Below are 112431 nucleotides of genomic sequence, written 5' to 3'. Positions count from 1 at the left end.
CGCTTGGAGTGATCGACGGGCAGAAGAATCCGCGGGGTTTCAAGAGGGACGTTCTGTTCCGTGCGCGGGGCGATATGCCCTGATCGTCCCCTGCTCGGGGGGTGCTCGGCACTGCTCCGTTGCAGGTCAGCAGGTGCTCGCCCCCCTGCTCGCCGGGTGCTCGACGACTGCTCCGAGCACCCGGCGAGCACCCCCTCGAGCACCCCCTGACCTGCGACGGAGCACCCGCGAGCAGCCGCCGAGCACCAACACAAACCGGCACAAACCAATCACGAGAAGGAAAGGGACCTCCTGTGCCCACACCTACCCCAGAGCAGATCGAGAAGGCCGGTCGCCTGCTTCAGCGCGGCGGCATCCTTGGCCGCGGCAGCAGCAAGTTCGCTGACGAGCTCGTCCAGCAGGCCGAGGAAGCCGGAATGGATAGCCAGCAGGTTGCCTTGGCGATTCTGAGTGCTGCCGCCAAGCACAAGCCCCGCAGGGGCTAGAGGTTGTCCCGTAACTGGTGGGGTGGTTGGTGCGTTGGCTTGGCATGGGTGGGGTGATCTCAGCGGATGATCCGAAGTGGATCGAGCCGTTCTCCGGTCTGACCGAGTCGCAGTTCACCAGGCTGGTCGCGTTGGTACGGCGTCGCGGTGGTGACGTTCAGCGTGGCCGTCCCTGGCGGCTGCCGCTGGAGAACCGCGTGTTGCTGGTGGCGACGTACTGGCGGACGAACCTGACGTTGCGGCAGGTGGCGCCGTTGTTCGGGGTCTCGAAGTCCGCGGCCGACCGCATCCTCGATCACCTGGCGCCCTTGCTGGCCATCTCTCCGGCACGACGGCCACGCAAAGACACCGTCTACATCGTCGACGGCACCCTCGTGCCCACCCGTGACCGCAGCGTGGCCGCTTCCAGCAAGAACTACCGGTACTCGACGAACTTGCAGGTCGTGATCGATGCCAACAGCCGCCTGGTGGTGGCGATCGGCCTGCCACTGCCCGGCAGCCGCAACGACTGCCGGGCGTTCACGGAGTCCGGCGTCGACCGGGCCTGCCGCGGCGCACCGACCATCGCCGACGGCGGATACCAAGGCACCGGCCTGCTCATCCCGCATCGCAAACGGCGAGGTCAGACGTACCTCAGCCCACACCAGGAAGCGGAGAACGCCCTCCACCGCCGGGCACGAGCCCGGGTAGAACATGCCCTGTCGCGGTTGAAGAACTGGAAAATCCTTCGGGACTGCCGGCTCAAGCGCAACGGCGTTCACCACGCCATGCTCGGCATCGCCCGGCTCTACAACCTGGCCCTCACCGGATAACTCACACCCCATACGGGACAACCTCTAGGCAGCCGCGATGCGTGCAGATACCGCGGCAATGCTTGTCAAGGGTTCAATGAATCTGTAATCTCCAGAAGTGATGGTGGAACACCCATCCCAAGCACATCTGAGGCCCCCACGGTGACGCGCCGGTGGGGGCCTTCGCTTACCCCGGGGGTGCAATGGTCGCCTTCCCGAATCCGGTGCCTCACGAGGTCCGCAGCCGCGACCATCTCGGCACCATCTGGCAGGCGGCCCGCGTCGCCGGCGTGAAGCCCGGCACGATCCGCGTATGGATGACCCGCAGGAAGATCGAGCCGATGGCCCTCGGCGACGACGGCCCTGAGCTGTTTCACCTGCCCACAATCGCCGAGGCCGCCCAGGTCAAGTCTGGTAGGCCGCGCCGTGCTGCCTGAACTCCACGACTCCCGCCGTCCCTTCTCCCGGACCCCCGTCGGGCGGCGGGCCCTTCTTGGTTGCGAGGTGTCATGCGACGTCTCGCTACGACCGGCGTGCTCCTGGCCGCCTTGCTGAGCATGAGCGTCGCTCCTGCAGATCCGGCGCCGCAGTGGCGGTTGCGGTTCTCGGACCACTTCACCACTGCTGTGCCGCGCGGTGCCTTCTCTGACTGCGACCATCACGCCGACACGCCGCGGGCGTATTGCGGCGGCCTGCCGAGGTCGGTGCGGGCGAAGTGGTGGGCGTACCCGGCCGGCTGGCCGGACACCGCGACCCAGCGCGGCTACCCGGTCGGCGGCTACTACGATCCGGCGTCGACGCTGTCGGTGTCTGGTGGTCAGCTGCATGTCCGGATGTGGCGCGGCCCCACAGGGAGCGTCCACAGTGCAGCGGTTGTGCCGAAGGCGCTGGTGAACCAGCGGTACGGGCGGTACGAGGAGCGCTTCCGAGTCAGTCGGGCCGCCGTCGGCTACAAGAGCGCACACCTCCTCTGGCCCGTCGATGACGCAGCCTGCCCCGGCTGCGAGATCGACTTCCCCGAGCAGGAGTGGACCACGACCATCCACGCGTTCACCCACCCCAAGGGCAGTGGCCGGCAGGACACCTTCGACACCGGCGCCCGGTGGACGTCCTGGCACACCTCGCTGATCGACTGGTCGCCGGGTCGAGTCCGCTACTACCTCGACGGCCGGCTGATTGGTCAGTCCACCCGCGGGGTCCCGGACCGGCCGATGAGCTGGATCATCCAGAACGAAGCAGCCCTGAACGGGCACCAGGCGGCACCGAATTCGTGGGCGCAGATGGACATCGACTACGTGCGCGGCTGGACCCGGAGCTGAAGGGGGTGCGTGATGCCATTCCCGCCCGGCCTTCAGACCGTGACCGTTACTGATAACCGGGCCCACCCTGACGGCGGCCCCATGCGAGGACGTGTCACCCTCACCCCCGAGGTGTCCGCAGTGACATCGGCCGAGTACGGGCTGATCGTCATGGGCGAGGCCACGGCCGAGTGGATCAATGGCGCCCTCTCTCTGACGGTCCTGGCGTGCGATGCCGAGGACTGCACACCCACTGGGTGGACCTACCGGCTCACCGAGCGCCCCTACGACGCACCCGGCCGCTCGTACCCGATCTCCCTGCCAGCCGCTGCCCCTGCCGTCGATCTCGCCGATATCGCCCCGACTGCCCCCGCTGAAGGCGAGTACGTCATCGTCACCGGGCCTGCTGGGCCCACCGGCCCACAGGGACCGGCCGGACCCCAAGGCCCACAAGGCGAGCCCGGATCGGAGGCCGAAGCCGAGGCGTACACCGATACCGCGGTCGCTGCCCACGCGGCGGACACCACGGCCGTACACGGCATCGCGGACACCGCCGTGCTGGAGACGCAGGCCGGCGCCACCGCGAAGGTTGCCGCGCACACGTCAGCGAGCGATCCGCACGGCGACCGGGCCTACGCCGACGGGAAGCTCGGCAAGGCGGCGAATCTCAGCGATCTGGGCAGCGTCAACACGGCCAGAACGAATTTGGGACTCGGCGGGGCCGCCGTTCTCAACGTCGGCACCAGCGCGGGGACCGTCGCGGCAGGCGACGACGCGCGGCTCTCCAATGCGCGCACGCCCACCGCCCACGCCTCGACGCACGCGGCGGCGGGCGACGACCCGGTGACGCTCACCCAAGCGCAGGTCACGGGCCTGGTCTCCGCACTCGCGGCGCTCCTCCCTCTCGCTGGTGGCACCATCACCGGGGGCCTCACGGTCAACGGGTACACCACCCTCGCCGGCGGGCAATTCAACGGGGACTTCGCGGCGTTCGGCGACCTGCAATTGATCGGGTCAGGCAAGGCGTACCGCATGAGGCGCGGAGGAGCGGCCCTCGACTTCGAGGGGGCTGGCACGGACCTGCTGGTGTCGGTCTGGTCTGGTGGGGACTTCACCGGTACCCAGCGTTCCTATCTGCGGCTCAGCGCCGACGCCCAGAACGTGCAGGTGGCAGGCAAGGTCGAATACGTCGACGGTTTGTACGGCGCTACCCGGCACGTCCTCGACGGGGCCGCCAACACCCTGGGGTTCCACGGCAAAACCCCTGTCACCCAGCAGGCTGTGACCGGCTCGCGCGGAGGCAACGCCGCTCTCGCCAGCCTGCTCGCCGCCCTCGACACGCTCGGCCTGATCGACGACCAGACCACCTGATTGAGGAGTCCCGATGCCCCGAGTCAATGTGCCCGTCACCAGCATCACCCGGACCGGTGTCGCGCCCGCGACCGAGGTCAACGGGGACGCCACCAACAACCACAGCCTGGTCAACGACGGACAGACCTGGATCGAGGTCCGCAACAGCGGCTCCACCGTCGCGCGCACCATGTCCGCGATCTACGCCAACACCATCGACGGCCAGACCGTCCCCGCCAAGACCTACAGCATCCCCACCAGCTCCACCAGGCGCATTGGACCCTTCCCTGTACGCCTGTTCGGCGCCTTGCTGCTGATCGACGTGGACAATGCCGAGCTGAAGCTCACCGCCTACACCCTCCCCGCCAGCACCTAACCCCCAGGGGGAACACCCCCCGGGGGGCTACCCCGGGGATAGACATCCCCCAGGGGGACCGAGAGGGGGGCCATGCCTACCTCCCCACCCACACGGTGCAGCGAGGGCGGGTGCCACGAGCTCACCACCGAGGGCCGATGCGATGCCCACAAGCGCAAGGCCTGGGCCAACCGCTCACGCGCATGGGGATCAGGCAGCACACGCAAGCACAGACAGTGGCGAGCCGAGAGACTGACCGAAGAGCCCGAGTGCAGACGATGCGGCACGACGAAGAACCTTCAGGTCGACCACATCACCCCACTGTCAGAGGGTGGCTCACGCTGGGACCCGGACAACGCCCAGACCCTGTGCGCGGACTGTCACGAGATCAAGAGCGCAGAGGACCGGCGCAGGCGCACCCGCGAGCACTACCTCACCACTTGACCAGTGGGCACAGGCCATGTCCGGACAGTCGATACAGCTCCCCGGACACGTTCCGGAGGAGACTGGGCGGGGTGAAATCGGACATCTCAGACGACTGAACCGCCCTCCGGGGGGAGGGGAGTCGAAATCACCAAAACGGACATCACGGACAGCGCCCCGGTCAGCCGGGAAGACGTGAGCTCATCTCGTCGATAGGGGGATGCCATGGCCAAAGCCCCTGCGCCTGCCGCACTGAAGCTGATCACCGGGCGTAGCCCCGGCCGGGACTCAGGGGGCAGGAAGGTCAACCCGGGCCCAGCGTTCAAGCGGGTCCCGCCGGCCGCCCCGGACTGGTTGAGCCCGGAGGCCGCGGCCGAGTGGGACCGTGTCCTTCCCGAGCTGTCCCGCCTGGACCTGGTCAAGGAGTCCGACCGGGCCGCGCTCGCCGCGTACTGCGAGGCGTGGGCCGTGTTCGTCGCCGCGACGCAGACGGTGCAGCGCGAGGGGCTGACGATCGAGGCCCGGCAGGGGACGCTCGCCCATCCGGCGGTGGCCATCGCCCGGAACGCCGGCCGGGAGATGCGGTCGTGGGCTGCTCATTTCGGCCTGACGCCGTCGACGGAGCAGGCCCTGGCACGGGGCGGGGGCGGCGATGGCGACGAAGCGAACCCATTCGCGGGCTCCGGACCCGGCTGAGCTGGGCATCAGCCCCGAGGTCGCCTGGTATCTGGAGGATCGCGGGATCCCACTGCCGGACTGCCCGCCGAAGGTTCGGACGCCCAGCCCGGGCGAGGCTCCGGGGGCGGTGTTCGATCCGGACCGGGTCGACCGGGTGCTGCTGTCGTTCCATCTGCTGCGGCACACCCAGGGCAAGTGGGCGGGCAAGCCCCTGGATCCGGACCCGTGGCAGGTGGCGTACATCATTGCCCCGGTGTTCGGGTGGGTGCGGTGGGACGACGAGGCGGACGGATACACACGGATCGTCCGCAAGCTCTACGTCGACGTTCCCCGCCGTAACGGAAAGACCACGTTGTCGGGTGGGATCGCGGTGTACCTGATGGCGGCGGACGGCGAGCCCGGGGCCCAGGTGTACGCGGCGGCCACGTCGGAGAAGCAGGCGCGGTTCACGTTCGACCCGATCCGGCTGATCGCGGAGCGGGCGCCGGCACTGAAGGGGAACGTCAAGGCGTTCACGAAAAAGATCACGCACCCGGCATCCGGGAGCTACTTCACCGTGGTGTCCTCGGTGGCCGAGGCGATGCACGGCGCGAATGTGCACGGCGGGATCATCGACGAGCTCCACGTCCACAAGACCGCGGACCTGGTCGAGACGATCGAGACGGGCACGGGCTCGCGCCGTCAGCCGCTGGTAGTCACGATCACCACGGCGGACGAGGGCAAGCAGGAGTCGATCTACGACCGGAAGCGGCAGTACATCGAGCAGCTGGCCCGCGGCGCGCTGCACGACCCGGACACCTACGGGGTGGTCTGGGGGGCGGACGAGGACGATGACCCGCACGCCGAGGCCACGTGGCGGAAGGCCAACCCGGGCTACGGGGTGTCGCCGTCGGCGGCCTACCTGCGCGGCGCCTCCGCCGAGGCCCAGCAGTCCCCGGCCGACCTGGCGAAGTTCCTTCGCCTGCACCTGGGGATCCGGACGAAGCAGTCCACGCGGTTCCTGCGGCTGGAGGACTGGGACGCGAACGCCGGCCTGGTGGACGAAGCGCGGCTGAGGGGGCGGGAAGCGTATGGCGGCCTGGACCTGGCGAGCACGTCTGACCTGTGTGCGCTGTGCTGGCTCTTCCCTGATGACCGGACGGGCACCTTGGACGCCGTGTTCCGTTTCTGGACGCCGGAGGACAACCTCAAGGCCCTCGACAAGCGGACGGCGGGCGCGGCCTCGCGCTGGGTCCGGGAGGGGTTCCTGGTCGCTACGCCGGGGAACGTCGCGGACTACGACTTCATCAAGGAACAGATCCGCCGCGACCGCGACGCCTTCAAGGTCAAGTCGGTCGGCTACGACCCGTGGAACGCCTCGCAGCTGACCAACGACTTGATCAGCGAGCGGGCGCCGATGGTCAAGGTGCGGCAGGGCTTCGCCACCATGTCGCCGGTGATGAAGGAGATTCAGCGGCTGGTCCTGGGCGGGACGCCCGAGGAACCGGTGCTGCGGCACGGCGGCCACCCGGTGGCCCGTTGGTGCGTGGACAACCTGGCGGTGGCGATGGATCCGGCGGGCAACGTTAAGCCGGACAAGGCGAACAGCGGCGACAAGATCGACGGGGTGTCGGCGCTGGCCACGGCGATGACCGAGGTCGTCGCCCGCCCGCCCCGGCGCAAGAGCCGCTACGCGGACGAGAACGAAATCATGGTCGTGTGACGGCCGGGAACAGGGGGCCGTGGATGTTCGCGTGGCGCCGTACAGCGGTCCATAAGCGGGTCGTGGTGAACCTGCCCGACAAGGCCTTCGCGGGTGTCCTGTGGGCGCAGCGGGGGCCGTTGCTGGTGCTGCGGGATGTGGAGCTGCTGGAGGCCGGGCGGGACCCGCAGCGCGTGGATGGCGAGGTCGTCGTCGAGCGGGCGCGGGTGGAGTTCACGCAGGTCCTCGCGAGCGGGGGTGGCTGATCGTGGCGTTCGTGGTGTCCTCCGGCCGGCTGGCGGTCACCGGGGCCGGGGTGACGCCGACGTTCGCGGCGATGCCGTTCCCGGCTGCGTCGTGGGAGTACGAGACGATCTGGCGCACGCAGCCGCAGGTGCGCACGGTGATCGGGTTCCTGGCCCGCAACCTCGCGCAGATCGGTATCCACACATTCCGGCGGATCAGTGACACGGACCGGGAGCGGCTGAGGGATCACCCGCTGGCGCAGCTGTTGGCGGCGCCGATGCCGGGGATGACGACGTACCGGTTCGTGGAGCGGATGGTGTCCGACTACGCCCTGTACGACAACTGGTACGGGATCAAGCTCCGGCATGAGGGGCGGTTGCGGATCCTGCCCGTCCCGCCGACGCTGATCTATCCGCACGGCGGGAACTGGATCGCCCCGGAGTACTACGAGACGGCTGGCGGGCGGGACTTCGCCGTCGACGAAGTGGTCCACATCCACGGGTACGCGCCGGAGACGCTGACCCATGGGTCTTCCCCGATCGAGGCGCTGCGGGATCTGCTGCTGGAGTCGACGGAGGCATCGAAGCAGCGGTCGGCGATGTGGCGTGGCGGTGCCCGCATGACAGGTGTTCTCAAACGGCCGATGGAGGCCCCGGACTGGAGCGCCAAGGAGAAGGCGCGCTTCCGGGAGATGTGGCGGACGTTCGCCTCCGGCGGCGGTGCGGAGGGCGGGACGCCGATCCTCGAGGACGGCATGGAGTACGTGCCGGTCGGCTTCAACCCGGAGCAGGCCCAGTACATTGAGGCGCGCAAGCTGACGCGCGAGGAGGTCTCGGCTGCGTACTTCATTCCGCCGCCGCTGATCGGGATCCTCGATCACGCCACCTACAGCAACATCAAGGAACAGCACGCCCACCTGTACCAGGACACGCTGGGCCCGTGGATGGCGATGCTGCAACAGGAGATCGTCGCGCAGGTTCTGCCTGACCTGCCGGGTGACAACTCGGATGTGTACTGCGAGTTCAACATCGCGGAGAAGATGCGCGGCAGCTTCGAGGAGCAGGCTGCGGCCGCGTCGACGGCGACGGGCGGGCCGTGGATGACCCGCAATGAGCAGCGCGCCCGCTTCAACCTGCCGGCCGTCGCGGGCGGCGACGAGCTGATCACGCCGATGAACGTCACCGCGGGCGGCCTGGCCAGCCCGCGGGACACAGCACCGGAGCCGGGGGCGCTCCCAAAAGCGCGGGGCCTGGCGCTGGTCAAGAGCGGCAGGCCGTCTGAACTGGGCACCATCGCCACCGAGCGCGATGCCCTGGAGACCTCGCTGGTGCGCTGGACAGAGCGCGCGGCCGGCAAGCTCCTTGCCGCGGCTGGGGCCAAGGCGGAGGGGATGCCGGATCTGCTGGAGCTTTGGGCGGCCGGGCACGATGACCGGCTCGCGCAGCTCCAGGTGCTGCTGGCCGACCACGGGTACCGGCTCGCGCAGGTCGGCGCGTGGGAGGTGCTGAGCGTCTGGAATCCGGAGGCCGAGGGGTGGTCTGCGGACGTGATGCTGGCTTGGATCCTGGCGGCCGCCGAGACCCATGCCGAGCAGCACGAGGAGGCCGGGCGCAAGGCGGTCGCCCGTGTGCAGGACGAGGGCGGCGAGGGCTGGCGGGAGGCCCTGACAGCTGCGGGCGCCTCGTGGGGTACGGCGGCGGCGGTGCGGGCGGTGACCGCGAGCACGGAACTGCGGTCCTTCGGCGGCTACGACGCGGCTGGCGCGAGCGGGCTGACCCGCAAGGTGTGGGTCACCGGGGGGAAGAACCCGCGTCCCTCGCACAAGGCCCAGAACGGCGAGCGGGTCGGCCTGGATGACGTGTTCTCCAACGGGCTGCGCTGGCCCGGTGACGGGCGGGGCGAGGCGAAAGAGCTCGCGAACTGCCATTGCACTCTCGACTACGCGAAGGAGGGCTGACATGGAGTGGGCCCGGCCATTCAACCTCCACCTGGCTGATGGGCGCATTTGGCACGGGGCGCAGTTCCCGACAGGGGAAGTCTGCGTCGCTCACCTTGGCGAGCCGTCCGGTGGTTTCACTGTGGGGCTGTCACTTGACGCTGTGCTGGGTGATCGAGTGCCGGGCCACCCGCTGAAGGGTGCCCGCGTGCAGTGGGCGGACGAGGAGAGTTGACGTGCGCACCAAAGACTTCTCCGCCAGGGTGAAGGCGGCGGGCGTCGCCGACGGGCTTGCCGAGGGGCAGTTCACGGCGCTGGTTTCGGTGTTCGGCAACGAGGACTCGGTGGGCGACATCGTGCGTCCCGGGGCGTTCACGGAGACTCTCGCCGAGTGGCAGGCCAAGGGGGACCCGATCCCGGTGATCTGGTCGCACGCCTGGGGCGACCCGTTCGCCCACGTGGGCACCGTGCTGAAGGCGACGGAGACCTTGCAGGGATTGGAGGTCACCGGGCAGATCGACGACCTCGACACGAATCCCACCGCGGCACAGGTGTACCGGCTGCTGAAAGGCAGACGCGTCACTCAGTTCTCCTTCGCCTACGACGTCGGTGAAGGCGCCTGGGTGACAGACGACGAGCACCCGTGGGGCGGCTACTACGAACTGCGCCGCCTCAAGCTCCACGAGGTCGGTCCGTGCCTGGTGGGCGCGAACCAGGAGACCGAACTCCTGGCCGCGAAGGCGGCAGGCCTGGCGCGCGGCACCAAGGCAGGACGCGTCCTGTCGCAGAAGAACTTCGAGTCGCTCACCGCCGCCTACCAGGCGATCGGTGAAGTGCTCGACTCCGCGCAGCCCGAGAAGGCTGCCGACCGCAAGACGTCCGACGAGCCCGGCCAGCCGGGCGCCGAGGCAGCCGACGGCACCACGCCCTCCGCTCAGCCCGAGGCGTCCCCGCCCGCCCAGGAGCCCACGGACGAACCCGCCAGCAGCACCGAGGACGAGACCACGCCGGACCTCCGCGAAGCGCCCGATGAGGGTGCCGCCAAGGCCGCCGCCGCCTCTGCCCGTCTGCGCACCGAGTTCCAGCTGAAGGAGCTGGAGCTCTCGCTCACGGAATGAGGACACATGCCCAGCAAGATCGAAGAGCTCAAGGAGCTCATGAAGCATCACCTCCTCGAAGCCCGTCAGATCACCAAGACAGCCGAGGAAGACGGCGACCGCGACTTCACCCCCGACGAGGCCGGCCAGCTGCGCGAGCACATGGCGAAGGCCACCGAGGCGAAGAGCGAGATCGAGCGGCTCAAGGGAAATGACGAGCTGAAGAAGACGCTCGCCGACCTCGGCGATGACATCGCCCTCAACGCGAAGACCGACGAGGACGGCAGCCGCCGTACCGCCTCCGGCTTCCAGCTGCCTGAGCGGGGCAAGTCGCTGGGCGAGCAGTTCACTCAGTCCGCCGAGTACAAGGGCCTCCTCGCGCAGGCGCGCGGCGGCGCGTTCGGCGCCAAGCAGCGCGTGCAGTCGGAGATGTTCGGCGTCAAGAGCCTCGTCACCGGCGCCTCGGACACCTCCGGCGGGGCCTTCGTTCAGAACGACTGGCGCGGCCTCCAGGTCGGCATCGACGTCTTCCAGCGCCCGCTGCGGATGCGGGACGTGGTCACCAACGGCACGACCACCTCGGACACGGTGGAGTATGTCCGCGTCACCTCCGTGACGAACAACGCCGCCCCGGTGCCGGAGGCGACGTCGTCGGCGGCGCCGACCGCTCCAGGCGGAGCGGGCGCGCTGGTGAACAACGCGGGCGGCGGCTACAAGCCGGAGTCCGGCCTCGCCCTCGCGAAGGTCACCGCCGCGGTGAAGACGATCGCGCACTGGATGCCGGTCACCAAGCGGGCCCTGTCCGACGCCGCCCAGATTCGCACCCTCATCGACGCCTTCCTCCGCTACGGCCTGGAGGAGGAGCTTGAGGACCAGATGGTCCAGGGCGACAACACCGGAGAGAACTTCGAAGGGCTGTCCAACGTGTCCGGTGTGCAGGCTCAGGCCTGGGACACGGACCCGCTGACCACCACCCGCAAGGCCAAGACCAAGGTCCGCACGGTCGGCCGGTCGGTGGCCAACGCCTACCTGCTCAACCCCACCGATCTCGAGACCCTGGACCTGCTCCAGGACAACGAAGCGCGCTACTACTTCGGCGGCCCGGCCGGCACGGGCGGCGCGGGGACCCTGTGGGGGCTGCCGGTCATCGAGACCGAGGCCGTCCCCGCGGGCACCGGCTACGTCGGCGACTTCCGCAAGGCCGTGCTGTGGGACCGCGAGCAGGCCACCATCCAGATGACCGACTCCCACCTGGACTTCTTCGTCCGCAACCTCGTCGCGATCCTCGCCGAGATGCGCGCGGCTTTCGGTGTGCTCCAGCCGTCCGCGTTCGTCGAGATCGACCTGACGGCCTAAGGGGCTGACATGGCATACCTCAACCCCGGCGCCGGGGCGGCCCGTGAGGGCAAGCAGACCGCCGCCGTCGCCAACGCCGCCGCTGCCACAGCCGCGGCGGCGGCCGGCGCGAACCCGACGAAGGCGGAGTTCGACGCGCTGCTGACGGATGTCAACGCGCTGCGCACGAAGCTGAACGCGCTGCTGGCGGCCATGCGCACGTCCGGCCAGCTCGCGCCCTGATGCTGTTCACCTCGCGCATGGTCAGAGGGCGGTGCCCGTGCGGCGCCGAGCACGCGGCATGCGGCCCGCCCTCAACCGTCACCCCCGTCGACATCCCCGATCAGGAGGTGGCCGCTGTGGGCGGTCCGCTGAAGAACTACCGGTACGTCACCGATGCCGGACACGAGACGACCCTGAAGCTCAACGCGGCCGACGCCGAACTGCGCGGCCTGACCGACGACGACCTAGTCGACGCCCCCCAGCCAGCGCCGGATGACGCGGACAAGCCGACCGCCAAGGGGCGTGCGGCGGCGCCGAACAAGGCACGCACCACCGCGGCGAACAAGGCCGGCGGCGGTGGCCACTGACCTGCTCGCCGACCCGGCCGAACTGGCCGTGTGGCTCGGGCGGCCCGCCGACGATCCCAAGCTGGTGGCCGCCCTGCGCGCGGCCACACGGCGCTTCCGGGGGGCGGTAGGCCACCCGGTCACCCTCGTCGCCGGGGACACCGTCCGCCTGGACGGCACCGGGCGGGCCACGGTTCTGCTGCCGGTGTGGCCGACCGTGTCGGTCGACTCCGTCAAGCTCGACGGCACCCTCCTGGTGGAGGGCACCGACTACGAATGGTCGGAGTCGGGCATCCTGCGCCGCCTGGGCTGCCAGTACTGGCCGGCCCGTCTGGGCTGCCTGGAAGCTGTCTACGGGCACGGGTGGGCGGAGATCCCCGACGACGTCGCCGAGGTCGTCATCGACCAGGCACGCAGCCTGTACACGGTGGTGCCGGGCGTGCAGTCCAAGGCGGTCGGCGGCCAGTCGGTGACGTTCGGGGCGCAGGCGGCGGTCGGGGTGACGTCACAGTGGTCGGCGGCGGTGGCCCGGCACAAGGTCCGTACCGGGAGCGACGTCTGATGATGTTCTTCGACCAGGACATCGTGCGCGTGCGCGCGGGCATGCGCGTGGACCGCGGCGGCAACACGGTGCCCGACTGGTCCCCTGATGCCGTCTCACGCCTGGCGATCACCGAGGTCAGCATCCAGCCGACCACCGCCACCGAGACGGCGACGCCGGACCGCACGGCAGTGGTCACGGGCTGGCACGTCCAGTCCCAGCCCGGCACCGATCTCGACATCCGCGCCGTGGACCGCGTCGAGTGGGACGGCATGCTCCTCGAGGTCGACGGCGAGATCGCCCGCTGGACGGACCCCGTCGAGGGCGGCGTCCACCACGTGGAACTGGACCTGGTCCGCGCGACCGGATAGGAGCCCGCCATGCTCACCGATTTCCGGCTGGACTACGCGGGCGTGCGCGAGATCCTGCGCGGCCCCGAAGTCCGGGCCCTGGTCGACGGCGTCGCCGCCGAGGTCGCCGCAAGCGCGCGAGCGATGGTGCCCGACGGCGTGCCCGTGCTGGTGCGCGCCTACACCACCGACCGCGGGGCGGCGTCCGTGGTCATCGCCCACCCGCGCGGGATGGCCCTCCAGGCCAAGCACGGCGTCCTGACCCGGGCCGCCGGTGCGGCACGGCTGGAGGTCAAGGAGTGGGGGGCTCGGTGAAACCGCTGGTGGTCTTCGCCGACGCCCAGGCCGCCGCCGCCGACGTTCTGCGTGCCGCGCTGACCGGGCGCCTGGAGCCGTATGCGGCTGGCGTGAGCGTGGGCACCCGGGTGCCCGGCGACCGCTCGCCGGAGACCCCCCGCCTGCCCTACGTCCTGGTCCGCAAGGACGGCGATCTCCCGCACTCCTCGATGGCCAACACGCGCGCGACGCTGCGGATCACCGTCTGGCATACGGATGCCGACCAGGCGCATGACCTGGCTCAGCTGTGCCAGGGCCTGCTGATCGTCCATTCCGGCCCGGTGATCCGCGGCGTGCGCCCGGCCACCGGCCCGCTCGCTGCCGTCGACGACGCCTCCGACACCGACCTGAGCACGTTCACCGTGCTCGCCAACGTCCGGCCCACGGCCTGACCGCACTGACCGAACCGCGACGTCCTGACCGACACACATGAGGAGGACGCCGTGGCCGGCGACCCGACCAATGCCGCACTGTGGACCGACGCCGATGTGTACGTCGGGCCGCTGACCGCCGTGAACCCCGCGACCGTCGATGATCCTTTCCCTTCCGAGTGGGATCTGGTCGGTCTCCTCGACGGCGACGACGGATTCACCGAGTCCCGCGACGAGGACGTCGACGACAAGTACGCCTGGGGCGGCATCCTCGTGCGCACCTCCCGCGCGCACTTCAAGCTCACCAAGTCCTTCACCGCGCTGGAGGACAACGAGACCACCCGCTCCCTGCTGTGGCCCGGCAGCACGGACTCCCAGATCATCGTCCCGCGACCGGCGCAGGTGAAGATGGCGTTCGAGGTCCGCGAGGACGACAAGATCAAGCGCCTGATCACCGCCCAGTACGCCGAGGTCACCGTCGACGGCGACGTCACCGAGAACGAGACCGACCTCGCCACCGCCAAGTTCATCGCGACGATCTTCCCGACGTCCGGGAAGGTCCTCTTCATCCGCCAGTTCACCGCCGGCGCCTGAGCCCCGGGGCGCGGCCCTTGCGTCGCGGTTCGGACCGCGCCCCGGCCCAATCGAAGGAACCGCGATGCCCCTTCGCTACACCGACGAGCAGGTCACGGCCAAGGCCGCCCAGCTCGGCCTTATCGCCGACGGCCAGACGTTGCCGCGCCACCTGCGCAGCAAGGTCATCGCCGCCCTGCACAGCGAACGCCCCCGCTCCACCGGCGCCTTGCCGCCCGTCGCCGAGCGCATCGTGATCCAGCCCGGCGGCGCCGTCGAGGTCGACGGCCGCCCCTTCCCCTGGCTGGTCCAGTCCGACCTCATCGAGGTCACCCTCCAGCCCGACGGCGCCGGCATGGTCCGCCTGACCTTGCCCGCCCGCAACGTCCAGATCCTCCAGCCCGCACCTGAGAGCGAGACCTGACCATGGCACCCCGAACCGCGACCGACGATCAGCCTTTCGACTTCAACCTCGACGCCGTCAAGGCCGAGGTCGACCTCACCCCCTGGCGCGTCCACTGGAACGGCCGGCGCTGGGAGTTCGCCCACATGCAGAGCCTGGACGTGTGGGCCCTGATGGAAGCGGCCGAGGGCGGCGACACCCAGGCCATGACGGGCATCTTCCGCGCCGCGCTCGGTGACGAGGCATGGGCGGAGTTCCGCAAGGTGAAGCTGCCGCAGTACAAGCTCAAGGCCCTCTTCGACGGATACCGGCGGCACTCCGGGCTGGAGCCGGGGGAATCCGCGGCCTCTGCGAGCTGATCCGCCACCACGGACCAGCCGTAGAGGCAGACCTCCGCCGCGAGTACGGGGTACGCCTTCGTGACCTCTTCACCGGTGAGCTGACCTGGCGGGAGCTGTCGAGCCTGGTGCGCGGCCTGTCCCCCCGCGCGGCCACGCGCACCGTGCTCAACCACGGCCGACCGGAACCCACCGGCGAACAGGTCCTGCTGGCCGACGTCTTCGACATGATCCAGCACCTGGACTGGCACGTGCAGGCCGCCAACGTGGCCAAGAGATCTGACCTGCCGAAGCGGCCCAAGCCTTACCCGCGCTGGTGGGACACCACCTCGCGCCGGACCCACAGCCCGGAGCGCGTCGCGCGCATCGAGGATGCCCGACGCCGCCAGAGCGCACGCCGCCGCGCCATCGCTGAGGGCCGTATCGCCTGACACCGGACCGGGGGTGACCAGTGCCCTCCGTCGGATACGCCACAATCCAGATCATTCCCTCGGTTCGCGGCATCGGGGACGAGCTGCGCCGTCAGCTGACCGGGCCGGCTGAGGATGCCGGTGGTCAGGCCGGTCAGGCGGCCGGCGGTGGTCTCCGGGACGGCATCAAGGCGGGCGCCGTTGCTGCTGGTGTCGCCGCTGGCGCCCTGCTGATCGCCGGAATCACCGAGGCGATCGCCCAGTCGGGCATCAAGTCCAAGCTGCAGGCCCAGCTCGGCACCAGCAACAAAGTCGCCGCCGCACAGGGGAAGATCGCGGGGCAGTTGTATTCCAGCGGTGTCTCCGACTCGTTCCAGGGCGCGGCTGACGCCATCAAGGCTGTCGTCAGCGCCGGCCTCGCGCCGCCGGACGCCACGAACGCGCAGCTGCAGGAGATCGCCACCAAGGCCGCGGACGTCGCCACGGTCTTCGACCAGGATCTCGGCGGCGTCACCAACGCGGTCAGCCAGCTCATGCGCACCGGGCTGGCGAAGAACTCCGCCGAAGCCTTCGACCTGATCACCAAGGGCTTCCAGTCCGGGGCCAACAAGGCCGACGACTTGTTGGACACGATCAATGAATACGGCACGCAGTTCCGCAAGGCGGGGCTGACCGGGGCCGATGCGATCGGGCTGATCAACCAGGCGATCCAGGGCGGCGCCCGCGACGCTGACATTGCCGCCGACGCGATCAAGGAATTCTCCATCCGGGCCGTCGACGGCTCGGACAGCACAAAGGAAGGCTTCAAGGCCCTCGGCCTGTCCGCCGACGACATGGCGGCCAAGTTCGCCGCAGGCGGTGCCACGTCGAAGGCCGCCCTCGACCTGACCCTCGACCGGCTCCGGGGCATCAAGGACCCCGTCGACCAGTCAGCGGCGGCGGTTGCACTGTTCGGGACACAGGCCGAGGACCTCGGTAAAGCGCTCTACGCCATGGACCCGTCCTCGGCGGCGACCGGTCTGGGGTCGCTCGGAGGGTCCGCGAAGGCGCTGGGCGACACGATCCGTCACGGGCCGACACATGAGATCGAGGTCTTCACCCGCACGGTCCGGCAGGCGTTCGTCGACGTCGTCGGCGGCCAGGTCCTGCCGGTCCTTGTCCGAGCGGCCTTTGGAGTGGCCGCGGCGCTGCAGAGCACGGTTTCCGCTGGCCAGGCTGTGGTCGGCTGGCTCCGCGACATGGGTACGTGGCTGATCCCGATCGGGATCCTCCTCGCGGGCTTCACCCTGTCACTGACTGCCCAGGCTGCTGCCACAGCGGTGGTGACGACGGTGTTCGGTGCGTACCGGCTGGCGATCCTGGCCTGGACGGTGGTGCAGAATGGCGCCACGATCGCGATGGCCGCCTTCAACCTGGTCATGAACGCTAACCCGGTCATCCTGGTGATCACGGCAATCTTGGCCCTCGGTGCCGCCGTGGTCGTTGCGTTCCAGCGGGTCGGCTGGTTCCGTGCAGGGGTGGTGGCAGCCTGGTCGGGCATCCAGATCGCTGTCATGTGGGCCTGGACGAACGCCATCAAGCCCGCCCTCGACGGCACCTGGGTAGGGCTGCAGGCTGTCGGCGGAGCGGCCATGTGGCTCTGGACGGCCGCCATCCTGCCAGCCTTCCAGGGAATCTGGCTGGCCGCACGGATCCTTTTCGCGATCGTCGTCACTGCCGTCTTTACCCCCATCTACCTGTACTTCAAGCTGCTCGGCGCCATCGCAACCTGGCTATGGGCGAACGCGATCCGCCCGGCATTCCAGGGGATCGCCGCAGGGGCCCTTTGGCTGTGGAACAGCGGCATCAAACCGGCGTTCGACGGGATCGCCTGGCTGGGCCGCTGGCTTTACAACAACGCGCTCAAGCCCGGCTTCGACGGGGTCGTGGCGCTCTTCCGCGCTCTCGCATCTGTGGCCCGATGGCTGTGGCAGAACATCTACGTGCCGGTGTTCCGGGCCATCGGGCTCGTCGTGCTGGCCTGGTGGGACGGCGTCAAAGCGACTTTCGGGGCTGTCCGGACGTACATCTTCGGACCGCTCGCATCCGTGTTCAGATGGCTGCTCGACAACGTCATCCGCCCCGTTTGGAACGGAGCGAGCAGCGCCATCAGCGGCGCCTGGCGCAATGGGATCAGCCCTTCTTTCGATCTCCTGAAGCGCGGAGTCGCGGCTGTCGGTGACAGCTTCCGATCTGGGGTGAGCTACATCGGACGGGTCTGGGACGGGTTGAAGGCCGTCGCGCGCCGGCCGGTCCAGTTCGTGATCGACACCGTCTACAACAACGGAATCCGCAAGGTCTGGAACACAGTCGCCGGAATCGTTGACCTCGGCAAACTCGACGCAGTCAGGTTCGCCCGCGGTGGCCGTACCCGCGGTGGTGTGCCAGGGCGAGACAGCATCCCCGCCCTGATGATGGCCGACGAATTCGTCGTCAGGCGAGACTCTGCCCGGTCGATCGGGTACGGCGCGTTGGAGTACATGAACCGCACTGGGCGGCTTCCGGTTCCGGTGCAGGGCTTCGCTGATGGCGGGGTCGTCTCGGACATCTGGGGCGGTATCACCGGTGCGGCGAAAACCATCGGCGGGTGGACCGGGTCAGCGTGGGACTTGATCACCAACCCGTCGGAGATCTGGGACAAGGCGATCGGGCCGGTCCGTCGGAAGATTTCCCAGGTTGGCGGTAGCCGCTGGGCGCAGCTGATCGCCCAGCTCCCCATCCGCATGATCAAGGGGCTGAAGGACAAAGTCGTCGGCGCTGCCAAGGGGTTGTTGGACTTCGGCGGTGGGGGCGGAGGTGACATCGGCGGGTCCGGCGTACAGCGCTGGTCCGGCCTCGTCCTCCAAGCCCTCCGCATGGTCGGCCAGCCCGCGAGCCTCCTGCCCATCGTGCTCCGCCGCATGAACCAGGAGTCCGGCGGCAACCCCCGGGCCATCAACAACTGGGACATCAACGCCAAGAACGGCACTCCGTCCAAGGGTTTGATGCAAGTAATTGATCCCACCTTTGCTGCATATGCCGGGCCTCTCCGGTCACGCGGCGTTTGGGACAATCTCGCCAACGTCTACGCCTCCATGCGGTACGCACTCGCGAGGTACGGCAGCCTGGCCTCCGCCTACAACCGCCCCGGCGGCTACGACAACGGCGGCTGGCTCATGCCCGGCCAGCTCGCCTACAACGGGCTCCGCACACCCGAGGCCATCCTCACACCACCTCAGTGGCAGGCCCTGTCGGTTGCCGCGACCAGTGGCGGAGTAGGCGACCTGCATGTCCAGGTGTTCGTCGGCGACCGGGAGATCACCGACATCGCGCGGGCCGAAGTCCGCCGCTCCAACGGCGAGCTCGTCCAGACCCTGCGCGCGGGACGGAGGTGACCGTGGCCATCCCTGGCAACTTCCTTAGCTCGACAACCGAGTCTGTCGATCCGAACACGTCCGGATGGGTCGCTAAGACCAACTGCACGATCAGCCTCGGCAGCGGCGGCCGGAACGGTGACGGAGTCCTGGCCGTAAGGTCGGTGGCGTCGGGGGAAATGCAGGCCCGCACCGTCTCCTCCTACGCCGTCACGCCTTGGACCGAGTACCACGCGTTCTGCGACGCCTCCGGGGCCACGGTCCCGGAGCGGATCGGGATCCGCTGGCTGGACGGCACCAACGCCGAGATCTCGATCACATGGTCGCTCACCACCGCTTCGGCGTCGGCGACCTGGCATCGGATCGCGGTCGGCGGCGAGGCACCCGGCACCGCAGCGCGCGCCCAGGTAGTCGTCTCCTCGACACCGGCCGCCGGCGCCGTCTTCTCCTACTACGAGAACGTGTACTTCGGCTACCCGATCACCACGGTCGGCAACTTGTTCGGCTTCAACGCCGAGGCCACGGAGATCGACGCCACGGCGTGGTTCAACGAGGTCAACTCGACCGTGACGCGGCAGGCGCCGATGGTGTCGTGGCCGGTCGACTGGTACCTCGCTGGCGGGCACGTCATCGCGATGACGGCCTCTGCCAACGGCAACGCCAGCATGCGATCCATGGATCGGCCGGACGCAACACCGGGCGTGGAGTACGTCGCCCACTGCTACCTCAACCCACCCACCAGCGGCTCGGTCACGTGGGTTGAGCTGCGGTTCTACGACTCCGGTGGTTCGCAGATCCAAGCCACCCGGTCGACTCTCGCCGCCCCCGGCACCGGCTGGTACCGCCAATACGCCTCCGCGACCGCGCCCGCGGGCACGGCCTCCTGCTCCATTGCGGCCGGCATCGACACGGCCACCACCGGTCAGGTCCTGCGGGTCGACACCGCCGTCGTCACCACAGCCCCCGTCCTCCGCGCGGGCAGCGTGCTGCCCTACGCCGACGCCAGCTTCGAGCAGGGCGTCGCCGGATGGACTGTGGTCTCCGGCGTCGCCACGATCGCCAGGTCGACACCGTGGGGTGCGTACCTGTTCGACGGCGCCTACGCGGGCACGATCACCTCCAGCACCGCGACAACCTCGGTGATCAGGTCCGCCAAATTCCCGCTGCCCACAGGCGCGGGAGGACTGGACTTCCGTACCGAGGTCTATAGCAACGTCTCAGCCGGCGGATGGACCCTCGTCCGCGGGGTCCGCTGGTACGACGCCGCGAACACTGATCTCGGCCTCACGAGCGGCTCCTCAGCCGCCATCCCCACCCCCAACTGGTGGCTGTTGGGCAATACCTGGACGGCTCCGGTGAATGCGACGCAGGCGGCGATCGAATACTCCGTCACCGCCACCTCTGGCAGCAGCGTCTGGCGCATCGACCGCCTCGCCCTGTGGCAATCCCTGCCGCTCACGGACATCGAGGCCCACGACGACACCGCGTCGATCACCTTGACCCTGCGCGAGCTGACCGTCGGCGAGTACATCACGATCTACCGCGTCACCCCCGATGGCTCCCGCACGCTCGTCCGCGGCGCCGGCGGGCTGATCAGCCTGACCGCGATCACCTCCGACCAAATGATCATCGAGGACTACGAGGCCCCGATCGGCGTCGAGGTCTCGTACTACATCGAGCTGCGCGCCACCATCTCCTCCGCACCGGGCTTCCGGGCCAGCGACGGCGTCGCTCTGGCCGCAGGCGACATCGACTGGTGCTGGCTGAAGGATCCCGGGGAACCCCAGAGGAATGCCCAGTTCACCGTGGTGATCCCACCGGCCTGGAAGCGGAGTATCGCCGCGGCCTCCTACCGTGTGCGGGGCCGACGTAACCCGGTGGTCCTGAGCGACGTTCGCGGCGGCCTGGAAGGGGACCTCACCGTCCGCACGCACACGGACGAGGAAGCAGCCGCCCTGCACTGGCTCCTCGATTCCGGCCACACACTCCTGTGGCAGGTGGTTCCCGGGGTCCACGAGTCCGATCTGTACGTGACGGTCGGGGACGTCAGCCTGCCCAGGACCGTGCCGCTCGCTGACGAAGCGTGGCGGGAGTGGACGCTGCCGCTGACCCAGGTCGACATGCCGACCACCGTCGGCGTGGCCGGTTCCGCCGGCCGCACCTGGCAGGACATTTTGACGGGATTCGCCACCTGGCAAGAGGTCCTCGACGCCTACGACACGTGGGAGGACGTCCTCTTCGACCGGCGGATCGGAGGCTGACGTGTACTCCGTGAGCAGCCGCTTCCTCGCCGCCATCGCCGAGTCGGGCCCCCTGGCCACCGAAGTCGTCCTCTTCAGGACCGACGGGCGAGTCGAGCGCCTGGAGCACACCGGCGGGTCCGTCACCGTCGACCGCGGCCAGGCAGTCAGACGCACCTGCTCCGTCACCCTCGCGGACACATCCCTCATCCCGCGCACGCCTACGACCCGGCTCAGCGTGTACGGGGCCACGCTGAGGATCAGCCGTGGCGTCCAGTACTCCGACGGATCCACCGAGCTGGTGCCGCTCGGCGTTTTCCGGGTCGACTCCGTAGCCGGCGACGTCGATGAGGGGCCCGTCACTGTCAGCGGGAAGTCGCTGGAATGCGTGATCGCCGACGACAAGTTCACCGCTCCGTACAAGGCCAGCGGCACCGCGGTCGCCGCGGTCACGACACTGATTCAGTCGAGCATCCCGGCAGCCTCCGTGATCAACCGGGCGACGGACGCCGCCATCGGCCCCCGCACATGGGACGTCGAAGGCGACCGGTGGGCCGCCGTCGCCGAGGTGGCCGCCGCGATCGGTGCCGAGGTCTACGCCGACCCGGACGGGGTTTTCGTCATCGCCGAGCTGCCCGACCTGGTCACCACCGCGCCTGTCTGGACGATCGCGGCAGGGGAGGGCGGCGCCTACGTGTCTGCTGACCGGGGCATGACCGCAGACAAGGTGTTCAACGGCGTCCTCGCGAAGGGCGAGAACAGTGAGGCCAGCGTCGCTCCCGTGTCCGCTCTGGTTGTCGACAACGACCCCACGTCGCCGACGTACTGGTCCGGGCCGTTCGGCCACCGGCCCATGTTCTACAGCTCGGCGACCCTGACCACGACAGCCGCCTGTACGGCAGCGGCAACACTGAAGCTCCGCGCCGCCATGGCGCCCAACGCCGCCGCCGACATCAGCGCTCTGCCCAATCCGGCCCTCGAGCCAGGCGACGTGATCCGCGTCCTCTACCCGGACGGGAGCAAGGAGCTGCACCAGGTGCAGAGCTTCACTGTCCCTCTGGACGTCGGCGGCGACTTCACCATCGCCACGATCAGCGCGAAGGAGGACGCATGAGCTCCTCCTCCGCGACACCAGCAGATCTCGCGGACGCGCTCCGCTGGCAGGCAGTCCAGGCCAGCGCCACCACGCCCTCGGTGCGCGGCGCGGACTGGCGCCTCGCCACTGTCGCTACCGTTGGCACGGACGGCACGGTCACCACAGGCGACGGCATCACAGCCCGGCGCATGGACAGCTACCTGACCCCCGCAGTCGGCGACCAGGTCGTCCTCACCGTCTCGGGCTCGGGGAACTGGCTGGCGTTGGGACGCACGGCGCCGGCCACCACCGCGGGCACGTGGCAGACGCTCAGCCTGAACACCGGCTGGTCGCCCTTCTCGGCCACGTACTACACGCCGGCCTACCGCATCAACGGCGACGGCACCGCGTCCTTGTCCGGCCTGGCGCGGGCGCCGGCGTCGACGACCGGCGTCGCCACCGTCGGCACACTCCCAGCTGCGGCCGCCCCGGCGAAACGCGCCCGCCACGTGACCGAGGTCGCCTCCGGGGTGTTCGGCGTCCTGGACATCAACAGCGACGGCACGGTCCAGATCACCGACTACACGGGCACCGCGAGCTGGGCCGCCCTCGATGTCGCCACCCGCTACCGGCTCACCTAGGAGGCGCCCATGCCCACAACCGACGCCTACGGGCAGGGCGTATCCATCGCCGCCCTCACCGACGCCCCCAACGCCGCCACCCTCGCGCAGAACATCGCCGACGGGCTGGCCCAGCGCGGCGTCATGCGGTTCGCCTCTGCTTCCGCACGAGCCGCCACGATCACGTCACCGGTCGAGGGCATGGAGTCCTGGCTCCAGGACACCAACAGCCTGGAGGTCTACGACGGGTCCGCGTGGAAGGCCGTGCCCTACGGGACACAGTGGACGACCTATGCGGTGGCCTGGACGGCGACCACCACGAACCCCTCACTCGGCAACGGGACGCTGGTCGGCCAGTACATGAAGATCGGCACAACGTGCCACATCTACATCAAGCTCGTCATCGGCAGCACCACGAACGCGGGCAGCGGGACTTACCGATTCAGCCTCCCGTTCACCACCGCGACGATCACGAACTCTGATCCAGGGTGTCTGGTGGCGGTCTTCTCCCGGGCCACTACCCCCAACCACGGCAGCGGCAACAGCCCCCTCGGCGGCGGCTGGACCACGACCGACCAGATCTGGTTCCCCTCCTCCACCCCCGGCGACGAGAACGTGTGGACGAACACACAGCCCTGGGCGCCCGCGACCACCAACGTCTTCCGCATCCACGGCACCTACCAGACCGCCACCTGACCAGCACCGCGACCCACGAACCGCGCCCCCGGTGAGGGGCATTTTTCATGCCCTGGAGGTCCTTGATGAAGCTTGTCACCCGCGCCCAGCTCGGCTGGCCGGCTTCGGCCGCCCCCGCCCAGGCCACCACCAAGGGAGTGAAAATCCACTACGAAGGCGTCGAGGTCAGCCGCACCCTCCTCGACGACCACTCCGCGTGCCTGCGCGAATGGAAGGCCATCCGCGTCAGCCACCTCGCGAACAAGGCCGAGAACTACTCGGATGTGGCGTACAACTACGCGGCCTGCCCGCACGGCTACCTCCTCGAGGGCCGCGGCATCGGCAAACGCACTGGGGCCAACGGCAGCCAGACCCTCAACAAGGGCCACTACGCGATCATCGGACTACTCGGCTCGGAGGGCCTCACTAAGCCCACCGACGCCATGCTCCACGCGATCCGCGACGGCATCGAACTCCTCCGCCAGCACGGAGCCGGCAGCGAGATCAAGGGCCACCGCGACGGCTACGCCACCTCCTGCCCCGGCGGACCCCTTTACGCATGGGTACAAGAGGGAGCACCACGGCCAGGGGGCGGCACGCTACCGCCGGGCTACGAGCCGTTCCCAGGCGCCGGCTTCTTCCGCACCGGCCGCACCAGCCCCATCATCACCGCCATGGGCCAGCGCCTCGTCGCCGAGGGATGCAGCCACTACTCCGTCGGACCTGGCCCCAGCTGGACAGAAGCCGACCGGCTCTCCTACGCCGCCTGGCAGCGCAAGCTCGGCTACACCGGCGCCGACGCCGACGGCTACCCCGGCCCCACCTCCTGGGCCAAGCTCCGCGTCCCCAACGTCTGATCACGGAACGGAACATCTCATGAGAATCTTCGGACGCGAGCCAGCGATGGTCCTGGGCCTCGTCAGCGCGGCCCTGTCCCTGCTGGTCACCTTCAACATCGGCCTGAGCTCGCAGCAGGCCGGCGCGATCGTCGCCGTCATCAGTGCCGTGTTCGCCGCGATCACCGCAGCACTCACCCGGCCCATCGCCCCCTCGGCATTCACCGGCCTTGTCGCCGCGGTCGTCGCCCTGATGTCCGCCTACCACTTCGAAGTGGACCCCGAGACCGTCGGCGCCCTCAACGCCCTCGTCCTCGCCATCCTCGTCTTCCTTACCCGCGGCCAGGTCTCCCCGGCACCTCCGACGGCGCCCGTGGTGCAGCCGGTGCGGTCCACGGAGCTCTGATGCGGCACGCGGCGGCCCGATGGCTGGGCCGGCGCCTCGGCCGCCGCGGCACCGTCCTGCTGATCCTCGGTATCGGCAAAGTCTGCTGGGGCGCCGGATTCATCGTTACCCCGCAGCCCAGCCCACAGGGAGTCACGCTGCTCACCGACGTGGCCCCGCTGCACTGCTGGGCCTGGCTCTGGGTCGCAGCCGGCCTCGTCACCGGCGCCAGCGCGTTCGTTCAGGTCGGCCGGGACGGGCTGGGGTTCATCGCCGCCCTCATCCCTCCGATCGTGTGGGCCACCGCCTACATGGTCGGCGCCGTCACCGGCGAGTTCGCGCGAGGCGCATTCGTCGCCGTCTGGTACCTCACTGCCCATGTCGGGGTGATCCTGTGGGCGAGCGCCGTCCCAGAGCACTCAGTACCCCCGGCACCGCGCTGCCGGAAAGGCGGGGCCTCATGAGCCTCTGGGCCGCCCTGGTCGCGCTCACCGGAACCCTCGGCATGATCGTTGCAGGTGTGTTCGCCGCGCGCGCCACCAAAGCCGCAGCCAGCGCAACCGCCGAAGCCACCCGCGCCGCAGCACAGGCAGCCGCGGAGCCCGAGCAACGGCGCGTCGACCTAGAGGCGTTCAAGACAATCCGTGACGACCTGAAGGTCGAAGTGGGGGAGCTGCGCGTGGAGACAACCCGTCTGCGAGCCATCGTCCGAGCGTTCGCCGGCTACGTGGGGGAACTGACCACCCAGATGCGGTCCGCCGGCGTCGACCCTGCGGACCCACCACCCCTGGTCGACGAGTACAACCGCACCGGAGTATGACCATGCCTGACCATCCTGCCCCCATTTCCGTACAGCCCCGCATCCCACCCGGCGCCGACCAGGGCACCCTCGAAAAGCTCGGCTGGGCTGAGCCACCACCAGAGCCCAGCCCCAAACCGCCCGCACCGCCGAGGACCGTCTGACGACGCCCCCGCCACCTGCCATGAGCAGGTGGCGGGGGCGTTCTGTCATTCCGCGATGAGCCCGTCAGTGGCCCGGCAGGCGTCACAGGTCCGGACGCCGGGCCTGTGCAGAGCCGCTTGGGCCTCCGCGCGGGTGAGCCGCTGGCCCTTCGCGAGGTGACAGGTGGACCGGTGCAGCCAGTAGAGAGGCCGGTCACGGGCGCTGCGCATCCGCTGCAGCGCCCACGACTCCTCAGCGTCGGCCGGCGCCTCCTGGGTTTCCAGCCTGGCAATGGCCTCCCGGATGGTCTTGAGCTGACCATTCAGATACGCCTCAAGGGTGCGGAGGCGCGGGAGATCCAGCGGGAGGTCAGCGTCCATCGTCGCCAGGGTGTCGGACTGCCCGCTTCACCGCCATCTCCAGCTCATACCGGGACTGCCCGGTCTCGGCGGCATGGGCGGCGACCGCAGCCAGCATGGCGGCGGTTGCGTCACGCCATGTCTGGATCCGGTCGTCTCGCGTCTCGGGGGTGGCGGTCAGGAAATCCGAGTGGGCCTGGACCGCGGCACGCTCTAGATCAATCAGCTCATTGGGGATATTCAGGGCATCGGACACATGGGCGATTCTAAGGCAGCAGCTGACACCGTTGTCACAGCTCAGCGAGTTGTGTGCATTTTGGTCACGACCGCATTGAGGTCCCGCATATATCTGCCGCACGGTTGTCTGGCATGGGACAGTGAAGAGCGGGATGGTGCAACGTTCATGGAGTTTCTGCAGGGTCAGCCGGAAAGTCGGCCCTCAGAACCCCAGCTGCCAGCGATCGGCGGGGAGGACCAGATCAGCAGCCTCAACGGGGGAGTCGGCCACGCTGTAGCGCGTGCGCTCGACCAGCAGAGCCAACATGCCCAACGGCAGGCCGAGCAAGTCCGCCTCCGTCCGGGTCAGGGTATGAGTCCGCACCGAATACCGGCACGAAGCGTGAACCTGAACGGCTCCCCGGCGCCATGCCGTCAGCAGCATCGCCGGCCGCCCGTCTGGATCCAGCAGCTCCACACGCTCCTGAATCAACACTGCCCGCACCGGCACGTCCAAGCGGCCGGCCAGGGCCTCGTCAGCGCGGATCGAGGAGTGCTCGCTGTCGCCGCGCCCATGCGGCCACTCGGCGTCAGGATCGGAAAGGGTGCGCACCGCTACAGGGTGCGCCACGGTCAGCCGCCGCCGGGGCTCGCCCTCAAGGAGCCCTTCCGTCCGGAGGATCTCGACAGCCCTGAAGGCGGTCCCGACGCCGATCCCGTGCTCCTGTGCGATGGACCGGACGCTCGGAAACAGGGAGCCCGGCAGGTAGGTGGCATCTGCGATGCGCTGCCGCAGCATAGCGGCGAGCCGTCTGTGCGGCACGTCCATGGCAGCCCCCGGCAGCGATCTTGGGAATCGCCACCGTAGGAGAGGCTGTTTAATCTGTTACGTAACAGATAGCGTTCAGAGATCGATAGACACCACGCACCCCGCGGCAAGGCTTGAGCGGCGGGACGCCCCCAGCGCACCACTAGAGCTGCAGAGCCCGTTTGAGGGAGATGCCATGTCACCGTCCCGCCTCCAGGAGAAGGCCATCGACCGCGACGAAATCATTGCCCTCTATGTGTGGGCGCCAGGCTCGTGCTTCCGGTGCGCCCGACGCGAAGTTGACTCGGCGAAGCTGGGCACGATCGACACGCCCATCGGGGATCGGTACGAGATCCGTGCCTGCCGAAGCTGCATTCTCGATCTTGAGAAGGAGCGTCAGCGGCAGGCCGATCGCCGTGGCGAGAACTACGAGCCGGGCCAGCTCGGCAACAACCTCTCGTAGACATGGCGAAGATCGAAGCCTGTGGCATCGTGGACGCCCCACTCCCTGTAGACATGCTGGCAGACCCCTGTTCCTCAGGGAGCAGACAGGGAGAATGATGCCCCCAGGGAGTGTCGAGGGAGGGGAATCTATCTCATCCCATCCCCATGGATCTCAATCAATCTCCATGGGTACTAGCAGTTGAGAGCCCTAGCGTCGTAGTCGACAAGAGTGGCGGCTGGTGCGCCCCCTGCATAAGGCAGTTCGAGAACATCTGGCTCAGGACCAAGCGCTATAACGCCGAGGGCCAGGTCAGAGGCGGTTCGGGGGGCGTGTGTTACCTCTACTTCCCGGTCGACCTCACGGTGGCGCAGCGCAGGGCGCTGCGGGAGCTCGGCATCCGCTGATCCGGCCCCTCCCGCCCCGTACGTACGATCGGCACACCGTTCGTACCTACGGAGAGGAAATGTGACTGTGCATCAGTTACCAGCTGTCGTGCCGGAGATCCGCCGGGCCGGGGCGCAGGAGCGGGACGCCATCAGCCTGCTGCTCGGCGAGGCTTTCATGGAGGACCCGGTCAGCAGGTGGGTCTTTCCCGACGAGGAGCACCGGCGCGCCGTGCACCCGGAGTTCTTCGGGGTGTCCCTGGACGCCGCGCTGCGCGAGGGCTGGGTCGACGTGGCCGACGACCTCTCGGCGGCCGCGCTGTGGGTGCCGATCGAGGCGAACGGTGCGGCCGGGGCCGGGGAAGGCCATGGGGACGGCGGGATCGTCGAGGCGCTGGCGGCCGCCGACGCCGGCAACGAGCGCGTCCGGACCGTGGCGGAGCTGACGGACCGGGCGCACCCCGTGGAGCGCTCGCACTTCTACCTGCCCGCCATCGTCGCCGCCCCCGGCCGCCGCGGCGAGGGCCGGGGCAGCGCGCTGCTCACGCCCGTCCTGGACCGCTGTGACCGGGAGGGCGTGCCCGCCTACCTGGAGGCGAGCAACGAGCGCAGCAAGGCACTGTACGAGCGTCTCGGCTTCGTCTTCACGGGCACGGCCATCGTCCTGCCCGGCGGCCCGCCGATGTGGCCGATGTGGCGCGAGCCGCGCTCCTGACCGTCCGGGGAGCGGGCGGGCGCCGGCCGGACGCGCAAGGCCGCCGCCCGCCGGGCCCGGCCCCGGATCCCGCCCGCCGCCCGCCGCGCGGAAAATCGGGCCGACGTCCGGTTTTTTACGTGCTTGACACATTTTCCCTCCTTGCCCATTTATTGACATGATCAGCGGCGGACGCCGCCGTCGACCCCGGTTACGCGAGGAGCCTTCCGTGGTTGCAGGGGCGGCTGATGGGGATGAGAGAAGGGGGGAGTCGATGGGGAGCGGTGGGAGAGATGCATCTCACGTACGGGCGTGGTTTTGCGGCACACCGAACGACACACCCGCAGGAGACGGGGGTGGGCGGGTGGTTGAATGCGGACCGCTTATTTCCGTTTGCGGCTTCCATTCGAACGAACGATCAGTAGCCTCTGCTCAAACACTCGTGCGATGAGCTGGAGAGACAGACTGATGGAGCGTCCGACCTGGGCCCCTCAAGGCATCGACCTGTCCGTGCCGAGCGTGTCCCGCATCTACGACTACTACCTGGGCGGCTCGCACAACTTCGAGGTCGACCGGGAGGCGGGTCGCCGGGCCATCGAGGCATTCCCGGGTCTGCCGAAGATCATGCAGGCCAACCGGGCTTTCCTGCGGCGCGCCGTGCGCCACGCGGTCGGTCGGGGCATCACCCAGTTCCTCGACATCGGCTCCGGCATCCCCACCTTCGGCAACGTCCACGAGATCGCCCAGGAGGCGGACCCCGCGGCCCGCGTCGTCTACGTCGACCACGACCCCGTGGCCGTCGCCCACAGCCGGGCGGTCCTGGAGGGAAACGAGCGCGCCGCCGTCGTGGCCGCGGACCTCAGACAGCCGCATGACATCCTTGCCAGCGACGGGGTCGGCCGACTCCTCGACCTGGACCGGCCGGTGGCCCTGCTGCTCGTGGCCGTCCTCCACTTCACAGCGGACCGGGACGACCCCTGGGCGGCGGTGGCGCAGCTGCGCAAGGCGCTCGCTCCGGGAAGCCTGCTCGTCCTGACCCACGCGTCGACCGACACCGGCCCGATGAAGCCGGAGGAGGGGGAAGAGGTGCAAAGCGTCTACCGCGGCACCGCCTCGCCGCTGCACATGCGCCCACGCGCGGACGTGGCGCGCTTCTTCGACGGGTTCGAGCTGCTCGAACCGGGCCTCGTGCCCATGCCGGAGTGGCGGCCCGACCTGCCGGACGGCGCGGCCGGCGGACCCGGCGCGGGCGAACTGCGGGACGACCCGGCCTCGTTCGTCGGATTCGCCGGTGTGGGGCGCAAGCCGTGAGCGATCCGTCGAGCGGTAGAACGCTGGGCGGATTCGGGGGCGGAACAGCGGGACAGACTACTGATGACCTTGCCAGGACGGCAGCCACAAGGCGCCCTGGGGGGAGCGAGGCCATCGGCGGCACGACAAGCGGAACCACAATCGGAATGCCAAGCGGAACCACAAACGGAAGCGGAGCCGGGGTCGGGGTCGGGGTGGGCATCAGGAGCGGGACATCGGCACCGGGAGTCACGGCGGGCAGGACCGCCGGCTTCTGTGTGCGGGACGGGCACACACAGGCACAGGAGCCCGGCCAGGAGGCCGCGCGGAGGCCGGGGGACCCCGCGGACCCCGCCGGGCCGCCCGGCGGCGCACGGACCCCGGCACGGACGGGGGAACGCACGGTGGCGGACAGCGAACCGGCCGCCGGTGAACCGCAGCTCCCCGGCAGCCCCGGCCCCCGGGACCACGGCCCCGAGGCGGACGAGGGCCTGCGCCGGTTCACGGCGATCTGGAGCCGCGCCGTCTACCCGGCCACGGCGATATCCATGAGCCGCGCCGAGTTCGAGCGGTACCTCCTGCCGCTCGCCGCCCGGCTCCGCGACGCCCTGTACACCCGGCACTTCGACTCCGGGCCCGCCGCCGAGGTCGGCGCCGCCCTCGTCCGCGCCCACTGCACCGACCCCGACGCCCTGCCCCTGATCCTCAGCGCCATCGACACCTACCTGGTGACCCACTGCCCGCCGGGCGGCGCCGTCACCGAGGAGGAGGCGCGCGCCCGCTGCTCCCGGCTGCAGCACGCCGTCGCCGCGGGCTTCGCCGGCGCCCTGCGCGAGCGCACCCTCGCCGAGCAGGAAGCCCTCTCCCGCGCCGCGCTCGCCGCCCAGGCCGAGACGGAGAAGGCCCTGCACACCAGCGAGGCCCGGTTCCGCGCGGTGTTCGAGGGCGCGGCCATAGGGGTCGGCATCGCGGACGTCGACGGCCGCATCATGGACGTCAACGACGCCCTCACCCGGATGTTCGGCAGCCTGGCCCACGAGGTGACCGGCCGGAACGTGGGCGAGATGGTCCACCCCGACGACTCACCCGACGTCTGGGGCCTCTACCGCGAGCTCGTCCGCGGCGAGCGCGACTACTACCGCGTCGAGAAGCCGTACTACCGCAGCGACGGCAGCGTCCTGTGGACCGACCTGTCGGTGGCCCTGCTGCGGGACGCCCACGGCCGCCCCCAGTACCAGCTCGCCCTGATCGAGGACATCACCGAGCGGCGCGTCCTGCACGAGCGGCTGCGCTACGAGGCCACCCACGACGCCCTCACCGGCCTGCCCAACCGCACGCTCTTCTTCGAGAAGCTCGACCGCGCGCTCGACGCCGACGACGACACGGCCCGCTTCGGCCTGTGCTACCTCGACCTCGACGGGTTCAAGGCCGTCAACGACAGCCTCGGCCACGCCGTCGGCGACCAGCTGCTCGTCGCCGTCGCCGACCGGCTGCGCGCCTGCGCCACCGCACCCGCCGAGATCGTCGCCCGGCTGGGCGGCGACGAGTTCGTGGCCCTGATCACCGGGCCCGGCGCGCAGAGCGACGCCACCGCGCTCGCCCGCCGGATGCTGACCGCGCTCTCGGAGCCCGTCCACCTCGACGGCCGGGCCCTGTCGGTGCGGGCCAGCATCGGCATCGTCGACGGGCGCGCGGGAGAGCTGGGCCCCGCGGAGGTGCTGCGCAGCGCCGACATCACCATGTACCGGGCCAAGGCCGCCGGCGGCAACCGCTACGAGCTCGCCGACGCGGACTCCGACGCCCGCGCCATCGCCCGGCACAGCCTCACCAACCGCCTCCCCGCCGCCCTGGACAACGGCGAGTTCTTCATCGAGTACCAGCCCCTCGTCGCGCTCGGGGACGGCACCGTGCGGGGCGCGGAGGCGCTCGTCCGCTGGCTGCACCCCGTGCACGGCGTGCTCGGCCCCGACCAGTTCATCCCGCTCGCCGAGGGCACCGGCCTGATCGTGCCGCTGGGCCGCTGGGTGCTGGAGGAGGCCGCCCGGCAGGCGCGCCTGTGGCGCGACGCGGGCACGTGCCGGGAGCCCATGAGGGTCAACGTCAACCTCTCGCCCTCCCAGCTCCGCTACCCCTCCCTCGTCGCCGACACCGTCGCGGTGCTGGAGGACGCCGGCCTGGACCCCTCGGCGCTCTGCCTGGAGGTCACGGAGAACGCCCTCATCGGCGCCGACGAGCGGGAGCTGCGCCCGCTGCGCCAACTCGCCGACATGGGCGTCGACATCGCCCTCGACGACTTCGGCACCGGCTACTCCAACCTCTCCTACCTGCGCCGGCTGCCCGTGAGCACCCTCAAGCTCGACCGGTCCTTCACCCGCGGCATGCAGTCCGCGCCGGCCGACCCCGTCGACGTGAAGATCGTCGAAGGGATCGTCTCGCTCGCCCACACCCTGGACCTGTCGGTGACCGTCGAGGGCGTGGAGACCGGGATACAGGCCGCGCACCTGCGGATGCTGGGCTGTGACACCGCACAGGGCTGGTACTACGCCCGGCCCGGGCCGCCGGACCGGCTGTGCGCGCTGTCGCTCGTCGACGCGGCGTCCGCGCCCGCCCCCTAGGAGCTCCCGCGCGCTGCGGTCCGGGGGCGCGGCGTAGGACACCCCTCTAGGGGCGGGGGCCGAGGAGCCGGGCCTCCTCGTCGGTGATCAGCCGGGACCGGACCAGGAAGCGCACGCCTTCCGGCGCTTCGAGGGAGAAGCCGCTGCCGCGCCCGGGCACCACGTCCACCGTGAGGTGGGTGTGGCGCCACCGCTCGAACTGGTCGGCGGCCATCCAGAAGCCGACGGGCTCGCCCACCCCCTCGACGGCCAGCTCGGCGAGCAGGACATCGGAGGCGCCCGTTCGGAACTCGCCGTACGGGTAGCACATCGGCGAGCTCCCGTCGCAGCAGCCACCCGACTGATGGAACATCAGCGGACCGTGCTTCTCGCGCAGCCGGCGGATCAGGCCGGCGGCCTCCGGGGTGAGGGCGACACGGGAGACCGGGGGCGGGCCGCCCCCGCCCTCGTCCGTGCGGGAGCCGTGGTTCCGCTCGGGGCCCTGCTGTGGGCTCATCGCTCCTCTCCCTCCTCGGGTCCCTCCTCGGGCCTGTGCCGCGGCCGGAGTGCGGCCGGCCTCCGCCGGCCCGCCACCAGCCTGCCGCGCCGTGCGGCGGACCGCCAGAGGCACCCGGGGACCCGCCGGGCCGCGGCTCCCGCGGGCCGGGCGTTGTGGCTCATGAACCCCCTTGCGTGAAAGGGGAGTTCACACCCGGCGAGCAGAAGTGGGGATCTCCAGCATGACCGGACCCTTCACTGCCACTGTCCCGGAAGGTGCTCGATGAACCTCTTCCTCCAGGCCCTGCCCGTCGCCGCCCCGACCCTCGGCTGGGCCGCCCACGCCCTCGTCCTCGTCCGCCGCCTGCGCGCCGCCCGCACCGACCCCCTGACGGGCCTGATGTGCCGCGAGGAGTTCACCACCCGGGGGCAGCGGGCCGTCAGGCACCCGCACGCGGCGGTGCTCCTCCTCGACCTCAACGGCTTCAAGCAGATCAACGACACCCACGGTCATGCCGTGGGCGACCAGGTGATAGCCGCGGTCGGCCGGCGTCTCGCGGCCTGGTGCCGGGAGAAGGGCGGCTTCGCGGCCCGGCTGGGCGGCGACGAGTTCACCGCCGTCGTCCGCCTGGCGCCGGAGGCCGACGTCCACGCCGAGCTGACGTACGGGCTCTCCGCCCGGCTCTCCGCGCCCCTCGACACCGGCGGCGCCGTCCTCTCCCCACGGGCCTCGATCGGCCTGTGCCGCACCAGCCACCGCCCGGGCGCCGCCCTCTCGGACCTGCTGCGGGGCGCGGACGAGGCGATGTACACCGCCAAGCGGCTGGGCCAGCACTGGCGCCCGGCGGGACCGGTGGACGTCTACCGCACCACCAACGGCCGCCGGGCCGGCCGCCCGGGCACGTATCTGACCCTGCTGCCGCCGACCCGCAGGAAGGCGTCGTGACAGCGGCCGGCCGCCGGGCCGGCTGACCCGCCCGCCCCGCTCCGACTGTTCCGGCGCCCGCCCCGCCGGAACACCCACCGGGGGCGGGGGCGCCGAAGCGCGAACCGAGCGGCCGCGCGCCGCGCCGGCGCTCAGGCGGGGCAAACCAGGTGCCCCCGTTTCGCCGATTCACTGTCGGCGCCTTTCCCCGGAAGGCTCCGATGTCGGCTCCTTTGCCCGCGGAAAACCTTCTGTTCGAGAGACGGAGGCCGCTCGATATATGCCGCAAATCAGCACACCGGTCAGTTTCGGCCAGGGTAATGCAACAAGTTCTCGCCACGAGTTCTAGTGGATATCCCCCTACCCCGCTCCGCGGTCTTCATTGAAGATCGGGTGGCCCGGAAGCGCATCATCCGCTTCGTCGACTCCGCACTCCCATGAGGACTCATGCCGGCTCTGCTCGACTCCCGTGTCACGCCCCTCGGACGGAGATCCGGTGACGGCCCCGCCTGCCGCGCACCCCGGGGGCGAGGTGCGGTGGACGGGAACGCCGCGCGGCGCGCCCGGCGGACGGCACGCCGCACAGCGGGCGGGGAGCGCTGACGCTTGAGGTTCCGGATCGGTCGTTCCAGCAGCACCTCCGCGCGCCCGTCCCCGGAGCAGCCGGTATCCGCCCCGGTCGCGCACGTCGGAGAGCCGAAGGCCGTCGAAGCGCCTTTGTCGGACCGCGAGATAGAACTCATCAGGACTTCCGTCTCGGTGGTCGAGCCCCTGGTGGGGGAGATAACGGTCTACTTCTATGCAATTCTTTTTGCCCGTTATCCCGAAGTCCGTCCGATGTTTCCGCCGGGCATGGACGCCCAGCGCGACCGTCTTCTCCGCGCGCTCCTGCGCATCGTGGATCTGGTCGACGACCCCGAAAGCCTTGTCCGCTTCTGCGGACACCTCGGCCGCGATCACCGCAAATTCGGCACCCGTGCCGCGCACTTCCCGGCCGTCGGTGAATGCCTCCTCGCCACCCTCGCCCGGTACGCCGGCCCCGCGTGGACGCCGGACATCGCCGCCGCCTGGACGAAGGCGTACGGCGCGGTCGCCCAGGTCATGATCAGCGCGGCCGAGCGGGACGAGGCGCTCCGGCCCGCCGTGTGGCCCGCCACGGTGGTGCACCGCGTGCAGCGCGGCCACGGCATCGCCGAGATCACCGTCCGGCCGCACACCACCTACCCGTACGCCGCGGGCCAGTACGTGAGCATCGAGACCCCGTGGTGGCCGAAGCAGTGGCGCTACTACTCCGCCGCCAACGCGCCCCGCCAGGACGGCACGCTCACCTTTCACGTGCGGGCGGTGGCCGGCGGCTCGGTCAGCGAGGCGCTGGTGCACCGGGCCGCGGTGGGCGACGTCCTGCGGCTGGGGCCCCCGATGGGTGACATGGTCCTGGACGCGGCCGAGCACGGCGAACTGCTCTTCGTGGCCGGCGGCACCGGTCTCGCCCCGATCCGCGCGCTCGTCGAAGAGGTCGCCCGCCGCGGGGGGAGCCACCAGGTGGACCTGTTCCTCGGCGCCCGCACCGGGGCCGAGCTGTACGGGGTCGAGGACATGCTCAGGATGGCCCAGCGGCACCACTGGCTGACCATCAGAAGCGCGGTCTCCGACGAGTACATCCCCGGCCTCCGGGGATCCCTGCCGGAAGTGCTGGCGGAGTACGGGCCGTGGTACCAGCACGACGTCTTTCTCAGCGGCCCGGCCCCGATGGTCGTCTCCGCCAAGGAGACGCTCGCTTTCCACGGCACCCGGCCCGACCGCATCCATCACGACCCGTTCGAGACCCCCGTCCTGTCCACTCCATGAACCGCCCCCGCGTCCCCCCTCTGCCAGGAGCCCCCTCATGACCTCGCCGCCACCTTTCGGATCAGCGGGTGAACACCACTTGCAGCGGCAACTGGGCACCGCCGACCGCGCCGCCCGGTTCTACGACCAGCAGGTGCGCTCCCAGCTCACCTCGGAAATGCGGGAGTTCATCGGCCGCCAGGCGATGGTCTTCCTGGCCACCGCCGACGCCCACGGCGAATGCGACGCTAGTTTCCGCGCCGGGCCGCCGGGATTCGTCCACGTCATCGACGACCGGACGCTCGCCTACCCCGAATTCCGGGGGAACGGTGTCCTCGCCAGCGCCGGAAACATGATCGAGAATCCCCATCTCGGCATGCTCTTCGTCGACTTCACCCACCATCACGTGGGGCTGCACGTCAACGGCGTGGCCCACGTCTACCGCGACGCCGACCTGCGCGGCATCCACCCGGGACTGCCCACGGACCTCGCCCCCGGCCGCAGCCCGGAAATCTGGGTCCACCTCACCGTGGAGGAGGCATACATCCACTGTTCCAAGTACATCCCCCACCTGGAACCGGCCCCCCGCCCCGCCACCCACGAGCTGGCCCGCCCGAAGGACGCGGACTATTTCACCAAGCCGCGCATGCCGCAGTGGGCGAGCCGCCCGTGAATGCGGCAGGCCCTCAATTCGTCACTGCCAAGAGCCGGGGCCGGGCCGCACCGGCCGGCGCACGAAGAGTGACCTCTTCACTACGCGCAGCGCAACGGACGGACAAATTGACATCGATAGTATCGCTGGGTGCTTTCGCGAATAAATTGCAGAATTGATGTCGCCGCGTGGCGCCGGCCACGGGCGATGCTGTGGGCCACGGCGGGTGCGGTGGCCCTCGGCTTCCTCATCATGCTGGAGATCGCCGCACGTCACTACGCGGGGCAGCCGGGCCCGATCACCAACCAGGTGCGGGAGGTGATATTCGCCCCCAAGCCGGGGCCGCTGTACGCCGGCATGGCGCTGATGATGGTGGTGCTCACCTGGCGGCAGCGCTTCATCGCGGCCGGCGTCGCGGTCGGCATCGACGTCGTCTTCGTGCTGGTGCGGTGGGCGGTCGGCGCCGAGATCACCGAGGACCGCTTCTTCGGCAACGGCGCCCTGTGGGTGATCCTGGGCTGCGCCGTCATCGCGGTCACGCGCCGCACCGGCAAGGAACGCGTCCTGCTGCTGAAGGGCGTCGGGCTGGGCCTGCTGCTGGTGGCCGGCCGCAAGACCGGTGACACCTGGCTGCTCATCACGGCCAAGACCCGCCCGACGGTGCTCGACCCGTACGTGGCGACCGCCGATCACGCGCTGGGCAACCCGTCATGGCTGGCAGGCCGGCTCCTGAGGGCCAGCGGCCCGATCACCACCCACGTGCTCGACCTGGTCTACGCCCAGCTCGCGGTGGCCGCGATCGTCGTCGCGCTGTACCAGCTGCGCAACGTGGCGGCCGAGCGCCGCTTCCCCCGCCACCACCTGGTGCGCACCTTTCTGGTCATCGGCCTCCTCGGGCCGGGCATCTACATGATCTTCCCGGTGGTCGGCCCGATCTTCGCCTACGGCCCGGGCACCTCCGGCACCGGCGGCCTGCAATGGGCGGTGGCCGACCTGTGGCCGAACACGCCGCCGCCGATCACCGTCCCGCACCCGGTGCCGTACGACGGGATCACCCCGCGCAACTGCATGCCCAGCCTGCACACGGCGTGGGCCACCGCGATCTTCATCCACTCCCGCAAGGGCCCCAGGCTCCTGCGGTACGCGGGGACGTTCTGGCTGATCGCCACGCTCAGCGCGACACTGGGCTTCGGCTATCACTACGGCGTGGATCTCGTCGCCGGCGTGGTGTTCGCCCTCACGATCGAGGCAGCGCTGCGCTCCTTCGAACGCGGCTGGGACCGCTCGGCGACCCGGCTGGTCACGTACGGCACGACGGTTTTCGCCGCGCTCCTGGCGTCCTACCGCTATCTGCCGATGGACATGGCCCGGCATCCCTGGCTCTTCGGACCGCTTCTCCTCCTGGCCCTGGCCTCGGTGATCTACGGCTACGTGCGGACGACCAGAAGGTGGGAACCGAAGGCCGCACCGGTACGGCAACCGGAATTGCAGCCCGAGCTGGTGTGAGTCACACCCCCCGCGGGCCCGGAGGTCCTCCGGCGTGCGGAGTGGGGCCCCTCCGGGCTGAGCAGGTCGTATACCCACCGCGCCGGTACGGAGAAATGTCGCTTCCGATCAAGAACCTGTCGGCCGTGCCCGTCGTCTCCCAGACGTGAGATCAGTCAGGAGGCGCCGGCCGGGCAGGAGGGCGGGCCTGACTGCGTGAACGCGCTCGTGAGAAACCTCTAGCAAGTGACTCGGAGGACGATTCCGGTGCAGCTCGTGGCCCGACACGCGGAGCGGCGTGCATTCGATCGATTAATCACCTCGGCGGCCGTCGGGCGTGGAGGGGCCGTCGTGGTGGCGGGAGAGGCGGGCATCGGCAAGTCGGCGCTCATCGACGCCGTCGTGGAGGACCTCGACGGGTTCGAGGTGCTGCGGGCCGCCGGCACGGAGTTCGAGCGGGACCTCCTCTACGCGACGCTGCACCAGCTCTGCGCCCCGGTCCTCGACCACCGGCACAGACTTCCCGCCGTGCAGCGGAAGGCGCTGGAGGCGGTGTTCGGCCTCGGCGCGCAGACCTCGCCCGACCCGTTGACGGTCGGTCTCGCCGTCCTCGGGCTGCTGCACGAGGCGGCGCAGGACGGGCCCGTCTGCTGCGTGGTGGACGACGCCCAGTGGATCGACGACGCCTCGCGGCGCGCGCTGGTGTTCGTGGCCCGGCGGGTGTCCGCCGAGCGGATCGCGATGGTGTTCGCCGCGCGCGATGTCGGCTCGCCGTCCGGACTCGCCGAATTTCCGCGCGTGCCCCTCGTGGGCCTGGACGACGAGGACGCCCGGGCCCTGCTGAGAGCGGCGACGCATGTCGGACCGGACGCCGAGGCCGCCGACCGGATCCTGGCCGAGGCGCACGGCAACCCCCTGGCGCTGCTGGAGTTCGCCCACCACGCGGAGCCGTTCGGCGTGCCCGGCCCACGCCGATTCCGTGCGAGTGTCGTGGACAAGCTGGAGGAGCAGTTCGTCCACCGCTTCGAGCGGCTGCCGGACGCCGCCCGGTCGCTGGTGGTGCTCGCCGCGGCGGACCCGGTCGGCGATCTCGACCTGCTGCGCCGCGCCGCCCGCCTCCTCGGACTGGACGCCGCCGGGCTCACTCTCGCGGAGAACGCCGGACTCCTGGCCCTGGGGCCGAGACTGCGCTTCCGCCACCCGCTGGTGCGCTCCGCGGTCTACGCCTCGGCCACCCCGAAGAAGCGCCGCAGCATGCACGGCGCTCTCGCGGAGGCGACCGATCCCGCGACCGACCTCGACCGCCGGGCCTGGCACCGGGCCCACGCGGTCGTCGAGGCCGACGAGAACGTCGCCGCGGAGCTGGAACGGTCCGCCGACCGGGCGCGCCTGCGCGGCGGCTTCGCCGCAGCCGCCGCGTTCATGGAGCGGGCGGGGCGGCTGACACCGGCTCCCGGCCGACAGGCGGAACGGCTGTTCGTCGCGGCCCAGCTGCGGTTGCAGGCAGGGGCCCCCGACGCGGCCCGCGCCCTGCTCACCCGGGCGGAGCGGCGCCCGATGGACGACACGTGCCGCGCGCGGGCCCGCCTGCTGCGGGCACGGATCGGCTACCAGCTCTCCCACGGCCCGCAAGCCACCGCCGGACTCGTCGACGCCGTCACGGAGCTGGCTCCCGAACAGGCCGGGGAGACCTACCTGGAAGCGTTCGCGTCGGTCATGTACAACGACAACCACCCGGGCCTCCTCCAGGAGCTCGGCGCCCGGATCCGCGAGCGCGTGCCCCGGCGGGAGCCCGTCCGGCCGACCGACCTGCTGCTCGACGCCCTGCTGGACCAGAGCATGCTGCCCGTCGAGCGGGCGGTGCCCACGATGCGCGACGCCGTGGCGGCGTGCCGCACGGCCGCGCCCTCGTCCGAGCCGTGGCGGATGAACCTGCTCTGCCAGGTCGTCATCGACCTGCGGGACGACGAGGTGATGGAGGAGGTCGCGGACCGGCAGGTGGACGCGGCACGCCGCCAGGGCGCCCTCGCGTCGTTGCCGCAGGCCCTGCGGTACCAGGCGGTCGCCAGGGTCTCGGCCGGCCGGTTCGACGAGGCGGCCGCCTGCCTCGGCGAGGCCCGGGCCGTCGACGAAGCGGCCGGCACGGTGCCGCTCCTGGGGCCCGAACTCGTCCTCACCGGCTTCCGCGGCGACGGGGAACGGTTCGCCGAGCTGCGGGACCTGCTGGGACGGGACGGGCGGCCGTTCGAGGCCGCCGGCGAGCACTACGCCAGGGCGGTCCTGCACAACGGGCTCGGCAACTACGAAGCGGCTCTGGACGCCGCGCTGACGGCCCAGCGCCGGCACCAGGCCGGCTCCTACTCGATCTGGGCCGTCTACTCCGAGCTCGTCGAAGCCGCCGCGCGCACCGGCCGCGGCGAGGAGGCGGCCGTGGCCATGCGCCACCTGGAGGCGCTGGCCCGGACGCACCCCGTCCCGTGGGCCGTCGCCGAATGGCTGCAGGCACAGGCCCTCCTCGAACAGGGCGACGACTGCGAGGCCCTGTACCGGCGGGCCGTCGATCACTTCTCCCGGACCCGCATCCGGGTGCTCCACGCGCGCGCCCGGCTGACCTACGGGGAATGGCTGCGCCGTGCGAACCGGCGGAGCGAGGCCCGCGAGGAGCTGCGGGCGGCGCACGACACGCTGTCGCGCATCGGTGCCCGCGCCTTCGCCGACCGCGCGGCCCGGGAATTGCGCGCCACCGGCGAGCAGCCGCGCCGGCCCGGCGAGGACCCCCTGGACCGGCTCACCGCGCAGGAACGGCTCATCGCCGGGAAGGTCGCCGCCGGGGCGACGTCCAGGGAAGTGGGCGGGATGCTGTTCCTCAGCCCCCGCACCGTCGACGCGCACCTGCGCAACGTGTACCGCAAACTGGGCATTTCCTCCCGCCGTCAGCTCCGCGAGATGCCGCTGTGACCACCCGGCCCCGCGGCGGGCCGGCGCGGCGGTGCCACCGCGGTGCCGGCCCGCCGGGGCCGGTTCAGGACAGGCCCCCACCGGACCGGCCGAACAGCTCGATCTCGGCTACGGCCACCTGCTTGTCGGCGGACGCGGCGTGCGCCGACTCGATGGTGAAGCGGACCGCTGTGACCTCACCGACCCGGAAGGCGCGGCGCTGCCCGCCCGCGCCCGGGTCCAGGACGAGCTCGCGGGTCTCGGTCCCGCTGTTCTTTTTCGTGACCGTCGCCCTGACCCGGTGCGGCAGCGCGGACTTCTCCAGCTGATCGGCGCGGGTGGACGTGCCCGGTGTGATGATGACGTCGAGCAGCCGCGCCGGGCGCGCGAACCGCATCTCGATCCACTCGCCCTCGCCCGACTGCGAGACCCCCGGCCCCCACCAGGTGTTGTTGAGCTTGTCGATAGCCAGCTTCGGCCCGTGGTCGGGGTAGGAGCGCGAGGCCCGGATCTCGTCAGGCTGGACCGGAGCGCGCTTGGCGAAGTGATCACGCGTGGCCTGGACGCCGTCGGGGGCGTACAGCACCCCGAGAACGATCAGCGTCACGGCGACGGCGAGGCTGACCCAGGTGCCGACGCGGTCGAACACGCGGCGGAGGCGGGGGCGGTCGCCGGCCCGGGGCGCCTCCTGGCCGCCGGGGCCGAGGAGGCGGCGCCACCAGGGGCGGGGCCCGGGCGCGGGGGCGTCGCCGCTCTCGGCGAGGGGCATCGCGCAGTGGTCGCAGAAGTGCCGGTCGGGGCGGTTCGGCGTGGCGCACCAGGCGCAGGGCGGGCCGTCCCCCGTCCCCCGGGCGGCGGGAGCGCGTACGTGGGGCCGGTCGGTGTCGGGGCGGCCGGGCAGGACCGGGGCCACGGCGGGGGCGGGTACGGCGGGGGCGCCCTCCTGCTGCGGGACGGGCACGACGAGGGAACGGGCCCGGTCGGCCGCGGGGCTGCCCTGCGGGAGGCCGTCCCGCGCGGTGGCCGGCGGGGCGCCGGGGGCGGGGTCCTCCGGGGCCGGGGCGCCGGGCGCGGGCCGGGGCGCGCCGGCCGCTCCGGCCCCGTCGCGGCCCTCGGCGGGCTCGGGGGCCGTCCCCGGCGGGTGGGGCCCGCGCACGGGGGCAGGGGCCGCCGGTGCGCCGGCGTCGGGGCGGCCCCGAGCCGGGCCGGTGTCGTCGGGGCGGGCGGTGGCGGCCCGGCCGGAACCGGCCGCCGAGGCCACCGGCCGGCCGCCGCGGCCACCGGCGGAATCCCAGCGGAGGACGGCTCCGCAGGCGTCACAGAACGACTGCCCCGGCTCCGCGCGGGTGCCGCACTCACCGCAGTCCGGCGTGCTCATGTCTCCGAGATCCTTTCGACGGTGGTCACGGTGCTGGTGGTCACCGTGACGGTGTAGGGCATGTGCGCGGGACGGGCCGCGGCCACGAGCGTGTCGAGGCGGTGGGTGTCGGCCCGGGTGGGGTTCGCCAGCCGCAGGACGACGTGCAGGTGGGGGCGGGCGCTGCCGGGGAAGGAACCGCGCGGGCGCGCGCTCCAGGCGGCGCCGCCGCTCTCCGTGATCTCCGGTTCGGCGCCGAACGCCAGGCGGACGGCTTCCGACAGGCCGCGCGGCGTGCCGCGGACGCGGTGCAGGGCGACGGCGGCGGCCACGGCGGCGCGCAGCCGCGGTTCGGGTTCGGTGCCGTCGGTCTCGGCGCCCACCCAGGTGCCGAGCCACCGGGCGAAGTCGACCGGGGTGAGCGCGGGGTCGAAGTAGGCGTCCAGGCAGTCGAGCACGTTCAGGATCGGCGCGAGGACGTCGTCGAGCCCCGCGACGAAGCGCTGGGCGAGATCGTCGTCGGCGAAGACGGCCGGGAGCATCGTCCCGATGGGGGCGGAGGTGCCCAGCCCGTCGACGGAGCCCCTCACGGGCGGCCTCCCGGGCCCGCCGGCCGGCTCATGTCCCGTCCCCGATCACCCGGACACGGTGGTCGAAGGAGAAGACCAGGGCGGGCGGTTCGAGATCGATGCGGTCGGTCGGGTCGCCGCGCCGGCCGGTCAGCGGATCGGCGGGGTGCAGCACGACCTCGTCGACCAGCTCCACGCCGGGGACGCGTTGCAGGACGGCGAAGACCTCGCCGGCCTGGACCGGGCGGCCGAAGGCCCAGCCACGGCCCTCCGCGCCGCCCGTCAGCGGGTCCAGATGGCGGTAGAGGGCGTCGTGGGCCCGGCGGCGCACCCGGTCGGTGTCGACGCCGCGGAAGGCGTGGACGGTGGCGACGACCGTGACGCCCTGGTAGTAGGGCGGACCGACCGCGAGTCTGGTGCCGATCAGGCGGCGTTCGTCCAGGTGCCGGGTGATGCGCCCCAACAAGGCGTCACCGGGCACCAGTTGCTCGAACCGCAGCCGGCCGCCGGGGTCCAGGGCGGCCTGCGGGACGACCAGCACCCGCACCGCGTAGGCCCCGTGTTCGTCCGCGTCGCCTTCCAGGCAGGTGATGCGGGCGGTCTCGGGGGCGGCCCGGCGAGCGAGCTCCTCGTAGTCGCGCAAGGTGACGGCGCGCTCCTGGGCGCGCAGGGTGATCGGTGCCCGGACCTTGGCCTCCTCGACGGTCTCCCCGTCCACTCCGCCGCGGGCCGCTTCGCGGTTGACGACTTCGGAGACGTAGGGGATGGAGGTGCGCAGGACCCGTACGGCGCCCCGGGTGACGTTGCCGGTCCGGCCGCCGCCGGTGCGGTAGCGGCGGGCGCGGATGACCGCGCCCTTGGGGGCGACCATGCCGTACTGGCGCAGGGTGCCGTCGGCTTCCCGGACGGCGGGGCCGAAAGCGATGTCACCGGTCGTGGCGTCGAGGGTGATGTGGCGGTCGTCCGGCCGGGACGCGGCGAAGTGCGGGACGACCTGCCAGTCCTGCCACCCGTCGGGCCCGGCGGTCTGGAGCAGCAGCGGCGGGTCGTCACCGACGACGGGCGCGTGGGCGAGCCGCCTCCGCTGCCCGGGCAGTCCGCTGGACTCGCCGAGCGCCTCGTCGTACACCGTGGCGGCGTGGACGGCCCGGGTGGTGCCGCCCATGGTGCAGGCCCCGGCGGACCGCACGGTCGGCGACGTGGTGTAGAAGGGCTGCCCGGGCAGCGGCTCGGTGACCCGGCAGCGCAGCCAGCCGGCCTCGTGGCCGCCGTTGCGGGACAGGACGTGCCCGCCGGGTACGTGCAGGACGACGTCGCCGGGGCGGTTGAGGCCGCCGGTACCGTCATGTTCGAGGTCGCAGGGCTGCCAGCCGTCCTCGGTCCACGCCTCCCACACCAGCGGCGGCTGCCGCGGGTCGACGCCGACCCCGTCCACCCGGCTGTCGAGTTCCAGGGCGACGGCACAGTGCGGGACGGCTGCCGTCAGGCCGATCAGCATGCAGTCGCCGGGACCCGGGGCTTCGGCGAAGCACCGCACGTCGGTGCCTTCGGCCAGCGCGGTGGTGTGGTCACTGACGGGCTCGCCCCGGTGCTGCGCCATCAGCCGGCTCAGCGCGCAGGGGACGAGGGCCAGTTCGCGCTCGGTGGCGAAGACCACCGCCTCCTCCTGCTCGGTGCGCAGCGTGGCCACTTCGGTACCGGCCGGCACCGGTACGGCCTCCTCCTGGGGCGCGGACAGCCAGAAGGTGATGTCCGTACGGGCCGCCGACGGCGGGAAGAGGGTGACGCCGGCGAGGTCCAGGAACGCCAGGTGGTTCTTCTCGGGGACCCGGTTGAGGCGGTACACGATCTGGTCGGCCATGTGGGCGACGGTCTCGACGAGGGTGACGCCCGGGTCGGAGACGTTGTGGTCGGTCCACTCCGGCGCGCGCTGCTGGATGTAGCGCTTGGCGTCGTCGACGAACTGCTGGAAGCGGCGGTCGTCGAGGTGCGGGGAAGGCAGGGACATCAGCGGTCGCTTTCGGGGGAGTTGCCGGGCCCGTCGTCGAAGAGGCCGCCGCCGGCGCCGTCCTCGTGGGAGGGGATGACGTAGAAGGGGAAGACGAGGCTGCGCGGGTTGTTGGTGCCGCGGATCCGGTAGCGGATGTCGATGTACAGGACGCTGCGGTCGCCACCGGTGCTCACCTGGACGTCGGTGACCTCGACGCGCGGCTCCCAGCGGTCCAGGGAGGCGTACACCTCGTGCTGGATGCGGCCCGCGGTCTGCTCGTTGACCGGGGCGAACACCAGGTCGTGGATGGCGCAGCCGAATTCGGGCCGCATGGGCCGCTCTCCCGGCGCGGTCGCCAGCACCAGCCGGATCGCCTCCTCCACCTCCCGCTCGCCGCTGACCAGCGCGATACCACCGGTCGGCCCGATACGCAGCGGAAAGGACCACCCGGAGCCGACGAACTGTTCGGCCATCAGAACCACACCCGCCTTTCACGGACACGGAAACGGAGAGACAACGGAAAAACGGGGAGACAACGGAAGACGACGGACGCGGGGGCGGCGGGCGCTGCTCATACCGCGAACGGCACGGGCGGTGTGGCGACCGTGAACGTGGGGGACAGGATGGTGGTGTTCGGGCCCTTGAGCATGGTGACGGCCGAGGTGATCTGCGCGGTGAGCCCCGCGGTGAGGTTCACGGCGCCGCCGGCGGTCAAGTTCAGGGCTCCGCCCGTGGTGAGCCCGATCTGCCCCAGGGACTTGAGGTTGATCAGGCCGGTGCTGTCCACGTTCAGGGGGCCGCCGCTCGTGACGCTGAGCGGTCCGCCGCTCTTCAGACTCAGCCGGCGCCGGGCGCTGAGCGTGAGGTCGGCGCCGGCCTCCACGGACACCGACCTGCTGCCCTTGATGGTGACCGACCCCTTGCTGTCCACGACGATCTCGGTGTTCGTCCGGTCCAGGTTGATGGTCAGCTGTCTGTCACCGGACGCCAGCCGGACGCCCTGCCGGCGACGGCCGGTCTTCTGGCTGAGCAGGTCCACGCGGTTGCCGTCCCGGTCGGAGACGGTGTGCCGGCTGGCCTTCTTCCGCACGGTGTCGTGCAGCGGCACGTCACCGACGACGGTCGGCTTGTCCTTGCCGTTGTAGAGACCGCCGATCACGAACGGATGGTCCAGGGCACCCCGGTCGAACCCGACCAGCACCTCGTCGTTGACGTCCATCGGGAACACCCCGCCGCCGCCCAGTCCGCCCATCTGCACCGTCCGCGTCCAGTCGCTGACGTAACGGTCGTCCAGCCACGGGAACCGCAGCCTCACGCGGCCCTGCTTGAGCGGGTCGTTCACGTCGGTGACCAGGGCGTTGGCCACGCTCGGCAGGGCCGGGCCGGTGCCCGTGCCACCCCCGCCGGAAGCCAGCCCGAACAGCGAACGCCACTGCCGCCCGCTGACGGTCACCCATGACTCGTAGTGCTTCCCGTCACCGAAGACGTGCCGTACGGAGGTCGCCGTGTACTTGCCCTCGAAGGGCGCGCCGGTGTCCGCGAGCGTCACCGGCACCCCCGGCCGCAGCCGCGTGTTGCCCAGCACCACGACCTCCACCTCGGCGAAGGCCGCGGTCACGTCATCGGCGAGGGCGTCGGAGGCGAACCGCACCTCGGCCGACTTGCCGTACGGGGTCGACGTCTCGACCAGTTTGCCCGGCTTGAACTTCCCCGCGGCCCCGCCGGGCGTCTCACCGATGGCGAAGCCGGGGTTGTCCGTGGCGGGCGATACGGAGCTGAGCGCCTTCTTTTGGCTGACGTCCCAGCCGCGCGTCTCCACCTTGCCGACCTGATCGGCGGCGGTGACGGCGGCCCGCAGCCGCAGAATGTCGATCCCGGCCTTCAGGTCGAGCGGGTCCTCGCCGTCCGGGCTCGTCGCGGGCGCCCCCGAGGCGGGCTTCGGCCTGACGAAGCAGAACCTGCCCTTCGCGTCGATCGACATCACGGTCTCGTTCTCGTCGGCCAGACGCGCCAGGAAGTCCCAGTCGCTGACGTTGGACTGGCTGATGAACTCGTACACCGTCTTCGTCGACCGGATCGCGCCGATCGGCACGCCGTCCTGCGCGGCCAGCTTCCTGGCGATGTCGGAGGCGGACTGGTTCTTGTACGCCGCCACCCGGCGCCGGCGCATGAGCCGGTGCCCGAAGTCGTAGCCACGCAGGACGGTGAACGTGCCGGTGCCGTCGTAATCGGCCTCGAAACCGGTGATCTCACCGGTCAGCAGGGTGTCACCCGCGCCCTGGCCGTCGGTCACGGTCGCGATGGTGACCGGGGTGCCGAACGTGGCCCCCAGCCGGCTGATCATGACCCGCTGGGGGTCCCGGAAGGTGAGCTGGAAGGCGGCCGGGACCCCGGCGCCCTGATCGACCCAGCCGTCGACGAGCGCGAGGGCGGCGTCGTCGGGCAGCGCGTCGCCGCCGATGGACACCTGGAGAACGGCGGACGTGGCAGGACCCTGCATCAGTGACGCACCTCCTCGGCGGCGGGCAGGACTAGTTCGACGCCCGTGGGCAGCCGGGCCGGATCGTCGATGCCGTTGGCCTCGGCGATCGCCCGCCACGCGGCCGCATTCCCGTACTCCCGCCAGGCGAGGGACTGGAGCGAGTCACCGGCCACGACCTGGTGCACCCGCCGCGCGGTGAGCGCGCCCGACGTCGGGTTCTGCTTGCGGGTCTTGCGGGGGATCTCGTGCAGGCGCATCTGGCAGGTGGCCCGGAGGGGAATGCCGGTGGTCCCGAAGAGGGTGTAGGACGCTTCGACGGAACTGACATACGCGGTGAAACGGGCCGTGGAGAAGGACCCCCACTGGAAGACCACCCAGGGAGGCGAGGGCTTCTTGGCCGCCACGCTCTTGGCGGTCACCTCGCAGCAGCTCAGCAGCGCCGCCACCTTCTTCAGCACCTCGCTGCCGGTCGGACGGTCGGAGGAGTCGAGGAAGACCTCCAGGGACATCACGCGCGGCTCCGACCCCATGAACTCCGGCCGCGCGCCGCCCCGTGCGGCGACGGTCGGCGTCACCTTCCACTGGGCGGCACGGCTGAGGGACAACTGCGCCGGGTTGAAGTCGAGGGCGAACGTTCGGATGAGCGCGCCCGGCCTGGTGCCGGTACCGAGCGGGGGCTCGTGGATGGCGAGGGAGGCCCGGACCAGGCTCTTGCCCGCACCGTTGCTGCTCTTGGGCATGGGGGTCGTCTCTTCGTTCCTCGGTCGGGGGGCCGCTAGTCGGTGAACCCGTGGTGGGCGATTTCCAGGACCTCGGTGGCGACGGCCGGAGAGCCCGGGTCGAGCGCGGGCCCCTGCCAGCTGACGGGCAGCACGTCGATCAGACCCCAGCGCGCCACCTCCGAGCCGTCCGCGCGCAGCGCCGTGATCTGGGCGGTGGGCCGCTTGATGCCCGTCTGGACGGATGAGATCCACTTGGCGACCTTCGTGGTGTCCGGAGTCAGGGGCCGGGTCAGCCGGATGGTGGAGAAGGTGACGCGGGTCGGCAGCCGCCAGACGAAGCCGTTGTTGCCGCCCTCCTGCCGCTGCTCCGTCTCCACCTGCGACGACAGCCCGTCGCACCCGTTGAAGTAGCCGAGGCTCTCGCCGTCGATGGAGAGGGTGAACCAGAGGGAGGAGCCCGGGTCCTGGCGGGACATCGCGGAGGGCCTTTCTGTCAGGTCTGTCGAAGGTGTCTGTCGGAGGTTCTGTCAGAGATACGGCGGCGGTCGGCCGGCGGTCGGCCGGCGGGGCGGGAGGCCGTCGGCGGGTCACAGGCGGGGGTCGCGGAGTCTGCCGATCCGTTCGCGGTCCAGCCGCAGTTCGGTGCGGATCAGCCGCGTGACGCGGCCGATGATCCGGTGCACCAGTTCGTCGAGCTGGAAGTCGCTGAGGGCGCGCGGGTCGAACCCGCCGGCGGGGGGTCCCGTGTAGGCGGGCGGGGGCTGATTTCCCGGCGGCTGTTCCCGCGCGGTCGGCTCGTAGGAAGGAAGCGGTTCGTGGGAAGGGCGCGGTGCATAGGGAGGGGATGGTTCGGAGGAAGGTGGGGGCCCACTCGCGGCGGCCGGCCGGCCCGGAGGACGGACCCGGGGCAGCGTGTCCGCCACCGTGGCCGCGGCCATGGCGGCGAGCGCCCCGGTGGCCGAGTGCGGCGCACGCCGGGCGGTGACGGCACCGGGGGCGTGCGGGAGCGGGGACGGTGTCGGCACCGCATGAGGGGCGGGAGAAGCCACGGGGAGGGGGCGAGGGGCGGCGGGGGAGCCGTGCGGGGTGAGGCGGCGCAGCGGCACGCCCCGGGGCGCGCGGTGCGGCGTCGGCCGCCGGCCGGGGGAGGGGGCCACCGGAGACCGCGGGGCGGCGGCCCGGGACTCCATGGCCGCAGGTGGGGGGAGCGGGGCCCGGGCGGGCGTGACCGCCACGCGGGCCGGGGGCCCGGCGGGAAGCGCGGCCTCCGTACGGGCCGAGGCCCTGGCCAGGGGCGTGGCGTCCGGGGGCGCGCCGGTGACCGGCACACCCAGTGCGGTACGGCGCGGCGCGGTGGCTGCCGGGGTGCTCCGGCCGCCGGGCGGTGTCAGCGGGGAGCGGGGAACGGGGCCGGGCCCGGGGGCTGGTGAGGCCGCGCTTGCCCGGGGGCGGTGGCGGTGCGGTACGAGGGGCGCGCCCATGGGCTTGGTGGGGCGGGGCGAGGAGTCCGGGGGGCCCGCGGCCCGGGGCACGGCGGCCGGCGGCGCGGGCGTCGCGGAGATCGGGGCGCCGAGGCCGGCGCGGGTGACCACGGGGCGGGTGACCACGGGGGTGACGCCGCGCTGAACCGGCCGGTGGGGCGGGGGAGAAGCCGGGGTCGGGCCCGAGGGCGGGTTCGGCCTGGTAGGGGGTGGGGTGGTGGCCGCCGGGGAACCTGGGGGCGTGCTTGCGGAGAGGGACGGGGTGGTGGCGGAAGGAGCCGGACGGCGGCCCGGGCCCGGGCCGGACGCGCCGGAGCCGGTCGCCGAAGGAGCGGTGGGTACGGCATGGCCGTCGGCGACCGCGAGCGGCCGGGGCCCTTGAAGGGCGCGCTGAACAGGGGCAGTTGCCGTCACCGGGCCGGAGGCAGGCGCGGCTGCCGGCGCCTGCCCTGAGGGTACGGCGGACCCGGGCTGGGCGCCCTGCGCAGGGGGCAGTGCGCGCGGCGGAACGGTCGAAATGTTGGGGTCGTGCGGGGTGGGTGTGGGGCCGGTGTCTGCATTTTGCGCCCGTACTGCGGGTGGGCGGGCCGTCGGGTTGCTACCGGCCGGGGTGGCGGGGCCGGTTGCCTGGGTCGGCCGGGCCTCCGGCTGGCTGGGGGTGGTAGCTGCCCTCGGGCCGGTGACGGGGCGTGCCGGAACGGTCGGGGTGGGTGTGGGGCCGCTGTCTGCGTTCTGTGCCTGTTCTGCGGGTGGGCGGGCCGTCGGGGTGCCACCGGCCGGGGTGGCAGGGCTGGGCGTCTGGGTCGGCCGGGCCTCTGGCTGGTCGGGGGTGGTGGCTGGCTTCGGGTTGGTGACGGGGCGTGCCGGAACGGTCGGGGTGGGCGTGGGGCCGCTGTTTGCGCTCTGCGCCCGTACTGCGGGTGGGTGGGCCATCGGGTTGCCACCGGCCGGGGTGGCAGGGCCGGATGCCCGGGCCGGCGGGGCCTCCGGTTGGTCGGGGGTGGCGGCTGGCCTCGGGTTGGTGACGGGGCGTGCCGGAACGGCCGAGGTGCCGGGCCCGCGCGGGGAGGGCGCCGGGCCGCCGTCCGCGTTCTGCGCCGGTTCTGCGGGCGGACCGGCCCCCGGGTCGGCACCGACCGCGGCGGCAGGGCCGGGCACCTGGGCCCGCCGCGCCTCGGGCGGACCGGAGACGACGGTCGGCCGGAGGCCGGCGGCCTCGGCGGCAGTGGCCGCTCCGCGCCGGGTGTCAGGAGCCCGGAGCGGGGTCAGGGCCGGGCCTGGCGATGCGGCGTGGGCGGGGCCGTCATGACCGGGTGCCGGCGCCGTGCTCCCGGAACCGGCGGTCACGCCGGGCGCGTACGTGACGGCGTCCTTCCGCCGGACCGCGGCCCGCTGTGCGCCGGCCGGACCGGTGGCCGCCGGGCCGTGGCGGTCCGGCGCGTCGTCGGCCCCCGAAAGGGAGCCGGTTCCGGGTGCCGCGCTCGCGGAAGCGGCGTCCGCGCGAGGGACGGTCGCTCCGTCACGCGGGCCGGGCGCTGCCGGTGCCCGATCGTGGTGGGCGGCCGCCCGCCGCATCACGGTCCCGGAGGCTGTCCGTCGAGATGACGGCGCGTCCCCGTTCCTCGGCGACGGCGCGGGACGGCTGAGGGGAGCGTACGGAGCAGCCGCGTCGGTTTCCCCTCGGCCGTCCGCGGCCGGTGCGGCCGTCCCGGACACACCGGGGACACCGTCCGGTTCCCGCACGGTAGGCGCATGCGTCACCGGGGTTTCCGCCGCCGCCACGGTGTTCCTCGCAGGCGCGAGCTCCTGCCGCGCGACCGGCAGAACCCGCCGTTGCCCGGCCCCCGGCCCGGTCGGCGCCTTGGTCAGGGGCGGCCGGAGCCGGGTGGGTGTCACACGGGCACCGCGCTCCGGGGCTCGGTGGGGTACACGGACGCCCTGAGAGGCCGGAGCCGAGGAAGCGGCGACCGGCGAGCGCTCCCGCGATGTCGGCGCCTCCCGGGCAGCAGCCCCGTGCGCTGCCGTCCCCGCTTCCCGCTGAGCACCGGCGGTGGTCGAGGGGCGTGCAGTCGCCGCAACCGGCCGGGGGGTTGCGACAGATGGGGTCGGACGAGCACCGACAGCAGCCCGAGCCCGCGGAGTTCGCGAGGCCGCGACGGCAGACCTGCCGACCCCGACAGCCTCATCGGCTCCTCCGGCTCCTCCGTCCCCTCCGACCGCGTTCGTATCCGCCTCCGTCGCCGCACGCGACACGGCACGCAGCGGCGCCACCGGCACCCGCCGCGCCACCGGCTCCGTCGATGCCGATGCCGATGCCGGCGTCCACGGCAGCGTGTGCCACGGCTGTTCCAGCCCGGTCACCGGCCGGCCCGTGTCGCTCGTCGCCCCCGACAGCAGGCCGGCGGGAGCGGCGACGAGGGATCCGAGGGATCCGAGGGGGGACGATACGCCCGTGAAAGAAGGGTTCTGCCACGTCGGCAGCCGCTTGCCGAACCCGGCGTCCGTGACCTCGGCCCGGCCGTCGCCCACGGACCGTTCGATGGACGGCAGCGCGCGCCAGGCCGTGCCGGACGCCCTACCGTCGACCCCGTCGGCACCGACCCCGTCGGCACCGACCCCGCCGGCGCCGGCCTCGATACCGCCCCGGCTGCCCGTGCCGTCAGGAGAGTGAGGCGCCTCCGCCTCTCCCCCGTGGTGGCGGCCGCCCCGTCCCCGTAGCCGGTCCAGGAATCCCATGGCTCAGTCCTCCGCCCCGGCGCGCGTCACGAAGGACGCGATCCGGTCCGTGTACCCGCGGCGGTCGTGGTGTTCCAGGTCCAGGATCGTCTCCAGGTCCCAGTGGAAGTGGTAGGCGACGTACGCGATTTCCTCGTGCAGGCGGTCGGTCGCGTACGTCACGATTCCCCCAGGCGGCTCCCGCCGAGTTCCACCTCGAACGGCTCCGAGCAGTGCGGGCAGTCCACCGCGGCGCGGGTGTGTCCCTCGGCGTTGACCTGACGGTAGAAGTCCTGGAGGAACGCGAGATCGGAGGCGAACATGTTCTCCACGATCCCGTCGTGCACCATCGCCAGCGTGCCCAGGCGCGTGATGACCCGGCCGAGCAGTACCACCGACAGGTACGCGGGGTTCTCCTGGACCCGGACGTCGCGCAGCGGGACCAGTTCGTCCCGTGCCGTCGACAGGCGCATCACGCCGTCCCGGTGCACGGTGCCCGCTTCGTCGACGTATCCGCGCGGCAGTTGGAAGGGGAACTCGGTGCGCAGGCCGAGGGGTGCCGCGTCGGCCGGAGCGGCGGCGGGGGACGGAGAGGGGGGCTCCGTCCCCGCCGCCGCGGCCCGGGGGGCCGGCGGCGCCACCGTGACCGGGGCCGCGCCCGGCGCACCGGAAGCCGTGCGCCGCATCATTCGATGACCAGCTCTTCGAAGACGATGGTGACGGTCTCGGTGAGCACGGCGGCCTCGCCGGCCTTCAGGGTGCTGGCGTCGATCTTGCTGCACCAGGCGTTGCGCAGGTTGTACCGCTTCACCGGATTGTCCTCGTAATCCATCATGATGATGGAGGCGTTCTTGCGGGCCGTGCTCATCCGGCCGTTGATCGAGTCGTTGATCCACTGCGTGAACGAGGACGACTGGGTCATGCCGCGCACCACGGTGCACTGCCCGTTCTTCTGCACACCCGGCAGGATGTTGATGTCGACCTTGCCCTGCGCGGTGTTCTGCGGGCTGACGATGACGTCCTGTTCGATGGAGAGGCCGCTGACCTCCGAGAGGTACTCGACCATCACACCGTCGATCTGCAGGCCGAAGTTGTGTGAGGTGAGGGAGTCACCCTGCATGAGAGCCATGGGTTCGCTGTCTTTCTAGGCTGCTTGACGCTCGTGGACGAGGGCTGGGGGCGGGGGTGGGCGGCCTACTCCTCCAACTCACCGCTGCCGCTGGAGAACTGCGACAACCGGAAGATCACGAACTCCGCCGGCTTGACCGGCGCGACCCCGATCTCGCACACGACCCGGCCCAGGTCGACCGACTCGGGCGGGTTGGTCTCCTCGTCACACTTGACGTAGTAAGCCTCCTGGGGCCGCTGCCCGAAGAGCGCGCCGCTGCGCCACTCGTTGACCAGGAACGCCGAGATGTTGCGCCGGATGCGGGACCACAGCGCCTGGTCGTTCGGCTCGAACACCACCCACTGGGTGCCGATCAGGATCGACTCCTCCAGGTAGTTGAAGTACCGGCGGATGTTCAGGTAGCGCCACTCGGGGTCGGAGGACAGGGTGCGCGCTCCCCAGACGCGGACGCCCCGGCCGGGGAAGGCGCGGATGCAGTTGACGCCGACGGGGTTGAGCAGGTCCTGTTCCCCGCGGGTGATCTGGAGCTCCAGGTCGACGGCGCCGCGGACGACCTCGTTGGCGGGGGCCTTGTGCACACCGCGCTCGGAGTCGTTGCGGGCCCAGATGCCGGCGACGTGGCCGCTGGGCGGCACCATCCGGGCCTGGCCCGTCGCGGGGTCGAAGGACTTCAGCCAGGGGTAGTACAGAGCCGCGTACTTGGAGTCGTAGCCCGCCGTCTCCTGGCGCCACACCCGTACCTGCTGGGCGTTGAGGCCGGGCGGCGGATCGATGACCGCCACCCGGTCGCCCATCAGCTCACAGTGGGCGATGAGCCCGAGCTGTACGGCCTTCACGGCCTCCAGGCCGATCGCGCCCCGCTGGTAGGCGGCCATGAGGTCGGGCACGGCCACCATGGACACCTGGTCGACGGCCTCCAGGCCGCCGAAGCCGGTGCGGTCCGCGGAGTCACCGAGGTACTGGGCCGGTCCGGGGTTCGCGGTCGTGTCCCGCTCCGCCGGAGCCGGCGCGGCGGGGGCCGGGGCGGGCGGCGCGGCCAGGGTGACGGTCTGGTTCTCCGGGCGGGCGAGCTGGGCCGCCGACGCGGCCTCCGTCACGGTGATGAGCTTGGAGTGCTCCTTGACCTGCGTGACGACGTAGGACCGGTTGCTTTTCTTCGCGCTCACGTCGAACGTCTCGACCGGCTTGTCGCCGTCCTTGACGGTCAGCTTGAACCGTTCGGCGGGGCCTTCCCCCTCGGGGTCGGCGACCTCCACGGTCAGGGGGCCGTTCGCCCCCCGGGCGGTGGCCGCCACGGAGAACGCGCCGAGCTGTTGCGGCTCGGCGGCGGGCAGCTTCGCCGCGGGGGCCGGGCCGGTCACCTCTGCGGGGGACTCGCCGTCCCCGGAGGCGCCCCCGGCGCAGCCGCCGATCCGCACCACGTACGCGGCGGAGCCACCGTTGTTGAAAAAGCCGTAGACGGAGTGGGCGAGGTAGTACCCGTCGGTGAAGTCACCGAAGGAGGCGACGTACTGGGTCCAGTTGGTCACCAGCGTGGGCTCGTTCAGCGGCCCGGTCGGCGCGAGCCCGACGAAGGCCGCCACGGAGGTGCCCACCCCCTCGATCGGACGCGAACCGCTGGCCACCTCCTCGACGTAGACGCCGGGCGACAGATAGGACGGCATGCTCTGCTCTCCTCGGGGTGCGAAACGGGACCTCCCCACCCTCGCGCGGGCACCTCGCCACCGAAACGTCCCCCGGTGCCGGGCCCCGGGCAAGGCCGTTGCCCCCGAGGGCGCGCGGAGATGCCTCCGCGGCCGGCCGGCGGCGGCCCACGGCCGCGCAGACCGGAGCCGCCGCGCGCGCCGGGGCGACACCGCCGGCGGCCCGGGGCGCCGCGGTGCGGGCCGAGGGCACAGGTCTCCGCCCGTCCGGGCAACCGACTCTGCCCGGAGGGCTCGTGACGGTGTCCGCCGCCTCTCCTAGCGTCGTGGCGTGAGCCCTTGGACATCTTTGGAACCCGCCTCCGCGACCGTCGACCCCGGCAGCAGCACCACGGTGCGGCTGCGGGTGCGCAACACCGGGGACATCGTCGACGAGTACCGCTTCGAACCGGTCGGTGACCTCGCCCCCTGGACCACCGTGGAGCCGCGGACGCTGCGGCTCTATCCGGGGACCACCGGCACGGTGGAGCTGACGTTCGCGCCACCGCGCACGCCGGACGCGACCGCCGGCCCCCACCCGTACGCGGTACGCGTCACGCCGACGGAACACCCGGACGCCGTCACCGTCCCCGAGGGCAACCTCACCCTCACCCCCTTCACCGAGGTGCGCGCCGAACTGGTGCCGCCCACCGTCAAGGGGCGGTTCCGGGGACGGCCGCGACTGGCCGTGGACAACCTCGGCAACACCAAGGTCACCGGTTCGCTCAGCGGCAAGGACACCGGCGAACGGCTGTCGTACGACCTCCGGCCCGGCAACGTCCAGATCGAGCCGGGCCGCGCCGCCTTCGTGAAGGTGACGCTGCGCCCCCGGCAGATCACCTGGTTCGGTTCCCAGCAGGAACAGCCGTACGCGCTGGCCCTGCGCCGCTCCGGCAGCGAGCCGGTGGAGGTGAGCGGCTCCTTCGTACAGCGCGGCATCCTGCCGGGCTGGCTGGCCACCACCTTCGGTCTGCTCCTCGCCCTGACGGTCGCGTTCGTGACGATCTGGCTGGCGTACCGGCCACAGGTGCAGAGCGTGGCCCGGGAGAAGCCCGAGAAGGCCGGCAACCTCGCGCCGGCGACCCCGGCCCCGCCGATCAGCAGCCCACCCCCCAAGCCCGATCCGACGTCGGACGACGCACCCGAGAAACCCGACCCGGGCGGACAGGAGGAGCCGAAGGGGGAGGGCGGCGGAGGCGGGGACCAGCCCGAGGAGAAGCCCGCGGAGCGGACCGCGGCCACCGCGGTGCGCGAACTCGCCGCCCGCAGCGCGGGCCGCCACATCTGCTACCGCGCCAACGTCCGGGACGAGGGCTGGCAAGAGCCGGTGTGCGACGGGGCCGAGGCCGGGACGGTGGGCAAGGGCAAGCCGATCAAGGCCCTCAACATCGCGGTCTCCGGCACCAACGGCGTCAGCGGCGCCGGGGCCTACGTCGTGGAGGGCTGGCGGAAGGGCGACAAATGGGCGAAGGAGGCCGACGAGCAGGACATGGTTCTCGGCAGTACGGAGAGCGCTGACTCACCCCTCCAGGGATTCACCCTCCAGGTCTTCGACGGCGCCGTCTGCCACGAGGCGTACGTGAAGGACAGGCACTGGCTGGGCCGTGGCTGCACCGAGCCCGGCAAGTGGAGGTACGGCGGCAGCCCGATGGAGTCGAAGCTCCAGCTGGAGGTGGTCCGTTTCACCGTATGACCCGGGGCGGCCGGAAGGCCCGGGCAAGGCCCGCTGTCACCAGCTCGTCTCGCCCGGGACCAGCCGGCCCGCCTTGCGGTACTCGCGGCGGGCGCCTTCCCACAGGTCGCCCGCGGTGACCGGCTCGTCCCGGCCGGCCGCGAGGTAGGCGGCGGTGACCACCGCACCGCGGATCGCGCCGCCGGCCAGCTCGAAGCCCCGGGCGAGGCCGTCGACGTCGATGTCCCCGGCGCCGGGCACGTGCGACAGGCCGTGCCGCCACAGCGCGCGGCGCTGCCCGGCGTCCGGGAAGGCGAAGTCGACCACCAGGTCGAGGCGGCGGGTGAACGCGTCGTCGATGTTGGCCCGCAGGTTGGTGGTCAGCAGGGCGATGCCGTCGAAGGACTCCAGACGCTGGAGCAGGTAGGCGCTCTCCATGTTGGCGTACCGGTCGTGGGAGTTCTTGACCTCCGAGCGTTTGCCGAACACGGCGTCGGCCTCGTCGAAGAGGAGCACGGCGTCCGTGCGGTCGGCCTCCGTGAAGATCCGTTCGAGGTTTTTCTCGGTCTCACCGATGTATTTGTCCACGATCGAGGACAGCTGGACCACGTACAGGTCGACGCCGAGATCAGCGGCGATCACCTCCGCGGACAGCGTCTTGCCGGTGCCGGACTCGCCCGCGAAGAGTCCCAGGACGCCGCGTCCGCGACCGCCGCCGGCGCTCAGCCGCCAGTCGCCGAGCACCCGGTCGCGGTGGCGGGCGCGCAGGGTGAGCTCCCGCAGCTGGGCGAGGGGGCCGTCGGGCAGGACCAGATCGCGCCAGTCCACCGCCGGCCGGATCCGGCGCGCGTGCCGCTCCAGGCCCGAGGCCGACTGCTGCCGGGCGGCGAGCCGCACGTGGGCGGCGGTGATCGGGATCCCGTCGAAGGCGGCGAGCGCCGCCGCGGCGCGGGCGGCACGGGAGAGGTGTTCACCGCCGAGGTGGTACGGGGCCACCGTGCCGGCCAGGTCGAAGCCGTCGGCCGCCGGCCCCAGCGCGGCACGCCAGGAGGCCGTGCCTCCGGCCGGCCGCCGGGGCGCCTGGAGCACCAGCGGGTCGTGCGCCGACCATTGCGGATCGTAGGGACGCGAGTCGGCCAGCAGCACGGTGACGTCACCGGCCGCCGTCAACTCCGCCACCATCGGCCCCGGTTGCTCGGGCAGGCCGCACACCACGACCGCCCGGCCGGTCAGGCGTGCCTCCCGCAGCAGCTCCGGGACGTGGTCCGGGGGCCCCGCGAAGCGCAACGCGTCGACGCCCGCCTCGCACAGGGCGGACGTGAGGATGGCCGGCGCGTCGCCCTCACGGTGTTCGCGCAGGTAGGCGCTGAACGGTCCGTCGCCGAGGCGTGCGGCCAGCCGTCGGACGAAGTCCTCGTCGAGCTCGGCGCCGGGCAGCGGGTCCGGCATCGGCCGCAGCATGCCGAGGAGCGCGGCGTCCGGGGTGTCGTCCCCCAGCAAGTGGGCGGTGAGCCGGTCGGGCACGGACAGCGAGCGGGTCAGCAGCGGCCGGTCGGCGTCCTCGACGGCCAGCAGACCGAGGGCGCGCAGCGGAGCCGAGCGGTGGAACCGGGCGCGGGCCCCCGGCAGGTACGCGGGCGTCCCGCACAGGTCCAGGGCGAGGCCCACGGTGGCGCGGCGGCGGCTCACGTCGTCGTTGAGGTAGCCGTAGAGCGGCTCGAAGGTGCGGTCGAGGTCGGGGGCGAGAGCGATGAGGAGCACGGCCGTGTCCAGCTCGGTCAGCCGCAGCCGGGCGGCCGTCCGGGCCAGGCGGTCGTCGGCGTCCTGCGGCCGCTTCACCGGTGTGCCCGGCCGTACGCCCGTCTCCGGCGCCGCGGCCGGCACCGTGCCCTGCCAGGTGCCCAGCAGGTGGCCCACGGCCTCCTCGGACAAGTACAGGCCGCGCAACGGGTCGTCCGCGGTGGGGTCGTCGGCGGAGCGGTGTTCCACCAGCGCGGTCACCGCGTGCCGCAGCCCGGCCAGCCGTGCGAGGAGCGCGCGCGCCGGACCGGCCGCGCGGGGGTTCCCGGGGGCGGAGGTCGTGGGGCGGCGGGGGCCGTCCGCGGGCCCGGGCCTCACGCCTGCTCCGTGCGGCTCTGCTCGGTGCTCTTCTGCTCCGTGCGCTGGTGAATTGTTCTCTTCTGCTCCGTACGGCGCGCCGCCGCCTGCTCGCGTGCGGCGCGGGCCGCCGCGACCTGCCGGGGCCGGTGGGCGCGCTCCTCCGCCCGGGGCGGGCCACCGTCCACACCGCCTACCCTGACGGCCGCGCCTTCCGTGACCGGGGGCCCCGCGTCGTAGTCGGGGAACGCCGGGAACGGCACGGTCATCGCGACGTCCAGGGAGGGCTTGAGCTCACCGCCCAGCGCGGACCAGATGTCGGCGAGGGAGCGGGTCTCCGGCCGGCTGCCGCCTACCGTCACGGGCACCGCCAGGCCGAGGCGCCCGAGGGGTTCCGGAAGATCCCCCGCCGCGAGCAGTTCGTGCGGCAGCAGCGTGGCCAGCACCGCGGACAGCAACCGGTGTTCGTCCTGCGGCGTCTTCGTCCAGGCCGTCACCAGGTAGGAGATCCGGAACCAGCGCGGCGGGCGACGGCGGCGCACGACGATGTCCCGGTCGTCGCGCAGCTCCGCGCGTCCGCGCTGCCGCCGGGACACGTCCTCCCGGACGTCGTACAAGTAGGCGTTGACCACGGGCGCGTTGCGCCGGGCCGCCCAGTCACGGCTGGGCACCTCGAAGGACACCTCGATGCCGGACCCGGCCAGTGCCCCGCCGCCGATGAGGCCCTTGAGGGCCTCGTCCACCTCATGAATCACTTGCGCGCTCCCACCTGCCGGCCGCCGCCCCCGCCGGCTCCCGGCGGTGGCTCCGCGCAGCCCCGCCGCCGATCGTGGCCCCCGCGCCGCCCGGGGCGCAGGCGCGCCGGGGACGGCGGCGGGGCAGCGTTCGTGCCTCAAGGGGCCGCCCCTGCCGCCCGCCCGGTCAGATGTAACCCTCACGGAGCGCGTACGCCACGGCGTGCGAGCGGTTGCGCAGATGAAGGCGGGTGGTGAGCCCGTGCATGACGTTTTTGACGGTGCGCTCGGAGTACGACAGCTTGGTGGCGATCTCCGAGGTGTCGAGTCCCTCGGCCACCAGCCGCACGACGTCCACCTCGCGTGACGTCAGCCCCAGGAAGGCCCCCGGGTGGTCGGCGCCGCCCCGGTGCAGGCTTCCCACCTGGCTGATGAGCCGGCCCAGCAGATCCGCGGGCAGGTCGCCGCCGCCTTCGGCCGCGGTCAGCACCGCCTGCACCAGCCGGTGCGCGGTGGCCTCGCGGCGCCAGACGATGGCTCCCGCGCCGCACTCGATGACGTCCAGCAGTTCGTTCTCCCGGATGGTCCCCACGACGAGCACCACCCGCGCTCCCTCGCCGCGCACGATCCGCCGCAGCCGGGCGAGCACGGCCTCGTCGAGCGCGTCCTCGACGAGCACGGTGACGGCCGCGGAGCCGTCACTTTCAGAGAGGTCGACCTCCGGGTGGCGGCGCAGCAGACTGAGAACCCCTTCGCGGCTGATCGGATCGGGCGCTGTGACCGCCACCCGTACCCGGCGCGCGGTCGGTACGGAAGCCGTGGGGGCCGGATACGAGCTGAACAAACGATTCCCCTGTTCTGTCCACCGGTCTTCTATCCACCGGCACGTCCCGGTGCGAGCCGTCGGGCCGGCGGGACGTGACCGCGGTACCGACGATGCCGCGGGGGAGGGGAAGGCCGCGTCGGCGAGAACTACGTAGCCGGGGCGCTACGTAATCCAGCGCGGGGCGGGCACGGCCGAGGCGAGGGATCGAGGCGAGGGACCGAGGCCGCACCTCCTCAAGCCGTGCGCGCCGAGGGTGACTTCAGTCGGGTAGTTCGACGTTCCACGTGCGGTCGCCCGCCGGCCGGGCCGTGATCTGCGCGGTCGCTTCCGGGTGCTCGGGGTCGAACGTCGATTCCACCCGATGGACCATTTCGGTACTGGTCCAGGACGGTCCCTGCTTGGTGAACCGGCCGCCCAGCTTGCGGCGGACCTTCCAGCGGAACTTGACCTCGTAGGAGCAGAGCCAGTAGCCGTTCGTCATCGCCTCGCCGCTCGAGAATCCGGGGCTGTCGTGGAAGGTGATGTGCTCGTCGTTCTTGGTGACCGTTCCGTCGATGGTGTTGTAAGGCGGATGGAAGAGGCCGTCGACGACCCACGGCGTCTTGGCTTTCGCGGGATGGTAGTTCACCGAGTTCGGTGAGATCTGAAGATTCTGGTCGGTGACCTCCTGCCAGAAGTCGTACGCTTCCTCCGCCGGCGTCGTCATCCCGTCCGCCCGCACCAGCGTCGCCTGCTGTTCGAAGCCGATCTGCTGGCGGGCGGTGAGGGACTGCACGGTGGGGCCGGCATAGCTGGAGGTGAACCGGAGGGTGGGATTGCCGATCTCCTCCGGCTCCTCCGCTATCTCCTTGCCCTTCGCCGACGTCCCGGCCCTGCCGCTGCGCGTGGTCCTGGTCGCCTGCTGCTTCTGCTCGACGCGCTGCTGTCGCTGCGGCGGGCTCTCGCCCCGCTCGATGCCGGCCTCGCCCTGGGTCCGCTTCGAGCGCGTCCCCGGCGCGGCCCAGGGAATCTTCGGCCCTCCGGCCCTGGCCCGGTCGATGGCCAAGCCCACCGCCTTGTTGCCCGCGGCGGGCTGGAGGGCGCTCGCCTGACCGGGTGTCATCGGCCGGTGCCCGGGGGCGAAGCGACGCTCGGGCGAACTGTTCCCGGCCGGCCGGAAGAGCTGCCCGGCGCCCTCGGCCTGCTCCCGTTCCTCGCGCACACGCACAGCGGGTGCTCCTCTCGTAGCGGCGGCGTCCCAGCAGCGCACCGGAACACGGTCCGGACGACGGTAGGCAGCCGACGGCCGCCGCTGCCAGAACTCCGGTGCAGGCGGCGGGGCAGCGGGGGCGGTCATCGGGGGCAGCCGGGCGGGCGGTACGACGCTCGGTGACCTTCGGGTAGAAGAGCAACCCGGCGCTGTCGTTGCTCTGCTTGACGCGGTCGAGGAGAGCCGGGCGCTGGTCAGATCTTGATCACGGTCGCGCGTGCGCCGCACAGCGCGATGATGTCTTCCGGGTCGGAGGTGAGGATCGTGACGGGGCCGGGCGCGGCGAGAGCGATGGCGCTGAGCATGGCGTCGATGGCGTACTTGTGTCCGTGCAGTCCCGCGTCGGCGAGCAGTGCGGCGGCGTGGCGGGCGAACGGCTCGGTCACCGGTTCGACGACGATCCTGGACAGCGTCCATTCCAGGGCCGGGCGGTTGATCCGGGGGTGGACCACCTCGACGAGAGTGGCCGCGGACGTGATCACCCGCAGGTCGTCGGCGCGGGCGAGAGCGAGCCAGGCGGTGACCGTGCGGTCACGCAGGACGGCCTTGGCCAGCCCTTCGCTGTCCAGAACGAGGGTGCCGCCCGGCGTGGCGGCCGGGGAATGGGTCACGCGGCGTCCGCCCCGCCCTGCGTCTGCTCCAGGTGCGCCTGGTGGAGTTGATCGCGCAGAGCCTGGATCTCCGCGTCGGTGATGGCGCCGTGTTCGGCCTCGGCAACACCGATGAGGTCGTTGAGATTGTCGCGTTCGATCTGGCGGGCGACCGCGGCGGCGACGTAGGCAGACAGCCCGGACGGACCACTGCGGCTGCGGGCGGCTTCCGCGATGTCCCGGGGCATCGTGATCGAATACTTGCCGGTAGGCTCGCTCATGCTACCTATCCTACCGTTGATCCTCCTCGCGCATGGTCTCCAGTCGGCCGGGTCACCTGTCCGTGAGGCCGTCACCTTCTATCAGCCGGTCACCGGGGACGGGCATCAACCGTGGGACTCAGGTTCCACCGGCCCCGGTGATCACCTACCGGCTGGGTGTGTGGCTGGTGGACACACACCGGGACCCGCCTTCGAGGCCCTGTTCACCCGATTTCCCGACCTCGCCCTCGCCACCCCGAACTACGAGATCCCCTGGGAGGCCAACCTCGTCTCCACCAAGCCCGCTTGCCTGCCCGTGGCCTGGTGACGACTGTGGCCGGGCGGCGTCCTCCGCGCGCTCTTGACCGCTGACCCCGGTGCGCGAGACCGTCGTCGCGCAACTAAGCGCAACGAACTCGATACGGGGAGTGTCATGAGCCTACGGTTCGTCGGGATCGATCCGAACACCGGAGGCGGTGGGTCGCCGACGGTGTGGGTGGAGGAGGAGAGCGCCGATCTGGTCCTGCAGGGCGCGGAAGCCGAAGAACTGCTGAGAGCGCAGGTCGGCGGGACGGAGTGGGTCACCGGCCATACGGTAGGGATCCCGGCGCATGAGACGGTGATCCGTATCCCGGTCCGCATGGTGGCGATCCTGAGGGAGGCGTGCGATGTCGCGGAACAGCGTGCCCGATTTTGCTGAACTGCTCAGGGGCGCCCAGCACTCGGCGGTGCACCTGGAGATGCGCGATCTGTACGCCGTCGGTGACGAGGCCGGCCTGATCGAGCGGTTCGCCCGCACCGGGGAGATCGTGCTGGACCCCACCGCGTCGTTCTGGCCGGGGTGGCTCGCCACCGTGCAGGACGCTCTGGCCCGGGGTGTCGTCATGCGCCGCGCCCGGATAGTCTCCGAGCCGGTCACCGATTACATCCGCTGGGAGCACGCCGTGACGGCACTGAACCTGGGCGCGGGCGAACAGGTCCGCTGGCTGCCCAGACGCCGCGCCTCGGACATCGCCTTACCGGGCAACGACTTCTGGCTGATCGACGACCGGCTGACGATGTTCCACTTCTTCACCGGTGACGGCGACTGGGCCGACCCGGCGTTCGAGATCACCGGGGACCCCGCGGCCGTGCGGCTGTGCGCGACGGCGTTCGAGGCCGTCTGGGAGCGCGGTGTCCCCCACGAGAAGTACACCGTCTAGGCGGCGGGCCGCTCATGAGCGCTTCTCCTTCGTCCAGCGCCCAGGGAGCCCGTGAGGCGCTCGCCGTGCGCTTGCAGCACCTGCGCAAGGACGCCGGCCTCACCGGGCGCGAGCTCTCCGCCCGGTGCGGCTGGCACCCGGCGAAGACCACCCGTATCCAGAAAGGCGAGGCGCCGCCCTCCGACGCGGACATCCGCATCTGGTGCGCGGCCTGCGACGCCGGCGACCAGGCGGAGGACCTGATCGCCACCGCCCGCGCGGTCGACTCGATGTACGTGGAGTGGCGTCGCCTGCACCGCCACGGAATGCGCAAGGTCCAGGAGGACTTCTACGCCCTGCACGAGCGGACCCGCATCTGCCGGGTGTACGTCTCCAACGTGCCGCCCGGATTCTTCCAGACACCGGCCTTCGCGACCGCCCTCATGAACCAGATCACCGCCTTCCAGGGCACCCCCGACGACGTCTGCGAAGCCGTCGCCGCCCGGCTGGCACGCTCCCGGTTCCTGTACGAGGGCGATCACCGCTTCGTCGTCCTCATGGAAGAGTCCGTCCTGCGCTTCCGCACCGCCGACCCCGATGCCATGAAGGGGCAGCTGCTCCACCTTCTGGCCGTGATGCCGCTGGCGTCCGTGTCCCTGGGGCTCATCCCGTTCACCGCGCAGCGCGTCGTGTGGCCGCTGGAGGCGTTCTACCTCTTCGACGACGTTCAGGTCCTGGTGGAGACGCTGACAGCCGAGATCAACGTGACACAGCCGCGTGAGCTGGCCGACTACGCGAAGGCGTTCGACAGCATGGCGGAGGTGGCCGTGTACGGGGACGAGGCCCGCACGCTCATCCGGGCCGCGATCGACGCCCTGGGGTGAACCTCCGCAATTTTCCGCAACTTCGTTGAGGGCTGACCTCAACACTGCGTAGCGTTGGCAGCACCTGACGGACCACTAGCCGGAGAGGCGTGGCCGCATGCGCACACACACCGACACCTCAGCTGCGAGAGCCGCCGTGCGACCCGCACCCGCACGCCCTCGTAGGGCCCCGGCGGACTGACCGCGGTGGGAGCTCCGGTTCGATCGTGAACCGTGCATCACTTCCCGCCGTCTGCGCGGGGGCCTACCGCCCGCTCCAGGAACTCCGCTCCCGACGCCCGGGCCCCCACGCCGGTGACGGAGCCCGGCCCCGGCCTCGTGACTGACCAGCCAGTCGACGGAAGTGACGCATGAACACACCCGACACGCCCGGGGCCGACCGGCCTCGGCTCGACCCGATGATGACCGGCACGTCATGCCCGCTCGATCTGGTCAGCATCCGGGCCACGGTCCGGCGGGCCCTGGTGGAACGGACCTCGCCCCCGGCCGCGGCGGAGGTGGAGGAGATCACCAAGGCGCTGCGTGGCCATCTGGAGGCGATGATCCACCGGGCGCAGGAGCAGGCCGGCCATCTCAGCCGGGAGACCCCGGCGCGGGAACACTGGCAGCACCTGATCGACCAGACGCGGGCCTGCCTGTCACAGCCCCGGGGACGCGCCCTGCAGGGCACCCGCCTCTACATGCAGGAACTGGGCCGGTGCGCGCGGTTCCTGGCGGACTGCCTCGACGAATAGGCCCGGCTCCTCCCCGCCTGCCGGGGCGCGGGAGAGGTGTCCGGCAGCCGGATCTTGCCGATGCGCGGTGATGTGAAGGCCCCGGTCCGCTGGTGGCAGACCGGGGCTTCCAGGGTGGGGTTACGCGGTCTGTGGCGCGGCCTTGACGTGTGTCACGAAGGTGGACCAGGCCGATGGGGACAGCAGCAGTGCGGGGCCTGCGGGGTTCTTGCTGTCACGGACCGGGACGACGCCGGACGGGGCGAATGCGGGGGCCCATTCGACGCATTCGCCGCCGTTGCCCTCGCTGTAACTCGACTTCACCCATATCGGGTGGGGAAAGTCGTGGGTGGTGCTCATGGGTGTACGCCTCCATTGCGTGCCGGACGAGAGAGAGGGATTCGTGACGTGACAGAGCGTCGGCGCGCAGGCGCTCGTACGCATCCCGTGCGTCGGAAACCGCTTGCGCCGAGTCGTCGATCTGCCCTCTCGTGTAGGTCTCCGCGTACAGGACTTCGCTCTCGTCCTGTCGCCTGAGCACAATAAAGGGCGTCCCTCGCGCCGGAGTGCCCGCACTGGCGGGGAACACTTGCAGACTGATGCGCGGCGACTCTGTGGCCGCGATCAGGTGCCCCAACTGGCCCCGCATGACCTCTGCGCCGCCCACTCCCGACCATAGGACCGACTCGTGGAGGATCACCCACAGGGACGGCGGGTTGGGGCGGTCGAATAGTTCCCGGCGCCGCATGCGGCGTTCCACGCGCCCTTTGATCTGGGTTGTGGTCTCCTCCGGGTGGGCGGCCCGATAGACGGCCCCGGCGTACTCCGGCGTTTGCAGTATGCCCATCACGAAGAGGCTTGAGTATCCGCAGATGGCTGTGGCTTCCCGTTCAAGTTCGAGGTACGGGATGAACCAAACGGGATTCCCCGCGTCAGCCGCTCGCTGCCGCATCCGCGCGTAGACCCCGGGCGTGCCGAACACCCGGTCGCACTGTTCGGCGAACTGAGGCGAGGCCAGTTGCTGCCCCGTCTCCACCTTGCTGACGTACGGCTGTCGGCAGCACAGCATGACGGCGAGCTGCGCCTGCGACCACCCGCGCGCCTCACGGGCGAACTTGATCTCCGCGCCGAACGTGTCGGCCGGCGACTCCGGTGAGTCCGACTCATCGCTCATGTGTTCAACTCCCCTGATTCCAGCGCTTTTTGGGATGGCTGAAGCCCTGGTCAGCGTAGCGGGGCCAGTGGAACCTGAGTCGCACGGTTGATGCCCGTTCCCCCTGAACGGGACACATGGAGGCTCGAACGAAATGACGACACCAACAACCCCGTTGATCACCTACCGACTGGGTTTGTGGCTGGTGGACACACACCGGGACCGAGTGGGAGAGGTCATGGCCACCGACGACGGCGCGATCCAGCTCCGGCCGCCGGGTGGTGGGCTCGAATGGGACGCCTCGCTCCAGGGCGTCCGACTGGCCACGGCTGCCGAACGGCGGGCCGCAGGCGTGGCGACGGAGAGTCAGCCGTTCGTCGTCAACCGGAGCGGCACTGCCACGAGGGGTGGGCACGCGTGATCGGCCCGCACCCCATCTGGGGTCTGCCCGGCATGGTCCCCGTGGCGCACACCGGCGGGCCGCCCGCCTACCCGACCCGGCGGGAGTGCGGTATCTGCCGACGGTTCCGACGTGCCGTCGCGGAAGCTGAGGAAGCCGCCGCACGCGAATCCGAGAACAAGTCCGAAGGGGCGGCTTTTCGTGCCGCGCTGTATCTGAATAACGCCGCCGGGTACCGCAAGGCTGAGGCGGACCACTTGGAACGCGTGCCCCACAAGGGCGCCTGAGGCGCTCAACGGGCAGCGGTCAAGGTCGATAGCTCAGACCGCCCCGCCCGTGCGTCTTTCCCAAGACGTGCGGGCGGGGCCCTCCATGCGCTGACCGGCCCTAAAAGAAGCCCAGCTTCTTCGGCGAGTACGACACCAGTAGATTCTTCGTCTGCTGATAGTGGTCCAGCATCATCTTGTGCGTCTCCCGGCCTATCCCCGACTGCTTATAGCCGCCGAAGGCAGCATGCGCCGGGTACGCGTGGTAGCAGTTCGTCCAGACGCGGCCCGCCTGGATCGCCCGGCCCGCTCGGTAGGCCGTGGTGCCGTTGCGGGTCCAGACGCCCGCGCCCAGGCCGTACAGGGTGTCGTTGGCCGTGGTGATCGCGTCGTCGAAGTCCTTGAAGGGGGCCACCGCCACCACCGGGCCGAAGATCTCCTCCTGGAAGACCCGCATGCGGTTGTTGCCCTCGAAGATCGTGGGCTGGACGTAGTAGCCGCCCGCCAGTTCGCCGCCCAGGTCCGCGCGGGCGCCGCCGGTGAGGACGCGGGCGCCTTCCTGCCGGCCGATGTCGAGGTAGGAGAGGATCTTCTCCAGCTGGTCGTTGGACGCCTGGGCGCCGATCATGGTGCTGGTGTCCAGGGGGTGGCCCGCGACGATCTGTTCCGTGCGGGCGACAGCCGCCTCCATGAAGGCCGCGTAGTGGCCCTGCTGGACGAGGGCGCGGGACGGGCAGGTGCAGACCTCGCCCTGGTTGAGGGCGAACATCGTGAAGCCCTCCAGCGCCTTGTCCAGGAAGTCGTCGTCGGCCGCCGAGACGTCGTCGAAGAAGATGTTCGGGCTCTTGCCGCCCAGCTCCAGCGTCACCGGCTTCAGGTTCTCCGACGCGTACTGCATGATCAGGCGGCCGGTCGTGGTCTCGCCGGTGAAGGCGATCTTCGCGACGCGGGGGCTGGACGCCAGCGGCTTGCCGGCCTCCACGCCGAAACCGTTGACGACGTTGACCACGCCCGGGGGCAGCAGGTCGGCCACCAGGTCCAGCCACACGTGGATCGACGCCGGCGTCTGCTCCGCCGGCTTCAGGACGACCGCGTTGCCCGCCGCGAGCGCCGGGGCCAGCTTCCAGGTGGCCATCAGGAGGGGGAAGTTCCACGGGATGATCTGGGCGACGACGCCCAGCGGCTCGTGGAAGTGGTAGGCGACGGTGTCCTCGTCGAGCTGGGAGAGCGTGCCCTCCTGGGCCCGGAGGACGCCCGCGAAGTAACGGAAGTGGTCGATGGCGAGCGGGATGTCGGCGGCCAGGGTCTCGCGGACGGGCTTGCCGTTCTCCCAGGACTCGGCGACCGCGAGCGCCTCCAGATTCGCCTCCATGCGGTCGGCGACGCGGTTCAGGACGGCGGCGCGGTCGGCGGGCGAGGTGCGGCCCCACGCGGGGGCCGCCGCGTGGGCGGCGTCCAGGGCCCGTTCGACGTCGTCGGCGGTGCCGCGCGCGATCTCGGTGAACGGCTGCCCGTTCACCGGCGTGGGGTTCTCGAAGTACTGGCCGAGCTTGGGCGCCACGTACGCGCCCCCGATCCAGTGGTCGTAGCGCGGCCGGTAGGAGACGACGGCGTCGGGGGAACCGGGGTCGGCGAAGCGAGACATCAGGGACGGCCTTCCGGGTCGCTGCCGCCCGCTCCCGTCGCGGGCGGCGATGCGGGGAAGCTAGCGCCGGGCAGGTTGCGACGACGTTGCCCCGCCGGCCGGCCGCGGGGCCGGCCCGGACCTGCCGCCGTAGGCCGCGCGCAGCCGCCGGGCCTCCGCCGCCACCGACTGCCGGTGCGGGGCGCTCTCGGGCAGCGCGGCCAGCAGCCGCTCCCACACCTCCAGGTCGTCCTCGCCCCACGGGCTGTCCGCCCACAGTTGCAGCGCTCCCGCGTCGCCGCCCGCCAGCACCGCGCGGCGCAGCCGGGCTTCCAGGATCCGGCGCATCCGGCACACGCCGGGCGACTCCGACAGCGGCAGCAGCGGGCCGTCGTACGCGCGCAGGGCGCCGCGCAGGTCACCTGCGTCCAGCTCCCGCTCCACCCGGGCCGCGTCCGTCTCCACCGGCCCGTCCAGCCGGTACGGGCGGGAGGCGAGCCGCGGGCCCACCAGCCGCCGCAGCCGCGACAGCTCCGCGCGCAGGGTGACGGGCGGCACCGTCCGCTCGCCGTACAGCGCCGCGGCGAGCTGCTCGCCGGTGAGGCCGTCGGGGTGGCCGGCCAGCAGCACCATGATCTCGCTGTGCCGCCGGCCCAGCCGTAACCGGCGCCCGTCCGCGACGAGGAGGGCCTCGTCCCGGCCGAGCGCCGACAGGACGTGCCCCGGGGCCGCGGAAGCGGCCAGGAGCGACTCGGCGGCCCGTGCCGTCGCCCGGACCAGGGCCAGGCTGTGCGGCGCGGCCAGGTGGTCGCCGCCGGTGATGTCCACCGCTCCCAGGAGCCGCCCGGTGCGCGGGTCGTGGACCGGGGCGGCCGCGCACGTCCACGGCTGGGCGAGGCGGTTGTAGTGCTCGGTGGCGAAGATCTGCACGGGGTGGTCCAGGGCGAGGGCGGTGCCGGGGGCGTTGGTGCCGGCGTGGCGCTCGTCCCAGCGGGAGCCCGCGACGAAGTTCATGTGCTCGGCGCGCCCGCGCACGCCCGGGTGCCCCTCCACCCACAGCATCCGGCCCGCCGCGTCGCAGACCGCGAGCAGGTGCGCGCCGTCGTCCGCGATCGAGCCGAGCAGTTCCCGGAAGAGCGGCATGGCGGCCGCCAGGGGGTGGGCCCGGCGGTGCTCCTCCAGCTCGCCGTCCGTCATGTCGACGGGGACGAGGAACTCGGGCGCGGGCAGGGCGGCGGCCGAGCGCCGCCAGGAGTCGGCGATCACCGTGCGGACCCGCGGGTCCACCGGGGACCCGGCGACGAACGCGGCATGAGCGCCGCGGACCGTACGGCTCCGCTCGGCCGGGTCGTCCCCGGACGCCATCGCCAGCCATGGGTTGACCACGCGGACCCTCCCCAGCGGCCGGGGGCACCGTCGCGGCCGCCCGACGACCCTACCGCCGACCCGCGGAAAAGTGTGCTCAAGGGCCCGTCGGACGTCAGGGGTTGAGGTCATCAGGGGTTGCGGTGGGAGGCGTCGCGCCACGACCCTGCCTCTACCGGGGGCGCAGGCACCCGGCGCGCCCCCCTTCGTCACCCATCGGCCCAGGAAACCGGCCCCAGGAAGCCGGCCCCAGGAAAGCGGCCCCGAGAAACGGCCCCAACGGAAGAGACCCGGAAGAAGAACATGCCCAAAGCACTCGTCGATGTCATCGAACGCACCCTCGCCGCCTACGTGACCACCTTCCTCGGTCTCGTCATCGCCGACGGGTTCGACCTCACCAGCGTCTCCGCCCTCAAGGCCGCCGCCATCGCCGCCCTCCCCGCCGCCCTCTCCGTGATCAAGGGGGCGATAGGCACCCGCTTCGGCGACAAGGAGAGCGCCGCCTGGCTGCCCGCGAAGAAGAAGACCGGAACCCCCCGCCGCCGACCGTCCGGAGGCTGAGCATTCACACGGGGTGTGCGCCGCGCACCCACGGCCGGGCCGCGCACACGCTCCCGTCCGCGGCCACGGTGCGGTTGACTTCTCCTCGCGAGTCCCAATGGAGCGACGGGACCCGGGCCGCCGGTCTTTCCCCCGAGCCGGCGGCCCACCGCCTCGTACCGCCGGGCGGACGGTACGGGGCGGGCCCGTGCGCCCGAGCGGGCGGACGCACGGGCCGTGGAGCGCCCCCCGCCGTCGCGTCGCGCGACGCGGGTGCAACGATGTCCACGTCATGAGAGCAGGGCAGCCGTACCAGGGACCCCGAGCGCTGCGAGCCGCGGTGTTCGCAGCCGTCTGTGTGCTGCTCGCTGCCCTGGGACACGCGCTGATGTCGGGGACGACCGTCCCCTGGTGGGCCGTCGCCGTCGCACTGTCCGGTACGGGCAGCGGGGCATGGTTCCTGGCGGGGCGCGAGCGGGGCCCGTTGCTGATCACCCTCGCCACGGTGGGGGCCCAGACCGGGCTGCACTTCTTCTTCACCCTCGCCCAGGACGTCGTCGTCAACGCGGCGCGCGCGGACGCCCTCGCGGGCCTGCCGCCCGGACCGGGCGCGGGGATGAGCCACCACGCGGCCTCGATGCCCGCCATGGAGGGCATGGCGGGCATGGGCTCCATGGCCGGCATGGGCCACTCCATGCCCATGGACGCCATGCCGGCGCACTCGATGTTCCTGCACGGCGGACACGGCGCCCTCGGCATGTGGTCCGCCCACGTCCTCGTCGCGGTCATCTGCGGCGTCTGGCTCTCCGGCGGCGAACAGGCCGCGTTCCGGCTCGCCCGGACCCTGCGCACCCGCCTCTTCGCACCGCTCCTCGTCCTCTTCCACGACGTACCGAGCCGCCCCCGGCCGCCGCGCGTCCGCGCCGACCGCACCCGCGCCGCGCAGCGGCTGCGGCAGCTGCTCTACGCCCATGTCCTGGACACACGTGGTCCACCGGCCCCCGGCGCCGCGGCCGCAGGCTGACGGCGACCCCTCGCGCCGAAACCACGTCACCGGGCCACCCCGCGCTCCAGGGTGCCCGATTCCAGGAAGGACCCAGGGCGATGACCCCTGCCCGCACACGGGACGTGCCGCGCCGGCACCTCCCACCGGCCGCCCCCGGCCGCCGTCCCCCTGCCCGCCCGGCCGCGTCAGCCGAGGCCGAACCCCGCCGCGAGCACTCTCAGCCGGCGGGCCCGCTCGCCCCAGCGCCGGCACTCGGCGCACCCGCGCAGGTGCGCGTCGAGGGCCGCCCCGGACATGTCCGGCGGCAGCTCCTCGCCGTCGACGCGGGCGGAAAGGGCGGTACGGAACTCACTGCAGTGCACCCCGCCATCGTCCCCGCCGCGGCCGCGGCCCCGCGCACCACCCCCCGCCCGGGGGGCCGCGGTGCGTGACGACGAGACGGTGACCGCCTGGGCGCTCGCAGCGCGCGGCGGCGACGCCGACGCCGTGGAGCGCTTCATCCGCGCCACCCAGGGCGACGTGCGGCGGTTCGTCGCGCGGCTGAGCAACGACCCGCAGGGCGCGGACGACCTCGTCCAGGAGACGTTCCTGCGGGCCCTGCGCTCGCTGCCGCGCTTCGAGGGCCGCTCATCGGCCCGTACCTGGCTGCTGTCCATCGCCCGCCGCACGGTCGTGGACCGGCTGCGCTTCAACGCGGCCCGGCCGCGGCTGTCGGACACCGACGACTGGCAGTCGGCCGCCGAGCGGACCCAGTCCGCGCAGCTGCCGGGCTTCGACGAGGGGGTGGCCCTGTCGCAGCTGCTGGACCGCCTGCCGTACGAACGGCGCGAGGCGTTCGTCCTGACGCAGATGCTGGGGCTGCCGTACGCGGAGGCCGCGGTCGTGGCGGGCTGCCCCGTCGGCACGGTGCGCTCGCGCGTGGCACGGGCGCGGGAGGCGCTGATCGGCCAGCTGGAGACGGCGGAGCGCGACGCGGCCCGGGTACCGGTACTGGCGGGAGCGCGCGCCGCGGCGTGACGCCGTGCCGCGGGACCGGCCCGGGGCGGCGGCAGGGGGAGAAGGCGGGGCCGCCGCCCCGGGCCGGGGTGCGGGGGGGTGTGAGGTCGGTGACGGTCAGTTCCCGGACCGCCCCGCGCTGCCCGCCCGGACCACCAGCGCCTCGACCCGCACCGGCCCGCTCTCGCGGAACCGCAGGGTGAAGGGGAGCCGGTCGCCGAGGCGCAGCCGGGGCGGGGACGTCACCATGATGTCCATGCCGTCCGGCGTCATCTCCAGCGTGCCGCGCGCCGGCACGGGCATGGACGGCACCATCCGCATGAAGCCGGCGCCCTTCTTCACGACGGTACGGCTGAGCATGGCACCGCCCGCGGTGGGGACGTCGACGCCGATGAGCTCGTCGGCCACGTCGCCGTCGTTGCGCAGCCGGAAGAACGCGGCGGTGTCGTCCGTGCCGAGCGGGAGCAGCACGCGCGCGTCCTCGACGGTGACGGCGACCGGCCGCCCGGCGGCACCGGAGAGCGTCCAGGCGCCCAGCCCGCCGAGGGTCACCGCGCACGCGGCGACCGGCACGAGGGCGGCGCGCGCGAGGCCGGCGAGCCGCCCGCGGCCGGGGTCGGGGGAGGGGGACGTCATCGTGTTTCACCTCGTGGGGCCGTGGCGGGGCGGGCGGACTCGGGGGCTTCGGCGGGTACGTCCGTACGGGCCGGCGGCTTCGTTTCCCCGGGCGGGGGCGCGGCTCCCGCGGCCTCCCGGGCCGTCGGCAGGCTCGTACCGGCCGGGCCTGCCGTGCGGCGCGGGCCCGTGCCCGCCCCGGGGCCGGGGCGCCGGCGGGTCGACGCCGGCCGGGCCGGGGCCGGCTGCCAGCCGCGCAGGCGCAGGCTGTTGGCCACGACCAGGACCGAGCTGACGGACATCGCCGCCGCCGCGACCATCGGGTTCAGCAGGCCCACGGCCGCGAGCGGCACCGTGACCACGTTGTAGCCGAACGCCCAGACCAGGTTGGCGCGGACCGTCGCCGACGTGCGGCGCGCGAGCCGGACCGCGTCCGCGAGGGCACCCATGTCCTCACGGACCAGGGTCACGTCCGCCGCTCCGATGGCCGCGTCCGTGCCGCTGCCCATCGCGATGCCCAGGTCCGCGCCGGCCAGGGCGGCGGTGTCGTTGACACCGTCGCCGATGACCGCGACGCGGCGGCCCTGCGCGCGCAGCTCGCCGACGAGGGCCGCCTTGTCCTCGGGCGTGGCCCGCGCGTGGACCTCGGTGATGCCGAGCTCCCGGGCGACGGCCCGCGCCGCCCCCTCGCTGTCCCCGGTGGCCAGCACGGGGCGCAGGCCGAGCCGCTTGAGGTGGTCGACCGCGCGGTAGGAGCCGGAGCGGACGGTGTCGCCGAGGGCGATCACGGCCTCGGGCGCGCCGTCGACGCGCACCAGGACCACGGTCCGGCCGTCCTGCTCCTCGCTCCGCACCACGTCCGCGAGTTCCCGGGGGAGACCGCTCTTCGGGGTCTGCCCCTTGCGGCGGGTGCCCGCCCGCCGGGCCTCCTCCGGGCGGACGACCTCCACCAGCCGCCCGTCGACGCGCCCGGCGACGCCCCGCCCCGGTGTCGCCGTGAACCCGGTGACCTCCGGCAGCGCCGCCGGCTGCGCGTCCGGCACGTGCGCGCACACCGCGCGGCCCACCGGGTGCTCCGAACCCCGCTCGACCGCAGCGGCCAGCCGCAGGGCGGCGTCGGCGCCCAGGCCGCCGGTGCGGGCGGCCACCCGCGTCACCGCCATGGAACCGGTGGTCAGCGTGCCGGTCTTGTCCAGGACGACCGTGTCCACCCGGCGCAGCCCCTCCAGCGCCTGCGGGCCCCTGACCAGGATGCCCAGGCCCGCGCCGCGGCCCGTGGCGGCCAGCAGCGCGGTGGGCGTCGCCAGGCCGAGCGCGCAGGGGCAGGCGACCACGAGCACCGCGACGGCGGCGGTGACCGCCGCCTGCGCGGTGGCGCCCGCGCCCAGCCAGAAGCCGAGGACCGTCACGGCGACGGCCAGCACCGCCGGGACGAACACGCCCGCGACGGCGTCGGCGACGCGCTGCACCCGGGCCTTGCCCGCCTGCGCGTCCTCCACCAGCCGGGCGATCCGGGCCAGTTGGGTGTCCGCGCCGACCGCCCCGGCCCGTACCTCCAGCAGGCCGCCGGAGTTGACGGCCCCGCCGACCACCGCCGTGCCGGGGCCCGCCTCGACGGGCGCGGACTCGCCGGTGACCAGCGAGAGGTCCAGCGCGGAGTTGCCCGCGACGACCACGCCGTCGGTCGCCACCCGCTCGCCCGGCCGGACGACGAAGTGGTCGCCGACGCGCAGATGACCGATGGGCACCCGCCGCTCCACGCCATCGGCCCGCACGACGACGTCCTTCGCGGCGAGCGAGGCCAGCGCCCGCAGCGCCGCCCCGGTGCCGTGCCGGGCCCGCGACTCCAGCAGCCGGCCGAGCAGGACGAACAGCGGTACGCCGACCACCGCTTCCAGGTAGACGTCCGCCGTACCGCCCGCCCCGGGCACCAGCGTGAACGGCATCCGCATGCCCGGCTCGCCGGCCCCGCCGAGGAACAGCGCGTACGCCGACCACGCGTAGGAGGCGAGCACGCCGAGAGAGACCAGGGTGTCCATGGTCGCCGTGGTGTGCCGCAGCCCGCGCAGCGCCTTGTCGTGGAAGGGCCATGCGCCCCACACGGCGACGGGCGTGGCCAGGGCGAAGCACAGCCACTGCCAGTTGCGGAATTGCAGCGCCGGGGCCATGGACAGCACCAGCACGGGTACCGACAGCAGGGCGGTGACCAGCAGCCGGGTCCTGGCGGCCGTCGCGGCCGCGGCCTCGGTGCCGGGTTCCTCGGCGGTCTCCGGCCGCGGCAGTGCCGCGGTGAACCCGGCGCCCACCACGACGGCCATCAGCGCCTCCGCGGTGACGCCGGCCGGGTGGTCGACCCGGGCCCGGCCGGTGGCGAGGTTGACGGCGGCGCTGACGCCGTCCAGCCGGCCGAGCTTCTTCTCGACGCGGGCGACGCACGCGGCGCAGGTCATCCCGCCGACGATCAGCTCGGTGGTGGTGACCGTGGCCGCGCTCACCGGGTCACCTGCCCGGTGGGGGCGCCCATGTCGTGCTTGCCCATGCCGTCCATCCCACCCGTGCCGCCCCCGGAACCGCCGCCGGTGCGGTGTATGCCGGGGGTCGCGGGGCCGGCCGCCGCCCCGGCGGCGTACGCGACACCGAAGAGGGCGGCCAGCAGCAGGACGAAGCCGATCAGGGGGGCGTACGGGCTTCCGTACCGGGCGAGGAGATGACGAGCGGTCATCGCCGCATCGTGGCACGCCGGAACCCGGCCGGCGCGCTCCGCGCCGGGCTCGCGGCGCGTGAGGATTATCCCTTTCGCCCCCGGGAACCGGGGTGGCCTGACGGCCGACTACTCAGGGATGGCGGTAGGTGGGGCGCTTGCCGTTCGCGGCCGGAGCCGCCCTTCGGCGGCGCGTGCGGCCGGGCCGGGGCCGGCCCGGCTCTCCGGACAGTCCCTAGTCCGACACGGTGATCGTCCCGCTGGACGAAGGGTGTCCTGTCCCGGACCCGTTGAGGCTCGCGGTCTCGGTGATCGTGGTGGTCGAGTCCACGTAGGGCGCGGTCATCGAGAACCCCACGTAGCTCCAGCCTGTCGTGAGGTCTCCCGAAGTGGCGGAGGCCGAGCGCCCCTGGATGCCTGCTGTCGGGCTGGTGGTGAGGTCGGCGCCAGACCAGACGGCCGCGTCGTTGACCGTCTCGCCGCAGGTGGTGTCGGGGCCCGAGGGCCAAGCCGGGTCGGTTGTCCTGGGGCTCAGGCAGTCCCGCGTGGAGTTGGGGATCAGTGTCGTACCGCTGGGCAGCGAGGTGGCGACCGAGGCGTTGCGGATCGTGGCACCGGTGTCGTTGTGCGACCAGATCCTCACCAGAACCGTAGCGCCCGAGGATGTGCTGACGTTCGAGCCCCAGGTCGCGCCACCGTCGGCCGAGAAGAGCAGCGTCGACGACGGGGCAGCGTGAGCAGTGCCCGCGAAGGCAGGCACACAAACGCCCATGACCGCCGCTACCACGCCGGCACGAGCCCAACGAGATGATCTAAGCCTCATGTCGCATACCTCCCGATCAGCCGATCAGTCGTATGTCAGCATGAGATTCGCGCGCAGCTCACGCGACCCGCGTCACCACAATCCACCTGAATGAGAGCCTGCCCGCACGACCGTGCCAAGGCGACGCCATTATTCAGACAGCCCCGCCCCTGCCGCGGGACCGCCCGACGCCTGCCGTTGACGTCGGCCCCACCTGCCCCGCCCGCACCTGTATCTCGGCCAGGCCGGGGCAGGGCGCGGCGCCCGGTGTGGAGCCGGCCCGGCCGGGCCACGGTGCGACCGCCGCTCTCCCCAAGGTCTCGCAAAGTCCCGGGAACTCACCCGCCCCCCTGTCCGACTTCTCAGGGGCCCCACGACTTCGCGAGGAGACCGCACGTGTCGCTGCCCGACCCGATTCCCCTCTACGGACCCGCCTACAAGCGGGACCCGTACCCGCTGTACGAGCGGATGCGCGCCGCAGGACCGATTCACCGGGTGCTCTTCCCCAGCGGGGTCATCGCCTGGCTGGTCACCGGGCACGCCGCCGCCCAGCGGACCCTCGCCGATCCGCGGCTCGGCAAGAACCACGACCTCGGCAACGACCGCTGGCGCGCCCGCGCCTCGATCATGCCCGAGCCGCAGCACTCGCAGCTCCAGGCCCACCTGCTCCACCAGGACGCGCCGAAGCACACCGCGATGCGGCGCCTGGTCACCGACGCGTTCGCGCCGCGCCGCGTCGAGGAACTGCGCCCCCGGTTCCAGGAGATGGCCGACGCGCTGCTCGACGCGCTGCCCGACAGCGCCGGGACCGCGGACCTCGTCCAGTGCTTCGCGGCCCGCTTCCCCTTCCAGGTCCTCGCCGAGACCATCGGCCTGCCCCCGCACCTCGCGGCCCGGTTCCGGCGCGAGTGGGGCAAGGTCGTGGCCCCCGTGGGCCCCACGGACCCCGGGCGCGCGGCCTACGAGGCGCTGCTGCGGGAACTCCAGGCGTACATCGCCGAGGTGGTGGCCGACCCGGGCGAGGGGCTCCTCGGCCGGCTGGTGACCGCCCGCGACGACGGCGAGCTCACCCCGGAGGAACTGGACTCCATGATCTTCCAGCTCCTCGTCGCCGGACAGGAACCCGTCACCAACCAGATAACCACCGCCGTGGTGGCCCTCCTCCGCCACCCCGCGGCGCTGGAGCGGCTGCGCGCCGAGCCCGGTCTCATGCCCGCCGCCGTCGAGGAGCTCATGCGCCTCGACAGCGCCTTCGAGCTGACGACCTGGCGGTTCCTCGCCGAGGACGCCGACCTCCACGGGACCCGGGTCCCCGCCGGCGACTCCGTCATCGTCTCGCTGTGCGCCGCCAACCGCGACCCCGAGCGCTTCCCCGACCCCGACACCCTCGATCTGGACCGCGCCCAGGGCCCGCACCTCGCCTTCGGGCACGGCGTCCACTTCTGCCCCGGCGCGGCGCTCGCCCGCATCGAACTGCGCATCGCCCTCGGCACCCTGATCGCCCGGCTGCCGGGGCTGCGGCTCGCGATCCCCGACGAGGACCTGTCCTGGGTCCCCGCCGTCCTCGGCCGCGGGGTGAGCGAGCTGCCCGTCGCCTTCGACCGGCCCGGCTGCCCCCGGTCCGGAGGGTGAGCGCGACCATGACCGCCACCCTCACCCGCGCGGCGACCGCCGTGGAGGCCCGCATCCTGGGCCTCCTCCTGCCCTACCACCGCACCAGCGGGCCCGCCTCGCCGGACCCGGCAGGCCACCCCGAGCAGCTGCGCCAGATACGGCAGTTCACGGACGCCGGCGAACCGGTCCTCTTCACGCTCCCTGGCTTCCCCTGCAAGTCCCCGAACCCCGCCAAGGTCCTCGGCCACCTCCCCGACGAGGGCGAGCGCCTCTCCCTCGGCTTCCTCGACCGCCTCTGCGCGCGGATCGGCGAGCTGTACGAGCCCGGGGCCCGCATCCTGATCTGCTCCGACGGCCACATCTTCGGCGACCTCATCCACGTGCCCGACGCGCACATCGACGCCTACGGGGACGCCCTGCGCGCCCTCATCGCCCGCGAGGGCCTGCACCACCTCGACACGTTCGACCTGCGGGACGTCCACGGCGACCTGGACCACGACACCAAGCGCCGCCTGGTCACCGACGCCCACGCCCCCGCCCTGCCGAGCCTGCGCGAACTGGCCCGCACCGACGAGGAGACCGCCCGCCTCTACCGCGGCATCACCCGCTTCCTCGTCGAGGACACCGCGGACTTCACCGGCACCCGCTCCGCCCTGCAGCGCGAGTGCCGCAGCCGCGCGTACGGCGTCATCGCCCGCAGCCGCGCCTGGGGCGACCTCATCGCCCACTGCCACCCCCGGTCCGTGCGGCTGTCCATCCACCCGCAACGGCCCGGCGCGGAGAAGTTCGGCATCCGCCTGCTCGACGCCGCGGACGCCTGGGCCACGCCCTGGCACACCACCGTGCTCCGGGAGGCCGACGGCACCGCGCGGCTGATGCGTCGCGCGGACGCCGAACGGCTGGGACGCCTCGTCCTGAAGGACGGGCGCCCCAGCCACTACGAAGAGACGGGCGTCTCGCCGTAACGCCGCCCGCCCGGTGCGTGCGCCTGCACGGTGGAGGGTCGTCCTCGTGTCGGGTGTGCCCGGGCGGTGCCGGGGGCGGGGGTATGACGTCCGGTCGGTTGCCGGGTACTGCGGGTGCGCCTGCACGGTGGAGGACTGCCTTCGTGTCGGGCGTACCGGGCGTTCCCGGAAGCGTGGCGTGATGTCCCGTCCACCGCCGGAGGCGCCCGGCGCCCGGCGCCCGGCGGGACATCGCGCACACCCCTACGGGCTGACCAGCTCGGCGGAGGCCGGCACCCGGTGGTCGAAGGCGATCAGCGGGTCGCCGGTCAGCGGGTGCTCCACCACGGCCGCCCGGACCCCGAACACCTCCGCCAGCAACCGCGGCGTCAGCACCTCACGCGGCGTGCCCGAGGCCACCACGGCCCCCTCGTGCAGCACGTGCAGCCGGTCGCACAGTGACGCCGCCGCGTTGAGGTCGTGCAGCGACAACAGCGTCGTGCGCCGCTGCGCTCGCAGCAGGGCCAGCAGCTCCACCTGGTGCTTGACGTCCAGGTGGTTGGTCGGCTCGTCCAGGACCAGCACCTTGGGGTCCTGCGCGAGTGCCCGCGCCAGCAGCACCCGCTGGCGCTCGCCGCCGGACAGGGCGGAGAACCGGCGGCCCCCGGCCCCGGCCATGCCCACCTGCCGCAGCGCCGCGGCCACCAGGTCCGCGTCGGCGCGGTCCTCACCCGCGAACGCCCGCTTGTAGGGGGTGCGCCCCATGGCGACGACCGCGCGGACCGACAGTTCGAAGTCGCTGCCGCGCTCCTGCGGCAGCGCCGCGACCCGCCGGGCCGCCTCGACCGCCGTCAGCGCCCGGATGTCGGTGTCCCCGAGCAGGACCCGCCCGGCGTGCGGGCGCAGGTAGCGGTAGACGGTCCGCAGGACGGTCGACTTGCCGCTGCCGTTCGGGCCGATCAGGCCGGCGATCTCCCCGTCCTCGGCGACCAGCCGCACCCCGGACACCACCGTCCGCCCGGACAGGGCCACTTCCAGGTCCTCGATGGCGATACGCATGCCTCTATCCCCTCTCCAGACGCCGGTCCAGCAGGTACAGCAGGGTCGGCGCGCCGATCAGCGCGGTGACCACGCCCACCGGCAGCTCCTGGTCCGGCAGGGCCGTGCGGGCCACCAGGTCGACCACCACCAGGAGCACCGCGCCGAACAGCGCGGCGACGGGCAGCAGCCGCCGGTGGGCGCCGCCCACCACCATCCGGCACACGTGGGGCACCATCAGCCCCACGAAGCCGATCGCCCCGGAAACCGACACCAGGACACCGGTGAGCACGCTCGTCACCACGAACAGCTCCCGCCGCAGCCGGACCACGTCCACGCCCAGCCCGGCCGCGGTCTCGTCGCCCATCAGCAGCGCGTCCAGCGCCCGGGCCCGCGCCAGCAGCGCCGCCAGACCCAGCAGGACGGCCGCCACGGGCAGCGTGAGCGTGGACCACTGGGCGTCGCCCAGGGAACCCATCATCCAGAACAGCACCCCGTGCGTCTGCTGGTCGTCCCCGGCCTGCAGGACCAGGTAGTGGGTGAAACCCGACAGGAACTGCCCGATTCCCACCCCCGCCAGCACCAGCCGCAGCGGGGAGAACCCGCCGCCGCGCCGCGCCATGAACCACACCAGGGCGAACGAGGCCAGCGCCCCGAGGAACGCCGCGGTCGACAGGCCCAGCCCGAGCAGCCCGCCCGCGCCGGCGCCCAGGACGATCGCCGCGACCGCCCCCAGTGACGCCCCGCTGGAGATGCCCAGCAGGTACGGGTCCGCCAGCGGGTTGCGCACCAGGGCCTGGACGGCCGTGCCGACCAGGCCCAGGCCCGCGCCCACCACGGCGGCCAGCAGGGCCCGCGGCACCCGCAGCCGCCACACGATCAGGTCCCGGGTGCCCGGCACCGGCTCCTGCCCGCCGACCCCGCGCACCACCGAGGACCACACGTCCCCGAGCGGCACGTCGGAGGAGCCCAGGCACACCGACGCGACGAGCGCGGCCAGCAGGGCCGCGCCCAGCACGGCCCCCGCCCAGCCGGCCCGCAGCCCGGGCTCCCGCTCCTCCCCAACCTCCCCCTCCCCGGCGGCCTCGGCCGCCGGGGAGGCCGGCTCCAGGGCCGCCACCTACTTGACCCGGTCGGGGTGGAGCGTGTGCGCGATCTCCCGCACCGTGTCGGCGCTGCGCACCCCACCGATCGTGGTCCGCTCCGAGCCGATGCGCACGAAGCGGCCCTCCTTCACGGCGTCGAGGTCCTTGGTGGCCGGGAAGGACCGCAGGAAATCGGCGGCCTCGTCGAACGCCTTCTTGTTCGCCTCCTCGCTGCCGCGGTTGCGGACCCCGAGCTGGATCCAGTCCGGGTTCTTGGCCACCACGTCCTCCCAGCCGACCGGCTTGAAGTCGCCCGCGCAGTCCGCGAAGACGTTCCGCCCGCCCGCCTGGGTGATCACGGCGTTGGCGACCTGCCGGTTGCACACCGCCATGGGCTGCTTGGTGCCCGCGTCGTAGTCGAAGAAGAAGTACGACGGCCGCTTCGCCTCGGGGACGTCCCGCAGCGCGTCGCGCACCGCGCCCGTCTTCTTGCGCATGCCCTCGATCAGCTCGCCGGCGCGCCGCGAGGTGCCCGTGACCTTGCCCAGTTCCTGGATGTCGGCCTCCACGCCCGACAGGTCCGTGCGCGGCGACTTGCTCATCGCCGCGCACGCTGTCGACTTCAGATAGATGTGCTTCATCCCGGCGGCCTCGAACTCCCCGGCCGTGGGAGCGCTGCCCATCTTCCCCATGTTCTTCATGGACGAGAACGAGTCGATGTAGACGTCGGCACCGGAGCCGAGCAGCTTCTCCTTGGGGATCGCGGTCTTCCCCAGCACCGGCACCTTCGCCGCCCGGTCCCCGAGCTCCCCGGGCAGCGTGCCCTGGCCGGGCGGGAAGCCCGTGCCCGCCACCTTGTCGCCCGCGCCCAGCCACAGCAGCAGCTCCAGCGCCGCCGCGTTACTGGTGACGATCTTCTTGGGCGCCGCGTCGAACGTCGTCTTCGCACCCGTGCAGTCGGCGACGCTCACGGGGAAGCCCGCGCGCGCCGGCGCGGCCGCGTCGTCGCTCTTCCCCGCCTCCTCGCCACCCCCGCAAGCCGTCGCCGACAGAGCCACAGCGGCCAGCACACCGCACCACACACGAGGGCGCATCAGAGAACACTCCATGTCCGAGGTAGATCGACAATCGGCATCCGCGCGGGCTCGCCCGTGCGGATCCGGAACAGGTAGTCGGCCCGCACCGCCGCCGGGTTCCCGCGCGTCGCGAGGAAACCGCGGTTACGCTGCCGCGAACGGCCTCGACGGTGCGCACCCGGCGGTGCGCACCGGGGGTCCGCGCACCCGATGTCCGTGCACCCGATGTTGCGAAGGAGACAGGCATGGTCCACCAGCTCGCCGCGATGCCCACCGACTGGAAGCGCGCCCTCGCGATCGTCGCCCACCCCGACGACCTGGAGTACGGCGCCTCCGCCGCCATCGCCACCTGGCTCGACGGCGGCCGCGAGTGCGTCTACCTGCTGGCCACCGCGGGGGAGGCGGGCATCGACACCCTCGACCCCGCCGAGGCCGGGCCGCTGCGCCGGCGCGAACAGCAGGCCAGCGCCGCGGCCGTCGGGGTGAGCACCGTGGAGTTCCTCGACCACGCCGACGGCGTCGTCGAGTACGGGACGGCGCTGCGCCGCGACTTCGCCGCCGCGATCCGCCGCCACCGCCCCGAACTCGTCCTGACCCTCAACCACCACGACACCTGGTCCTGGGACGAGACCGTCTTCTGGAACACCCCCGACCACCGGGCCGTCGGCCGGGCCACCCTCGACGCCGTCGCCGACGCCGGGAACCGCTGGATCTTCCCCGACCTCGCCGACGAGGGCCTGGTGCCCTGGGACGGCGTGCGCTACGTGGCCGTCGCGGGCTCCCCGCACGCCACCCACGCCGTCGACGCGACGAGCGGCCTGGAGCGCGCCGTGCAGTCCCTGCTGTGTCACCGCACCTACATCGAGGCGCTCACGAAGGAGGAGCCGGAGAGCTACTGCCGCACCTTCCTGGAGGGCAACATGAAAGAGGTGGCCGAGCGGTTCGGCGGCCGGCCCGGGGTGTCCTTCGAGCTCTTCAGCCGCTGACGGCGCCGGCCGCGTCGCAGCCCGGCGCGCGCTCCATGACCAGCACCGCCGCGTCGTCCTGGAGCCGTCCGCCCGTGTGCGCGTCGAGGTCCGCGCGCAGCTCGGCCAGGAGCTCGGGCGTGGGCAGCGCTGCCCACGTGCCCAGCCGCTCCGCCAGCGGGTAGAAGCCGCCGCGCGGGTCGCGGGCCTCGGTCACCCCGTCCGTGCAGGCCAGCACCCGGCAGTCGGCGGGCAGCGCGACCCGCCGCGCGATCCGGGGCTGCGGCGACAGGTCGCCCAGGCCCAGGGGCAGCCCCGGGTCGGGCGTGCGCAGTTCCCGCACCGCGCCGTCCGAGCCGATCAGGAACGGCGCCAGGTGCCCGCAGTCCACGAACTCCACCGGAACCTCCCCGTCCGCTCCGGGGGCGGCGGCGGGACCCTCCGCGGTGCCGAAGACCAGCGCCGTCACGAACTCCTCCGACGCGCGCTGCGCGACGTCGTCCGCGGAGGCCCCCGCGGTCGCCTGATAGGCCGCCGACCGGTGGTAGCGGTAGAGGCCCTGCTCCATCGCCCGCACCCCGCTCTCCAGGTCCCGCCGGTGGTAGGCGGCCTCCCGGAAGGCGGTCAGCACCGCCGCCCCGGCCCCCAGGGTGCCGAGTCCCTTGCCCCGCACGTCGCCGATCAGCACCCGCGTCCCGTACGGCGTGTCGACGACCTCGTAGATGTCGCCGCCGACCAGCGCCTCCCGCTGCGAGGACACGTAGAAACCGTCCACCACCACGCTGCCCGTCCGCAGCGGCAGCGGCCGCAGCAGCGCCCGCTGCGCGGCCTCCCCGGTCGCCCGGACGCGCTCCAGCAGGGCGTCCCCGTCGCGCCGCAGCCACGCGACGGCGATGCTCGCGCCGACCATGAGGGCGTTGCCCACGAACGAACCGACGCGGTTGACGGCCACGTCGCTGGTCAGCACGGCGTGGTGGGCCACCATCAGACAGAAGTCCAGGATCCCGACGAACACCGTCTGCCGGTAGGTGCACAGCACGGCGGCCGTCAGCGGCGCGAGGGCCGCGAAGACGTCCAGGCGCAGATTGGCCGCGGTCACCAGGTCGACGGCCACGACGACCCCGAGATAGGCGAGGACGAGCGCGAAGGGCAGGTTGCGCGACGACACCGTGGCGGGACCTCCACGCCGGAATGGGGTGACATAGGGGATTTCGCCGTCCCAGACTTCCACGGCGGCTGCGCCTCGTCCACCGTTGCGATCTTGAATCGCTGGTGTGTCTCGCGGCCCGGGCGTGTTCCCGGACGGCCGGACCCGCCCGGGTGGACGGGCCCGCCCGCCCTGGCGGGGCGTCAGCGCGAGCCTGCGGCGCCGCCGCGCAGGCCGACCCGACCGGATCGGCGCGGGGCGGGCCCGGGCCCGGGCCCGGGCCCGGTGGTCGGGGTCGGGGTCGGGGTCGGGCGCGGTGCCGTGCCTGCCTTGTCGTCGAGGTGCCGTTCGGCCGGCTCGACTCCGGCGACGCGGCTGGTGACGCGTGGGGCCCGGGGTTGGTCGTCGGGGTCGGGCGCGGTGCCGTGCCCGACCGGGCCGCGGTCCCGTGCCCGCCTCGTCGCCGAGGTGCCGTTCGGCCGGGCCGCGGTGTCGCGTCTGCGGGGCGTGGCTGTCGGCCGGCTCGACTTCGGTGACGTGGCCGGTGCCGCCCGGGCCCCGGCCGGTTGCCGGGGTGCGACTCGGTGCCGTGCCCGGCCGGATCCCGCCTCGCGGGTCACAGCTTGCGGTACGTCCGGGCGTCGTCCGTCGCCGCGATCACCGCGTCCGCGTCGCCCCCGGCCGAGGCCGTCACCAGCGCCGTGACCGCGCCCTCCACGAACGGCGCGTCCGCGATGCGCACACCGGCGCCGACACTGCCGTCCGCCAGCAGCGCCTTGACCGTCAGGACGGCGCTGCCCATGTCGCAGAGCACCACCACCCCCTGCCCCTGGTCCACGTCCCCGACCGCCCGGCGGACCAGCTCGGCGCTGGTGCCGATGCCGCCGTCCGGCAGCCCGCCGGCCGCCGCGACCGGCGCCGGGTCGCCCGTGCCCACCAGGGCGCGGGCCAGATCCGCGGTCGAGGCGGCCACCTCGCGGCTGTGCGAGACGAGGACGACCCCCACCCGGCCCACGGGCGGCACGGGCTCCGGCTTCACGGCGGCCGGTGCCTCGACGGCCGGCGCCTCCGCCGCTTCGGGGGCCGCCGCCTCCGGGGGAGCCGCGCACAGCGCCGGATCCGTGGCCTCGTACAGCGCGGCCACCAGCAGGGCGGAGGACGTGGCCCCCGGGTCCTGGTGGCCGATGCTGCGCTCGCCCAGGTAGCTGGCGCGGCCGCGCCGGGCGAGCATGGGCACGGTCGCCGCGGCGCCCTCGCGGGCCGCCCGCGCCGCCGCCTCCAGCGCGGCCGTCACACCCCCGTCCGCAAGGGCCGCGGCGTACGCGTCGGCGGCCGGCTGCAGCGCGTCGACCATCGTCTTGTCACCGGGCGCCGAGTCACCGAGCCGCCGCACGCTCGCCACGGCCGCGGCCAGCGCCCGGCCCAGGGCCTGCGGGCTCACGGCCGCCGGGTCGGGGTCGTCCCCGAGGATCTTGCCCATGCGGCGCAGCACCGTCCCGTACAGCGGCCCGGACGCGCCGCCCACCGTGTTGGTCAGGTGCGCGCCGACGGCGGTCAGCAGCGCCCCCGGGGTGGCCGGCGCGTCGGCCGCGTCCTCCGGCAGGGACGCGGTGGCCGAGGTGAAACCGCGCTTGAGGTTCGCGCCGTGGTCGGCGTCGCCGATGGCGGCGTCGAGATCGGTCAGGTGCGCGGACTCCGCGACGATGACGCGCGTGGCGCGGTCGAGGAAGCGGCGGAAGAAGGCCAGGTCGAGCTGGACGGACATGTGCGGTGGCTCCTCTTTCGCTGAGACGTTCGCTGAGACATGCGCTGAGACGTGCCCTGAGACATGCGCTGAAACGTGCGCCGAAACAGCCGGTACAGCGGCCGGTGCGGGCTCGGCCCGGCTCAGCGTAACCCCGGCCTCTCGCCCAGGCGCTCCCACCTCGCTCATCAGTGCCGTTACCGGTCGGCTACCGGTCAGCGATCATCACGCGCCGGTCCGTTCGGCCGCGGGCGGGCGGCACGGCTTCTGCCATACTGCGGTCGTCCGAGTGCAGCGCGAGCCCGGGGCCGGATTTGAACAATGGTCAACAGCGCGGTACGGAACCCGCCGGAACGCGGCGCTCCGAACTCATCGCGATCGGCAGGAAATTGTTCGCCGACACGTCCTACGACGCCCTGTCGATGGACGACATCGCCCGCCACGCCGGCGTGGCCAAGGGTCTCGTCTACTACTACTTCAAGAGCAAACGCGGCTACTACCTGGCCATCATCGAGGAATCCGTCGCCGAACTCGTCGTCCGCGCCGCCGCCACCCACGACCTGCCGCCCGCCGAGCGCGTCCGGCACACCGTCGACGGCTACCTCCGCTACGCCCAGCACCACCAGGCGGCGTACCGGGCGATCGTCACCGGCGGCGTCGGTTTCGACACCGAGGTCATGGCGATCCGCGACGGAGTGCGCGAGCAGCTCCTGCACACCATCGCGGACGGCGCGTGGGGTCACCGGGACGTCCCCGTGCTCGCCCGCACCGCCCTCGTCGGCTGGTTCGCGAGCGTCGAGGGCGTCACGCTCGACTGGCTGGACCACGAGGCCCTGCCCCGCGAGACGGTGTGCGCGCTCCTCGTCCGCGGCCTGGGCGACACCCTGCGGCTGATCGAGGACTACGAACCGACGTGCCCGGCACCGCCGCGCGAGGACCACTGAGGGCGGCCGGACGGGTTCCGCGCGCCTGCTGATGCTGCGACAGTCGTACCCCGGACCGGAACCGCTCCAGCGCCCCAGGGGGTCGCCCGTATGCGCCGCTTCCTCATGGTTCTCCTGCCGGCTCTCCTGACCGCCGGCACCCTCGCCGCCGCCCCCGCCCCGGCGGCAGCCGTCCCGCCGCCGACCCCGGTGATCTTCGTCCACGGGCGCAACGCCGGCCCCGAGGTGTGGGACGCCATGGTGGACGGCTTCCTCGCCGCCGGCTACCCCTCCGACCGGCTGTACGCCTGGGCGTACGACACGAGCCGGTCGACGAACGAGGTGCTGGCCGGCCAGTTCGCCGACCGCGTCGAGACGGTGCTGGCCCGGACGAAGGCCGGGCGCGTCGACGTCGTCACCCACAGCCTGGGCGGCCTGCCGACGCGCTGGTACCTCGCGTTCGGCGCCGGCGGCGGCAAGGTGTCCCGCTGGGCCTCCCTGGGCGGCCCCAACCACGGCACCCGGCTCGCCTACCTGTGCGCGCTCCGGGACCAGGGCTGCAGGGACATGACCCCGGGCTCGTACGTCCTCTCCCGCCTCAACGCGGGCGACGAGACGCCGGGCCCGGTGCGGTACGCCACGTGGTGGTCGCCGTGCGACGAACAGATCGCGCCGGTGGAGAGCACCGCGCTGGAGGGCGCGGCCAACACGCGGACCGGCGCGTGCCTGACCCACAACGACCTGCTGACGGACGGCGAGGTCTTCCGCCAGGTACGGGCTTTCCTGAGGAGTTAGAGGAGTTAGGCGACGCCCCCGCCTTCCCCGCCGGCCAGGTGCTGCCACAGGAACGCGTGCGTCAGAGCCGTGTTGAACGCCGTCTGCTCGTGGTCGGTCGCGCCGCTGTGGCCGCCCGCCGTGTTCTCGTGGAACAGCACCTCGTGGCCGAGCTCCCGCAGCCGGGCGGCCGTCTTGCGGGCGTGACCGGGGTGCACGCGGTCGTCCCTGGTCGAGGTGGCGAAGAGGACGGGCGGGTAGTCCCTGTCCGCGCGCAGGTTGTGGTACGGCGAGATCGCCTCCAGGTGCGGGCGGTCGGCCGGGTCCTCGGGGTCGCCGTACTCGGCGATCCAGCTCGCCCCGGCGAGCAGCCGGTGGAAGCGCAGCAGGTCCAGCAGCGGCACGTTGGCGACGACGGCCCCGAACAGCTCGGGGTGGCGGGTGAGCATGGCCCCCATCAGCAGCCCGCCGTTGCTGCCGCCCTCGATGCCCAGGCCCGCCGGGGTGGTGATGCCCCGGGCGACCAGGTCCCGGGCGACGGCCGCGAAGTCCTCGAAGGCCCGGACCCGGTCGGCCTTGAGGGCGCCGCGGTGCCACCGCGGCCCGTACTCCCCGCCGCCGCGGATGTTGGCGATCACGTACGTGCCGCCCCGCGCCAGCCAGGCCCGCCCGGTCAGGGCGTCGTAGCGCGGGGTGAGCGAGACCTCGAAGCCGCCGTAGCCGGTCATCAGGGTGGGGCCGGGGGAGCCGTCCGGGCCGATCACGAAGTACGGCACACGGGTGCCGTCCGCCGAGGTCGCGAAGTGCTGACGGACGGACATGCCCGTCGCGTCGAACCGCGCGGGAGCCTCCTTGAGCACCTCGCCGGCGCCGCCGATCACACCCCGGCGCAGGGTCGACGGCCGCAACGGCCCGTCGATGTCCAGGAAGTACTCGTCGCCGGTGTGCGGGTCGGTGTCCGTGACGGTGGCGGACACCAGCGGCGGGACGTCCGCCAGCGGCTCGCGGCGCCAGCCGTCCTCGCCCGGTGTGAGCACCTCCATCCGGGTGGCCACGTCGGCGAGGGTCTCGACGATCAGGTGGTGGCGGGTCCACACGTGGCCCATGAGCGCGGTGCGCTCGTCCGGCGTGAACAGCACCGTCGCCTCCCGCCCGCCGGCGAGGAACGCCTCGAAGCGGAACGCCAGCAGCGAGCCCGCCGGGTGCCCCAGCCACGGCGACTTGGGGGTGACCAGCAGCCACTCCCGGTGGACGTCCGCGCCCGCGTCCTCCGGCACGTCGATCCGCACCAGCGCGCCGTCGTCCGCCAGCAAGTACATCTCGCTGTGCCAGAAGTCCCGCTGCCGGAGCACGAAGTCACGCTCGTACCCCTCGGTGGGGTCGTGCCACGCGGCGGCGCACAGATCCTGCTCCGCCACCTCGTGGACCAGCTCCGCCTCGGCCAGCGGGGTGCCGCGCCGCCAGCGGCGGACCGTCCGGGGGTAACCCGACGCGGTGAGCGTCCCCGGGCCGAAGTCGGTCGCGACGAAGACGTGGTCGCGGTCGATCCAGCCGATGTCGGTCTTCGCCTCGGCGACCTGGAAGCCGTCCTCGGTGAACGTCCTGGTCTCCAGGTCGAACTCGCGCACCACGACGGCGTCCGCACCCTCCCGCGAGAGCGTCACCAGGGCGTGCCGGTAGCCCGGGTACAGCACCCGCCCCCCGGCCCACACCCACTCCTCGCCCTCCGCCTCGGCCAGGGCGTCCAGGTCAAGCAGCACGTCCCAGGCGGGCTCGTCCTTGCGGTACTCCTCCAGCGTCGTCCGGCGCCACACGCCCCGCACATGGCCGGCGTCCTGCCAGAAGCTGTAGAGGTGATCGCCCCGGCGCCGGGTGTAGGGGATGCGGTCGGTGTCGTCCAGGATCTCCCGCAGCTCGGTGGTGAGCTGCTTGAAGCCGGGGCCCGAGGTCAGGCGTCCGGCGGTCTCGGCGTTGCGCTCCCGCACCCAGTCGAGGGCGGCTTCGCCGGTGACGTCTTCCAGCCACAGATAAGGGTCGTCGTTGATCATAGAACCGATTGTGCACGCCGGGAGGAAGCCGGCACCGGCCTCGCCGGACAGAAGGAGTCGCGGGCCGCACCCCGAAGGGGGCGCGGGGAACTGCGCGACCAGCCACGAGGTACCTGCGGATGGCGCGCCCGGCTGCCAGTGGGGTGCTCGGAGCGTCGACCGCACCGGTCGTTGCGGGTACAGCCGCGCCCTGAAGGGGCGCGGGGGAACTGCGCGACCGGCCACGACCGCACCCGCCCCCGCAGACGACGCCGGGTTCGGCGGCCCGCGCGCCCGGCGTCAGGTACATGATCGGATCGGGTCCGAGCCTATCCCGGGGGTGCGGCGCCCCTCAGGGGCCCCGCACCCCCGGCCGGTTCAGTTGATCGCCTTGATCAGCTCACCGTCGGCCGTGTCGCCGCTGAGCTCCCAGAAGAACGTGCCGCCCAGCCCCTGCTTGTTCTTGTACGCCATCTTTCCGCCGATCGTGGCGGGGGTGTCGTAGCTCCACCAGTCGCTGCCGCACTTGGCGTACGCAGTCCCGGCCACCGTCCCGTTGGCCGGGCACTTGGTCTTGAGGACCTTGTAGTCCTCCATCCCCTGGTCGTACGTGCCGGACGCCGGGCCCGTCGCGGTGCCACCGGGGGCGGACTGGGTCACGCCGGTCCAGCCGCGCCCGTAGAAGCCGATGCCCAGCAGCAGCTTGGTGGGCGGCACCCCGAGCGACTTCAGCTTCTGGATGGTGGCGTCGCTGTTGAAACCGGCCTTCGGTATGCCGCTGTACGAGGTCAGGGGCGAGTGCGGGGCCGTGGGGCCCTTCGCGTCCCAGGCGCCGAAGTAGTCGTACGTCATGGGGTTGTACCAGTCGACGTAGCGCGCGGCGCCCGCGTAGTCCGCGGCGTCGATCTTGCCGCCGGCGGAGGCGTCCGCGGTGATCGCGGCGGTGACGAGGTTCTTGCCGCCGAACTTGGCGCGCAGCGCCGCCATCACGTCACGGAAGGCGGTCCGGCCGCTGGTGTCGCAGGTCAGACCGCAGGCGTTGGGGTACTCCCAGTCGATGTCGATGCCGTCGAAGACATCGGCCCAGCGGGGGTCCTCGACGAGCTTGTAACAGGACTCGGCGAACGCGGCGGGGTTCTTGGACGCCTCGCCGAAGCCGCCGGACCAGGTCCAGCCGCCGAAGGACCAGATGACCTTGAGGTCGGGGTGGAGCTTCTTGAGCTTGCGCAGCTGGTTGAAGTTGCCGCGGAGGGCGCCGTTGTCCCAGGTGTCGGCCTTGCCGTCGACGCTGCCCGCCGCGTCGTACGCCTTGTCGTAGTCGGCGTAGCCGTCACCGATCGCGCACTTGCCGCCGGTGACGTTGCCGAAGGCGTAGTTGATGTGGGTCAGCTTGGCGGCGGAGCCCGACGTCTCGATGTTCTTGACGTGGTAATTGCGCCCGTAGACGCCCCAGTTGGTGAAGTAGCCGACGACGCGGTGGCCCGCCGCGCTGTCGTCGGCGCTGGCCGTCGCGCCGGCCGGGCCGGCCGAGGCGGGGGCCGCGAAGAGGGTCGTGGTGAGCAGCGCGGCACCGGCGGCGAAGGCCGCCAGCAGCGTGCGGGGCCGGCGGATCCGGGCGTGCTGGTGCGGTCCGTGCATGGGTTTCTCCTCGGTGGGTGGGGGCGAGGCAGAAGAGCATGGGGGGTGACCTGCGCTCATGCTTGGCATGAACGCGATGAACAGTGGGGAAACCGTAGAAGGACTAGACCAGTGCGGTCAATGGTTCGGACCAATCCTTTCCCCGGTCCGGCCCAGGGGCCCTTACGCCTTTCGACCAGTGACGTCAGGCCGCTGATCAGGCATACTCCAACCCGCCACGGCCGCAGGTCATCCGGTGCCGAGACCCGGTGGGAGATGATGGAGCCGGGCACCACCGACGGCGGCGCCACACCCTTGCGCGCCGCACCGTCGCAGCGCCCGACAGGGAGGAGAGCGCCGCCATGACCGACCACGGCCCGCAGCCGGTGGAGCGTCAGCTGCCCACCGAGGAAGCCCGCGACCTCATCGCGCTCGTCCGCGATCTCGTGCGGGGGGAGATCGAGCCCCACGCGGCCGCGGAGGAGGACGCCGGGCACTTCCCGCGCGAGACCTTCCGGCTGCTCTCCGCCTCGGGACTGCTCGCCCTGCCCTACGCCGAGGAGCACGGCGGCGGTGCCCAGCCGTACGAGGTCTACCTCCAGGTCCTCGAGGAACTCGCCGCGACCCGCCTCACCGTGGGGCTCGGCGTCAGCGTGCACACCCTCGCCTGCCACGCCCTCGCGGGCTACGGCACGAAGGAGCAGCGGGCCGAGTACCTGCCGGCCATGCTCGGCGGCGGCCTCCTGGGCGCGTACTGCCTCTCCGAGCCCGCCGCCGGCTCCGACGCGGCGTCCCTGCGCACCCGCGCCACCCGCGACGGCGACACCTGGACCCTGGAGGGCACCAAGGCGTGGATCACCCACGGCGGCGTCGCGGACTTCTACACCGTCCTGGCCCGCACGGGAGGCGAGGGCGCCCACGGCATCACGGCGTTCCTCGTCCCCGGCGACGCCCCCGGGCTCTCGGCGGCCCCGCCCGAGCGGAAGATGGGCATGAAGGGCTCGCCCACCGCCCAGATCCACCTCGACGGCGTGCGGATCCCCGACGCGCGGCGCATCGGCGAGGAGGGACAGGGCTTCGCCATCGCGCTCTCCGCCCTCGACTCCGGCCGCCTCGGCATCGCCGCCTGCGCCACCGGCGTCGCCCAGGCCGCCCTCGACGAAGCGCTGGCGTACGTCGCCGAACGGCGGCAGTTCGGCCGCCCGCTCGCCGACTTCCAGGGCCTGCGCTTCATGCTCGCGGACATGGCCACCCAGATCGAGGCCGGCCGCGCGCTCTACCTCTCCGCCGCCCGGCTGCGCGACGCGGGCCTGCCCTTCTCCAAGCAGGCGGCCATGGCCAAGCTCTTCTGCACGGACGCCGCGATGCGGGTGACCACCGACGCCGTGCAGCTCCTCGGCGGCTACGGCTACACCGCAGACTTCCCCGCCGAGCGCTACATGCGCGAGGCCAAGGTGCTCCAGATCGTCGAGGGCACCAACCAGATCCAGCGCATGGTCGTGGCCCGCCACCTGGCGGGGCCCGAGTCCCGCTGACGGGCTCCGCGGCGTCGCCGGGCCGTCAGTCCGGCGACACGGCGGGGAACCCGATCGGGTGACCCGCGTGCCCGGTCCGGGCGACCGGGCGTCCGCCGCGGGACCATTCCCCCATGAACACCGGTCGGAGAAAGGCTCCTCTGGTCAGGTGCCCCCGCTGCCGTCACGCGATGTGGTGGGACGTCACATACCCCTACGTACCGCTGTGGTACTGCCCGACCTGCCGGCACCCTCCGGAGCGGCAGCGCAGCTCTTACGCCGCGCCGCCCCGGTGCCCCGAAGGGTGCACCAGCGCCGTCATCCAGACCGGCGACGACGGCAGCCGGCAGTTCGTCTGCCACCGCAAGTGATCCCCCACCCGGTGGCGCTACGGCCCCTTCAGCAGGCCCGGCGCATCTCCGGCACCACGGGGCGGGAGCCGGGGCCGCCGACGTGCGAGAACGGCTGGGTGCGCCAGTCGAGCGTCTCGGGCAGCGTGACCATCAGGGCCGCGTCGAACTCCTGGGCGCCCTGCGCGGCGTCCACCGGAGCGGCCTCCTCCACGGCGCGGCCGGCGCCGGGGCAGACCGTGAGGCCGAACGGGTTCCACGGGGACGGGCACAGCGCGTGCTCGGGGAGGACGTCCTCCTCCGGGAGCAGAGCGATCGGACGCGCGCAGTCCGGGCACGTCACCCGGAACATCGCGGTGATGTCATACGGCTCGTACGGGCTGCCGTCGCCTTCATTGAGGCGTTCCAGGCTGGGCATAGTCTTTCTCCCCCTCGGATGGGCCGGCCAGGCACCTCGGCCTCGACCACACCAAGCACTTCCCGTCTGATGCGTCCGGTAATCGCCGCACCCGTCAGGACACGGGTGCATAGGCGTGTTGTTCGTCACATGACTTGCGCGGGCGGACGGGCCGCCGACCGTCCCGGGGCCGCCCGCGACCCAGTAGGTTGATCCGCGTGGAGGAGCTGGACAGAGAAATCGTGGAACTGCTCGTCAAGGACGGGCGGATGAGTTACACCGACCTGGGGAAGGCCACGGGCCTGTCCACCTCGGCGGTGCACCAGCGTGTGCGCCGGCTCGAACAGCGGGGCGTCATCCGCGGCTACGCGGCGGTCGTCGACCCCGAGGCCGTCGGGCTGCCCCTGACGGCGTTCATCTCGGTGAAGCCGTTCGACCCCAGCGCCCCGGACGACATCGCCGACCGGCTCGCCGAGATCCCGGAGATCGAGGCGTGCCACAGCGTCGCCGGCGACGAGAACTACATCCTCAAGGTCCGCGTCGCCACCCCGCTGGAGCTGGAGCACCTGCTGGCCCACATCCGGTCGCTGGCCGGGGTCTCCACCCGGACCACGATCGTGCTGTCCACCCCGTACGAGGCGCGCCCGCCGCGCGTGGGCTGACCCGGCCCCGGTGGGGCCGCGGGGCGGCGCGGGGGTCAGACTGAACCCCATGAGTGAGCGCCCTGAGATGCCCCGCACCCTCCTCCTGCGCAACGGCACCGTCCACAGCCCCGCCGACCCCTTCGCCACCGCGATGGTGGTCGAGCGCGGCGGCGTCGCCTGGGTCGGCTCCGAGGGCGCGGCGGACTCCTTCGCCGACGGCGTGGACGAGGTCGTCGACCTCCGGGGCGCGCTCGTCACCCCCGCGTTCACGGACGCACATGTGCACACCACCGCCACCGGCCTCGCGCTCACCGGCCTCGACCTGGCCGGGGCCCGCACGCTCGGCGAGGCCCTGGAGCGGGTACGCGCCCACGCCGCCGCCCGCCCCGCCGACCGGGTGCTCCTCGGGCACGGCTGGGACGCCAGCGTCTGGCCGGAGCGGCGCCACCCCTCCCGCCGCGAACTGGACGAGGCCACCGGCGGCCGGCCGCTCTACCTCACCCGCGCCGACGTGCACTCCGCCGTCGTCACCACCGCCCTCCTCGACCTCGTCCCCGGCATCCGTGACCTGCCCGGATACACCCCCGACGCGCCGCTCACCGACGCCGCCCACCACGCCGTCCGCGCCGCCGCCCACGACAGCGTCGACGCCGCCCAGCGCACCGCGGCGCAAGCCGCGGCGCTCGACCGCGCCGCCTCCCTCGGCATCGGCTCCCTGCACGAATGCGCCGGTCCGCAGATCTCCGGCGCCGACGACCTCACCGGCCTGCTGAGCCTGGCCGCCGAGCGCCCCGGCCCCCGCGTCGTCGGCTACTGGGCCGAAGCCCTCACATCCGCGAACGACGCCGAGCGCGTCCGCGAGCTCGGCGCGATCGGCGCCGCCGGCGACCTCTTCGTGGACGGCGCCCTCGGCTCGCACACCGCGTGCCTGCACCAGCCCTACGCCGACGGCCCGCACGCCGGCCACACCGGCACCGCCCACCTCGACGCGGCGGCCGTCGCCACCCATGTCACCGCCTGCACCGAGGCGGGCATCCAGGCCGGGTTCCACGCCATCGGCGACGCCGCCCTGACCGCCGTGGTCGAGGGCGTACGGGCCGCGGCCGACCACCTCGGCCTCGCCCGCGTCCGGGCCGCCCGGCACCGCGTCGAGCACGCCGAGATGCTCACCCCCGAGCACATCGCCGCCTTCGCCGAACTCGCCCTCACCGCCTCCGTCCAGCCGGCCTTCGACGCCGCCTGGGGCGGCGAGAGCGCCCTGTACGCGCAGCGCCTGGGCGCCGAGCGGGCCCGCACCCTCAACCCCTACGCGGCCCTCCTGCGCGCCGGCGTCCCGCTGGCCCTGGGCTCCGACAGCCCCGTCACCCCCCTCGACCCCTGGGGCACCGTGCGCGCCGCCGCCTTCCACCGCACGCCCGAGCACCGGATCTCCGTCCGGGCCGCCTTCACCGCGCACACCCGCGGCGGCTGGCGGGCCGTCGGCCGGGACGACGGCGGGGTCCTGGTGCCCGGCGCGCCCGCCGACTACGCGGTCTGGGAGTCCGGCGACCTCGTCGTCCAGGTGCCGGACGACCGCGTCGCCAGCTGGTCCACCGACCCCCGCTCCGGCACCCCCGGCCTGCCCGATCTCACCCCCGGCACCCCGCTGCCGGTCTGCCTGCGCACGGTCGTGGGCGGGCACACGGTGTACGAGCGTCCGAACGAGTGATGCCGCGGGTGTCGCGTACCGCCGAACGACGTGCCGTCGGCCTGTCGCCGCGCCGGCCCACTCGCCGTACTGACCTGCTCATTTGAGATAACCGCCCAGGTCGGCACGGTGTTGACAGGGTGCGGGCGGCGGCCGGTAGGTTCTGCGGAGTCCACCACAGGACGTCCGGCCGGTGAACTTCCACACAGTCGTCGAACGCAGCTGGGCCATGGGGCGGTGCGCCGCAGCGCACACCCCACTGGCAGCCAGGTCCAGCGCACGGGGGCGAGGGACGGTTCCGCCAGGCCGGCAGGTGCGACCCGGGTGGGGCCCGGACGTTCAGTAGACAACGGTTCTCGGGCGACCCGCAGCCAGCGGATCCCAGGCCGGCCCGAAGGACGCCGGGCCCCCATTCGCCGATGGCGCGTACCGTGCGGCTGCGCGGACCCGGAGACGGGGACGGGCCCGGACGCGTTGTACGGTCAGCTCATCACCGCTCAGCTGCAGGAAGGCGCGACCGTGCCCCCGGGTCCCGAAACCACCGCCGACGCCACGGGCGGCGGAGCCGCCGAGCAGCCGGACGGGCCCGGCCCCCGCGCACCGCACGCCGGCGTCCCCCAGGCGGCAGCCCCTGCCGGCAGCCTCGTCGATGACTCCGCCGAGCGCCCCGCCGAGCCCGCAGAGGCACGGCCCGCGGCCCCGGCGGGGCGCTTCGCGCGCCTGGCCCGCCTCGCCCGCCGCGAGGCGCCGCGCACCGGGCTCGCGGTCCTCGCGGGCGTCGCCCTCGCCGCGTCCTTCCCGCCGTACGACCTGTGGCCGCTGTCGGTCGCCGCCGTCGCCGCGCTGGGGCTGCTGACCCGGGGCCGCACCGCCCGCCAGGGCGCGTGGACGGGCTTCGCCTTCGGGCTGCCGTTCTTCTTCCTGCTGCTGCGCTGGCTCCGTGTCGTCGGCTACGACGCCGTGATCGGCCTCTCCGCGATCGAGGCGCTGTTCCTGGCCGTTCTCGGCGCCGCCCTGGCCCTGGCCTCCCGGCTGCCCGCCTGGCCGCTGTGGGGGGCCTGCCTGTGGGTCGCCCAGGAGCTGGCCCGCGACCGGCTGCCGTTCGGCGGCTTCCCCTGGGGCCGGCTCGCCTTCGCCAACACCGGATCGCCCTTCACACCCCTCGCCGCCCTCGGCGGCGCGCCGCTGGTCACCTTCGCCGTGGCCCTCGCCGGCGGGCTCCTCGCCTGCGGCGCGGCCGCCGCGTGGCAGCTGCGGCGGGGCCCGTGGGGGGCCGGTTCGGTGCGCGCCGCCCTGCCCGGCGTCGAGGCCGTCGCGCTCGCCGCGGCCGTCACCCTCGCCGGGCTCGCCGTGCCCGTGCCCACCGAGGCCGACGACTTCGTCGACGTCGCGCTCGTCCAGGGCAACGTCCAGAACCCGGGCATGGACTTCCTCGGCCGCCCGATGATGATCCTCGACAACCACGTCGACGCGACCCTCCAGCTGGCCCGCGACATCGAGGCCGGCCGGGCGAAGAAGCCCGACCTGGTCATCTGGCCGGAGAACTCCTCCGACCTCGACCCCTTCCAGTACCCGCAGGCGTACGACCGCATCGAGGAGGCCGTCAAGGCGGTCGGCGTGCCCGTCCTCGTCGGCGCGCTCGTCGACCACCCCGGCAAGAGCGGCTACGTCGACAACAACGGCATCGTCTGGGACCCGAAGACCGGGCCCGGCGCCTCCTACACCAAGCAGCACCCGGTGCCGTTCGGCGAGTACGTGCCGTTCCGGGACCAGCTGAGCAAGGTCATCACGCGGCTCCAGCGCGTCCAGCGCGACTTCTACCCCGGTGACCACACCGGGGTGCTGAAGGTCGGCCCGGCCCGGCTCGGCGACGTCATCTGCTTCGAGGTCGCCTACGACGAGATCGTCCGCGACACGGTCAAGGCCGGCGCCCGCGCCCTCGTCGTGCAGACCAACAACGCCACCTACGGCCGCACCGGCCAGCCCGAGCAGCAGCTGGCCATGTCCCGGCTGCGGGCCGTCGAGCACGGCCGGGCCGTCGTCACCGTGGCCACCAGCGGCATCAGCGCGGTGGTCGCCCCGGACGGCGAGGTGGTGCAGCGGAGCGAGGAATTCACCCGGGACGTCATCAGCGCGCGCCTCCCGCTGCGGGACGCCACGACCGTCGCCGACCGCGCCGGTGCGGCGCCCGAATGGGCGCTCGCTATGGTGGGCGTTCTGTCCTGTGCGGCCGCGCTTCTGATCAGTCGTCGGGCACGCACGGACGAGCCGAAGGAGAAGGGGCAGCAGTGAACGACGGTGGGCAGCGGAGATACGGTCCGCTCGGCACGACCTTGGTGATCATTCCGACCTACAACGAGGCGGAGAACATCAAGCCCATCGTCGCCCGGGTGCGGTCGGCCGTACCGGAGGCGCACGTTCTCGTCGCCGACGACAACAGCCCCGACGGCACCGGCAAGCTGGCCGACGAGCTCGCCGAGCACGACGACCACGTCAAGGTGCTGCACCGCAAGGGCAAGGAGGGGCTCGGCGCCGCCTACCTCGCCGGCTTCCGCTGGGGGCTGGAGAACGGCTACGGCGTCCTGGTGGAGATGGACGCCGACGGCTCCCACCAGCCCGAGGAACTGCCCCGGCTGCTCACCGCCCTCAAGGGCGCGGACCTCGTGCTGGGCTCCCGCTGGGTGCCCGGCGGGCGGGTCGTGAACTGGCCCAAGTCCCGCGAGATCCTCTCCCGCGGCGGCTCCACGTACTCCCGCCTCCTCCTCGACGTGCCCCTGCGCGACGTCACCGGCGGCTACCGGGCCTTCCGCCGGGAGACGCTGGAGGGGCTGGGCATGGACGACGTCGCCTCGCAGGGCTACTGCTTCCAGGTCGACCTGGCCTGGCGCGCGGTGAAGGCCGGGTTCCATGTGGTGGAGGTTCCCATCACCTTCGTCGAGCGGGAGCTCGGGGACAGCAAGATGAGCCGCGACATCGTCGCGGAGGCGCTGTGGCGGGTCACGTCGTGGGGCGTCGGCTCCCGGGTCGGCAAGGCGCTCGGCCGGGGCTGACCCCGGGTCCGCGCGGACCGCCGCGCCCCAGGCACACTTGAGGCATGACGTTCGGAGCACAACAGACCACGGACGGACGGCCGCCGAAGCGGAGCCGCGCCCGCAGGTTCCTCCCGCTGGCCGTGGCGGTCTGGGTCGTCCTGGAGATCTGGCTGCTGACGGTGGTCGCCGGCGCGGCCGGCGGCCTCACCGTCTTCGCCCTGCTGGCCGGCGGGCTGCTGGTCGGCGCGTATGTCGTCAAACGGGCCGGGCGGCGCGCCTGGAAGCGGCTGACGGTGTCGCTGCAGCCCGGCGGGGCGGTCGCGGAGCCCGAGGGCGGGCAGAGCGGCGGCAACGGCCTGACGATGCTCGGCGGGCTGCTGATCATGCTGCCGGGGCTGCTGTCGGACGCGGCCGGGCTGCTCTGCCTCTTCCCGCCGACCCGCGCCCTGGTCCGCAAGGGCCTGGAGAGGCGGCTGACGCGCGCGAAGGCCTTCGGCCCCGGGTTCACCCCCGGGGGCCTCGGGGACGCCTTCCAGCAGGCCCGTATGCACCGCCCGGACGGCAAGGTCGTCCCCGGCGAGGTCGTCCGGGAGGACGAGGCGCGCGCTCCGCGCCACGACGACCCGCAGCTGCCGCCGCGCTGACCGGCACCACGGGGACCGGCACCACGGGGGAGGAACGACGGAAAGGGCCCGGGCCACTGCTGAAACGCAGTGGCCCGGGCCCTTTGTCCGTGCGATCTTCTCTCTGCCGCCGTCAGGCGGACTTGCGGTTGTCCCGCGGGTGCACAGCGATGTTCATGGCACCGGAGCGAAGGACGGCCAGCCGTTCGGCCAGCACCTCCTCGAGCTCCTCGCGGGTCCGCCGCTCCATGAGCATGTCCCAGTGCGTACGCGCGGGCTTGCCCTTCTTCTCCTCAGGACCATCGCCGTCCACCAGGAGAGCAACGGCGCCACACGCCTTGCACTCCCACTCCGGCGGAATCTCGGCCTCTACCGAGAACGGCATCTCAAATCGATGCCCGTTCGGGCATGCGTACTCCACCGCCTGGCGCGGGGCCAGATCGATGCCGCGGTCGGTCTCGTAGCTGGTAACCACAAGTCGCGTGCCGCGGAGAGCTCGCTCACTCATGAATCGTGCCTCCCGGGCTTGGTCGCCCACAGGACAGGTGTCGCTGTCGTCGTCATCCGGTCAACGTCCGGTCGGCGGTGAAGATTCCCGTTGTAGGGACATGCGTCGCCCGTCGTGCCGCCCCTTGTTGTACCCACCAGCGCCCGTTTTGTCACATCTGGCAACGGATGTCACCCTGTGTTTCTGTCGGTTTAGCGCGCAGTAACGGTCCGTCCGGTGGGTCGAAGGCGTACACTACCGGCCCGCTTCCCCCTTGCCTAAACCAGGTCCGGAACTTCGCGCGCCGCGGCCGGCCCGACCCCCTTGGTGGCCGCCGTTCCGCTTGTTTCCGAGGGGGCCCGGGAGGGCGCCGGAACCGGTTTCGGCGCCGGGTTCGCGCCGGGCGGCGCGAAGCGGCGCAGGAAGACCTGCGACAGCGGTCCGATGGCCAGCGCGTAGAGCACGGTGCCCGCCCCCACGCTCCCGCCGAGCACGAAGCCCGTCACCAGAACGGTCACCTCCAGGCAGGTCCGCACGAGCCGCAGCGAGCGCCCCGTGCGCCGGTGCAGCCCGGTCATCAGGCCGTCCCGCGGGCCCGGGCCGAACCGGGGCGCGATGTACAGGCCCGTCGCCACCGCGCACAGCACGACCGAGAAGGCCAGCAGCGGGATGCGCACCCACAGCGAGGGCTGGGCGGGCACCAGGGCCAGCGTCGCGTCCAGCGCAAGGCCGATCACCACCACATTGGAGACCGTCCCGAGCCCCGGCCGCTGCCGCAGCGGGATCCACAGCAGCAGGACCAGGGCGCCGATCGCGATCGACGCCGTCCCTATCGACATGCCCGTATGGCGGGCGACGCCCTGGTTCAGGACGTCCCACGGCGCGAGCCCGAGCCCCGCCCGCAACTGCAGCCCCGCACTCACCCCGTACAGCGCGAGCCCGCCGTACAACTGGACCAGACGGCGGGCGAGCCGAGTCCCCCCTGACGCGGACAATGGATCCTCCTGAGAGCAGTACCGGTAGTGCCGAACGACGGCAGCCACTGGTGCCAGTGGCCTGCCGCATGACAGTCTGTGGACCGGGTCGAACGAAGATCCATGGCCAATCCCGGGAAGGTGGACCGTAAAGATGAGTCAGTGGACTTCTTCGGTGGGAGCGCAGAAGCTCGCCCGCCTCCTCGGTTCCCAGCACACGCGCGACGGTCACGGCGGCGTCACCCCGCTCAGCGGGCGCCGGCTGCCCGCCTACCGCTCCCTCGCGGACGGCATCCGGCTGCTCGTCCTCGAAGGCCGCGTCCCCGTCGCGGCACGGCTGCCCGCCGAACGCGAGCTCGCCGCCGCCCTCGCCGTCAGCCGCACCACCGTCGCCGCCGCCTACGAGGCGCTGCGCGGCGAGGGCTTCCTCGAATCGCGGCGCGGCGCCGGCAGCTGGACCTCCGTGCCCGCCGGGAACCCCCTGCCCACCCGGGGCCTCGACCCGCTGCCGCCGGAAGCCGCCGGCTCCGTCATCGACCTGGGCTGCGCGGCCCTGCCCGCCCCCGAGCCGTGGCTGACCCGCGCCTTCCAGGGCGCCCTGGAAGAGCTCCCGCCCTACGCCCACACCCACGGCGACTACCCCGCCGGCCTGCCCGCCCTGCGGCAGGCGCTCGCCGACCGCTACACCGCGCGCGGCATCCCGACCATGCCCGAGCAGATCATGGTGACCACCGGGGCCATGGGGGCCGTCGCCGCCATCTGCCGCCTGATGGCCGGCCACGGCGAGCGGGTCGCCGTCGAGTCCCCGTCCTACGCCAACGTCCTGCAGCTGATGCGCGAGGCCGGTGCCCGGCTGGTGCCCGTCGCGATGGCCGACCGCCTCGCCGGCTGGGACATCCCCGCCTGGCGCCAGGTCCTGCGGGACGCCGCCCCCCGGATGGCCTACGTCATCGCCGACTTCCACAACCCGACCGGCGCCCTCGCCCCCGAAGAGCAGCGCCGGGAGCTGGTGGAGGCCGCCCGGGCCGCGGGCACCGTGCTCATCGCCGACGAGACCATGTCCGACCTCCTGCTCGACCCCGACGTCGAGATGCCCCGCCCCGTCTGCGCCTTCGACCCCGCGGGCAGCGCCGTCATCACCGTCGGCTCGGCCAGCAAGTCGTTCTGGGCGGGGCTGCGCATCGGCTGGGTGCGGGCGGCCCCCGACGTGATCCGCAGCCTGGTCGCCGCCCGCGCCTACGCGGACCTGGGCACGCCCGTCGTCGAACAGCTCGCCGTCACCTGGCTGCTGACCACCGAGGGCTGGGACGCCTCCATCGACATCCGGCGGGCCACGACGCGGGACAACCGCGACGCGCTGGTCGCCGCGGTCCGCCGCCACCTGCCCGGCTGGGAGTTCACCGTCCCGCACGGCGGGCTCACGCTGTGGCTGCGCACCGGGGGCCTGTCGGGCTCGCGGATCGCCGAGGCGGGGGAGCGGCTGGGGGTGCGGGTGCCCTCGGGCCCGCGCTTCGGCGTCGACGGCGCCTTCGAGGGCTTCGTCCGGCTCCCGTTCACCGTCACCGGCGCGGTCGCGGAGGAGGCCGCGGCCCGCCTGGCCGAGGCCGCCCGCCTGGTGGCGAGCGGCGCGACGGCGGCGGTGGAGGTCCCGCGGACCTACGTGGCCTGAACGCGCACCGCGGTGTCGCCGGGGGCGCCCTCGGCGACGGCCGGGTCCTCGGGGGAGACGTCCGTGCCGAGGAACTCCTCCGGAGGGACCGCGTCGACGGGGATGACCGCGGAGGGCGGGGGCCAGCCGAGGGGCCCGGTGGCGGGACGCACGGCGGGTGAGTGCCCGTCAGAGGCGGGGTGGGCGTGCGGCGTCTCAGCGCAGGGATGTGCGGGCGGGGCTTCGGGGGGCGGGGGCTCGTGGTCTGTGGGCGCCGGGACGTGCTCGGGGGGTGCGGTCCGGCCCGGTGGGCTGCCGGTAGGGGCCTGGTCACCCGCGGGCCGCGGGGCCGGGGGCTCGTCAGGAACGCCGCTGGTGTGCGCGGCGGCGCGGTCCCGGTCCGGGCGGTCGTCGTACGGGGGCTCGTCGCCGCCGTACACCGGCAGGTTTTCGGGCGCCGGGGGCCAAGCGGGTGGGTTGCCGGTGGGGTGATGGCCGCTCACGGGCGCGCCGCCGGTGGGTGCGGTGACGTGTTCCCGGTCCGGGTGGCCGTCGTGCGGGGGCTCAGCGTAGAGATGCGCCGGCGGGCCCTCCGGGGGCGGAGGCCAGGCGGGCGGGTCGTCGGTGGGGTGGTCGCCGCTCGCGGGAGTGGTGACGTGTTCTCCGTCCGGGGGGCCGTCGTGCGCGGGCTCGCCGCCGGTGTGTGCCGGGACGTGGTCCGGGGGTGCGGTCCAGTCCCGTGCGTTGCCTGTGGGGTCCACGTCGTCCGGGGGGCACAAGGCTGAGCACTCGTCAGAAATGACGCCGGCGTGCGCGGTGGCGCGGTCCCCGTCCCGGAGGTCGTCGCCGGGCGCCGGCGGGCCCGCCGAAGCCGCGGCCGCCGGGGCGAAGTCCTCGGCCGGTGGGTATGGGGCGGCGCCTGTTTCGTTCGGCTGCGGGCTCTCGCCAGGAGGGTATGGGGCGGCGCCCGTTTCGTCCTGGAGCGGGCTCCCGCCGGGTGGGTACGCGGCCGTGCGGGGCCCCTGGGCCGCCTCGTCGGCGGGGCAGCCGAAGGCGAAGTCCTCCGGTGGCAGGGCGCCCGTCGGGAGGTCGTCCGTGGGGACCTCCACCGTGTAGATCTCGTCGGCGTGGACCTCCAGCGCGCCGTGGTGGTGCTCCGGCACGTACGGCACCGGCGCGTCCGGCTCGGGGAGGAGCCTGAGGACCGCCTGCCGCTGGGCGTCCGTGGTGTCCTCGTCGTAGGGGTCCGGGGTGGCCGGTACCTGTAGCCGGTGGACGGGGCCCGAGCCCAGGCGCGCGTAGCCGCGGCCGGGCGGCACGTCCGTGGTCGGGGTGGTGTGCGGCGGCGCGCCGAGCGCGGCACGGACCTGCTCGGGCGCGACCGGGCCCAGGATCACCCGGGCGCGGGTGTGCGCGAGCAGCGTCCCGTCGAGCAGTCCGGCGTTCTCGAAGTGCTCGCCGACGGCGACCGTGACGTTGGCGCCCCGGCCGTGCCGCAGGGGGACGTCCAGCAGCCCCTGCGGGTCGGGCCGGCCCTCACCGGCGGCGAGGTGGCTGAGCGCGGTGGGCCGGTCGATGACGATCCACAGGGGACGGCGGATGTCCTCGGGAGCCGGGCGCCCCTGCTGGCGGGCGTAGTTGGCGGTGACCAGCCGCCGCTCCGTCTCGTGGGAGGCCCACTCCAGGATGGCCAGGGCGCCCGCGGGGGAGGACTCGACGGCCAGGACGCCCTCCCGGCCGCGCAGGCACGCGTACTCGCCCGTGCCGCTGCCGTCGATGATCAGCGCGTCGCCGTGGTGCAGGGCCTGCAGGACGACCGAGCGCAGCAGGGTGGTGGTGCCGCCCGCGGGCAGGCCGAGGGCCAGCAGGTGGGGTTCCGTGGAGCGCGGTCCCGTGCGCCAGACGACGGGCGGCTCGTCGCGGGTCCCGTCGGCGTCCATCACCGGCAGGGTCCGCTGGACGGCGGAGGGGTCGGTGAAGCCGAGCACGGTCTCGCCGGGTGCCGTCACGAACCGCTGGGCGCAGATGTCGGTGGGCAGCGGGGGCAGTGCGCTGAGGGTGAGGCGGTTGGCCTCCTCGTCCCAGTCGAACCGGTACTCCCGGCCGCGCCCCGCCTTGACCTTGAGCAACTGCTCGATCCTGGCCCGCGACGCGGCCTCGCCGTCGGTGAAGTAGGCGGGGTAGCGCAGCCGCAGGGAGACCAGCCGGCCGTTGTCGTCGAAGGAGTGCCCCGTGAACGCCTTCTCCCAGCCGCCCCCGTGCGCGTAGAGCGGATCCGGGTCCTCCGGGACCGACAGGTACGGCACCAGGGACTCGTAGAGCACCTGGAGCCGCTCCTGCGCCTCGCCGTCGGGGGCCGCGGCCCGGGGGGCGCGCTCCCGGCCGGCCCAGGCTCCCGCGACCATCAGGCTGATCACGGCGAGCGCCGGGCCGTAGGGCACCAGGGCGACGATCGCCGCGCAGGAGGCCACCAGCAGCAGGGTGGGCCCCCGCCGGTCCTTGGGCAGCCGGGCCCAGCGCCGTCCTCCGGCAGCGGCCAACGCGCGCAGCCCGCGGGCGATGACGATCAGCGGGTGGAACACGTCGGCGGCGTTGTCGGCGGCACAGCGCGCGAGCTCTCGCCCGCGCGCGATCGGCGTGCTGTCGGTCAGGGTGCTGGGGAGGGGGCGCCGGCCCACATCGGTCTCCTGTTGTCGGTGCGCGGGGTGCGGGGCGGTGTCAGAACTTGAGACCGCCCAGCAGCCCGGCCAGGCTCGCGCTGCCCGCCTTGATGCTGGGCGCGAGGGCCGTGGTCGAGAGGTAGAAGCCGAACAGGGAGCAGACGATGCCGTGCGACGCCTTGAGGCCGTCCTTGCGGAAGAACAGGAAGGCGACGACACCGAACATGATGACGCCGGAGATGGAAAGGATCATGACGTTCTCCTGTGTGGTCGGGACAGTCACCACGAGTCCCTCAAGCCTCACAGAAAGTATTAATAAGGCAAAAGCAGAGAAGAGGCTTTGCCACGTTCAAATCAGGTGATTCGTTGTGAGAGGTGCTGACGATCTGAAAAGGGTGAACCGCTTGAACACGCCTCAGGAGCGGTTCCGCGACGATCACCACGCGCCCGCGGCGGGCCCCGTCGGGACGCCGCGGCCGGGGCCGGGGATTCACCCGGACGGCCGCGCCCGCCCCGGCCCCCGACGCGCTGTGCGACGCCTGTGGGTTCCCTTCCCGGGGCCCGTACGTAGGGTTGGATCCGCACCGACCGACACGCCGCCAGACGCCGAACCCGGAGGACCGCACACCATGTCCGAGCAGACCCCCGAAACCGAGCCCGCGCACGACCCCGAGATGCTCCAGCTCGCGAGCAAGGTCTTCGACCTGGCCCGACACGGTGACACCGACACCCTCGCCGCCTATGTGGACGCGGGCGTCCCCGCCAACCTCACCAACGACCGGGGCGACTCGCTCGTCATGCTGGCCGCGTACCACGGGCACACCGCCGCGGTGCTGGCCCTGCTGGAGCGCGGCGCCGACCCGAACCGGGCCAACGACCGCGGCCAGACGCCGCTCGCCGGCGCCGTCTTCAAGGGCGAGGACGAGGTCGTCCGCGTCCTGCTCGCGCACGGCGCCGACCCCGACGCGGGGGCGCCGTCGGCGGTCGAGGCCGCGGGGGTGTTCGGCCGGGCCGACTTGCTGGAGCTGTTCCGGGGGTGACCGTGGCGGCTCCGCCTGGGCGCTCCGCTGCCGTCGCTGGTGCTGGGGCTGGGTGCGTCATCTGCGGGTGCGTGGGGGCTGGGCGCGCAGTTCCCCGCGCCCCTTTGGGGCGTGGTTGTGCCGCACGGGGGCTTGTCGAGCTCGCCTAGCCCAGGCGCAGTTCCACCACCGCCCCCGCCGGGCGCAGGCCCCGGCCGGTGATGTGGACGGCGGCGCTCGCCGTGCCGTCGTCCGTCCGGCAGGCCAGGGTGTAGGTGCCCTCGGCCGGGGCGGCCAGGGAGAAGTGGCCCTCGCCGTCGGTCAGGGCCGCGATGTCGGGCAGTGGCCGCGGGCCGTCGGTGAAGGCCACGCGGGCCCCGGCGACCGGGTCGCCCGCGGCGTCCCTGACCACTCCGGAGATCACCCCCGCGGGGGCGCTCACGCCTTCCAGGCCGCGTAGTTGTCCCGCACCGGCGTGGTGATGCGCGTCCCCGAGTTCACCCGGCCGCCGCCGTACGCGTGGACGGCCGCGCCGTAGCGGCCGCCGTTGACGAGGCGGTACACGGCGCTGCCGCTCTGCCCGCCGAAGGTGTCGATGTCGTAGTACACCTTGTGCGGCCCCACCGAGTCGATGCGCCGCGCGTCGTACCACTGGGTGGCGTACGGCTTGTCGGCCGGGTAGCCGGAGATGTTGCCGACGACCTGCAGCAGATCCGCGTCGGACCACGCGCCGAAGCCGAACCACCCGGTCGTGCTCCCCAGGTCGGTGGGCAGGACGATCGCCCCGTAGTCGTGGTCCTCGCTCCCGTCGCGGGTCCACCCCAGGACCGAGCGGAAACTGGTGGCGACCACCGGGCCGTACGGCTTGAAGTTGCCGCTGCGGCCCGGCCAGACGGTGACGCTGCGGACCCAGCCGTCCCGGCCCGGCACACCGCTGTGCTTGACGTGCACCACGTGCCCGGCGGTGGCCAGGGTGTGCGGGCCGATGAACCACGCCGTCCCGATCCAGTGCGACCCGTCCGCCGCCGTGATCTCCAGGAAGCAGTGCACCCGCCACGGGTAAACGCCGGTGTCGGTGATCTGCACCCGGTCGTCCGGCAGGTGGACGGCCTCCGGCCCCGCCGCGGGGGGCCCGTACGACGCCTCGCCGATGTCGCGCACCGCCCGGGCGGCCGCCTCCGGCGGGTCCGGCAGCCGGTATCCGCCGACCCGCTCGACGCCGTCGTCACCGGCCGGCACCGGCGCGTCCCCCGCCCCGGTGGAGGGCTCCTCCAAGGTCGAACCGGGTTCGGTGGCAGCGGCCAGGGGGTCGGGCTCGTTGGACACGGAGGCGTGGAGCTCCTGCGACATGGTCAACCGTCTCCTTCGCGCACACCCGGGCGCGGCGCGCCCATGGAGTGACTGTCCTGCGGGAACTCCGCTTGCAGAAGGAGCGGTTCACCGAACGCGGGAGCAGCAGGGGCGTACCGCCGGTCGCACGCACCGGCCCCTACGCCTGTGCCGGGACGGGTTTTTAGAACACTCTTAGATCAGCCCGCTATCAACTACCCCATGCACTCCTTCACTTCCCACCGCACCGTCCGCGCCGCCGCGGTGGCCCTGGCGGTCAGCCTCCCGTGCGTCACTCTCGCCTCACCCGCCCACGGCGCGCCCCGGCCCGCGCAGACCGCCCGGGTCCACGGCCACCTCGTCGACATCCCCGTCCGCGGCGGCACCGCCACCGTCGACACCACCTCCCTGCGGGTGACCGCCCGCACCGGTGCGGGGCAGGCCGTGGAGCTGTCCGCCCCCGCCGCCACCGCGCCCGGCGCCCCGTCCCCGGTGACGGCCACCGCCGACGGCGCCCGCTGGACGTACCCGGGCACCGGACTGACCGTCACCGCCCGCGCCGACCAGGGCCGGCTCCTCGTCTCCGTGCGCTCCACGGCCGCCGCCGACCGCAGCCTGTCCTGGCCCGTCACCGGCACCGACCGGGCCGCCTCCGCCCTCCAGCTCCCGCGCGGCGAGGGGCTCTCCCTCCCCGTCGCCGACCCCTTCTGGAACGGGCCCGACGCCCAGCTCGCCGGCAGCGACCTCGACATGTCCTCGGCGCTGACCATGCCCCTGTGGGGCTACACGGTCGGGGGCCGCGGCGTCAGCTACCTCGTCCCCACCGACATCGGAACCTCCCTGCGCCCTGCCTCCGACCACGGCCGGCTGCTGACGACGGCCACCCACCGCTTCTCCCGCGCCGAGGGCACCACCGACTACACCGTCGCCTTCGCCCTCACCGACGGCTCCCCGGTCGCCCCGGCCCTCGACTACCGCTCCTGGCTGAAGCAGCACGGGCAGCTCGGCAGCCTGCGCGCCAAGATGGCCGCGGTACCGGCCACCAAGAAACTCCTCGGCGCCTTCCACGCCTACACCTGGGGCGATGCCCGCACCGCCGAGGGCGTCCGCGCCCTGCGCTCGCTCGGCGTGGACCGCATGTGGCTCGGCTACGACGCCGACGACAAGCCCATGGACGCCGCCGCCGTCACCGCGGCCAAGAAGGCCGGGTACCTCGCCGGCCCGTACGACTCCTTCGCCAACGGCCAGGACCCCAAGACCTCCGACGCCCCCACCTCCGCCTGGCCCGACAAGGTCTACCCCGACTTCTGCGTCGAGGGCGCCGACGGCAAGCCCGTCCCCGGCTTCCACGACCGCGGCTGCTACCTCAGCTCCGAGGCGTTCGAGAAGGCCGAACCCACCCGGCACTACCTGGCCGACCGCACCAAGAAGATGACCGCCAACGGCGCCGACAGCTACTTCCTCGACGTCGACGCCGCCGGCGAGCTGTTCCGCGACCACAGCACCGCCCACCCCATGGACCAGGGGCGCGACCGCGCCAACCGGCTCGCCCGGATGAAGCGCCTGTCCGGCGAGCAGCGCCTCGTCCTCGGCTCGGAGTCCGCGGGCGCCTGGTCCAACCAGGTGCTGGCCTTCGACCACGGCTCCGGCACCCCCGTCGCCGACGGCCTCTGGAAGGCCCAGAAGGACAAGGAGAAGTGGGGCGGCTACACGCCCGCCAAGGCCCCGGGCATCTTCTTCAAGCCCGCCGAACTGCCCGCCGCCGTCGCCAAGGCCATGTACGACCCCGCCTACCGCGTCCCGCTCTACGAGACCGCCCTGCACGATTCCCTCGTCAACACCGAACGCTGGGAGCTGTCCTACGACAAGCTGCCGCAGCAGAAGACCACCCGCGCCCTGCTGGCGATGCTCTACAACACCCCCCTCAACTTCGTCCTCGACGGGCCGTCCATCAAGGAGCGGGGCAGCGAACTCGCCGCGCTCCAGAAGTACTTCAAACCCCTCCATGAGGCCGCCGGCACCGAGGCCATGACCGGCTTCCGCACCCTGAACCCCGAGCGCACCGTCCAGCGCACCGTCTTCGGTGACGGCACCCTCACCGTCACCGCCAACTTCGGCACGACCGCCCACGAGGGGCTGCCCGGGGGGTGCGTCGACGCGAAGCTGCGCGGCGACAAGGAACCGCGCCGCCTGTGCCCGGGCACGGTGAACGTCAACCGCTGAGGCACCCCCGCCCGCCGGACGGCCCGGGGCGGCGGCTCACTCCGGGCCGTCCGGCGGCGGGCCGGAGCCCGGGTGGGCGGCCAGCACCGTCTCCACCGTGTCCGCCTCGGCCGCCGTCTTGTCCTCCCGGTACCGCACCACGCGCGCGAACCGCAGCGTCACCCCCGCCGGGTACCGGGAGGACCGCTGGAGGCCGTCGTAGGCGATCTCCACGACGAGCTCCGGCCGCACGGTGACCACGAACCCGTCGTCGGAGACCGCCAGCGCCCGCAACCGCTCGGTCTGCCACGCCAGCAGGGCGTCCGTCAGCCCCTTGAACGTCTTGCCGAGCATCGCGAACGACCCGTCCGGGCGCCGCGCCCCCAAGTGCAGGTTCGACAGCTTGCCCGTCCGCCGGCCGTGCCCCCACTCGGCCGCCAGCACCACCAGGTCGAGGGTGTGCACCGGTTTGACCTTCAGCCAGGACGCCCCGCGCCGCCCCGCGCTGTACGGGGCGTCGAGGCCCTTGACGACCACCCCCTCGTGGCCGCGCCGCAGCACCTCCGCCGCGAACTCCCGCGCCGCCGCCCGCACCCCCTCGGCGGACGGGTCCGCCACCACCAGCCGCCGCACCCGCAGCGGCTCCGGCACCACCCGCGCCAGCTCCGCGTGGCGCGCGGACACCGGCAGCGCCAGCAGGTCACGGCCGTCCACGGCCAGCAGGTCGAAGAAGACCGGCGACAGCGGCAGCGCCGTACTGGCCCCCGCCACGTCCCGCCGGGAGCCGACCCGGCCCGCGGTCTCCTGGAACGGCCGCGGCCGGCCCTCGCCGTCCAGGGCGATCACCTCACCGTCCAGCACGGCCCGGGTCACCGGCAGCTCCCGCGCCACCCGCGCCAGCTCCGGCAGCCGCTCGGTGATCTCCTCCAGCGTGCGGGTGAAGACCCGCACCCGTGTGCCGTCCCGGTGCACCTGCACCCGGATGCCGTCGAGCTTCTCCTCCACCGCGCACGGCCCGAGCCGGTCCACGGCCTCGTCCACGTCCTTGGCGGTGTGCGCCAGCATCGGCAGCACCGGACGGCCCACCTCCAGCCGGAAGTCCGCCAGCGCCGAGGGGCCCCGCGCCAGCAGCTCCCGCGCGACCGCGCCCGTCGACCCGCCGAGCATCACCGCCCGCCGCACCTCGGCCGGCGGGGCGCCCGCCGCCGCGGCCAGCCCCTCGACGGCCAGCGCGTCGAGCGCGCCCTGACGCAGCTCACCGCCGAACAGCCCCCGCAGGAACCGCTGCTCCTCCTCGGTCGCCGCACCCATCAGCGCGTGGACGTGCCGCTTGCGTTCGCCCTGCGCGCCCTTGCCCGCGACGGCCGCGACGGCGTCGACCGCCCGGCCCACGTCCTCCACGGTCAGGGTGGGCTCGGCGGCCGGGGCGGGGGCGTCCCGCAGGACGCTCCAGCCGATCCCGACCCGGCCCTGCGGCAGCCGCCCCGCCAGGTAGGCGATGACGGTCGGCGCCTCGCCGGGACCGGCCGACCGGAACAGATCGGCCAGCAGCGCCGTCTTCCGCGACCGCGCGCTCGTCGCGGCGACCTCGCGGGACACCCGGGCGATCTCGGCCAGCAGCATTCCCTCATCGTGCAACGGCAGAGCGCACGGCGCAGCCGCTCGCCGTCCGGCGAGGACGTGGCTGTGCGGGCTCGGCCGGTGGGGCAGGATCCGGCGCCGAGCCGGGCGCTTCGGCGCGATGCCCGGGTGCGCGGGCGGCGTGAGCGCGCGGCGCCCGCGCCGGAACCGGCGCGGTGGTGCGGCGACCACGACGCGCAGCTCGGCCGCCAGCCCCGGGCGAGGCCCGCTGGGCGCCCTGCGCCCGGACTGGCGACCGCGCGCCGGGTCGCGGTGACCGCCCGCGCCGGAACCGGCCCGGGGGTGCGGCGACCACGGTGCCGGTGGCCTGTCGGCCGGGGGTGGCGTGCCGGTGCGGTGCCGGTGGCCTGTTGGCCGGGCGCGGTGTGACGGCGCGGTGTTCGTTGCCCAACCCGGCGGGTGTGGTGCGTCGGGGTGAATGCGGTACCGAGCCCGCGCCCGAGCCCGCCGTGCGGGATCGGGTGCGGGTGCGGGTGCGTGGTGATGCGGCGGCACGCGGCGTCCGCGCCCTACCGGCCGGGGGTGTCGGCCAGGGCCTTCAGCGCCTCCATCTCGTCGTGATAGGCCGTCACGTAGTCGGCGACGGGCACGGCCGCCAGGCCCAGCGCCCAGGCGTCGGGCTCC

At 72.7% G+C, this 112431-nt stretch carries 113 protein-coding genes and 3 pseudogenes (1 of these 116 only partly in view); 69 read left to right on the top strand and 47 right to left on the bottom strand.

All coding sequences use genetic code 11. The features are described 5' to 3' along the window. From ABZ951_RS00580 to ABZ951_RS00420, 33 genes are all read left to right on the top strand, one after another. Nucleotides 1–83, top strand: the final stretch of a protein-coding gene (locus ABZ951_RS00580) for a hypothetical protein (RefSeq protein WP_344087923.1). The gene continues 2071 nt to the left of window position 1, outside the view; 83 of the gene's 2154 nt are visible here — the last part of the coding sequence; its start codon lies off the left edge, out of view; the stop codon is at nt 81–83. Between the two features lie 210 nt (nt 84–293). Then, entirely contained in the window at nt 294–485 is a 192-nt protein-coding gene (locus ABZ951_RS00575) for a hypothetical protein (protein ID WP_344087926.1), read from the top strand. Between the two features lie 44 nt (nt 486–529). After that, nucleotides 530–1297 carry a transposase gene (locus ABZ951_RS00570; RefSeq protein ID WP_344087929.1) on the top strand — a complete coding sequence of 256 codons (768 nt, stop codon included), beginning with the start codon at nt 530–532 and terminating at the stop codon, nt 1295–1297. Between the two features lie 182 nt (nt 1298–1479). Continuing rightward, nucleotides 1480–1713, top strand: a complete 234-nt coding sequence (locus tag ABZ951_RS00565; protein WP_344087932.1) for a hypothetical protein — start codon at nt 1480–1482, stop codon at nt 1711–1713. Between the two features lie 72 nt (nt 1714–1785). Then, entirely contained in the window at nt 1786–2595 is an 810-nt protein-coding gene (locus tag ABZ951_RS00560) for a glycoside hydrolase family 16 protein (RefSeq protein WP_344087935.1), read from the top strand. Nucleotides 2596–2676: 81 nt separating this feature from the next. After that, the gene (locus ABZ951_RS00555) at nt 2677–3945 is read left to right on the top strand and encodes a hypothetical protein (protein ID WP_344087938.1); all 1269 of its coding nucleotides are present in this window, start codon (nt 2677–2679) and stop codon (nt 3943–3945) included. A gap of 13 nt (nt 3946–3958) precedes the next feature. Then, nucleotides 3959–4300 carry a hypothetical protein gene (locus tag ABZ951_RS00550; RefSeq protein ID WP_344087941.1) on the top strand — a complete coding sequence of 114 codons (342 nt, stop codon included), beginning with the start codon at nt 3959–3961 and terminating at the stop codon, nt 4298–4300. Between the two features lie 72 nt (nt 4301–4372). Then, nucleotides 4373–4723: an HNH endonuclease signature motif containing protein gene (locus tag ABZ951_RS00545; RefSeq protein ID WP_361278285.1), complete on the top strand. Its 351-nt coding sequence runs from the start codon at nt 4373–4375 to the stop codon at nt 4721–4723. A gap of 204 nt (nt 4724–4927) precedes the next feature. Further along, a complete protein-coding gene (locus ABZ951_RS00540; protein ID WP_344087944.1) occupies nt 4928–5398 on the top strand; it encodes a phage terminase small subunit P27 family in 471 nt (156 codons plus the stop codon). Next, entirely contained in the window at nt 5355–7082 is a 1728-nt protein-coding gene (locus ABZ951_RS00535; protein WP_344087947.1) for a terminase TerL endonuclease subunit, read from the top strand. The genes ABZ951_RS00540 and ABZ951_RS00535 overlap by 44 nt, the downstream gene beginning before the upstream one ends. 62 nt (nt 7083–7144) lie before the next feature. Continuing rightward, on the top strand, nt 7145–7327 hold the full coding sequence (locus ABZ951_RS00530) for a hypothetical protein (protein ID WP_344087951.1): 183 nt from the start codon (nt 7145–7147) through the stop codon (nt 7325–7327). 50 nt (nt 7328–7377) lie between these two features. Then, the gene (locus ABZ951_RS00525; protein ID WP_344087954.1) at nt 7378–9264 is read left to right on the top strand and encodes a phage portal protein; all 1887 of its coding nucleotides are present in this window, start codon (nt 7378–7380) and stop codon (nt 9262–9264) included. A 215-nt stretch (nt 9265–9479) separates the two neighbouring features. After that, nucleotides 9480–10361, top strand: a complete 882-nt coding sequence (locus tag ABZ951_RS00520) for an HK97 family phage prohead protease (protein WP_344087957.1) — start codon at nt 9480–9482, stop codon at nt 10359–10361. Between the two features lie 6 nt (nt 10362–10367). After that, complete coding sequence (locus ABZ951_RS00515; RefSeq protein ID WP_344087960.1) at nt 10368–11696, top strand: phage major capsid protein; 1329 nt, start codon at nt 10368–10370, stop codon at nt 11694–11696. A gap of 9 nt (nt 11697–11705) precedes the next feature. Further along, nucleotides 11706–11918, top strand: a complete 213-nt coding sequence (locus ABZ951_RS00510; protein WP_344087963.1) for a hypothetical protein — start codon at nt 11706–11708, stop codon at nt 11916–11918. After that, complete coding sequence (locus ABZ951_RS00505; protein ID WP_344087966.1) at nt 11918–12265, top strand: hypothetical protein; 348 nt, start codon at nt 11918–11920, stop codon at nt 12263–12265. Before ABZ951_RS00510 ends, ABZ951_RS00505 begins: the two co-directional genes overlap by 1 nt. Continuing rightward, nucleotides 12255–12806 carry a mobile element protein gene (locus tag ABZ951_RS00500; protein ID WP_344087969.1) on the top strand — a complete coding sequence of 184 codons (552 nt, stop codon included), beginning with the start codon at nt 12255–12257 and terminating at the stop codon, nt 12804–12806. Before ABZ951_RS00505 ends, ABZ951_RS00500 begins: the two co-directional genes overlap by 11 nt. After that, nucleotides 12806–13156: a hypothetical protein gene (locus ABZ951_RS00495; protein WP_344087972.1), complete on the top strand. Its 351-nt coding sequence runs from the start codon at nt 12806–12808 to the stop codon at nt 13154–13156. Before ABZ951_RS00500 ends, ABZ951_RS00495 begins: the two co-directional genes overlap by 1 nt. Nucleotides 13157–13165: 9 nt before the next feature. Then, nucleotides 13166–13450 (top strand): hypothetical protein, encoded by a 285-nt coding sequence (locus ABZ951_RS00490; protein WP_344087975.1) that lies wholly within the window; start codon nt 13166–13168, stop codon nt 13448–13450. Next, nucleotides 13447–13863: a hypothetical protein gene (locus ABZ951_RS00485; RefSeq protein ID WP_344087977.1), complete on the top strand. Its 417-nt coding sequence runs from the start codon at nt 13447–13449 to the stop codon at nt 13861–13863. Before ABZ951_RS00490 ends, ABZ951_RS00485 begins: the two co-directional genes overlap by 4 nt. Before the next feature lie 51 nt (nt 13864–13914). After that, nucleotides 13915–14436, top strand: a complete 522-nt coding sequence (locus ABZ951_RS00480; protein ID WP_344087980.1) for a hypothetical protein — start codon at nt 13915–13917, stop codon at nt 14434–14436. Nucleotides 14437–14500: 64 nt separating this feature from the next. Continuing rightward, nucleotides 14501–14839, top strand: a complete 339-nt coding sequence (locus ABZ951_RS00475) for a hypothetical protein (RefSeq protein WP_344087983.1) — start codon at nt 14501–14503, stop codon at nt 14837–14839. Nucleotides 14840–14841: 2 nt separating this feature from the next. Then, nucleotides 14842–15177, top strand: a complete 336-nt coding sequence (locus ABZ951_RS00470) for a hypothetical protein (protein WP_344087987.1) — start codon at nt 14842–14844, stop codon at nt 15175–15177. A 107-nt stretch (nt 15178–15284) separates the two neighbouring features. After that, on the top strand, nt 15285–15587 hold the full coding sequence (locus ABZ951_RS00465) for a hypothetical protein (RefSeq protein WP_344087990.1): 303 nt from the start codon (nt 15285–15287) through the stop codon (nt 15585–15587). Nucleotides 15588–15607: 20 nt separating this feature from the next. Further along, the gene (locus ABZ951_RS00460; protein ID WP_344087993.1) at nt 15608–18979 is read left to right on the top strand and encodes a phage tail tape measure protein; all 3372 of its coding nucleotides are present in this window, start codon (nt 15608–15610) and stop codon (nt 18977–18979) included. Nucleotides 18980–19122: 143 nt separating this feature from the next. Continuing rightward, entirely contained in the window at nt 19123–21219 is a 2097-nt protein-coding gene (locus ABZ951_RS00455; protein ID WP_344087996.1) for a hypothetical protein, read from the top strand. Between the two features lie 10 nt (nt 21220–21229). Further along, nucleotides 21230–22312 (top strand): DUF5047 domain-containing protein, encoded by a 1083-nt coding sequence (locus ABZ951_RS00450; protein ID WP_344087999.1) that lies wholly within the window; start codon nt 21230–21232, stop codon nt 22310–22312. Then, nucleotides 22309–22914: a hypothetical protein gene (locus ABZ951_RS00445; protein WP_344088002.1), complete on the top strand. Its 606-nt coding sequence runs from the start codon at nt 22309–22311 to the stop codon at nt 22912–22914. The genes ABZ951_RS00450 and ABZ951_RS00445 overlap by 4 nt, the downstream gene beginning before the upstream one ends. Before the next feature lie 9 nt (nt 22915–22923). Continuing rightward, nucleotides 22924–23589: a hypothetical protein gene (locus ABZ951_RS00440; RefSeq protein WP_344088005.1), complete on the top strand. Its 666-nt coding sequence runs from the start codon at nt 22924–22926 to the stop codon at nt 23587–23589. 65 nt (nt 23590–23654) lie between these two features. After that, nucleotides 23655–24425 carry a peptidoglycan-binding protein gene (locus tag ABZ951_RS00435; protein WP_344088008.1) on the top strand — a complete coding sequence of 257 codons (771 nt, stop codon included), beginning with the start codon at nt 23655–23657 and terminating at the stop codon, nt 24423–24425. A gap of 19 nt (nt 24426–24444) precedes the next feature. Beyond that, nucleotides 24445–24810, top strand: a complete 366-nt coding sequence (locus tag ABZ951_RS00430) for a hypothetical protein (protein ID WP_344088011.1) — start codon at nt 24445–24447, stop codon at nt 24808–24810. Next, nucleotides 24810–25253 carry a hypothetical protein gene (locus ABZ951_RS00425; RefSeq protein ID WP_344088014.1) on the top strand — a complete coding sequence of 148 codons (444 nt, stop codon included), beginning with the start codon at nt 24810–24812 and terminating at the stop codon, nt 25251–25253. Before ABZ951_RS00430 ends, ABZ951_RS00425 begins: the two co-directional genes overlap by 1 nt. Further along, the gene (locus ABZ951_RS00420; RefSeq protein WP_344088018.1) at nt 25250–25609 is read left to right on the top strand and encodes a hypothetical protein; all 360 of its coding nucleotides are present in this window, start codon (nt 25250–25252) and stop codon (nt 25607–25609) included. Before ABZ951_RS00425 ends, ABZ951_RS00420 begins: the two co-directional genes overlap by 4 nt. Nucleotides 25610–25797: 188 nt before the next feature. On the opposite strand, the gene ABZ951_RS00415 is transcribed toward ABZ951_RS00420, so the two are convergent. From ABZ951_RS00415 to ABZ951_RS00405, 3 genes are all read right to left on the bottom strand, one after another. Continuing rightward, a complete protein-coding gene (locus ABZ951_RS00415) occupies nt 25798–26112 on the bottom strand; it encodes a DUF6233 domain-containing protein (protein ID WP_344088021.1) in 315 nt (104 codons plus the stop codon). Continuing rightward, a complete protein-coding gene (locus ABZ951_RS00410; RefSeq protein WP_344088024.1) occupies nt 26102–26347 on the bottom strand; it encodes a hypothetical protein in 246 nt (81 codons plus the stop codon). Before ABZ951_RS00410 ends, ABZ951_RS00415 begins: the two co-directional genes overlap by 11 nt. 183 nt (nt 26348–26530) lie before the next feature. After that, the gene (locus ABZ951_RS00405) at nt 26531–27136 is read right to left on the bottom strand and encodes a GntR family transcriptional regulator (protein ID WP_344088026.1); all 606 of its coding nucleotides are present in this window, start codon (nt 27134–27136) and stop codon (nt 26531–26533) included. A 175-nt stretch (nt 27137–27311) separates the two neighbouring features. On the opposite strand from ABZ951_RS00405, the gene ABZ951_RS00400 reads away from it, so the two are divergent. The 5 genes and pseudogenes from ABZ951_RS00400 (at nt 27312) to ABZ951_RS00380 (ending at nt 32542) form a co-directional block, all read left to right on the top strand. After that, nucleotides 27312–27578: a hypothetical protein gene (locus tag ABZ951_RS00400; RefSeq protein ID WP_344088029.1), complete on the top strand. Its 267-nt coding sequence runs from the start codon at nt 27312–27314 to the stop codon at nt 27576–27578. A gap of 236 nt (nt 27579–27814) precedes the next feature. Beyond that, a pseudogene (locus ABZ951_RS00395) lies at nt 27815–27964 on the top strand (peptidase C39 family protein); the annotation flags it as partial. 67 nt (nt 27965–28031) lie between these two features. Further along, complete coding sequence (locus ABZ951_RS00390; protein WP_344088032.1) at nt 28032–28658, top strand: GNAT family N-acetyltransferase; 627 nt, start codon at nt 28032–28034, stop codon at nt 28656–28658. Nucleotides 28659–29105: 447 nt separating this feature from the next. Further along, a complete protein-coding gene (locus tag ABZ951_RS00385) occupies nt 29106–29948 on the top strand; it encodes an SAM-dependent methyltransferase (RefSeq protein WP_344088063.1) in 843 nt (280 codons plus the stop codon). A gap of 470 nt (nt 29949–30418) precedes the next feature. Beyond that, the gene (locus ABZ951_RS00380) at nt 30419–32542 is read left to right on the top strand and encodes an EAL domain-containing protein (protein ID WP_344088066.1); all 2124 of its coding nucleotides are present in this window, start codon (nt 30419–30421) and stop codon (nt 32540–32542) included. Nucleotides 32543–32588: 46 nt separating this feature from the next. Here ABZ951_RS00380 and ABZ951_RS00375 read toward each other — a convergent pair whose 3' ends face one another. Continuing rightward, nucleotides 32589–33038, bottom strand: a complete 450-nt coding sequence (locus ABZ951_RS00375; protein WP_344088039.1) for a DUF779 domain-containing protein — start codon at nt 33036–33038, stop codon at nt 32589–32591. Nucleotides 33039–33302: 264 nt separating this feature from the next. Here ABZ951_RS00375 and ABZ951_RS00370 point away from each other — a divergent pair, with 264 nt between their 5' ends. The 5 genes from ABZ951_RS00370 to ABZ951_RS00350 all read left to right on the top strand — a co-directional run bounded on the left by ABZ951_RS00370 (nt 33303) and on the right by ABZ951_RS00350 (nt 40866). Next, nucleotides 33303–33965, top strand: a complete 663-nt coding sequence (locus ABZ951_RS00370) for a GGDEF domain-containing protein (RefSeq protein WP_344088042.1) — start codon at nt 33303–33305, stop codon at nt 33963–33965. Between the two features lie 585 nt (nt 33966–34550). After that, nucleotides 34551–35792, top strand: a complete 1242-nt coding sequence (locus tag ABZ951_RS00365) for a globin domain-containing protein (RefSeq protein ID WP_344088045.1) — start codon at nt 34551–34553, stop codon at nt 35790–35792. A 37-nt stretch (nt 35793–35829) separates the two neighbouring features. Then, nucleotides 35830–36444: a pyridoxamine 5'-phosphate oxidase family protein gene (locus ABZ951_RS00360; protein ID WP_344088048.1), complete on the top strand. Its 615-nt coding sequence runs from the start codon at nt 35830–35832 to the stop codon at nt 36442–36444. A 186-nt stretch (nt 36445–36630) separates the two neighbouring features. Continuing rightward, nucleotides 36631–37929: a phosphatase PAP2 family protein gene (locus ABZ951_RS00355; protein WP_344088069.1), complete on the top strand. Its 1299-nt coding sequence runs from the start codon at nt 36631–36633 to the stop codon at nt 37927–37929. 225 nt (nt 37930–38154) lie between these two features. Next, nucleotides 38155–40866 (top strand): AAA family ATPase, encoded by a 2712-nt coding sequence (locus tag ABZ951_RS00350; protein ID WP_361278262.1) that lies wholly within the window; start codon nt 38155–38157, stop codon nt 40864–40866. Nucleotides 40867–40930: 64 nt separating this feature from the next. Here ABZ951_RS00350 and ABZ951_RS00345 read toward each other — a convergent pair whose 3' ends face one another. From ABZ951_RS00345 to ABZ951_RS00290, 12 genes are all read right to left on the bottom strand, one after another. Then, the gene (locus ABZ951_RS00345) at nt 40931–42223 is read right to left on the bottom strand and encodes a zinc ribbon domain-containing protein (protein ID WP_361278259.1); all 1293 of its coding nucleotides are present in this window, start codon (nt 42221–42223) and stop codon (nt 40931–40933) included. Further along, nucleotides 42220–42792 (bottom strand): phage tail protein, encoded by a 573-nt coding sequence (locus ABZ951_RS00340; protein WP_344098040.1) that lies wholly within the window; start codon nt 42790–42792, stop codon nt 42220–42222. Before ABZ951_RS00340 ends, ABZ951_RS00345 begins: the two co-directional genes overlap by 4 nt. Before the next feature lie 28 nt (nt 42793–42820). Then, a complete protein-coding gene (locus tag ABZ951_RS00335; RefSeq protein WP_344098039.1) occupies nt 42821–44779 on the bottom strand; it encodes a putative baseplate assembly protein in 1959 nt (652 codons plus the stop codon). Next, complete coding sequence (locus ABZ951_RS00330; protein WP_344098037.1) at nt 44779–45234, bottom strand: GPW/gp25 family protein; 456 nt, start codon at nt 45232–45234, stop codon at nt 44779–44781. Before ABZ951_RS00330 ends, ABZ951_RS00335 begins: the two co-directional genes overlap by 1 nt. 98 nt (nt 45235–45332) lie before the next feature. Continuing rightward, entirely contained in the window at nt 45333–47261 is a 1929-nt protein-coding gene (locus ABZ951_RS00325; RefSeq protein ID WP_344098036.1) for a VgrG-related protein, read from the bottom strand. Then, the gene (locus ABZ951_RS00320) at nt 47261–47983 is read right to left on the bottom strand and encodes a tail protein X (RefSeq protein ID WP_344098035.1); all 723 of its coding nucleotides are present in this window, start codon (nt 47981–47983) and stop codon (nt 47261–47263) included. The genes ABZ951_RS00325 and ABZ951_RS00320 overlap by 1 nt, the downstream gene beginning before the upstream one ends. 35 nt (nt 47984–48018) lie before the next feature. Then, nucleotides 48019–48441, bottom strand: coding sequence for a phage tail protein (locus tag ABZ951_RS00315; RefSeq protein ID WP_344098034.1), 423 nt, complete (start codon nt 48439–48441; stop codon nt 48019–48021). A 111-nt stretch (nt 48442–48552) separates the two neighbouring features. Further along, complete coding sequence (locus ABZ951_RS00310; RefSeq protein WP_361278252.1) at nt 48553–49572, bottom strand: hypothetical protein; 1020 nt, start codon at nt 49570–49572, stop codon at nt 48553–48555. 2613 nt (nt 49573–52185) lie between these two features. Beyond that, nucleotides 52186–52344 carry a DUF6760 family protein gene (locus ABZ951_RS00305; RefSeq protein ID WP_344093983.1) on the bottom strand — a complete coding sequence of 53 codons (159 nt, stop codon included), beginning with the start codon at nt 52342–52344 and terminating at the stop codon, nt 52186–52188. Next, nucleotides 52341–52847, bottom strand: coding sequence for a hypothetical protein (locus ABZ951_RS00300; RefSeq protein WP_344093992.1), 507 nt, complete (start codon nt 52845–52847; stop codon nt 52341–52343). The genes ABZ951_RS00305 and ABZ951_RS00300 overlap by 4 nt, the downstream gene beginning before the upstream one ends. Then, the gene (locus ABZ951_RS00295) at nt 52847–53290 is read right to left on the bottom strand and encodes a phage tail protein (protein WP_344093981.1); all 444 of its coding nucleotides are present in this window, start codon (nt 53288–53290) and stop codon (nt 52847–52849) included. The genes ABZ951_RS00300 and ABZ951_RS00295 overlap by 1 nt, the downstream gene beginning before the upstream one ends. Nucleotides 53291–53355: 65 nt before the next feature. Then, nucleotides 53356–54954, bottom strand: coding sequence for a phage tail sheath subtilisin-like domain-containing protein (locus ABZ951_RS00290; protein ID WP_344093979.1), 1599 nt, complete (start codon nt 54952–54954; stop codon nt 53356–53358). Nucleotides 54955–55264: 310 nt separating this feature from the next. Between ABZ951_RS00290 and ABZ951_RS00285 the strand changes: the two genes are divergently transcribed. Next, a complete protein-coding gene (locus ABZ951_RS00285; RefSeq protein WP_344093977.1) occupies nt 55265–56665 on the top strand; it encodes a hydrolase in 1401 nt (466 codons plus the stop codon). 36 nt (nt 56666–56701) lie between these two features. Here ABZ951_RS00285 and ABZ951_RS00280 read toward each other — a convergent pair whose 3' ends face one another. The 6 genes from ABZ951_RS00280 to ABZ951_RS00255 form a co-directional block, all read right to left on the bottom strand. Further along, the gene (locus ABZ951_RS00280; protein WP_344093990.1) at nt 56702–58666 is read right to left on the bottom strand and encodes an AAA family ATPase; all 1965 of its coding nucleotides are present in this window, start codon (nt 58664–58666) and stop codon (nt 56702–56704) included. Nucleotides 58667–58758: 92 nt separating this feature from the next. Beyond that, nucleotides 58759–59496, bottom strand: a complete 738-nt coding sequence (locus ABZ951_RS00275) for a DUF4255 domain-containing protein (protein WP_344093974.1) — start codon at nt 59494–59496, stop codon at nt 58759–58761. A gap of 166 nt (nt 59497–59662) precedes the next feature. Next, entirely contained in the window at nt 59663–60319 is a 657-nt protein-coding gene (locus tag ABZ951_RS00270) for a response regulator transcription factor (RefSeq protein WP_344093972.1), read from the bottom strand. Nucleotides 60320–60560: 241 nt separating this feature from the next. Beyond that, nucleotides 60561–61508, bottom strand: coding sequence for a hypothetical protein (locus ABZ951_RS00265; protein ID WP_344093970.1), 948 nt, complete (start codon nt 61506–61508; stop codon nt 60561–60563). A gap of 236 nt (nt 61509–61744) precedes the next feature. Then, nucleotides 61745–62161, bottom strand: a complete 417-nt coding sequence (locus ABZ951_RS00260) for a DNA-binding protein (protein WP_344093968.1) — start codon at nt 62159–62161, stop codon at nt 61745–61747. Further along, entirely contained in the window at nt 62158–62421 is a 264-nt protein-coding gene (locus tag ABZ951_RS00255) for a CopG family transcriptional regulator (RefSeq protein WP_344093966.1), read from the bottom strand. Before ABZ951_RS00255 ends, ABZ951_RS00260 begins: the two co-directional genes overlap by 4 nt. Nucleotides 62422–62581: 160 nt before the next feature. Here ABZ951_RS00255 and ABZ951_RS00250 point away from each other — a divergent pair, with 160 nt between their 5' ends. The 5 genes from ABZ951_RS00250 (at nt 62582) to ABZ951_RS00230 (ending at nt 65199) form a co-directional block, all read left to right on the top strand. Then, nucleotides 62582–62728 (top strand): hypothetical protein, encoded by a 147-nt coding sequence (locus tag ABZ951_RS00250; protein WP_344093964.1) that lies wholly within the window; start codon nt 62582–62584, stop codon nt 62726–62728. Between the two features lie 105 nt (nt 62729–62833). Further along, nucleotides 62834–63100, top strand: coding sequence for a hypothetical protein (locus ABZ951_RS00245; protein WP_344093961.1), 267 nt, complete (start codon nt 62834–62836; stop codon nt 63098–63100). Next, nucleotides 63069–63602, top strand: coding sequence for a DUF6879 family protein (locus ABZ951_RS00240; protein WP_344093959.1), 534 nt, complete (start codon nt 63069–63071; stop codon nt 63600–63602). Before ABZ951_RS00245 ends, ABZ951_RS00240 begins: the two co-directional genes overlap by 32 nt. Nucleotides 63603–63616: 14 nt before the next feature. Beyond that, on the top strand, nt 63617–64465 hold the full coding sequence (locus ABZ951_RS00235; RefSeq protein ID WP_344093957.1) for a helix-turn-helix transcriptional regulator: 849 nt from the start codon (nt 63617–63619) through the stop codon (nt 64463–64465). Between the two features lie 350 nt (nt 64466–64815). Continuing rightward, complete coding sequence (locus ABZ951_RS00230; RefSeq protein ID WP_344093955.1) at nt 64816–65199, top strand: DUF6415 family natural product biosynthesis protein; 384 nt, start codon at nt 64816–64818, stop codon at nt 65197–65199. Nucleotides 65200–65319: 120 nt separating this feature from the next. Here the strand turns inward: ABZ951_RS00230 and ABZ951_RS00225 are convergent, their stop codons facing one another. Together ABZ951_RS00225 and ABZ951_RS00220 are read right to left on the bottom strand one after the other, a co-directional pair. Beyond that, a complete protein-coding gene (locus ABZ951_RS00225; protein ID WP_344093952.1) occupies nt 65320–65502 on the bottom strand; it encodes a DUF397 domain-containing protein in 183 nt (60 codons plus the stop codon). Beyond that, nucleotides 65414–66352 (bottom strand): helix-turn-helix transcriptional regulator, encoded by a 939-nt coding sequence (locus ABZ951_RS00220; protein WP_344093950.1) that lies wholly within the window; start codon nt 66350–66352, stop codon nt 65414–65416. Before ABZ951_RS00220 ends, ABZ951_RS00225 begins: the two co-directional genes overlap by 89 nt. Before the next feature lie 217 nt (nt 66353–66569). Between ABZ951_RS00220 and ABZ951_RS00215 the strand changes: the two genes are divergently transcribed. Together ABZ951_RS00215 and ABZ951_RS00210 are read left to right on the top strand one after the other, a co-directional pair. Then, nucleotides 66570–66752, top strand: coding sequence for a hypothetical protein (locus ABZ951_RS00215; protein WP_344093948.1), 183 nt, complete (start codon nt 66570–66572; stop codon nt 66750–66752). After that, the gene (locus ABZ951_RS00210) at nt 66749–67018 is read left to right on the top strand and encodes a hypothetical protein (protein ID WP_344093946.1); all 270 of its coding nucleotides are present in this window, start codon (nt 66749–66751) and stop codon (nt 67016–67018) included. The genes ABZ951_RS00215 and ABZ951_RS00210 overlap by 4 nt, the downstream gene beginning before the upstream one ends. A gap of 100 nt (nt 67019–67118) precedes the next feature. Here the strand turns inward: ABZ951_RS00210 and adh are convergent, their stop codons facing one another. Further along, a complete protein-coding gene (gene adh, locus ABZ951_RS00205) occupies nt 67119–68642 on the bottom strand; it encodes an aldehyde dehydrogenase (RefSeq protein ID WP_344093943.1) in 1524 nt (507 codons plus the stop codon). Nucleotides 68643–68702: 60 nt separating this feature from the next. Beyond that, nucleotides 68703–70007, bottom strand: coding sequence for a transcriptional regulator (locus tag ABZ951_RS00200; protein ID WP_344093941.1), 1305 nt, complete (start codon nt 70005–70007; stop codon nt 68703–68705). 282 nt (nt 70008–70289) lie between these two features. Between ABZ951_RS00200 and ABZ951_RS00195 the strand changes: the two genes are divergently transcribed. Both ABZ951_RS00195 and ABZ951_RS00190 read left to right on the top strand, forming a co-directional pair. After that, nucleotides 70290–70547, top strand: coding sequence for a holin (locus tag ABZ951_RS00195; protein WP_344093939.1), 258 nt, complete (start codon nt 70290–70292; stop codon nt 70545–70547). 271 nt (nt 70548–70818) lie between these two features. After that, entirely contained in the window at nt 70819–71550 is a 732-nt protein-coding gene (locus ABZ951_RS00190; RefSeq protein WP_344093937.1) for a hypothetical protein, read from the top strand. Between the two features lie 167 nt (nt 71551–71717). Here ABZ951_RS00190 and ABZ951_RS00185 read toward each other — a convergent pair whose 3' ends face one another. Continuing rightward, complete coding sequence (locus ABZ951_RS00185) at nt 71718–71894, bottom strand: zf-HC2 domain-containing protein (RefSeq protein WP_344093935.1); 177 nt, start codon at nt 71892–71894, stop codon at nt 71718–71720. Between the two features lie 61 nt (nt 71895–71955). On the opposite strand from ABZ951_RS00185, the gene ABZ951_RS00180 reads away from it, so the two are divergent. Next, nucleotides 71956–72549: a sigma-70 family RNA polymerase sigma factor gene (locus ABZ951_RS00180; protein WP_344093933.1), complete on the top strand. Its 594-nt coding sequence runs from the start codon at nt 71956–71958 to the stop codon at nt 72547–72549. A gap of 96 nt (nt 72550–72645) precedes the next feature. Here the strand turns inward: ABZ951_RS00180 and ABZ951_RS00175 are convergent, their stop codons facing one another. The 4 genes from ABZ951_RS00175 to ABZ951_RS00160 all read right to left on the bottom strand — a co-directional run bounded on the left by ABZ951_RS00175 (nt 72646) and on the right by ABZ951_RS00160 (nt 76487). Further along, nucleotides 72646–73164 (bottom strand): copper chaperone PCu(A)C, encoded by a 519-nt coding sequence (locus tag ABZ951_RS00175; RefSeq protein ID WP_344093931.1) that lies wholly within the window; start codon nt 73162–73164, stop codon nt 72646–72648. Beyond that, complete coding sequence (locus ABZ951_RS00170) at nt 73161–75593, bottom strand: heavy metal translocating P-type ATPase (RefSeq protein WP_361278390.1); 2433 nt, start codon at nt 75591–75593, stop codon at nt 73161–73163. The genes ABZ951_RS00175 and ABZ951_RS00170 overlap by 4 nt, the downstream gene beginning before the upstream one ends. 41 nt (nt 75594–75634) lie before the next feature. Next, a complete protein-coding gene (locus ABZ951_RS00165) occupies nt 75635–75865 on the bottom strand; it encodes a hypothetical protein (RefSeq protein WP_344093925.1) in 231 nt (76 codons plus the stop codon). Between the two features lie 214 nt (nt 75866–76079). Continuing rightward, nucleotides 76080–76487: a hypothetical protein gene (locus ABZ951_RS00160; protein ID WP_344093923.1), complete on the bottom strand. Its 408-nt coding sequence runs from the start codon at nt 76485–76487 to the stop codon at nt 76080–76082. Nucleotides 76488–77042: 555 nt separating this feature from the next. On the opposite strand from ABZ951_RS00160, the gene ABZ951_RS00155 reads away from it, so the two are divergent. Further along, a complete protein-coding gene (locus tag ABZ951_RS00155; protein WP_344093921.1) occupies nt 77043–78278 on the top strand; it encodes a cytochrome P450 in 1236 nt (411 codons plus the stop codon). An 8-nt stretch (nt 78279–78286) separates the two neighbouring features. After that, nucleotides 78287–79225, top strand: coding sequence for an isocyanide synthase family protein (locus ABZ951_RS00150; protein WP_344093918.1), 939 nt, complete (start codon nt 78287–78289; stop codon nt 79223–79225). 243 nt (nt 79226–79468) lie between these two features. Here the strand turns inward: ABZ951_RS00150 and ABZ951_RS00145 are convergent, their stop codons facing one another. From ABZ951_RS00145 to ABZ951_RS00135, 3 genes are all read right to left on the bottom strand, one after another. Then, nucleotides 79469–80263: an ABC transporter ATP-binding protein gene (locus ABZ951_RS00145; protein ID WP_344093915.1), complete on the bottom strand. Its 795-nt coding sequence runs from the start codon at nt 80261–80263 to the stop codon at nt 79469–79471. 4 nt (nt 80264–80267) lie between these two features. Next, nucleotides 80268–81284, bottom strand: coding sequence for an iron ABC transporter permease (locus ABZ951_RS00140; protein WP_344093988.1), 1017 nt, complete (start codon nt 81282–81284; stop codon nt 80268–80270). Nucleotides 81285–81362: 78 nt separating this feature from the next. Further along, nucleotides 81363–82421, bottom strand: coding sequence for an ABC transporter substrate-binding protein (locus ABZ951_RS00135; protein ID WP_344093913.1), 1059 nt, complete (start codon nt 82419–82421; stop codon nt 81363–81365). Nucleotides 82422–82648: 227 nt separating this feature from the next. Here ABZ951_RS00135 and ABZ951_RS00130 point away from each other — a divergent pair, with 227 nt between their 5' ends. Continuing rightward, nucleotides 82649–83389 (top strand): PIG-L deacetylase family protein, encoded by a 741-nt coding sequence (locus ABZ951_RS00130; protein WP_344093911.1) that lies wholly within the window; start codon nt 82649–82651, stop codon nt 83387–83389. Here the strand turns inward: ABZ951_RS00130 and ABZ951_RS00125 are convergent. From ABZ951_RS00125 to dhaL, 3 genes and pseudogenes are all read right to left on the bottom strand, one after another. Beyond that, entirely contained in the window at nt 83379–84536 is a 1158-nt protein-coding gene (locus ABZ951_RS00125) for a PP2C family protein-serine/threonine phosphatase (protein ID WP_344093909.1), read from the bottom strand. The two genes, ABZ951_RS00130 and ABZ951_RS00125, sit on opposite strands and share 11 nt — an antisense overlap. Before the next feature lie 595 nt (nt 84537–85131). Next, on the bottom strand, nt 85132–85521 hold the full coding sequence (locus ABZ951_RS00120) for a PTS fructose transporter subunit IIA (RefSeq protein ID WP_361278387.1): 390 nt from the start codon (nt 85519–85521) through the stop codon (nt 85132–85134). A 126-nt stretch (nt 85522–85647) separates the two neighbouring features. Beyond that, nucleotides 85648–86280: pseudogene (dhaL, locus tag ABZ951_RS00115) on the bottom strand (dihydroxyacetone kinase subunit DhaL); the annotation flags it as partial. 293 nt (nt 86281–86573) lie between these two features. Between dhaL and ABZ951_RS00110 the strand changes: the two are divergent. Both ABZ951_RS00110 and ABZ951_RS00105 read left to right on the top strand, forming a co-directional pair. Continuing rightward, nucleotides 86574–87203 (top strand): TetR/AcrR family transcriptional regulator, encoded by a 630-nt coding sequence (locus tag ABZ951_RS00110; RefSeq protein ID WP_344095196.1) that lies wholly within the window; start codon nt 86574–86576, stop codon nt 87201–87203. Nucleotides 87204–87293: 90 nt separating this feature from the next. Beyond that, nucleotides 87294–87977, top strand: coding sequence for an alpha/beta fold hydrolase (locus ABZ951_RS00105; protein ID WP_344095198.1), 684 nt, complete (start codon nt 87294–87296; stop codon nt 87975–87977). Nucleotides 87978–87982: 5 nt separating this feature from the next. Here the strand turns inward: ABZ951_RS00105 and ABZ951_RS00100 are convergent, their stop codons facing one another. Further along, a complete protein-coding gene (locus ABZ951_RS00100) occupies nt 87983–90004 on the bottom strand; it encodes a prolyl oligopeptidase family serine peptidase (RefSeq protein ID WP_344095200.1) in 2022 nt (673 codons plus the stop codon). A 357-nt stretch (nt 90005–90361) separates the two neighbouring features. Beyond that, the gene (locus ABZ951_RS00095; RefSeq protein ID WP_344095202.1) at nt 90362–91621 is read right to left on the bottom strand and encodes a glycoside hydrolase family 18 protein; all 1260 of its coding nucleotides are present in this window, start codon (nt 91619–91621) and stop codon (nt 90362–90364) included. Between the two features lie 341 nt (nt 91622–91962). On the opposite strand from ABZ951_RS00095, the gene ABZ951_RS00090 reads away from it, so the two are divergent. Together ABZ951_RS00090 and ABZ951_RS00085 are read left to right on the top strand one after the other, a co-directional pair. After that, complete coding sequence (locus ABZ951_RS00090; RefSeq protein ID WP_344095204.1) at nt 91963–93135, top strand: acyl-CoA dehydrogenase family protein; 1173 nt, start codon at nt 91963–91965, stop codon at nt 93133–93135. Nucleotides 93136–93305: 170 nt separating this feature from the next. Next, nucleotides 93306–93485: a hypothetical protein gene (locus ABZ951_RS00085; protein WP_344095206.1), complete on the top strand. Its 180-nt coding sequence runs from the start codon at nt 93306–93308 to the stop codon at nt 93483–93485. Between the two features lie 28 nt (nt 93486–93513). Here ABZ951_RS00085 and ABZ951_RS00080 read toward each other — a convergent pair whose 3' ends face one another. Beyond that, nucleotides 93514–93882, bottom strand: coding sequence for a hypothetical protein (locus ABZ951_RS00080; protein ID WP_344095208.1), 369 nt, complete (start codon nt 93880–93882; stop codon nt 93514–93516). 197 nt (nt 93883–94079) lie between these two features. Between ABZ951_RS00080 and ABZ951_RS00075 the strand changes: the two genes are divergently transcribed. From ABZ951_RS00075 to fxsA, 5 genes are all read left to right on the top strand, one after another. Further along, nucleotides 94080–94523: an Lrp/AsnC family transcriptional regulator gene (locus tag ABZ951_RS00075; protein ID WP_087929064.1), complete on the top strand. Its 444-nt coding sequence runs from the start codon at nt 94080–94082 to the stop codon at nt 94521–94523. Nucleotides 94524–94572: 49 nt separating this feature from the next. Beyond that, nucleotides 94573–96213, top strand: a complete 1641-nt coding sequence (locus ABZ951_RS00070; RefSeq protein WP_344095212.1) for an amidohydrolase — start codon at nt 94573–94575, stop codon at nt 96211–96213. 498 nt (nt 96214–96711) lie between these two features. Beyond that, nucleotides 96712–98484 (top strand): apolipoprotein N-acyltransferase, encoded by a 1773-nt coding sequence (gene lnt / locus ABZ951_RS00065; RefSeq protein WP_344095214.1) that lies wholly within the window; start codon nt 96712–96714, stop codon nt 98482–98484. Beyond that, entirely contained in the window at nt 98481–99242 is a 762-nt protein-coding gene (locus ABZ951_RS00060; protein WP_344095216.1) for a polyprenol monophosphomannose synthase, read from the top strand. The genes lnt and ABZ951_RS00060 overlap by 4 nt, the downstream gene beginning before the upstream one ends. A 44-nt stretch (nt 99243–99286) precedes the next feature. Further along, entirely contained in the window at nt 99287–99868 is a 582-nt protein-coding gene (fxsA, locus tag ABZ951_RS00055; RefSeq protein ID WP_344095218.1) for an FxsA family membrane protein, read from the top strand. A gap of 112 nt (nt 99869–99980) precedes the next feature. Here fxsA and ABZ951_RS00050 read toward each other — a convergent pair whose 3' ends face one another. Together ABZ951_RS00050 and ABZ951_RS00045 are read right to left on the bottom strand one after the other, a co-directional pair. After that, on the bottom strand, nt 99981–100355 hold the full coding sequence (locus ABZ951_RS00050; RefSeq protein WP_087929069.1) for an RNA polymerase-binding protein RbpA: 375 nt from the start codon (nt 100353–100355) through the stop codon (nt 99981–99983). Between the two features lie 257 nt (nt 100356–100612). Next, complete coding sequence (locus tag ABZ951_RS00045) at nt 100613–101329, bottom strand: hypothetical protein (protein WP_344095221.1); 717 nt, start codon at nt 101327–101329, stop codon at nt 100613–100615. Between the two features lie 133 nt (nt 101330–101462). Here ABZ951_RS00045 and ABZ951_RS00040 point away from each other — a divergent pair, with 133 nt between their 5' ends. Then, nucleotides 101463–102977, top strand: a complete 1515-nt coding sequence (locus ABZ951_RS00040; protein ID WP_344095223.1) for a PLP-dependent aminotransferase family protein — start codon at nt 101463–101465, stop codon at nt 102975–102977. Nucleotides 102978–104143: 1166 nt separating this feature from the next. On the opposite strand, the pseudogene ABZ951_RS00035 reads toward ABZ951_RS00040, so the two are convergent. Together ABZ951_RS00035 and ABZ951_RS00030 are read right to left on the bottom strand one after the other, a co-directional pair. Beyond that, nucleotides 104144–105634 (bottom strand): annotated as a pseudogene (locus tag ABZ951_RS00035) (hypothetical protein); the annotation flags it as partial. A gap of 40 nt (nt 105635–105674) precedes the next feature. Further along, the gene (locus ABZ951_RS00030; protein ID WP_344095225.1) at nt 105675–105869 is read right to left on the bottom strand and encodes a hypothetical protein; all 195 of its coding nucleotides are present in this window, start codon (nt 105867–105869) and stop codon (nt 105675–105677) included. 376 nt (nt 105870–106245) lie between these two features. On the opposite strand from ABZ951_RS00030, the gene ABZ951_RS00025 reads away from it, so the two are divergent. Further along, complete coding sequence (locus tag ABZ951_RS00025) at nt 106246–106656, top strand: ankyrin repeat domain-containing protein (RefSeq protein WP_344095227.1); 411 nt, start codon at nt 106246–106248, stop codon at nt 106654–106656. 145 nt (nt 106657–106801) lie between these two features. Here ABZ951_RS00025 and ABZ951_RS00020 read toward each other — a convergent pair whose 3' ends face one another. Both ABZ951_RS00020 and ABZ951_RS00015 read right to left on the bottom strand, forming a co-directional pair. Further along, the gene (locus ABZ951_RS00020) at nt 106802–107077 is read right to left on the bottom strand and encodes a carboxypeptidase-like regulatory domain-containing protein (protein ID WP_344095229.1); all 276 of its coding nucleotides are present in this window, start codon (nt 107075–107077) and stop codon (nt 106802–106804) included. Beyond that, nucleotides 107074–107985, bottom strand: a complete 912-nt coding sequence (locus ABZ951_RS00015; RefSeq protein ID WP_344095231.1) for an endopeptidase — start codon at nt 107983–107985, stop codon at nt 107074–107076. Before ABZ951_RS00015 ends, ABZ951_RS00020 begins: the two co-directional genes overlap by 4 nt. A gap of 201 nt (nt 107986–108186) precedes the next feature. On the opposite strand from ABZ951_RS00015, the gene ABZ951_RS00010 reads away from it, so the two are divergent. After that, entirely contained in the window at nt 108187–110187 is a 2001-nt protein-coding gene (locus ABZ951_RS00010; RefSeq protein ID WP_344095233.1) for a glycoside hydrolase, read from the top strand. Between the two features lie 36 nt (nt 110188–110223). Here ABZ951_RS00010 and ABZ951_RS00005 read toward each other — a convergent pair whose 3' ends face one another. Continuing rightward, nucleotides 110224–111789, bottom strand: a complete 1566-nt coding sequence (locus tag ABZ951_RS00005; protein WP_344095237.1) for an ATP-dependent DNA ligase — start codon at nt 111787–111789, stop codon at nt 110224–110226. Nucleotides 111790–112431: the final 642 nt, after the last annotated feature.

The sequence above is a fragment of the Streptomyces sp. NPDC046215 genome (assembly GCF_040646215.1).
Taxonomy (GTDB): Bacteria; Actinomycetota; Actinomycetes; order Streptomycetales; family Streptomycetaceae; genus Streptomyces; species Streptomyces stramineus.
The sequence above is the reverse complement of the archived record's forward strand: the minus strand, read 5'-3'. Positions and strand labels throughout refer to the sequence as shown.

Excerpts from the sequence above, each read along its gene's own strand:
- ABZ951_RS00005 (WP_344095237.1), bottom strand. The coding sequence starts at position 111,789 with ATGCTGCTGGCCGAGATCGCCCGGGTGTCCCGCGAGGTCGCCGCGACG.
- ABZ951_RS00175 (WP_344093931.1), bottom strand. The coding sequence starts at position 73,164 with ATGACGTCCCCCTCCCCCGACCCCGGCCGCGGGCGGCTCGCCGGCCTC.
- ABZ951_RS00325 (WP_344098036.1), bottom strand. The coding sequence starts at position 47,261 with ATGCAGGGTCCTGCCACGTCCGCCGTTCTCCAGGTGTCCATCGGCGGC.
- ABZ951_RS00235 (WP_344093957.1), top strand. The coding sequence starts at position 63,617 with ATGAGCGCTTCTCCTTCGTCCAGCGCCCAGGGAGCCCGTGAGGCGCTC.
- ABZ951_RS00430 (WP_344088011.1), top strand. The coding sequence starts at position 24,445 with ATGAGAATCTTCGGACGCGAGCCAGCGATGGTCCTGGGCCTCGTCAGC.
- ABZ951_RS00330 (WP_344098037.1), bottom strand. The coding sequence starts at position 45,234 with ATGGCCGAACAGTTCGTCGGCTCCGGGTGGTCCTTTCCGCTGCGTATC.
- ABZ951_RS00195 (WP_344093939.1), top strand. The coding sequence starts at position 70,290 with ATGCCCAAAGCACTCGTCGATGTCATCGAACGCACCCTCGCCGCCTAC.
- ABZ951_RS00440 (WP_344088005.1), top strand. The coding sequence starts at position 22,924 with ATGCCCACAACCGACGCCTACGGGCAGGGCGTATCCATCGCCGCCCTC.
- adh (WP_344093943.1), bottom strand. The coding sequence starts at position 68,642 with ATGTCTCGCTTCGCCGACCCCGGTTCCCCCGACGCCGTCGTCTCCTAC.
- ABZ951_RS00135 (WP_344093913.1), bottom strand. The coding sequence starts at position 82,421 with ATGCGCCCTCGTGTGTGGTGCGGTGTGCTGGCCGCTGTGGCTCTGTCG.
- ABZ951_RS00355 (WP_344088069.1), top strand. The coding sequence starts at position 36,631 with ATGCTGTGGGCCACGGCGGGTGCGGTGGCCCTCGGCTTCCTCATCATG.
- ABZ951_RS00475 (WP_344087983.1), top strand. The coding sequence starts at position 14,501 with ATGCCCCTTCGCTACACCGACGAGCAGGTCACGGCCAAGGCCGCCCAG.
- ABZ951_RS00090 (WP_344095204.1), top strand. The coding sequence starts at position 91,963 with ATGACCGACCACGGCCCGCAGCCGGTGGAGCGTCAGCTGCCCACCGAG.
- ABZ951_RS00385 (WP_344088063.1), top strand. The coding sequence starts at position 29,106 with ATGGAGCGTCCGACCTGGGCCCCTCAAGGCATCGACCTGTCCGTGCCG.
- ABZ951_RS00565 (WP_344087932.1), top strand. The coding sequence starts at position 1,480 with ATGGTCGCCTTCCCGAATCCGGTGCCTCACGAGGTCCGCAGCCGCGAC.
- ABZ951_RS00300 (WP_344093992.1), bottom strand. The coding sequence starts at position 52,847 with ATGCGGCGCACGGCTTCCGGTGCGCCGGGCGCGGCCCCGGTCACGGTG.
- ABZ951_RS00165 (WP_344093925.1), bottom strand. The coding sequence starts at position 75,865 with ATGACCGCTCGTCATCTCCTCGCCCGGTACGGAAGCCCGTACGCCCCC.
- ABZ951_RS00170 (WP_361278390.1), bottom strand. The coding sequence starts at position 75,593 with ATGACCTGCGCCGCGTGCGTCGCCCGCGTCGAGAAGAAGCTCGGCCGG.
- ABZ951_RS00535 (WP_344087947.1), top strand. The coding sequence starts at position 5,355 with ATGGCGACGAAGCGAACCCATTCGCGGGCTCCGGACCCGGCTGAGCTG.
- ABZ951_RS00255 (WP_344093966.1), bottom strand. The coding sequence starts at position 62,421 with ATGAGCGAGCCTACCGGCAAGTATTCGATCACGATGCCCCGGGACATC.
- ABZ951_RS00190 (WP_344093937.1), top strand. The coding sequence starts at position 70,819 with ATGAGAGCAGGGCAGCCGTACCAGGGACCCCGAGCGCTGCGAGCCGCG.
- ABZ951_RS00495 (WP_344087972.1), top strand. The coding sequence starts at position 12,806 with ATGATGTTCTTCGACCAGGACATCGTGCGCGTGCGCGCGGGCATGCGC.
- ABZ951_RS00400 (WP_344088029.1), top strand. The coding sequence starts at position 27,312 with ATGTCACCGTCCCGCCTCCAGGAGAAGGCCATCGACCGCGACGAAATC.
- ABZ951_RS00100 (WP_344095200.1), bottom strand. The coding sequence starts at position 90,004 with ATGATCAACGACGACCCTTATCTGTGGCTGGAAGACGTCACCGGCGAA.
- ABZ951_RS00085 (WP_344095206.1), top strand. The coding sequence starts at position 93,306 with ATGTGGTGGGACGTCACATACCCCTACGTACCGCTGTGGTACTGCCCG.
- ABZ951_RS00130 (WP_344093911.1), top strand. The coding sequence starts at position 82,649 with ATGGTCCACCAGCTCGCCGCGATGCCCACCGACTGGAAGCGCGCCCTC.
- ABZ951_RS00435 (WP_344088008.1), top strand. The coding sequence starts at position 23,655 with ATGAAGCTTGTCACCCGCGCCCAGCTCGGCTGGCCGGCTTCGGCCGCC.
- ABZ951_RS00510 (WP_344087963.1), top strand. The coding sequence starts at position 11,706 with ATGGCATACCTCAACCCCGGCGCCGGGGCGGCCCGTGAGGGCAAGCAG.
- ABZ951_RS00375 (WP_344088039.1), bottom strand. The coding sequence starts at position 33,038 with ATGAGCCCACAGCAGGGCCCCGAGCGGAACCACGGCTCCCGCACGGAC.
- ABZ951_RS00245 (WP_344093961.1), top strand. The coding sequence starts at position 62,834 with ATGAGCCTACGGTTCGTCGGGATCGATCCGAACACCGGAGGCGGTGGG.
- ABZ951_RS00345 (WP_361278259.1), bottom strand. The coding sequence starts at position 42,223 with ATGAGCACGCCGGACTGCGGTGAGTGCGGCACCCGCGCGGAGCCGGGG.
- ABZ951_RS00545 (WP_361278285.1), top strand. The coding sequence starts at position 4,373 with ATGCCTACCTCCCCACCCACACGGTGCAGCGAGGGCGGGTGCCACGAG.
- fxsA (WP_344095218.1), top strand. The coding sequence starts at position 99,287 with ATGACGTTCGGAGCACAACAGACCACGGACGGACGGCCGCCGAAGCGG.
- ABZ951_RS00505 (WP_344087966.1), top strand. The coding sequence starts at position 11,918 with ATGCTGTTCACCTCGCGCATGGTCAGAGGGCGGTGCCCGTGCGGCGCC.
- ABZ951_RS00290 (WP_344093979.1), bottom strand. The coding sequence starts at position 54,954 with ATGCCGTCCTATCTGTCGCCCGGCGTCTACGTCGAGGAGGTGGCCAGC.
- ABZ951_RS00040 (WP_344095223.1), top strand. The coding sequence starts at position 101,463 with ATGAGTCAGTGGACTTCTTCGGTGGGAGCGCAGAAGCTCGCCCGCCTC.
- ABZ951_RS00570 (WP_344087929.1), top strand. The coding sequence starts at position 530 with ATGGGTGGGGTGATCTCAGCGGATGATCCGAAGTGGATCGAGCCGTTC.
- ABZ951_RS00050 (WP_087929069.1), bottom strand. The coding sequence starts at position 100,355 with ATGAGTGAGCGAGCTCTCCGCGGCACGCGACTTGTGGTTACCAGCTAC.
- ABZ951_RS00550 (WP_344087941.1), top strand. The coding sequence starts at position 3,959 with ATGCCCCGAGTCAATGTGCCCGTCACCAGCATCACCCGGACCGGTGTC.
- ABZ951_RS00490 (WP_344087975.1), top strand. The coding sequence starts at position 13,166 with ATGCTCACCGATTTCCGGCTGGACTACGCGGGCGTGCGCGAGATCCTG.
- ABZ951_RS00445 (WP_344088002.1), top strand. The coding sequence starts at position 22,309 with ATGAGCTCCTCCTCCGCGACACCAGCAGATCTCGCGGACGCGCTCCGC.
- ABZ951_RS00080 (WP_344095208.1), bottom strand. The coding sequence starts at position 93,882 with ATGCCCAGCCTGGAACGCCTCAATGAAGGCGACGGCAGCCCGTACGAG.
- ABZ951_RS00025 (WP_344095227.1), top strand. The coding sequence starts at position 106,246 with ATGTCCGAGCAGACCCCCGAAACCGAGCCCGCGCACGACCCCGAGATG.
- ABZ951_RS00230 (WP_344093955.1), top strand. The coding sequence starts at position 64,816 with ATGAACACACCCGACACGCCCGGGGCCGACCGGCCTCGGCTCGACCCG.
- ABZ951_RS00070 (WP_344095212.1), top strand. The coding sequence starts at position 94,573 with ATGAGTGAGCGCCCTGAGATGCCCCGCACCCTCCTCCTGCGCAACGGC.
- ABZ951_RS00540 (WP_344087944.1), top strand. The coding sequence starts at position 4,928 with ATGGCCAAAGCCCCTGCGCCTGCCGCACTGAAGCTGATCACCGGGCGT.
- ABZ951_RS00560 (WP_344087935.1), top strand. The coding sequence starts at position 1,786 with ATGCGACGTCTCGCTACGACCGGCGTGCTCCTGGCCGCCTTGCTGAGC.
- ABZ951_RS00425 (WP_344088014.1), top strand. The coding sequence starts at position 24,810 with ATGCGGCACGCGGCGGCCCGATGGCTGGGCCGGCGCCTCGGCCGCCGC.
- ABZ951_RS00220 (WP_344093950.1), bottom strand. The coding sequence starts at position 66,352 with ATGAGCGATGAGTCGGACTCACCGGAGTCGCCGGCCGACACGTTCGGC.
- ABZ951_RS00095 (WP_344095202.1), bottom strand. The coding sequence starts at position 91,621 with ATGCACGGACCGCACCAGCACGCCCGGATCCGCCGGCCCCGCACGCTG.
- ABZ951_RS00360 (WP_344088048.1), top strand. The coding sequence starts at position 35,830 with ATGACCTCGCCGCCACCTTTCGGATCAGCGGGTGAACACCACTTGCAG.
- ABZ951_RS00335 (WP_344098039.1), bottom strand. The coding sequence starts at position 44,779 with ATGTCCCTGCCTTCCCCGCACCTCGACGACCGCCGCTTCCAGCAGTTC.
- ABZ951_RS00145 (WP_344093915.1), bottom strand. The coding sequence starts at position 80,263 with ATGCGTATCGCCATCGAGGACCTGGAAGTGGCCCTGTCCGGGCGGACG.
- ABZ951_RS00555 (WP_344087938.1), top strand. The coding sequence starts at position 2,677 with ATGCGAGGACGTGTCACCCTCACCCCCGAGGTGTCCGCAGTGACATCG.
- ABZ951_RS00010 (WP_344095233.1), top strand. The coding sequence starts at position 108,187 with ATGCACTCCTTCACTTCCCACCGCACCGTCCGCGCCGCCGCGGTGGCC.
- ABZ951_RS00370 (WP_344088042.1), top strand. The coding sequence starts at position 33,303 with ATGAACCTCTTCCTCCAGGCCCTGCCCGTCGCCGCCCCGACCCTCGGC.
- ABZ951_RS00320 (WP_344098035.1), bottom strand. The coding sequence starts at position 47,983 with ATGCCCAAGAGCAGCAACGGTGCGGGCAAGAGCCTGGTCCGGGCCTCC.
- ABZ951_RS00215 (WP_344093948.1), top strand. The coding sequence starts at position 66,570 with ATGGCCACCGACGACGGCGCGATCCAGCTCCGGCCGCCGGGTGGTGGG.
- ABZ951_RS00295 (WP_344093981.1), bottom strand. The coding sequence starts at position 53,290 with ATGGCTCTCATGCAGGGTGACTCCCTCACCTCACACAACTTCGGCCTG.
- ABZ951_RS00315 (WP_344098034.1), bottom strand. The coding sequence starts at position 48,441 with ATGTCCCGCCAGGACCCGGGCTCCTCCCTCTGGTTCACCCTCTCCATC.
- ABZ951_RS00515 (WP_344087960.1), top strand. The coding sequence starts at position 10,368 with ATGCCCAGCAAGATCGAAGAGCTCAAGGAGCTCATGAAGCATCACCTC.
- ABZ951_RS00470 (WP_344087987.1), top strand. The coding sequence starts at position 14,842 with ATGGCACCCCGAACCGCGACCGACGATCAGCCTTTCGACTTCAACCTC.
- ABZ951_RS00405 (WP_344088026.1), bottom strand. The coding sequence starts at position 27,136 with ATGGACGTGCCGCACAGACGGCTCGCCGCTATGCTGCGGCAGCGCATC.
- ABZ951_RS00030 (WP_344095225.1), bottom strand. The coding sequence starts at position 105,869 with ATGATCCTTTCCATCTCCGGCGTCATCATGTTCGGTGTCGTCGCCTTC.
- ABZ951_RS00240 (WP_344093959.1), top strand. The coding sequence starts at position 63,069 with ATGTCGCGGAACAGCGTGCCCGATTTTGCTGAACTGCTCAGGGGCGCC.
- ABZ951_RS00150 (WP_344093918.1), top strand. The coding sequence starts at position 78,287 with ATGACCGCCACCCTCACCCGCGCGGCGACCGCCGTGGAGGCCCGCATC.
- ABZ951_RS00105 (WP_344095198.1), top strand. The coding sequence starts at position 87,294 with ATGCGCCGCTTCCTCATGGTTCTCCTGCCGGCTCTCCTGACCGCCGGC.
- ABZ951_RS00015 (WP_344095231.1), bottom strand. The coding sequence starts at position 107,985 with ATGTCGCAGGAGCTCCACGCCTCCGTGTCCAACGAGCCCGACCCCCTG.
- ABZ951_RS00420 (WP_344088018.1), top strand. The coding sequence starts at position 25,250 with ATGAGCCTCTGGGCCGCCCTGGTCGCGCTCACCGGAACCCTCGGCATG.
- ABZ951_RS00415 (WP_344088021.1), bottom strand. The coding sequence starts at position 26,112 with ATGGACGCTGACCTCCCGCTGGATCTCCCGCGCCTCCGCACCCTTGAG.